The organism is Actinacidiphila epipremni, from assembly GCF_012034175.1.
Lineage (GTDB): Bacteria > Actinomycetota > Actinomycetes > Streptomycetales > Streptomycetaceae > Actinacidiphila > Actinacidiphila epipremni.
This window is the reverse complement of sequence record NZ_JAATEJ010000002.1, coordinates 287,763-402,622: the sequence shown is the minus strand read 5'-3', so window position 1 is coordinate 402,622 and position 114,860 is coordinate 287,763. Positions and strand designations below refer to the sequence as shown.

Genomic DNA, 114,860 nt, shown 5'->3' with positions numbered 1-114,860 from the left:
CAGATCCTCGACAACGTCTACAGCTACCGCGACCCCCGGGTCTATCCGCTGTCCAGCTACAGCTACATGATCCTGCCGACCAAGCTGGAGACCCCGCTCACCGAGGCCAAGGGCAAGACGCTCGGCGCGTTCGGCTACTACTTCCTGTGCCAGGGCCAGGCCCAGGCGACCCCGCTGGGCTTCTCGCCGCTGCCGATCAACCTGGTGCAGGCCGGCTTCGACCAGCTCAAGAGGGTGCCGGGCGTGGTGCCGCAGAACATCAACGTCGCCGGCTGCCACAACCCGACCTTCTCCACCGACGGCACCAACACCCTGGTCAAGACCGCCCCTTACCCGAAGGCGTGCGACAAGGCCGGCCCCCAGCAGTGCAGCGACGGCACCGGCGGCGCCCCCGCCCCGACACAGGTCAAGCCCGCGGCCAACGGCAGCGGCGGCTCCTCGGGCGGCACCGCCACCAGCGGCGGCACCGGCAGCGGTACATCGACGGGCGGCACGGGCACGAGCACCGGCGGCACCTCGACAGCCGGCGGCAGCAGCGCGGGCACCGCGGGCGGCGGCGGCTCGGCGGCCGGCGGCACCGGCGCGGTCGACCCCGACACCGGCCAGGTGATCGGCGACGGCACCGGGACCGGCGACAGCACGGGCACCGGGACCAGCGCCCAGGACATCACCGCCTCCAGCGTCACGGTCGGCGACGAGTCCTTCTGGGGCCTGCGGACCTGGCTGATGGGCCTTTCGGCGCTCATGCTGCTCGCCGTCGTGATCGTGCCGCCCACCCTGGCCCGGCGGTTCGCCGGCGGCGCGAAGAAGGGGAACTCGTGATGGCCGCGCGGGAGAAGACCGCCGGGCGACCGGTCCTGGTGCGGTTCTGCGGCGTGCTCACCGCGGCGCTCGCCGCGGTCGGCCTGGTGCTGCTGCCGGTGCCCTCGGGCAACCCGGCGCACGCCGCGGACTCCGGCTCGGACTCTGGCTCCGGCTCGGCGGTGACCAAGTCCGGGACGAAGGGGCCGTACGACGACTTCTCCGGCCTGAAGGTCACCGTCGAGCAGACCAAGGGGCTGCGCAGCCAGGCGGTCAGGGTGTCCTGGACCGGCGGGCAGCCGACGCTGACCGCCAGCGGCCCGTTCGGCGCCGACTACCTCCAGATCATGCAGTGCTGGGGCAACTCACCGGACGGCCCCGACCGTACGCAGTGCGAGTTCGGCCAGGGCCCGCTGCTGAGCGCCGGCGCCGGCGGACTCGTCTCGCAGCGGCAGGTCGGCAACCCCAGTGCCCAGGACGTCAACCACCTCTACGACCCCGCCGAGACGGAGTACCCGCGCGAGGGGCCCACCCGGGGGTTCATCCCCTTCCAGCCCGCCGTGGGCGATGCCGTCTCGGACCAGACGAACCTGGGCACGTACTTCTCGAACCAGAACACCAACGAGCAGCCGTACAACTCCACGGGCGCCGACGGCTCGGGGCAGAGCATCTTCCACCTGGACTCCTCCGCCGACTCCGACGTGCTCAACTGCGGTGCGGTCGCGGAGGGCGAGACCCAGCCGCAGCCGTGCTGGCTGGTGGTCGTGCCCCGGGGGACGCACGAGCCGGACGGTACCGTGTTCAAGTCGTCGGCGGGACTTCTGACCTCGGCGCTGTCCGCGAGCAACTGGGCCCAGCGCATCGTCTTCCGGCTGGACTTCGCGCCGAACGAGTCGTTCTGCCCGATCGGCCAGCTCGAACGCCCCACCACCGGCTCCGAGATGATCCAGGAGGCGATGGGGGCGTGGGAGCCTTCCCTCTGCACGGGCGAGAAGATCACCTACTCCTACGACCAGCAGAGCGACGACGTCGCGCGTGACCTGGTGCTCGGCGGCGCGGAGGGCAGCGCCGGCCTGGCGTTCATCCAGCGGCCGGTCCAGCCACCGCCCGGCTCCGCGCCCTTCGTCCACGCACCGGTGGCGATCTCCGGCCTGGTGATCGGCTACAACATCGAGGTGTCGGGCTCGTCCGTACAAGTGCCGAGACTGAGACTGAACGCCCGCCTCGTCGCGAAACTGCTCACGCAGTCCTACCACTGCGATCTGCCGGGCCCCAACAGCCAGGTCTTCCGGGGGAAGTTGCCCCAGACCAACCCGACGACCCTCTACCAGGACCCGGAATTCAAGGCACTCAACGCGGGCTTCCGCGGAATCGGCCCGTGCCAAGGGGGCCTGATCGTCCCGCAGAACCCCTCGGACGCCGGGGCCCAGCTGTGGCGGTGGCTCCGCAGCGACCCCGACGCGGCGAACTTCCTCAAGGGGAAGCCCGATCCCTGGGGCATGAAGATCAACGCCAGCTTCCTGGACGAGCACGCCGACGCGGCCGACAGCACGCTCGCCGACTTCCCCCGGCCCGACCCGACCGCATGGGTACCCGCGCCCGACCACCCGGACCTCACGGTGAACGGCGTCGGGGTCAACCCGTTCGGCGGGAGCCTGCACGACGACGCGACCCGGGTCCGTGACGCGTACAACCAGGCCCTCACCACTCCCGACCTGCTGAACCAGCCGCCGAAGCTGACCGGAAACCCGCAGCAGCCGGGGATGCGCTTCGAGATCGGCCTGACCGACGTGGCCACCGCCACCCGCTACCGGCTCGGCACCGCCGAACTGCTCAACGCCCACGGCGACTTCGTCTCCCCGACCATCGACGCCATGACCAAGGCGGTGAACGCGATGAAGGAGAGCGGGACCTCCGGGGTGCTGGACCAGAACCCCGCGCTGCGCACTCCCGGCGCCTACCCGCTGACCTCGGTCACCTACGCCGCCGCCTCCACCGGGCTCGACGCCAAGGCCCGCTCGGACTACGCCACGCTCATCCGCTTCGCGGCCGGCTCCGGCCAGACCCCCGGCATCGGCCTCGGGCTGCTGCCACCGGGGTACGCGCCGCTGACGCCCGCGCTCAAGGAGCAGGCGCAGGCGGCGGCGACCCGGCTGATGGCGGGGGCGCCGTCCGTACCGGCAGGCCAGAGCGACAACGGCGGTGCGAGCGGCGGCTCCATGAGCTTCACCGGCGGCGGCAGCGGCGGGACCGCCTCGTCCGGCGGCGGCACCGGCGGGACGTCGGCCGGCACCGGGGGCACACCGTCCCCGGGCGGCACACCGGCCGCCTCCGCCGCCGGCGGTACGTCAGGGGGCAGCACACCGCCGGGTTCGCACAACGTCGCCGAGAGCGGCAGCAGCACACCGGGGATCATCCTCGGGGCGGTGCGCTGGGTGCTGCTCATCGTGCTCGTCGCCGGAGTCGCCGGATCGCTCGGCGGACCCCTGCTGATGCGCGCCGGCGCGGTGCACGGCACCGGACGCAAGCTTTTGAGCCTGAACCGGGGGAACCGGAAAACTCCGTGATCCCGTCAACCTACGCGCCCCGTAGAAGGAAATTCCTGAACCTTGGTGAACGCCTTGTGTTCACTTTACCGGCGAAGCGGATTTGTTTCTTGCGGTCGATGGATTGTGCAGGATGTTCGGTGTGCCCGACCGAATCGGCCGGGCACACCGGAAAAGGGAACCGGAAAAAAAATCCCCGCACGTCGCACCTGGAATTCCATCCGCCTCACCACGGAGGAAAGCAAGTGAACGTGAAGTTCGCCGCCCGCGCGGCCCTGGCCGGCGGTATCGCCGCCATCTCCCTGGGCGCGCTCGTCGCGCCGGCGCAGGCCGACCCGCAGCCCGACCCCTTCACCGGGAACACCTTCCGGCAGCTCGTCGGCGTGGGCTCCGACACCACGCAGGACGTCATGAACGCCCTGAGCCAGCAGATCGTGGACTCGGACAACTTTCCCGACCCGCTGCTGATCGCGTCGTACAACGCGACCAACCCGAACTGGGACCCGACCGACAACATCCCGCCGCAGCACGACAACATCGTGACGCGTTCGGGCAACACCGCCTTCCCCCGCCCGGACGGCTCCGGCGCCGGTATCGCCACGCTGATCGGCGACACCAACGCCGCCGACGTCGACTTCGCCCGTTCCTCGAACGGCCCGGCGACCCCCGGCAACGACCTCACGTTCATCCCGTACGCGCTGGACGCGGTGACCTGGGCCGTCAAGCCCACCAGCCCGCTGAACGGCGAGTCCTTCACCAAGGCGGACCTGCAGAACCTGTACCAGTGCAAGGACCTGGACGGTAACCCGCTGCTCCCCAACACCTTCGCCGAGGTCGACGGCGTCGAGGTGCACCCGCTGCTCCCGCAGGCCGGCTCCGGCACGCGGAAGTTCTGGGAGGCGCAGCTCAACATCACCGACGCCACGCTGGGCTCCTGCGTCAGCGACAAGAAGAGCGACGGCACCGACGTGCAGGAGCACGACGGTTCCGGCCTGCAGCGGGACGGCGACATCATGCCGTTCTCGATCGCCTCGTTCATCGCGCAGACCAACAGCGCGACCACGGGTGTGACCGACCGTCGCCACGGCGCGGTCCTGCAGACGATCGGCGGCTCGCAGCCGACCGTGAACAGCAAGCTCAACACGGACTTCCCGATCACGCGTGAGGTCTACAACGTCTTCCGCACCACGCGGCTGGCGGACCCGGACATCTTCCTCGCGTTCGAGAGCAAGTTCGACGACCCGTCGCTGCCGAACATCGCCATCTGCGACCAGGGCGACATCATCGAGAAGTTCGGCTTCGCGCAGGTCGACAACTGCGGCGCCACCAACATCACCGGCAACTCCTGATCGACGCCGGCTGATCCGGCTCACCGAGCCCCCCCGCCCCATCGGCCGGGCACCCACCGGGTGCCCGGCCACCCCGCCCCACCGACGAGACGTCCCGACCTCCAGATGGAGAGACACAAAGATGAACCGGAGACTGCGCGGCGCGCTGTTCGGCGCGCTGGCCATGCTCATGGGCGGCGGCGCCCTCCTCACCGCGACCGGTACCGCCAGTGCGCAGACCGCGCACCACCACGACGCGCCCAGGGGCGCCGCGGTCACGCTCACCGCCCGCAGCACCAGCATCACCGACAGCTCGCCGTTCAGCCAGGTCTCGGTCGACACGGCCTGCCCCACCGACTACCAGGACAACCTCAACGTGTACGTGGTGGCCCCCGACGGCCGGGAGTCCACCGTCGCGTCCCGGGTCACCGACGGCGCCCCGTTCAGCAGCCGCCCGGTCACCGCGACGATCCCGGCCGCCACCACCGGCCAGACCGTCGTGCGGTCCCTCAAGACCGCGCTCGCCCTGGTCGGCCAGCCGATCCACGACGGCGTCTACCCGATCCACGTGGTGTGCGGCAACGCCGACCCGGCGGCCTTCCTGGAGCACCCGGCCAGCACCGGCTTCATCGAGGTGACCGGCGACACCTTCCAGGTGAAGAACCTGGCCGCGCCGGTCGTCACCAGCCTCAAGCTCTCCGCGAGCCCGGCCGGCCACGCGCTGGTCGGCCAGCCGATCACCCTCACGGCCAAGGTCACCCCGAACGTGCCGGGCGTCGTGAAGTTCACCACCAACGGCACCACCCCGGTCGGCTCCCCGGTGCCGGTCGTCGACGGCCAGGCCGGCGTCGTCGCCCCGTCCGTGACCACGCCCACCGTGCGGACGTACGTCGCCACCTTCGTGCCCACCGACCAGGTCGGCTACGCCCAGGACGTGACCGTCTTCCGCTACTCCGTCACCAACGCCCCCGCGATCCAGGTCACCGACGCCGCGGGCAACGCCCTCACCGGCACGCCCCGGCTGACCCCCGGCCAGCACATCACGATCTCCGCGCAGGGCTTCCTGCCGGAAAGCCAGGAGAAGGTCCTGCCGTTCGTCTCCAACGCGCTCGCGCTCTACGCGCCGGTCGCGACGGACGACCAGGGCTCCCTCACCGGCTACGACCTGACCGTGCCCGTGCTGAGCGGTCGCGGCAGCCACACGCTGACCCTCACGGGCCTGCGCAGCTTCGTCCAGGTGTCCTTCACCTTCACCACGAAGTAACGCCGGCACCGCGCTGAGCAGCGCCGACGCACAACTGGCCGGGCACCTTCCAGGTGCCCGGCCTACAACCGTATCCCCAAGGGGACGAGGAGAAATGAAACGAAGAATCCACAGCGCGCTGTTGAGTGTGCTCGCGCTGGTCCTGGGTACCGGCGTCGTGCTGCTCGGTGGTGCCGGGCCTGTGCAGGCCGACACGATCCCCGGGAACATCACGCTGTCGCCCGGCAGCGGCAACACCACGGACGCCGTGCCTTTCACCTCGATCCAGGTGGACCAGGCGTGCCCCGAGCACTACCGGGACTACCTGACGGTCAGCGTGGTCAGCGCCACCGGCCGGTCCGGGGTCGTGATCGACAAGATGACGTCGGGCGCCCCGTTCGACGCGGCGTTCACCGCCACCGTGGCCGGCTCGCCCACCGTCCGCACCCTCAAGACCGCCATGACCCTGGCGGCCATCACCGGTGACGGCACCTACCCGCTGACCGTGGCCTGCCGGGCGAACGACACGGCGACCTACCCCAATCCGCCGACTTTCCAGACCGCGATCGTCGTCACCGGCACCACCTGGACCCAGAAGGTGGTGACCCCGCCGACCACGACGAGTGTGGCCGTCACCGCGAGCCCCGCCAACTACGTCCAGGTGAGCCACCAGCTGTCGCTCACCGCGAAGGTGACACCGGCGACCGCGGTGGGCACGGTGATGTTCTACTGGAAGACGCACACGCCCGTGGACGCCGCCGAGACGCCGATCCGGCTCAACGGCCAGGGCACCGCGACCTTCAGGTTCACCGCGGACAGATCTCCCACCCCGGCCGTCTTCGTCGCCGAGTTCCATCCCGACGACACGGCGGCGTTCGCCGCGTCGACCGGCACGCTGAACCTGGGCCTGGTGGACGAACCGGTCATCACCGCGCTGGACGCCTCCGGCAACAACCTCACGGACACCCCCAAGCTGACCGGCGGCCAGAAGCTGAAGCTCACGCTCGCGGGCTTCCTGCCGGGGGGCGCCAACCCCGGTGAGTCCGTCGACATCAGCCTGGACGGGACGCCCACCGACCCGGCGACAGCCGTGGCCGACTCCGCCGGCGGACTGGCCAACCTCGACTTCACGGTGCCCTCCGACATCGCGGACGGTGTGCACAACCTGGAGTTCAAGGGCCACACCAGTGCCATCGCGATCGACTTCGGCTTCAGCGCCGGGGCCGCCGGCTCCGGTGACACGGCCGGCAGCACCGCGGGCGACACCAGCGGGGACACGGCGGGTGACACCGCGGGGGATACGGCCGGCGACACTGCCGGTGACACGGCGGGGGACACCGCGGGCACCACGGCGGGGGACACCGCCGGTGACACCTCCGGGAGCACGGCCGGGGACACCTCGGGCGGCACCGGGGACACCGGCGGGACGCCCGGCGACTCCGGCGGCACCTCCGGCGGGTCGAACCTCGGCCCGCTCGCCGCGACCGGCGCCGGCGGGGCCGTCACGTACGGCGTGCTCTCGCTGTTCCTGGTCGCCGGCGGCGGCTACCTGGTCTACCGGGTCCGGCGCGACGGGAAGCTGCTGACCTTCGGCAGCGGGCCGCGCGACTGACCCGCCCGGGCCGCCGGGCGGCGGACGCGTGACGTACCCCCGTCGCGTCCGCCGCCCGGCACCGGCCACCCCCACGGCACGCATACCGCACCGCACCTCACGAACCGCCCGCACCGAAGGAGCCCACCCGTGGCCGTACTGACACCGTCGCAGCCGGCGGCTGCGCCACCGGAGGAGCCGGCCGCGCCGCCGACGCCCGGCAGGAGCGGGGCAGACGCCCGCTTCGTCGTCCCCGGCGCCGCGCTCACCCTGCTCGCCGCGCTGCTGCTCGGCTTCGCCGCGAACCTCACCGTCCTCGGCCACATCGAGCACGCCCGCGCCCAGCAGACCGGCTTCGACACGCTCCGCCAGCAACTCGCCCTCGGCACCGCCCCGGTGGGACGGCTGGACGCCAACGGCAAGCAGGTCGGGCTCGGTTCGCCCGTCGCGGTGCTTCACATCCCGGCGATCGGGCTGCGCGAGGTCGTCTTCCAGGGCACCACGTCCGGCGTGCTCACCAAGGGTCCCGGGCACCTGCGCAACACCCCGCTGCCCGGGCAGCCCGGCACCAGCACCGTCCTCGGCCGCCAGTGGGGCTACGGCAGCCCCTTCAACCACCTCGACGAGCTGCACCCCGGCGACCCGATCACCGTCACGACCGGCCAGGGCCAGCAGCAGTACCGGGTGACCGGCATACGGCGGGCCGGCGACCCCGCGCCCACCGTGCTGCACACCGGGCAGGGCCGGCTCACCCTCATCACCGCGACCGGCGGCGCCTACACCCCGCACGGCGTGCTGCGCGTCGACGCCGACCTGACCAGCCCCGTGCAGCCGGGACCCGCCGCCGGCGGCGCCATCAGCACCGCCGAACGCCCGCTGGAGGGCGACCCGGCGGCCTGGCTGCCGGTGCTGCTGTGGCTCCAGGCGCTGCTCGTCGCCGTCGTCGCCGTCACCTGGGCCTTCCGCCGCTGGGGCCGCTGGCAGACCTGGATCGCCGGGCTGCCGGTGCTCACCGCGATCGTCGTCGCGCTGTCCGGCGCGGCCACCGAGCTGCTGCCGAACCTGCTCTGACCCCGCCCGCGCCACCGCGCCGGCCGGCGGCCCGCGCACAACCGAGGAGTACACCCGTATGTCCACCACCGACGAGACCGTCAAGCTCCCACCCGTCCCGGCCGGTTCACCGCCCGGACCCGCGCCGTCCCGGTCCGCGTCGCTCGAAGCCCGCGACATCTCCGCCTGGTTCGGCGACCACAAGGTCCTCGACCGGGTCTCGCTCACCATGCCCGCGCAGCGCGTCACCGCCCTCATCGGCCCGTCCGGCTGCGGCAAGTCCACCTTCCTGCGCATCCTCAACCGCATGCACGAGCTCATCGGCACCGCCTCGCTCGCCGGGCAGGTGCTGCTGGACGGCCAGGACATCTACGACCGCGGGCGCCGCATCACCCAGGCCCGCCGCGAGATCGGCATGGTCTTCCAGAAGCCCAACCCCTTCCCGGCGATGAGCATTTACGACAACGTGCTGGCCGGGCTGAAGATGAACGGCATCAAGGCCGGGCGCGCCGAACGCGACGACCTCGTCGAGGAGTGCCTGACCAAGGCCGGGCTGTGGCGCGAGGTCGCCGACCGGCTGCGGCAGCCCGGCGGCGCGCTGTCCGGCGGCCAGCAGCAACGCCTGTGCATCGCCCGCTCGTTGGCGGTACGGCCGCGGGTGCTGCTGATGGACGAGCCGTGCTCGGCGCTCGACCCGACGTCCACCCGGCGCATCGAGCAGACCATCGGCGAGCTGTCCGACGAGGTCACCATCGTCATCGTCACCCACAACATGCAGCAGGCGGCCCGGGTTTCGCACTCCTGCGCCTTCTTCCTGGCCGAACAGGGCACGCCCGGCGTGATCGTGGAGCACGGGCCGACCGAGACGATGTTCGGCAACCCGCAGGACGAACGCACGTCGGACTACGTCAACGGCCGCTTCGGCTGAGCGGGGGCGGTGCACATGGTGCTGCGCAGGCTTCCCCGGTGCGTACGGGCCGTGCCGGCGGCGCTGCTGGCCGCCGCGGCGGTGCTGACCGGGTGCGGGCACCCGCAGCCGCACCCGCACGCGTCGGCGGACGCGGTGCGCCCGGCCGGCGTCCGCGCGCCGGCCGCGGATACGGCGGGGGCCGGCCCCGCGGCGGACGCGCCCGGGACGCCGGGCGGGGCTGACCCGGCGGACGGCACCGGCGGGGCGGCGGGGCCGGGCGGCAACCTGCCGCTGCCGTACGCGGCCTCCGCGCCGCCCACCCTGCCGCCGGCGACCGCCGCGCCCCCGCGGAAGACGGCCACGCCCGCCGCCCGCACCCCTGCCGCGCCGCCCCAGCCCCCGCCGCCGCGCACCACCGCGCCCCGGGCACCCGCCAGGGCGGCGGCCACGCCCCGGCCGAGCGGCACGGCCTACCCGCCGGGCACGACCGTGCTGCACATCGGCACCTGGGAGCGCCCCGTGGTCCGCGGCGACCAGGCCACGATCGACCGCTGCACCTCCGCGGTGCTCTTCGCCGGCCCCGACCCGCTGCGGGCCGACGGCTACACCATGAAGACCTCGGTCATCGTCGGCCACGACTACTGCGGCTACGCGATCCTCGCGCCGCTGCGGATCGGCACGCACGTCACGCTCGACACCCCGCAGGGCACGCTCTCCTACCACGTCTACGCGAACTACATCACGCCCGGCCAGGGCGGCCCCGACAGCGGCCTGTACTGGGGCGACCTCACCCTGCAGACCTGCGTCGGCCCCGACACCGGCTTCAGCTACCTCATGCGGGACTGAGCGCGGGGCCGCCCCGGCTGGTGTGGGGCGGCCTTGGACCGGGTTCCGCCGGTGCGGGTCTGCCTGCCGGCCGGGGCGCACGGCGCTGCACGCCGCCAGGCCCGCGCCGCCGCCGGCGAGGTGGGGCGGGGGCGCGCGGTTCCGGAACCGGCGGGACCGGGTTCCGCCGGTGCGGGGTGGCCGGGTTGCGGGTTCGTTCGTGCGGGATTGAGCGTCGGGCCGCCCCGGTCGGCGGGGGGCGGCCTTGGACCGGGTTCCGCTGGTGCGGGTCTGTCTGCCGGGTTGTGGGTTCGTTCGTGCTCGACTGAGCGCCGTTTGCCGCCCCGGCTGGTGGGAGGGGGCGGCCTCGGACCGGGTCGCGCCGGTGCGGGTCTGCCTGCCGGCCGGGGCGCATGGCGCTGCACGCCGCCGCCGACTAGGCGGGACGGATACCGTGCCGGGTGGGCCCGGGCCCCGGGCTACAGGCCCGCCGCCGCGGCGAGCGCCTGCTTCAGGTCGGCCAGTAGCGCCGCCGCCCGCGCCCGGGCGTCCGGGACTTCGCCGGCCGCCGCCGGGACCACGACCTCCAGGTAGCACTTGATCTTCGGCTCGGTGCCGCTGGGCCGCACCACGATCCGCGCCGACGTCACGCCCTCGCCGGCCAGCCGGTAGCGCAGGCCGTCCGTGGGCGGGAGCCCGCCCGCGCCGTCCGCCAGGTCCTCGGCCGTCACGACGTCCAAGGCGGCCAGCGCGACCGGCGGCCGGGCGCGCAGCCGGGCCATCGCGTCGGCGATGAGCGAGAGGTCCGCGACCCGCGCGGAGAGCTGGTCGGTGGCGTGCAGGCCGTGCGCGACGGCCAGTTCGTCCAGCACGTCGGCCAACGTACGGCCCTGCGCCCGCAGTTCGGCCGCCATCTCGGCGATGAGCAGCGCCGCGGTGATGCCGTCCTTGTCGCGCACGCCCGCCGGGTCCACGCAGTAGCCGAGCGCCTCCTCGTAGCCGTACCGCAGGCCCGGCACGCGGGCGATCCACTTGAAGCCGGTGAGCGTGTCCTCGTAGCCGAGGCCGGCCGCGGCGGCGATCCGCGACAGCAGCGAGGAGGACACGATGCTCGCCGCGAACACGTCCCGGCCGGGGACGGCGACACCGCGCCGTACCAGATGCGCGGCGAGCAGCGCGCCCAGCTCGTCGCCGCGCAGCATCCGCCAGCCCGCGTCCGCGGCCGGGTCCGGGACGGCGACCGCGCACCGGTCGGCGTCCGGGTCGTTGGCGATCACCAGGTCCGGGGCGGCGTCCCGGGCGGTCTTGAACGCGAGGTCCATCGCCCCCGGCTCCTCCGGGTTGGGGAAGGCGACCGTGGGGAAGTCCGGGTCGGGCGCGGCCTGTTCGGCGACGGGCACGGGCGCGGGGAAGCCCGCGCGGGCGAAGGCGGCGGTCAGCGTCTCCAGGCCGACGCCGTGCAACGGCGTGTAGACGGTGGACAGTTCGCGTGCGCTCGCGGCGTCCAGGACGCCGGTCGCCCGCTCCAGATACGCCTCCAGCACGTCCTCGCCCAGGACTTCCCAGCCGTCCGCCGCGCGGGGCACGTCCGCGAGGGCGCCGATCGCGGCGATCTCCGCGGCGATACCGGCGTCGGCGGGCGGCACGATCTGGGAGCCGTCGCCGAGGTAGACCTTGTAGCCGTTGTCCTGCGGCGGGTTGTGGCTCGCGGTGACCATGACGCCGGCGTCCGCGCGCAGGTGGCGGATCGCGAAGGCCAGCACCGGGGTGGGCAGGGGGCGCGGGAGCAGGTACGCGCGCAGGCCCGCGCCCGTCATCACCGCGGCGGTGTCCCGGGCGAAGTCGTACGACTTGTGGCGGGCGTCGTACCCGATGACCGTGGCTGCGCCGCCGTGCGCCTTCAGATACGCCGCGAGGCCCGCGGCGGCCCTGATCACGACCGCGCGGTTCATTCGCATGGGGCCGGCGCCGAGTGCGCCCCGCAAGCCGGCGGTGCCGAACTCCAGGGTGCCGCTGAAGCGCTCTTCCAGAGCTGCGGTGTCGCCTGCGGCGAGCAACGCGATGAGCTCCGCTCGGGTTTCGGGGTCCGGGTCCTCCGCGGCCCACTTGCGCGCCCGCGCGCCCACGTCCTCCATCACACCACTCCCTCTCTCCGTCTACGCCCCGCCCTGCCCCATGCTGCTGCGCCGCGACCGCCCGCCGGGCGGGCTTGCCGCTCCGTTCTCCCCCAGCGCTTCGCCTGGGGGTACCCCCACGCAGCCCCTACGCTCCGGGCTGCCCCTTGCCGTTACGTTGCGATCTTCTCGCCGTGCGTGGCTGGTCGCGCAGTTCCCCGCGCCCCTGGTTTGTTGCCCTGCGCGGCAGAAGCATGCTCGCCGGGCCGACCGGCAGGCGCTTGCATCTGCGCGTGAGGGCAAGCATTTTCAGGGGCGCGGGGAACTGCGCGACCAGCCCACCACCGGCCGGAGATCGCGACGCCACCTCAAGGGGCAGCCCGGAGCGTAGGGGCGCGGGGAACGGCGCGGGCAACCGGCCACCGGCGGGGGGTCGCGGCGTCACAGGATCTGGCAGCTCCTGGCGCAATCGGCGGCTAACCCGAGCGGAGCTCATAGGCGGGCGAGGAGGTCGGCGAGGAGCGTGCCCATGCGGGTGGCGGATTCCCGGCCCGCGGCCAGGACCTCCTCGTGGTTGAGGGGCTCACCCGTCATCCCGGCGGCAAGGTTCGTGACCAGGGAGATGCCGAGCACCTCCGCCCCCGCCTCGCGCGCAGCGATCGCCTCCAGCGCGGTGGACATCCCCACCAGGTCGCCCCCGATCGCCCGGACCATGCCGATCTCCGCCGGAGTCTCGTAGTGCGGCCCGGGCAGCTGCACGTACACGCCCTCGTCGAGCGTGGGATCTATCTCGCGCGAGAGCGCCCGCAGCCGCGGCGAGTAGAGGTCCGTGAGGTCGACGAAGTTCGCCCCGACGATCGGCGAGACCGCCGTCATGTTGATGTGGTCGGCGATGAGCACCGGCTGCCCGGGCCGGTAGCCGGGGCGCAGCCCCCCGCAGCCGTTGGTGAGCACGATCGTCTTGCAGCCCGCGGCGACCGCGGTCCGCACCCCGTGCACGACGCTGCCGACCCCGCGGCCCTCGTACAGATGCGTGCGGCCCAGGAAGACCAGCGCGCGGACGCTTCCGATCCGGACGGAGCGCAGCCGGCCCGCGTGGCCGGCCACCGCGGGGGCGGGGAAGCCGGGCAGGTCGGTGATCGGCAGTTCGACGTCGGCGGTGCCCAGTTCGTCGGCGGCGGGCACCCATCCCGAGCCCATGACCAGGGCGACGTCGTGCGTCTGGGCGCCGGTCAGGGCACGCAGACGGTCGGCGGCGGCGTCGGCCGCGGCATAGGGATCGGGGTTCACGGAAGCGTTCACGCGCAGAGCGTAACCTGTTTCCGCCTACGCGCGTAGACGGCCCGGTGATCGACCGGTGGGAAAATCCTGACGTCGGACGATCGGCCCGCGACCGGCCGCCGGCCCCCCGGCCCTCCGCGACCGGCGCCACCCCGCCCTGAGCCCCGCCGCGACGCGGGGGAGAACCCTCAGCAGGGGCGCTTGCGCAGCTCCATCACGTAGTCGTGTGGCGCCCCCGCCGACTCCGCCGCGTCGGCGATCTCGCCGAGGTAGCGCGCGGACGGCAGCCCGCCCTCGTAGTCGTTGAGCACGTACAGCCATGCCGCGAGGTCCCCGTCGAGGGTGTGGACGCGTACCGTCGTCCGGCGGTAGATGCCCAGCGGCACGCCCTCCCAGTGGTCGAGGGAGTCCTCGTCCACCGGCGCGATGTCGTAGAGCCCGACGAAGACCTGGCTCGCCGGGTCCTCGACGACGGTCGCGAGCGCGCCCTCCCAGCCCATCTGCTCGCCGCCGAAGGTGAAGCGCCAGCCGTCCAGCCAGCCCGTGCCCCGCAGCGGGGAGTGCGGGGCGCGTCGGGTCATCAGCCGGGCGTCGAGGTTGCCGGCGTAGGCGGCGTAGAGCGACATGGGAACGAGGGTACGGGAGCGGCATCGGCCCGGCGTAAGGACGCACTTCGGGGGCGTGCGGGCGACCGCCGCCGCGGCGGCGTGCCCCGCGGCGGTGACAGCTTGGCGCGTGCGGGACAATGGGGTACGTGACAAGGATCGTGATCATCGGTGGCGGACCCGGCGGCTACGAGGCGGCGCTGGTGGCCGCCCAGCTCGGCGCGGAGGTGACGGTCGTGGACTGCGACGGCCTGGGCGGCGCGTCGGTGCTCACCGACTGCGTGCCGTCCAAGACCCTCATCGCCACCGCCGAGGTCATGACGACCTTCGACTCCTCCTACGAGGAACTCGGCATCATCGTCGCCGACGACACCCCGCCCCTGGAGGGCAGCGCCCGCGTCGTCGGCGTGGACCTGGGCAAGGTCAACCGCCGGGTCAAGCGCCTCGCGCTCGCCCAGTCGCACGACATCACCGCCTCCGTCACGCGCGCCGGCGCCACCGTGATGCGCGGGCGCGGCCGGCTGGAGGGCCCGCAGACCGCGGAGGGCACCCGTACGGTCGTCGTCACCGCGGCGGACGGCACCGAGCGGCGGCTGACCGCCGAGGCGGTGCTGATCGCGACCGGCGCACGGCCGCGCGAGCTGCCGGACGCGATGCCCGACGGCGAGCGGATCCTGAACTGGACGCAGGTCTACGACCTCGACGAGCTGCCGCGCGAGCTGATCGTGGTCGGCTCCGGCGTCACCGGCGCCGAGTTCGCCGGCGCGTACCAGGCGCTCGGCTCCAAGGTCACCCTGGTCTCCTCGCGCGACCGGGTGCTGCCCGGCGAGGACCCGGACGCGGCGGCCGTGCTGGAGGACGTCTTCCGGCGGCGCGGCATGAACGTGATGTCCCGCTCGCGCGCCCAGTCCGTCAAGAGGGCCGGCGACGGCGTGGAGGCCACCCTCACCGACGGCCGGGTCATCAGCGGCTCGCACTGCCTGATGGCGGTCGGCGCGATCCCCAACACCACGGGGATGGGCCTGGAGGAGGCGGGCGTGAAGCTCACCGAGTCCGGCCATGTGTGGACCGACAAGGTGTCGCGCACCAGCGCCTCGGGCGTGTACGCGGCCGGCGACGTCACCGGCATCTTCGCGCTCGCGTCCGTCGCGGCGATGCAGGGCCGGATCGCGATGTACCACTTCCTCGGCGACGCGGTCGCGCCGCTGAACCTCAAGACGGTCTCCTCGAACGTCTTCACCGACCCGGAGATCGCCACCGTCGGCTACACGCAGGCCGACGTCGACAGCGGCCGGATCGACGCGCGGCTGGTGAAGCTGCCGCTGCTGCGCAACCCGCGGGCGAAGATGCAGGGCATCAGGGACGGCTTCGTGAAGATCTTCTGCCGCCCCGGCACCGGCATCGTGGTCGGCGGGGTGGTCGTCGCGCCCCGGGCGAGCGAGCTGATCCACCCGATCTCGATCGCCGTCGACAACAACCTGACGGTCGAGCAGATCGCCAACGCCTTCACCGTCTACCCGTCGCTGTCGGGTTCGATCGCCGAGGTCGCCCGGCAGCTGCACAACCGCAAGGGGAGCGGTACGGACTGACGCGGCGGGCGGTCGTAAGCGAACATATGGTCGGCCCTTAGCACTTCACGGTCTGTTTCACGCGCAACTTCGCTCATCCGGTGCAAAACGCTGAAAGCAGCGACCTGTGGGGTTACTGTCGGTTTCGTGTTCGCTGCAGAACGTCGCCAGTTGATTTTGGAAATGGTGCGGGCCAACGGAGCGGTGTCGCTCCGCGAGCTCGCCCGCGTCGTCCAGACCTCCGAAGTGACCGTGCGCCGTGACGTGCGGGCGCTGGAGGCCGAAGGACTGCTGGACCGCAGGCACGGCGGTGCGGTCCTGCCGGGTGGCTTCACGCGTGAGTCCGGCTTCCCGCAGAAATCCCATCTCGCGACCGCGGAGAAGACGGCGATCGCCGATCTCGCGGCCACGCTCGTCGACGAGGGCGAGGCCATCGTCGTCGGCGCGGGCACGACCACGCAGGAGCTGGCCAGACGGCTCGCCCGGGTGCCCGGGCTCACCGTCGTGACCAACTCGCTGCTGGTCGCGCAGGCGCTCGCGCACGCCAACCGGGTCGAGGTCGTCATGACCGGCGGGACGCTGCGCGGCTCCAACTACGGCCTGGTCGGCAGTGGCGCCGAGCAGTCGTTGCAGGGGCTGCGGGTCTCCCGGGCGTTCCTGTCCGGCGCGGGGCTGACCGCGGAGCGCGGCCTCTCCACGTCCAACATGCTCGCGGCGAGCGTGGACCGGGCGCTCGTGCAGGCCGCGGCGGAGGTCGTGGTGCTGGCCGACCACACGAAGCTGGGCTCCGACACGATGTTCCAGACGGTGCCGACGGATGTCATCACGCATCTGGTCACCGATGAGCCGCCGGCCGGCGAGGAGCGCGCGGCGACGGAGCTCCAGGCTCTCGCCGACAGGGGGGTACAACTCGCCGTCGCCCCGGCCGCCTGCCCCGACGCGGGGCCCCCGCGGGAGCTTCCCGCGCCTCGCCGCTCACATCCGCTTCGGCCGCCGACCGTGCCACGCCTGGCGGACCTGCGCCCGCACTAGGCCCCCCTCGCCGGGGTCAGGATGCCGTTGATCGCGAGGTTCCAGAGGCGGTCGAAGGTGTCGCGGTCCTCGGGGTTCTTCTCGGCCGCCAGGACGAGGGCCGAGGTGAGTTTGAGCAGGTCGCCCATGCCGGCGTCGGGGCGGATCGCGCCGGACTCCTTCGCGCGGGTCAGGAGCGCGCCGCCCGCCTGGTGGAGGCGGGTCTTGCACTGGAGCATCTCGCCGTCGCCCGCCGCCATGATCTGCGCGGACATGCCGCGGTACGCGCCGGAGTGCACGGCCACCGCCTTGAGCCAGGCGAAGAGGGCCTGCGCCGGGTCCTCCTCGGCCATCAGCAGCTGCGCGCGGTCGGTGAGCGAGTCCAGCTCGCGGACGAAGACCGCGCTCATCAGCGCCGTGCGGTCGGGGAAGTGCCGGTAGAGCGTGCCGATGCCGACCCCGGCGTGCTTGGCGATGTCCTCCAGGGCGACGTCCGTGCCGTGCACGATGAACGCCTGCCTGGCCTCCTCCAGCAGCCGGTCGTAGTTGCGCTGCGCGTCTGCCCGCATGCCGTCCTGCCTCCCGGTGCCGGTTCCGGGGCGCTTCCCCGAAACCGATTGTAGAACCGGAGGTTGTCTCCGTATAGTTTCCGGAGACGTCCTCCGTTTGTACCTCTCCGCTGGAGGCTTGACCAGTCATGTCCACGCACGTCCTGCGCGACCAGACCCCGGCGACGGACAAGCCGCCGGCACCCTCCCGCCTGCACTCATTCTTCGCCCTCGCCGCCATCGTCGGAACCCAGCTGATGCTGCTGCTCGACGCCACCGTGGTGAACGTCGCCCTGCCGGGCATCGGCACCCACCTCGGCTTCTCGGCCACCGGCATGTCCTGGGTGCTCAACGTCTACACGCTGGCCTTCGGCGGCCTGCTGCTGCTCGGCAGCCGCATCGGCGACCTCATCGGGCGGCGGACCGCGCTGGTGTGGGGCGTGACCGCCTTCACGCTGGCCTCGATAGCCGGCGGCGTCGCCAACGACTCCACCACGCTGCTGGTCGCCCGCGGCTTCCAGGGCGCCGCAGCCGCCCTCGCCGCGCCCAGCACGCTCGCCCTGATCGCCACCTCCTTCCGGGAGGGCGCCGAGCGCAACCGCGCGCTCAGCGTCTTCTCGGCGATCTCCGGCGCCGGCTCCGCGGTCGGCCTGACCGTCGGCGGCATGCTCACCGACTGGGGCTCATGGCGCTGGGTGTTCTTCGTCAACATCCCGGTCGGCGTGGCGATCGTGCTGCTCGCGCCGCGCTTCATCAACGAGACCCAGCGGCACCGCGGCGGTCGCTTCGACGTCGCCGGCGCGCTCACCGGCACCCTCGGCATGGCCTCGCTGGTCTACGCCTTCATCCGGGTGGCCGAGAGCAGCTGGACCGACGCCCGGGCGCTGGCCACCTTCGGCGTCGCGGTCGCCCTGCTGGCGTCGTTCCTGGTCAACGAGACGCGGGTGGAGCGCCCCCTGGTGGTGCTGCGGTTGTTCGCCGACCGCAACCGGGCGCTGGCGTACGGGGTCATGATGATGCTGCCCGCCGGGATGTTCGGCGTCTTCTACTTCGCCACCCAGTACCTGCAGACCTACCTCGGCTACAGCCCGCTCAGGACCGGCTTCGCCTTCCTGCCGATGGCGGGCCCGCTCTTCCTCGCCGCCCGGCTCGCCCCGCGCCTGCTCGCCCGGTTCGGCGCCAAGCGGGTCGCGGCGACCGGCACGAGCCTGAGCCTGCTGGGCGGACTGTGGCTCACCCAGCTGAGCGCGTCGGACGGTTACGCACGCGGCATCCTGCCCTCGCTCGTCCTCATGGGCGTCGGCATGGGCTGGACGATGATGCCGCTCAACACCTTCATCCTGTCCGGTGTCGAGCCCAAGGACGCCGGCTCCGCCTCCGGGCTGCTCCAGACCAGCCAGCAGATCGGCGGCACGCTCGGCCTGTCGGTGCTCGTCACCGTCTTCGGCACGGTCTCCCGACACCACCACGCCGACCCGTTCATCCACGGCGCCGCCGCCGCGTTCACCCTCGCCGCGGTCCTGACCGGCGTGTCGCTCGTGCTCATCCTGCTGCTGCGGCAGCCGTCCCGGGCGGCCCTGCGCGGCTGACGGCACACCCGCGGTACGTCCACACGCGCGCGGCGCGGCTCCCGGAGAGGGGATGCCGCGCCGCGCGCGTACCGTACGACGGGCTCTGTGCCCGGCGGTTCAGTCCTTGATCTCGCAGATCACCGCGCCGGAGGACACCGAGGCGCCGACGTCCGCCTTCAGGCCGATGACGGTGCCGGAGCGGTGCGCGTTGAGCGGCTGCTCCATCTTCATCGCCTCCAGGACGACGATCAGATCGCCCTCGCTGACCTGCTGGCCCTCCTCCACCGCGACCTTGACGATGGTGCCCTGCATGGGCGAGGACAGCGAGTCGCCGGAGACCGCCGCGGTCGCCCGGGTCGTGGCGCGCCGCTTGGGCTTGGCGCCCGCGGCCAGCCCCGTACGGGCCAGCGTCATGCCCAGCGACGCGGGCAGCGACACCTCCAGGCGCTTGCCGCCGACCTCGACGACGACCGTCTCGCGGCCGGGGCCCTCCTCGTCGTCCACCGCGGGACCGGTGAACGGCGGGATCGTGTTGACGAACTCGGTCTCGATCCACCGGGTGTGGACGGTGAACGGGCCCTGCGGCGGCGCGAACGCCGGGTCGCGGACCACCGCGCGGTGGAACGGGATCGCGGTCGCCATGCCCTCGACCTGGAACTCCTCCAGCGCGCGGGACGCCCGCTGGAGCGCCTGCTCGCGGGTGGCGCCGGTGACGACCAGCTTGGCCAGCAGCGAGTCCCACGCCGGGCCGATGACGCTGCCGGACTCCACGCCCGCGTCCAGCCGCACGCCCGGGCCGCTCGGCGGGCTGAACCGCGTCACGGTGCCGGGGGCGGGCAGGAAGTTGCGGCCCGGGTCCTCGCCGTTGATGCGGAACTCGAAGGAGTGGCCGCGCAGCGGCGGGTCGTCGTAGCCCAGCTCCTCGCCGTCGGCGATCCGGAACATCTCGCGCACCAGGTCGATGCCCGAGACCTCCTCGGTGACCGGGTGCTCCACCTGGAGGCGGGTGTTGACCTCAAGGAAGGAGATCGTGCCGTCCTGCCCGACCAGGAACTCGCAGGTGCCCGCGCCCTCGTAGCCCGCCTCGCGGAGGATCGCCTTGGACGCGGCGTACAGCTGCGCGTTCTGCTCCTGGCTCAGATACGGGGCCGGGGCCTCCTCGACCAGCTTCTGATGGCGGCGCTGGAGCGAGCAGTCACGCGTGGAGACCACCACGACGTTGCCGTGCTTGTCGGCCAGGCACTGCGTCTCCACATGCCGCGGCCGGTCCAGGTAGCGCTCCACGAAGCACTCGCCGCGGCCGAAGGCGGCGACCGCCTCGCGCACCGCGGAGTCGTACAGCTCCGGGACCTCCTCCAGCGTGCGGGCCACCTTCAGGCCGCGCCCGCCGCCGCCGAAGGCGGCCTTGATGGCGATCGGCAGGCCGTGCTCCTTCGCGAAGGCCACGACCTCCTCCGCGCCGGACACCGGGTCGGGCGTGCCGGCCACGAGCGGGGCGCCGGCCCGCTGGGCGATGTGCCGGGCGGCGACCTTGTCGCCGAGGTCCCGGATCGCCTGCGGCGGCGGGCCGATCCAGTTCAGCCCGGCGTCCAGCACGGCCTGCGCGAACTCGGCGTTCTCCGACAGGAAGCCGTAGCCGGGGTGCACCGCGTCGGCACCGGCCTCCGCCGCCGCCGCGAGCACCTTCGCGATGTCCAAGTAGCTGGTGGCCGGTGTGTCGCCGCCCAGTGCGTACGCCTCGTCGGCCGCCCGGACATGCAGCGCGTCCCGGTCGGGGTCGGCGTAGACGGCTACGCTGGCGATCCCCGCGTCCCGGCAGGCACGGGCGACCCGTACTGCGATTTCACCGCGGTTGGCGATGAGCACCTTGCGCACGATGGCTCCCTCCATGAAACAAGCCGAGTTTAGGTACTGGCCACACTCGATGCCGAGGCACCCCTGCACGTGAGCTTGCCCACACGGAGTGTGACCCCTTGGCCACCGGCCCCCGTGAACGCCTGCTCAGTCCACGGTACGGCCCCGCTCCCGCCGATGTCCCGCACTACCGGCCGTGGACGACATCTCGCTCGAAGTCCGTGCACGGAGTTGACGTTCTTTTGTGGGAACCCCACGAATAGTGTGCGCAAAGTTTGCCGCCGGGGCCGTCCGGGCGAGTGATCCGGCGCGGGCGTGTCGCGGCTTTTGGCGCGCTTTGCGGACGGCTTCACGGCGCTCTTTACGCGGGACTTGCTGCCGGCCTGGCCCGGCTTTGCGCCAACCCTTGCCGCCTGTCTTACCCGTGAGTAGCCTGCGACGCGTCGGAACGGGTCGCGGGCGGAGGGGGACGGCGTGCGCAGAGGGACAGCCATAGCGGCGGCCGTGGTCCTGGTGCTCGAAGCCATCGCGATCGCCTTCGTCAACTGGATACTCGGCCTGGCCGTGCACCATCAGAACATGTCGGTCGCCGGACTTGATCCGGACGCGATGGCCGTCGGCTCGTGGGTCGCTGGCGGCGTCTTCGCGCTCTATCTGCTGCTGTGCGCATGGCTCGTGGCGAGGATCGCCCACCGCCAGGAGATGGTGGGGCGGTTCGGCCGGATCGTGCTCATCGTCTGCGCGGTTGTCCACGGCGTCCTTGGCGCGGTCGTGGTGGGCCTCGTCGGCTGGTGGGCGTTTGCCGCGCTGATGGTCGTCCTGGGGCTGCTGGTGGGCACGCTGGTGCTCTACGCGCCCGAGGACGAGCCCGGCCCCGCGGCCCCGCCGCCGCCCGCGGGCGAGCCGACGGGGGAGCCCGCCTAGCGCTAGATCCACAAATCGGTGATGCGCACGCCCAACTCCGCGAGCAGCGCGCGCAGCAGCGGCAGGGACAGGCCGATGACGTTGCCCGGGTCGCCGTCGATGCCGTCCACGAAGGGCGCCGACCTGCCGTCCAGGGTGAACGCCCCCGCCACGTGCAGCGGTTCGCCGCTGGCCACGTACGCCGCGATCTCCGCGTCGTCGGGGCGCCCGAACCGTACGGTCGTCGAGGCCGTCGCCGAGACCTGGCGGCCGGTCGCCCGGTCGATCACGCAGTGCCCGGTCCGCAGCACACCCGCCCGGCCGCGCATCGCCTGCCAGCGGGCGGTGGCCTCCGCGGCGTCCGCGGGCTTGCCGAGCGCCTGCCCGTCCAGCTCCAGGACCGAGTCGCAGCCCACCACGATCTCGTCGCCGGGCCCGCCGTCCAGCATCCCGCCGCCCGCGACCGCCGCCGCCTTGGCCTCCGCCAGCACCCGGGCCAGCTCCGCCGGGGTGTCCGCGGCGATCGCGTCCTCGTCCACGCCGCTGACGACCACCCGCGGGTCGAGCCCGGCCTGCTTGAGCAGGCCCAGCCGGGCGGGCGAGGCGGAGGCGAGCACGAGCACACGGGGGGTCGAGGTCATCGCACCATCGTAGGCGGCGGCCGGGGCCGGCCCGGCGCGGCCGTGCGCTCACACCCACCAGGTCGCACAGCCCATGAGCAGGCCCGCCACCACCGCCGCGACCACCATCGCCCGGCGCAGCATCAGCAGCGCGTGCCGGGTGTCCTCGTCGGGCTCGTCGCGTCGTTGGTCATCGGGCCAGAGCATGCATTCCAGGGTGCTCCGGGCGGCGGCGCGGCGCCTGAGTACGCGTACTCAAGCGGAATGACCCGCTCGGGCTCTTGCCCTCCCTGCTCTCACGCCCCACCGGTCACGCGAATCCCCCCGGCCACGCCGACATCCGCCAGGCGCCCGGCGCCGGACGGGGCAGCGTACGCGGCAGGTTGCGGGCCGGGGCCGACCACGGCGACGAGCCCGGCGCCGGCTCCTCCTGCCGCCCGGCCTCCGCCGCCGCGGCCCGCGCCTGCACCAGCGCCACCACCGCCGCGAGCTCCTCCGGCGTCGGAAGGCCGCGCTCCACCTTGATCTCCACCGCACCGCTCCTCATCGCTCGCGTGCCCGTGCACAGCCCCTGCAAAGCCCCTGCTACAGCGGGATGTTGCCGTGCTTCTTCGGCGGCAGGCTCTCCCGCTTGGTGCGCAACGCCCGCAGCGCCTTGACCAGTTGGGCCCGGGTCTGGGAGGGCGCGATCACCGCGTCCATGTACCCGCGCTCGGCGGCGATGTACGGGTTGAGCAGCGTGTCCTCGTAGTCCGCGATCAGGTCGGCCCGCAACTCGTCGGCCGCCTCCGGGCTCTCGGCCTCGGCGAGGGTGCGGCGGTGCAGGATGTTGACCGCGCCCTGCGCGCCCATGACCGCGATCTGCGCCGTCGGCCAGGCCAGGTTGAGGTCCGCGCCCAGGTGCTTGGAGCCCATCACGTCGTACGCGCCGCCGTACGCCTTGCGGGTCACGATGGTGATGAGCGGCACCGTCGCCTCGGCGTAGGCGTAGATCAGCTTGGCGCCGCGGCGGATGATGCCGTCCCACTCCTGGCTGGTGCCCGGCAGGAAACCGGGGACGTCCACGAAGGTCACCACCGGCACGTTGAAGCTGTCGCAGGTACGGACGAAGCGCGCGGCCTTCTCCGACGCCTTGATGTCCAGGCAACCGGCGAAGTGCAGCGGCTGGTTGGCCACCACGCCCACCGGCCGGCCCTCGATCCGCCCGAAGCCGGTCACGATGTTCTGGGCGTAGAGCGCCTGCGTCTCCAGGAACTCCCCGTCGTCCAGGACGTGTTCGATCACCTTGTGCATGTCGTACGGCTGGTTCGCCGAGTCCGGGATGAGCGTGTCCAGCTCCAGGTCCTCCGCGGTGACCGCCAGTTCCGCGGCGGCGGCGAAGGAGGGCGGCTCCTCCAGGTTGTTGCTCGGCAGGTACGACAGCAGCGCCTTGACGTACTCGAAGGCGTCCTTCTCGTCGCCGGCCAGGTGATGGGCGTTGCCCGAGGTGGAGTTGTGGGTGCGCGCGCCGCCCAGTTCCTCCATGCCGACGTCCTCGCCGGTCACCGTCTTGATCACGTCGGGCCCGGTGATGAACATGTGCGAGGTCCGGTCGACCATGACCACGAAGTCGGTGATCGCCGGGGAGTAGACCGCGCCGCCCGCGCACGGGCCCATGATGAGGCTGATCTGCGGGATGACGCCCGAGGCATGGGTGTTGCGGCGGAAGATCTCGCCGTACAGGCCCAGCGAGACCACGCCCTCCTGGATGCGGGCGCCGCCGGAGTCGTTGATGCCGATGACCGGGCAGCCGGTCTTCAGCGCGAAGTCCATGACCTTGACGATCTTCTCGCCGAACACCTCGCCGAGTGCGCCGCCGAAGACCGTGAAGTCCTGCGAGAAGACCGCGACCGGGCGGCCCTCGATCGTGCCGTAGCCGGTCACGACACCGTCGCCGTACGGGCGGTTGGCCTCCAGGCCGAAGTTCGTCGAGCGGTGCCGGGCCAGCTCGTCCAGCTCGGTGAACGAGCCGTCGTCCAGCAGCAGTTCGATCCGCTCCCGGGCGGTCAGCTTGCCCTTCGCGTGCTGCTTGGCCACCGCGCGCTGCGAACCCGCGTGGTCCGCCGAGTCGATGCGGTGCCGCAGGTCGGCGAGCTTGCCCGCGGTGGTGTGGATGTCGTAGTCCGGCTCGGCCATGGAAGGCGGCTCTCCTGCTCTCGGCGGCGGTACGCGCCCGGCGGCGTCGCGCTGGGCCGCGCTGCCGCCTGCTGGAACGGACGCTTCTTAGCTTCTTAACTGGTGAGTAACGCTGTGTTCCGTAGCGTATCGGCGACGCTGCGGTACGGGGGGCCGCGGGCACTGCGGCGTTCACCACAGTGCACCACCGCGAACGCGCTGCGCGCGCTGCCCGCGCCGTGCGGCGCCCCGGCGTGTCACGCAGGCGGCGCGGACGCGCGCCGCCGTCGCGCGGACCGGCCCGCGGCCCGGTGCGGTGTGCGGCGCTCAGCCGGGCGCGGGTGCGCCGGCGTCGTGCGGTCCGGGCCACGTGTGCGGGTGTGCGGTGCTCGCCCGGGGGCGGGTGCGTCGGCGTCGTGCGGTCCGGGCCGGGGCTCTGTGCGGGTGTGCGGTGCTCGCCCGGGCGCGGGCGCGGGCGCGTCGGCGTCGTGCGGTCCGGGCCGCGGCCCGGTGCGGGTGTGCGGTGCTCTCCCGCGCTCACCGGCGGGGCCGCGCGCGCTCATAGGCTGGGGGCATGACGCCAAGCCGCTGGTCCGACCTCGACCGACCGCCGCTCAACGAGGCGGCGCTGCGCCGCGCCGTGGTCGGCTCCCCGCTGTGGACCTCGCTCGACGTGGTGCAGGACACCGGCTCCACCAACAGCGACCTCGCCGCGCGGGCCGCCGGCGGCGCGGCGGAGGGCGCGGTGCTGGTCGCCGAGCAGCAGACCGCCGGGCGCGGCCGGCTGGACCGGCGGTGGAGCGCGCCGCCGCGCTCGGGCCTGTTCTTCTCCGTCCTGCTCCGTCCGGGTGAGCCCGGCACGTACGGCGGTCCGGTGCCGGTGCACCGCTGGGGGTGGCTGCCGCTGCTCGCCGGGGTCGCCACCGCGACCGCCCTGTCACGTATCGCGGGCGTCGACACCGCCCTCAAATGGCCCAACGACCTGCTCGTGACCGTCGACGGCGCCGAGCGCAAGGCCGGCGGCATCCTCGCCGAGCGCACCGGCGAGGCCGGAGTCGTCGTCGGCATCGGCATCAACGTCACCCTGCGTGAGGCCGAACTGCCCGTCCCCACCGCCGCCTCGCTCGCCCTGGCCGGCGCCGCCGTCACCGACCGCGACCCGCTGCTGCGGGCGGTGCTGCGCTCGCTCGCCGAGTGGTACGACTCCTGGCGCGCGGCCGGCGGCGACCCGGCCGACTCCCGGCTCCAGCAGACCTACGCCGCCGGCTGCGCCACCCTCGGCCGCCAGGTACGGGCCGAACTGCCCGGCGGGCGCGAGCTGTCCGGCACGGCGGTCGCCGTCGACGGCGACGGGCGGCTGGTGATCGCCGGCCCCGAGGGCGAGCAGCCGGTCGGCGCCGGCGACGTGGTCCACCTGCGCCCGGCCGGGTGAGCCCCGCCCCGCCCTGTCCGGCAGCCGGGCCCGCCCGATGAGAGTGAGCTGCGGCACACCTGCCGTATCGTTGACTCGCTGCGTCGTCTCGATGATCGGAAGGGCTGTGCGCAGGGAACACTCAGGGGCCGTACGGTGAGCGCGAGCGGCTCCGCCGGTGAGCCCGGCGAGCGCCCGCCGGACCCCGCCCGTGCCGGCGACCCCGCCGGCGCGCCGGGCTCCACGGGCGCCGGCGAGTCCGGCGACGACCCGCCCGCCGGACGCGGGCGTCCGGGCGGGGACGACGGGCCGGCCGACGCTGCCGCAGCGGGCGGCCGGGCACCCGAGAGCGCCCAGGGCGCCGAGCCCGCCCGGGCCGGTGAGCCCGCGCCGGGCGGGGAGGCCGGGCAGGGTGCCGAGGCGGCGCCGGGCGGTGACCCCGCGCCGGGCGGCGGGGACGAGGCGGAGGCCGGGGGAGAGCATCCGCTCGCGTTGCGGCTCGAGCAGCTCATCCTCGGGGCGCCGCGGCAGTACACGCCGTTCCAGGCGGCCCGCACCGCGGGCGTGTCCATGGACCTGGCGTCGCGGTTCTGGCGGGCCATGGGCTTCGCCGACATCGGGCAGGCCAAAGCGCTCACCGAGGCGGACGTACTGGCGCTGCGGCGGCTCGCGGGGCTCGTCGAGGCCGGGCTGCTCAGCGAGTCGATGGCCATCCAGGTGGCCCGCTCCACCGGCCAGACCACCGCGCGGCTCGCCGACTGGCAGACCGACTCCTTCCTGGAGGGCCTGACCGAGCCGCCCGAGCCCGGGATGACCCGCGCCGAGGTCGCCTACCCGCTCGTCGAGCTGCTGCTGCCCGAGCTGGAGGAGTTCCTCATCTACGTGTGGCGCCGCCAGGTCGCCGCCGCCACCAGCCGCGTCGTGCAGTCCGACGACGAGGAGGCCGTCGACCGCCGGCTCGCCGTCGGCTTCGCCGACCTCGTCGGCTTCACCCGGCTGACCCGCCGCCTGGAGGAGGAGGAGCTCGGCGAGCTCGTCGAGGCGTTCGAGACCACCGCCGCCGACCAGGTCGCCGCGTACGGCGGCCGGCTCATCAAGACGCTCGGCGACGAGGTGCTGTTCGTCGCCGACGACCCCGGCACCGCCGCCGAGATCGGCATGCGGCTCATCGAGACGATGACCGGCGACGAGTCGATGCCCGCGCTGCGCGTCGGCATGGCCTTCGGCACCGTCACCACCCGGATGGGCGATGTGTTCGGCACGACCGTCAACCTCGCCTCCCGGCTGACCTCCATAGCCCCGCGCGACTCCGTCCTGGTCGACGGCGACTTCGCCGAGGCGCTGGGCGAGGCGGGCGAGGCCCCGCTGTCCGAGGCGGACGTCGAGGCCGCGGACGCGGAGAAGTACCGCTTCGCGCTCCAGCCGATGTGGCGCCGCCCGGTCCGCGGCCTCGGCGTCGTCGAACCCTGGCTGCTGACCCGGCGCTGACCGGTCCCTCGCAGGGCCGCGCCGCAGGGCCGCGCCGCAAGGCCCCCGGGTCAGCGGCCCACGGCCTGCGGGAAGTCGAAGAGCCGGTCGGGGTCCACCCGGCGCTTGACGTCCACCAGCCGGGCGTAGTTGGCGCCGTAGTAGGCGGTACGCCAGTCCGGCCGGTCGGGGTCGGTGAAGTTCACGTACGCGCCCCCGGTCATGTACGGCGCCACCGTCTCGTCGAGCTCGGCGAGCCAGCGCAGGTGCGTGGCCACCGCCTCGGGGCCGTCCTGCTCGCCCCACGAGGTGTCCATGCTGACCAGGTAGTTCGCGCCGCGGTGCGGGAAGGCGGTGGCGTCCGGCGGCACGTCGTTGACGGCGCCGCCCCAGCCGAAGAGGGCGAAGCCGCCCCCGTCGGGATTGCTGCCGCCGGGCCAGCGGGCCAGCCGCGCCAGGACCGCGGCGACGGCCTCCGGCGGCAGCGGGTCCACCGCGAAGGCCGTCCGCGCGGCGAAGGCGCCCTCCGACGTCTCGTGCGCCAGGTAGTCCTTGGCCTCCCAGAACGTACGGTCGGCGATGTCCGCGCGCAGCGGCCCGGCCGCCGCGAGGACCGGCGCGAGCAGTTCGCGCAGCTCGTCCGCTGGCCCCAGGTGCATGCCCACCGCGGAGACGACCACCCCGTCGCCCGTGGTCGCGAGGCCCAGCCGGATCGAGCACTCCTGCGGCGCCCGCCGCATGACCTCCTGGAGCGTGCCGAAGACGGCCTCGGCGTCCGCGCCGTCCCACAGCAGCAGGCATGTCGAGGCGGCGCCGACCGGGAAGGTGCGGAAGGTGAAGGAGACGTTGATGCCGAAGTTGCCGCCGCCCCCGCCGCGGCAGGCCCAGAAGAGCTCCGGGTCGCTCCCGGCGTCGCAGGTGACCAGCTCCCCGTCGGCGGTGACCAGCGTGGTGGCCAGCAGCGCGTCGGCGGTGAGGCCGAACTTGCGGGAGGTGGCCGAGGACCCGCCGCCCAGCGTGAGCCCGCCGATGCCGACCGAGGCGCCGTTGCCGAGCGCGAAGACGACGTGCTCGGGTTCGAGCGCCGCGTAGACGGCGGACATCGAGGCGCCGCCCGCGGCGGTGACCAGCCCGGTGGCGCCGTCCACGGTCACCGTGTCCAGCGCCCTGAGGTCCACCACCAGGCCGGGGTTGACCGAGAAGCCGGCGTACGAGTGGCCGCCGCCGCGCGGTACCACCGGCACCCCGGTCTCGCGGGCCCACTCCACCGCCCGCCGCACGTCGGCGACCTCGGCGACCTGGACCACGCCGCCGGGCACGACGGCGGTGTGCCGGGTGTTGAACGGCGCGCTGGAGGAGCGGAACCCCGCCTCGCCCGGCCGCAGCACCCGCCCCGCGACGGCCTTCGCCAGCCGCTCCCAGTCCGCCTCGGTCGGCGTCTTGCCCGCTGCCACGCTCAGGCCACCTCCTCGATGCACGACGTGCCGGTCGCCGCGTGCGGGCCGTAGCGCTCCCACACCTCGTGCAGCCGCACCCGGCCGTCCTCGGTCAGCTCCGGGGTGTTCACGCTGCGCCCGCACACGATCTCGCCCGAGGTGAAGACGAAGGTGTAGCCCATCGCGAGCGAGCCGTCCGGCATCCGGGTGCCGGCCGTCCATCCGCGCCGGATCGCGCCGCCGGCCACCTCGCCCCACACGAAGTCGTCCTGCTGGTGGTAGACGGCCTCGGTCGCGGCGTCGCCGTCCGGCGCGCGGAAGCGCCGCCCCTCGAAGTCGATCACGACGCCGGCACCGCGTCGGGCAGCTCCGCCACGCCGGGCAGCTCCTGCGCGACCGGCTGCTCCTCGGCCGGGAACTCCGCCCGCGCCAGGAACTCCTCCGACATCGCCCGGTCCCACCAGACCGCGTAATAGGCGAAGTCCTCGTCGTGCTCGTTGACGACGCTGTGCTCCACGTCGGCCTTGATGTACGCCAGGTCCCCGGCCGCGATCTCGTGCCGCCGGCCGCCCTCGACGAGGGTGCCGCGGCCGGACATCACGATGAAGATCTCCCGGTCGTGGTGCGCGTGCGTCTCCGTGACATCGCCGGGGCGCAGCACGCACCAGGCGCCGCGGAAGGGCGAGTCGAGCCCCGGGAAGGGGTGGAGGAGGCTGAGGTCGAGCCCGTGGGCCCGGACGAGGTTGTCCGGCTCCTGGGCGCGGATGGTCACGTCGGCGTGCTCGTGGTCGGTCAACGTCCCGCTCCGATCGGCGTCCGGTGACAGGAAGGCCGTACTGGACGGCCGTGCTGTGCGGCGGTGCTGTGCGGCGGTGCTGGATGGCCGTGCGACAGTCCTCAGGCTAGGTTCCCGGCACTCCCGGGGGGCAGGGGAAGTCTTCCCTTTCCCCGGGGAATCTGCGGTACGGTACGGAAATACCGGGCCGGGGCCGTTTTCCCGTGCGCCGCGCCGCATAAAGCGCCTCAGCCATGCCCGAGGCCCGCATCCCTGGCTAATACAATGGCCTGCGCGCGATCGGCCACTCCGAGCTTGCCGAAGATCGCCGAGACCCGATTGCTGATGGTCTTCGAGGCCAGTGCGAGTTCCCGGGCAATGGTGCTGTTGGACTTGCCGGCCGCAATGCGTTCCAGCACCTCGCGCTCCCGGTTGGTGAGCTGCGGGAACGGGTAGCAGTATTGCCCGCCGGCCGGGCGGATGAGGTCGCTGAGCCGGTCGGCGATCGACTTGTCCACGATCGCCTCGCCGGCCGCGACCGCCTGGATGCCGCGCAGGATCTGGTCGGCGTTCGCCCGCTTGATGAGGTAGCCGCGGGCGCCGGCGTGCAGCGCCGAGGTGATCGCCTTGTCGTCGTCCACGGAGCTGAAGACCAGCACGCCCGTGGCCGGCGTCATCCGTAACACCTGGCTGATGACCTGCACCCCGGTCGGCCCGTCCATCAGCGGGTCGACGACCAGGACGTCGGGCTTGCAGCGCGAGGTCTCGGCCAGCACCTCGTCCGCGGTGGTGGCCTCCCCGACCACCGAGATGTCGCTGATGTGTTCGAGCAGCGATCGGACGCCGTGCCGGATCGCGGGTTGTGCGTCGGCGAGCAGGACGGTGAGCGGAGCAGGAGCCCGGCGCGGGGACGCATCTTCCCCCTCGGGAGCGCGGCCCGAATCGTCCCGCCGTTCTGTGTTCCCGTGGTGCGGGAGTTGCCGAAGTAATCTCGTGGTGTTTTCCTGCTGACTCATTTGCCCCTCTACAATGGATTTCCCGCAGCGTGCCTTTCGTGATGGTTCTGGTGGAGCGGGTACCAGGATGGGGCAGGGAAGAGTGGACCGCAAGTGCCCTCGTGATCCCGGATAAGTACGGGAAAAGAATCGCGGGTGCTCAGCGAAATTTGTTGCGGCGACATTACAACTCGGCGGGCTCGGCGGTGGCCGCGGCGCCCTCCCCGGCCCGGCGCATGATCTCCTCGCGCTCCCGCCAGTGCGACCAGAAGGCTCCCGTGTAGCCCAGGCCCGTCAGGCCGGTCAGGAACGAGTTGTCGGCGTAGTTGTTGTCGAACGTGCTGGAGCCGGCGATCGTCGGCAGCATCACCCGGTAGTGCTCGGCCGGGTCGATCATGTCCCACAGCAGGTCCACCGCCGGGCTCCAGCGGGCCGTCGGGTCGTCCGGCGCGTCGGCCTCGCACGGCAGGCCGGGCGAGAAGTAGCACACCAGCCGGAAGTCGCCGTGCTCGTCGAACATGAACTGCCGCTCGTACTCCGCGGGTCCCGAGCACTGCGCGAGCGGCTTGAGCACGATCGGGCCGGTCGCGGTGTTGGACTGCAGCCCGGGCAGGGTGCGGACCCCGTCGCACTGCTCGGCCATCGCGATGCCCATCGGGGTGTACGGGAACAGCCGCAGGCCCATCGAGAAGGCGGCGACCGTCGCGTCCAGCGCCATGAAGGCGTCGACGCACGCCTTCATCGTCTCGGGCGTCTCGCCGGGCATCCCGAACAGCGCCTCCACCATGGTCAGGATGCCGCGCTCGGAGCACAGCCGCACCAGCCGCTCGGTGTCGGCGAAGTCGTAGTAGGTGGTGCCCTTCTCGGTGACCTTCCAGCCCGCCAGCAGGTCCGGCCTGATGTGGTCGGAGCCGACGTTGACCCCGCAGCAGCCGGCTTGCGCCAGCAGGTCGGCGAACTCCTCGTCGAACGGCCGCGGTTGGCAGTACACCCACAGCCGCAGCTCGTTCAGCGGGCTGCCCGGGTCGGAGTGCCGGCGGCGGACGACCTCCCGCAGCACGTTCTTGGCGTGCGCGATCGACAGGTTGAACTCGCTGTCGGTGGTGTGCTGGTCGAGGATGCCCTGCGCGGCCAGCGACTCCATCTCGTCCACCACCGCGGTGACCGCGCGCTGCCCGAACGAGGTGCCCTTGGCGTCCGGCTCCACGCAGTGCGAGCAGCGGTACGTGCAGCCGTTCTTGGTCAGGATGCTGCCGAGCCCGCCGCGCCGGTAGTACTTGAGGTTGTCCACCTTGTACGCCGCCCCCGACCTGCGGACGTACGACGCCGTGCGGTCCACCTGCCACACCCGCGCCTCGAACTGCCCGGTGGCAAGGGGTAACGGCGACTGGCCGCGGCGCGGGTTCAGCACGGCCGGCGGCACCCGTACGACCCCCGCGCCGGTGTTGACCAGCAGGCCCGGCACGGTGTGCGGGTCGCGGCCGGTGAGCAGCGCGTCCGCCAGGTCGCAGATGATCCGCTCACCGGGGCCCTTGACCCCGTAGTCGATGCCGAAGTACTCGACCAGGGCGAAGGGCATCGTCGAGAAGCCGATGCCGCCGGCGATCACGGGGGCGTCGGTGAGGCGCTTGACCTCGGTGACGATCTCCTTGTGCTCGCCGACGAACGGCCGCTGCTCGAAGGCGTAGACGGTGTCGGTGTTGCGGACCGTGACGCCGACCAGCATCGGCTCGCGTACGGCGAAGTACTCGGCGAGGCAGGACTTCCAGTCCTCCCGGTGGAAGGTGAGGTCCAGCACCTCCACCTCGAAGTCGGCGGCCTCCAACGCGGTGGTCAGCACGTCGAGCGCGTAGGGCGCGATCGGCGGATGCACCTTGTTGGGGTTGACCAGCAGCACAAGACCTCTGCTCATCGGATCTCTCCGTAAAGTGTGGGGGCCGCGCCGGCCCGGACGGGCCGGCCGGCGGGCTTGGCGGTGCTGACGCGCTCGCGGCGGCCGGCGGGTCAGACGATGCCGAGGCTGATGCCGAACTCGGGCCGGCCGCCCACCAGATAGGCGCCGGCCGACTGGAGGATGCGGTCCTGCGCGATCAGGTGCTGGCACATCGTGGTGGTGTCGCGCAGCCAGCGGTCCATCGGCGAGGACTTGTTGATCGACCAGGTCTGGAGCAGGTCGTAGAGCCGGTTGACGATCGAGCGCGACATCCGGAAGGCGTGCAGCCACGCCAGCGGCGAGGCCGCCCGCTCGTCGGGGGTCAGGTCGTCCAGGGTGCCGCCGGCCGCCAGCACCTCCCACTGCCGGGTCATGCTGCCGTAGACGCCCGCGCGGGCGGCGTTGAAGTCGGCCTCGCACAGCGCGAGCGTGGTCTGCGCCCGGAAGCTGTCGGCCCACGCGGTGCCGGTCATCCGGTCGATCCGCCCGGTGGCCAGCTCCCGCGCGTGGTCCAGCGCGGCCCGCGCCACCCCGAGCGGCACCCCGCACATCGCCCGGGTGAAGGCGTCGGGCTGCGCGAGCGGCGAGGGCCGGCCGTGCACCACGCCGAAGGTGTAGGTGTGCTCCTCGGGCACGAACACGTCGGTGATCGTGTAGTCGCAACTGCCGCTGCCGCACAGGCCCGTGGTGTGCCAGTTGTCGATCAGCTCGACTTGGGACCTGGGCACCATGAACTGCCGCGACTCGTGCGGGTTGCTGCCGTCGGGGCTCGCGTAGGGCTCGCCGTCCTGGAAGACGAAGGCGCCCGACGTCACCCAGTCGGCGTGGTCGATACCGCTGCCGAAGGGCCAGCGGCCGGTCAACCGGTAGCCGCCGGGCACCCGTTCGGCCCGGCCGGACGGCTGGAGCAGCCCGGCGGTGATGGTGTCGGGGCCGGCGAACATGTCCTTCGCGGTGGCCTGGTCGATGAAGTTGGCGTAGATACCGGTGTTGGCGCCGATCACCGCGCACCAGGCCGCCGACGCGTCCCCGTACGCCAGCGCCTCCACGACCTCCGTCTGCTCCACGGAGGTCAGCTCCAGGCCGCCCCACTCGCGGCCCCAGCACATCCGGAACACCCCGGTGCCGCGCAGCAGTTCGACCACGTCGGCAGGCAGCTTGCGGTGCTGCTCGATGTCGGCGGCCCGCTCGCGCAGGGTCGGCGCGAGCTCCCTGGCCCGCGCCAGCAGGTCGGCCGCGGTCACCGGCTCCCGCGCACCCGTGGTCAACGTCATGTCATCGCCCCTCAGCTGGTGTCGTCCTACGTCGTACGGATTCCTCGTACCGCCCCGCGTCCCGGCCCCGCGGTACGCGTCAGGTGGTGATGCCGAGGCTGATGCGGAACTTGGGCGTGCCGCCGAGCAGATAGGCGCCGACCGACTCCAGGACGACGTCCTGCGCCGTCAGGTTCTGGCACATCGTCGCGGTGTCGCGCAGCCAGCGGTCCATGGGCGAGGACTTGTTGATCGACCAGGTCTGGAGCAGGTCGTAGAGCCGGTTGACCACCGAGCGGGCGGTGCGGAAGGCGTGCAGCCACGCCAGCGGGGACGCGGCGCGCTCGTCGGGCGTCAGCTCGCCGCCGGCCGCCAGCACCTCCCACTGCCGGGTCATCGCGGCGAAGACGCCCTGCCGGCTGGCGTTGAGCTCGGCCGTGCACTCGGCGAGCGCGACCTGCACCCGCCAGCTGTCGGACCAGGCGGTACCCGTCATCCGGTCCACCCGGGTGGTCGCGACCGACCGGGCGTGGTCCAGCGCGGCCTTCGCCACCCCGAGCGGCACCCCGCACAGCGCCCGCATGAAGGACTCCGGCTGGGAGAGCGGGCTGGTCCGGCCGCGCGGCTCGTAGAAGGTGAAGGTGTGGTTCTCCGGCACGAACACGTCGGTGATCGTGTAGTCGCAACTGCCGGTGCCGGCAAGGCCGGTGGTGTCCCAGTTGTCGATCGTCTCGACGTCCGCGCGGGCCACCAGGAACTGCCGCGACTCGTGCGGGTTGCTGCCGTCGGGGCTCGCGTAGGGCTCGCCGTCCTGGAAGACGAAGGCGCCCGACGTCACCCAGTCGCTGTGGTGGATGCCGCTGCCGAAGGGCCAGCGCCCGGACAGCCGGAAGCCGCCGGGGACCCGCTCGGCGTGCCCCGCGGGGGCGAGCACACCCGCGGTGACCATGTCCTGGCGCGGATAGATCTCCTTGACCACGTCCGGGTCCAGGAAGTTCGCGATCAGCCCGGTGTTGGCGCCGATCACCGCGCACCAGGCCGCGGACGCGTCCCCGTACGCCAGCGCCTCCACGACCCGTGTCTGGTCCATGGACGTCAGCTCCGGGCCGCCCCACTCGCGGGCCGAGCACATCCGGAACACGCCGGTGCCGCGCAGCAGTTCGACCACGTCGTCGGGCAGCCGGTGGTGGCTCTCGATGTCGGCGGCCCGCTCCCGCAGGGTCGGCGCGAGCGCCCTGGCCCGGGCCAGGATCTCCGCGGCCGTGTCCGGCTCGCCGCCGTGGATGCCGGCAGTCGTCGTCATGCGCTCGTCCTTTGCTCGTCCCTCGCCCGTCCGGCCGCGCCGCCCGCGTCGCTCATGCCGCCCGGGCCGCCCACGCCGCTCACTCGTCCACGTCCAGCAGCCCGGCCGGCATCGCGAACGGCGCGTCCGGGTCCGCCGGGCCCACCGGCGCGGTGTCCAGCTCCACCAGCGCCGCCGCCGCCTCCAGCCGCTGCTGGCAGCCCGGCAGGTCGTCGGCCTCGCACACCACGAAGGAGTGCCTGGCCAGGTAGCCGCCCGGCGGCAGCCGCAGCGTGGTGCCGGGCTCGGCCATCGGCGCCGCCGCCACCAGGCCCGGCGCGGCGCCCGGCTGCGGGACCCTGACCGCGTTCAGCAGGCAGTCCTCGGGCGGGATGCCGAACCTGATGCCGGCCACCGCCCGCCGGGTGTGGGTGATCGTCGGGCGCTGGCCCGTCGCCACGTCGAAGAGCACCTCACCGGGCTCGACACCGGTCGCGATCCGCCCCAGGAAGGGGATCAGGTCGCCGCCGAGCCGGCCGTTGACCTCCACGATCAGCGGCCCGCGCGGGGTCAGCCGCACCTCGCTGTGGGTGATGCCGTCCTCGACGCCCAGCACCTGGTGCGCGCGCGCCAGGGTGCCCATCAGCTCCTTGTCGTCCAGCAGCGGATCGGCCGCGTCCACGGTGTGGCCGGTCTCCTCGAAGTACGGGTGGTCGCTGCTGTGCTTGCGGGCCACGAACAGCGGCAGGTACTCGCCCTTGTGCACCGCCCCGTCCACGCTGATCTCCGGACCCGGCGCGTACGCCTCGACGATGACGCTCGCCCGGTACGGCCCCGGGTCCACCCCGCTGGCGGCCAGCGCGACGCCGAACGCCGCGTCCAGCTCCGCCTCGTCGGCGGCGAAGACCACGCCGATGCTCGCGCCCATCGCCCGCGGCTTGACCACCACCGGGTAGCCGATCCGCGCCGCCTCGGCCCTGGCCTGCTCCACCGTCGTCGTCAGCGCGAAGCCCGGCTGCGGCAGGCCCGCCTCGGTCAGCGCGGCCCGGGTCAGCTCCTTGTCCCGGCAGCCGCGCACCCCGCGCGCCGACAGGCCCGGCACCCCGAACTCCGCGGCCAGCAGCCCCGCGTCGAGCACCAGCGGCTCGTCCCAGCACATCAGGCTCACCACGTTGCGGCGCGCGGCCACCTCGCGGGCGGCCCTACCCATCGTCTCGGAGTCGAAGACGTTGGCGACCACGACCTCGTCGAAGTAGTCGCGCTGCCACGTCGGCTTGAGGTTGTTCAGCAGCACCGTCTCCAGGCCCGCCTCGCGCGCCCGCCGGCTGATCGGCGCCACCAGATACTCCCGGTAGACCTTCAGCCCACTGCCGATCACCAGCAAAGTGCCCCGGCTCATCGCGCCGCCCCGGCTTCCGCGCCGCTGCGCCGGGTCAGCAGGTCGGTGACGATGTCCTGGCTGCGGTGCGCCAGCACGCTGATCAGCGAGTCGGCGATACCGTGCGTGGCCTCGTTGACGCCCTGCAGATACAGCGCGCCCGGCGCCGGAGTGCCCAGGTCCACCCGGTAGTTGCGGCTCACGCTGACCTGGTCGATCCCGGCGCCCTCCGCCAACTCCCGTACCAGCGCCGGCATCCGGGCGTCGTAACCGGTGCCCAGCAGCACCAGGTCGCAGCGCAGCGGCGACTCCTTGCCGGTCTTGCGGTCCCGCAGGTCCAGCACGACGTCGCCGTCCTCGATCCGCGCACCGGTCACCTCGGTCAGCGCCCGCACCTCCGAACGCTCCGCGCCCAGCATCCGGTTGCGGTAGAGCATCGTGTACAGCTCGTCCAGGAACGGCGGCGCGAGGCCCGCGTAGTTGGTGAACCGCATCTCGTCCAGGACCTGCGCGCGCACCTCCTGCGGGCTGTCGTAGAACTCGTCGACGAACGACGGGAAGAACAGCTCGTTGACGAACTTGCTGGTCTGGTAGTTCTGCAGCCCGATCGAGCGCACCACCATCGTGATGTGGCTGTGCGGCAGGTTCTCGTGCAGCGCGAAGAACATCTCCGCCGCGCTCTGCGCACCGCCCACCACGACCGCCCGCACCGGCTGGTCCTTGGGGATCTCGGCGATCCGGCCGCGGTAGCCGGAGCTGTGGATGACCCGCTCCTTCGGCAGCCCCTTGAACGGCTCGGGGATGTGCGGGTCCCGGCCGCCGCCGATCACCAGGTCGCGGCAGTGGATCGTGTCGCCGTCGGTCAGCGTCACCGTCCAGCCGGTCACCGCGCCGTGCGCGTCCCGGTCGGCGGTGACCGACGCGGCCCGCGCGCTGTAGCGGATCTGCACGTGCTCCAGGGACTTGGCCACCCACTGGAGGTAGTCGGAGAACTCCCACCGGTAGGGGTGGAAGGTGCCCAGGTTCACGAAGTGGTCGAGCCGGCCGTGGTCGTGCAGGAAGCTCAGGAACGAGAACTTGCTCCGCGGATTGCGCAGCGTCACCAGGTCCTTCAGGAAGGACACCTGGCTGCGCGCCCAGGGCATCAGCAGATCGCGCTGCCACTTGATGTCGGGAGCCTGCTCCAGGAGAAGGGTGTTCTCCGCGAGTTCGGCCGATCCGCTCTCCTCGATCGCCGCGGCCAGCGCCAGATTCGCCGGACCCGCGCCGATCGCCAGTACATCAACCTCGCGGTGAGTCATGGTGCCCCCTCGATGACGGTGATGCCTTCCAAGGTCAGGTGTTGCGTGTTCACGCCGCCGGATCGCTGCCCGGATCGCCGTCCGTTCCGCTGCCCGGCGCGCCGTCCGGTTCGCCGCCTGGTGGCCGCATCTCGAACCGGACCAGCGCGGCGGCGGCGTCGGCCCGCCGGTGTGCCTCGGCCGGGGTGTCGGCGCGGGCGAAGACGATGCCCGTGCGGTCCCAGGAGTTGCGCAGGCCGCCGAAGGAAGTGCCGGGCGCGATCGCGCAGTTGGCGAAGACCACGCCCTCGGCCCGCTCGGCGTCCTCGACGCCGTGCACGGCCTGGACCGTGCCGGCCCCGGGCGCCAGGAACCGCACGGCCGCGCCGCTCTTGGCCCGTGCCGGCAGCTCCGGCGGCTGCTCGCCCTTGAGCACCGCGAAGTAGGCCCGCATGAACTCCACCGGGTAGGCGGCCTCGATCAGGTCGAGGATCGCGTCACCGGCCATCCGGCCCGCGCACTCCACCAGGTACGGCACTCCGCCGGACACGATCCACTCGCAGTGCACCACGCCGTCGCCGAAGCCGACCGCCGCCATCAGCCGCGCGGTCTGCGCGCCCAGCAGCCGCGACAGCTCCGCCGGGATGTCGGCCGGCACGACATGCGCCGACTCCACCGGATACGGGCCCGGGTAGAGGTGCTTGCCGGTGACGTTGGTGAACAGCGGCTGGCCGCCGCGCACCAGCATCTCGACGCTGAACTCCTCGCCCCGCACGAACTGCTCGACCAGCATGGCCACTTCCATCGGCCGGTCGGGCACGAAGACGCCCTCGTCCTGCACCACGCACTCCGCCCACGCCGCTTCGGCCTCGTCCGGCCCCGCGAGCACCCGTACGCCCACCGACGCCTGCCGGTTGGCCGGCTTGAGCACCGCGGGGCCCGGGTGGGCGCGCAGGAACTCCCGTACGTCCTCGGCGCTTTCGGCCCGGACGCTCGCCGGGTTGGCGATGCCCGCCGCCGCGCTGACCCGGCGCAGCACCGCCTTGTCCCGCAGGATCAGCGCGGCGCCCAGGCTCGCGCCCGGCAGCCCGTACCGCTCGGCGAGCCGGGCCGCGAACGGCACCGCGTACTCCACGGCCGGGACGATCGCGACCGGGTCCAGGTCGGGGTGGGCGGCGTGGAATTCGTCCGCCGTGCCCGGCCGGTGGTACTCCCACTCGACCAGGCCGCGGGCGAACCCGACCCCGGCGAGCTTGGCCTGCGCGTCCCGCTTGCGCGCGACGTCCGGCTCCTCGACGTACACCACCGAGTCCTCCGGCTGGAAGGTCTCGATGAACGGGATGGTGAGCGCCACGAAGCCGACGATCACCACCGGCCCGGTGCGCGCGGCCGTAGTGTGCTGCTCTGTCATGCGGTGCCTCCGACGACTTCTTCCGTCTTGCCCTGACGCGGTTCGTCCTGCCCGGCGGCGCTGCCCTTGCCGTCCCCGCGGTTGAGGCCGGCCATGGCCAGCAGGCCCGCCACCCCGTTGACCACCGCGCACAGCACCCAGAAGCCGTGGTCCAGCCGGGTCCAGACGAAGACCGCGAAGAGCGGCCCGAGCGCCGAGGCGAGCCCGGCGGTGGCCTGCATCGTGCCGATGTAGCGGGCCTTGAGCGCCGCGGGGAAGGCCGCCGGATGCGCGAACATGCTGGGCCCGGCGATCATCAGCCCGCTCACCTCGAAGACCGCGCCGATCAGGATGAACGCGGGCGAGTGCGCCGCGAGCCCGTAGACGGCAAAGCCCAGCGAGTTGACCAGGTGGCCGAGCACCACCGCGGTGTGCGTCGGCATCCGCAGGATGTACGTGGTGACCTTCAGCTCGCAGGTGATCAGCACCAGCGAGGACACGGTGAGCACCGCGCTGTACAGCCCGGTCGGGTAGTCGTCGGCGTCGATCTGCAACGGCAGCGCGATGAGCGACTGGACGTAGGTGATCGTGCCGAGCAGCACCGCCGCCAGGTAGAACATGTACTTGCGGTCCCGCAGCATCGCGGCGTACGCGGCCCGTCCGGTGAGCGGCGCGGGCCCGTCGGCCGCCTCCTGCGTGCCCCCGGCCTTCTCGTGCGCCGCCGGCACCTGCCGCGGCAGCAGCGCGAGGGCCAGGGCCGCGTAGACCAGCGTCGTCGCGCCGTCCAGCCAGAACAGCGCGTCCCAGTCCACCAGGATCAGCCCGGCGGCGATGAGCGGGGCGAGCGCGGCGCCGGTGTTCAGCGCGATCCGCATCATCGAGAACGCCATCACCTGGTGCTTCTCCGGCATCAGGTCGCTCAGCAGCACCGAGGCGGCCGGCCGGTACGCCTGCGCCAGCAGCCCCGCGAGCGCCACGACCACCAGCAGCGGCGCCAGCAGGCTCGACCGGCTCAGCGCCGGGATCACCGCGACCAGCGGCCCCGCGCCCGCCATCGTCACCACGATCGTCATCCGCGGCCCGAACCGCGAGGTGGCCTCGCCGCCCAGCATGGTGCCGAGGATCGTGCCCGCGCTGTACGCGACCAGGGCCAGGCCCGCCGCGTCCACGGACATGTGCCGGTGGATCAGGTACAGCACCAGGAACGTCTGGACGAACGCGCAGAGCTGGTTGACCAGGACGCCGCCCAGCAGGTAGCGCACCGGCATGGGGGTGGCCCGGAGCGTGTCGCGCACGTTCACCGGGGCCCCGTCGTCGGGGTTGTTCGCGTCGTCCGCAGCGTTCGCGTCGTTCGCATCGGTCGAGCCGGTCATGAAACAGCCTCCCTGGCGGCTTGCGCCACCGTCGCCGCGACGAGCGGCGCCGACGAGAACCCCGAGCCCCCGCAGGCCGTACGCGCCCAGAGCGCGGGACCCAGCCGGGCCAGCCGCGCGCCGCCGTCCGCCGTGTCGGTCGTGTAGTGGCACGCCGTGACGGCCACCACCTGGTAGCCGGAAGGGTCGCGGAGCGGCCCGGCGTGCGTCAGCCGTTCCGCCCACGGCGTCTGGATCTCACCGTCCGCGCCGGTGTCGGCGACCTGCCGGCACACCGCGTCCGAGCTGATCTTCAGCAGCGTGCCGGCCACCGGCGGCACCGCCCACGCCGTACCGTCCGCGCCGAGCCCGCCGACCGCCGGGGCGCCCCGCCAGCGGCGCGCCTGCCGGGGCGAGGGCCGCAGGTAGAGCATCGTCTGGCGGTGCAGCACCGCGGGCACCTCGACCAGCCGGCCCGTCCACGGCCCCGCCGCGACCAGCACCATGTCGCCGGCCACCACCTCGCCGCCGGCCAGCGTGACCTTGCCGCTATGCGCGTCGACCGCCGTCACCGGGCTGTACGGCCGCAGCGCCGCCGCGGCCCGGCCCGCGAGCCACCTGGCCGCCGCCCGCAGCACCCGCGCCGCCAGCAGCACACCCGCGCGCGTCTCCCGTACACCCACCGTCCCGGCGGGGAAGGCCAGCTGCGGCAGCGCGGCCGGGCCCAGCGTCCGGACCGGCACACCCGCGGCCGACGCGAAGTTCAGCACCTCCGCGAGGCGTTCGCGCGGCCACGCCGTGACCACGCCCACCCGGCGGTAGAAGCCCGCGCCCAGCACCGGCTCCAACTGCTCCCAGCGGCGCACCGCCTGGCTCATCCGGGCGGTGGCCGGCGCGTCGCCGACCGCCAGGCCGCGCAGCGCCCGGTGCTGGTCGTACGAGGTCGCGGCCGGGTCCGGGATCGCACCGCGGTCGAGCACGGTGACGTGATGGCCGGCGAGCACGCACTCCACCGCCGTCAGCAGCCCGGTGACCCCGGCGCCGACCACCACCACCCGTGCGGACCGGGCCCTCACTGCGCAATCTCGGCCAGCCGGGGCAGCACGCGGGGCGCCACCTCCGTGACCGAGGAGACGGCGGGCACGGCCAGGTCGGGCAGCGCCTTCGCGGCGAGGTCCACCAGCAACGGCGCGGCACAGCGCAGGAAGACGTCCACCTCGTGGCAGAAGTCCCCGGCGTCCGCCGCGGTCACCTCCCACCGGTCGAGCCGGCCCAGCTGCTCGGTGAGCGTGAAAGCGGCGTCGGTGAGGCTGAATCGACGCGCGTCATATCCGGCCGAAAATCGCTCCACCGTCCGCGCCGCCGCCTCCCGCGAGCGCGCCGACACCGGCAGCGGCCCGCCGCCGGCGAACCGGCCGGCCTTGTCCGCGACCCGGTTCCAGGGCGCCACCAGCCGGGCGGAGACCACCTTGTCCATGGCGGCGCGGCTGAAGTTGGTGCGCTGGAAGTCCGGGGCGGTGGCGGCGAGGTAGAAGCGGATCAGGTCGCGCGGCACCTCGGCGGCCAGCCCCCGGCCGGTCACCACATGGCCGCGGCTGGTGGAGAACTTGTCGTTGTCCAGCTCGTAGAACTCGTTGGTCACGAAGTGCGCGGGCAGCGTGTAGCCGCCGAGCGCCATCAGCATCGCCACCCCGACCAGCCCGAAGGCGAAACCGGCGTCGGAGCCGAAGAAGTAGACGACGCGGGCGCCGGACTCGGCGAACCACAGCGCGTCGTCGCCGGCCGGCTTCTCGCCGCGCTGCTCGGCGGCGAGCGCGGAGCTGTGCATGCTCCAGGCGATCACCTCGGAGTCGGCGTAGATCACCTGGCCCTCGACCTCGGGGACCTTCGGGAAGGGCGCCGGGATGCCCCAGGCGATCGGCAGCGTCACCGGGTAGTCCGGCAGCGGGCGGGACAGCAGCTCCTCGGCCATCCGCGCCAGCCGCGGGCGCATCGTGCCGGCCAGGCCGGCGAAGTATTCGGTCAGCGCCTCGCGGTACTCCTCCAGGGGCAGCACCAGCACCTGCGCCTCGCGCAGCTCCACCTCGTCGTCGGGGTTCAGCGTCGAGCGCGGCTCCAGCAGGTCGCCGGAGGCGATCCAGTGCCCGCAGCTCTCGCACAGCCCGGCGCACCCCTCGGACAGGCAGACCGGGCACGTACCGCGCACATAGGCGTCGGTGAGGTATTCGCCGGTGCGGGCCACGTAAGGGAACGGCAGGGAGCGGAGCTTGAGCTTGCCGGCGTCGTGGAGCCGGCCGAAGAACTGCTGGACGCCGGTGACGTAGCGCTCGTCGAAGCGTACGAAGCCGTCCGGCTCGATGCCGACCGCCGCGAGGGTGCCCTCGACCTGCTCGGCGGACCTGGTCCGCAGCTCGTCCGGCGGGACGCCGAGGCGGCGGGCGGTGGTCACGATGTAGTTCTGGGTGAAGTGCACGCCGGTCCCGAAGAGGACGTCCCGGCCGGCGGCCCGCGCGAACCTCGCGCAGACGTCCGCGCTGAGGAAGGGTCCTGCCAGGTGGCCGAGGTGCAGATCGCCGTTGGCGGTGGGGCCGGGGGCGATCACCAGCATGCGTTCCATCGATCGGTCCTTTGCTCGGCAGCGGTGGGGCTTCCTGCGGGGGTGCCGTGGAACAGACGGACGGTCGGGCGGGCGTTGCGGCGGGGCGGTGAAACGGCGTTTCGGCGGGGCGTTGTAACGGTGTGGCGGTGTGACGGTGGAGCGCGGTCGGGCAGGGGGCCGCCGGGGGCTTCGCGCGTACTTTGCCTGCACAGGGCGCCCTGAGGACCGTCATGAGGCTAGATTTCGGCCGTTCCCCATAGATAGGGGAACTCTTCCCGAGCACCCGGGAATCTGGCCTTCCGTTCGGCCGCCGCGATCGGCTCCGCCGGGGACCGTCCGGCGGGCAACGGCGGGCCGCACGGCCCTGCGCCGTGCCCGCGGGGGCGGCCGTACGGGCCGGGAACGCGCAGGCCGGGCGCGGCGCGGGAGGGCCCGCGGCGCCGGGCGGGCGCGGGCCGGGCGCGGCGCCGCGGCGGGAACGGCGGCCCCGGCCGCGCCCCGGGCACGCAGGACGGCTGTCCCGGCGGCGGGGCCGCCCGGGGGTGCCACGGGTGCAGCGGAGGCGGCCGTTCCGGCGCCGAAAATTGCCCTTCGGGGCCGTCGGCCGCTGCCCGGCGGGCTTTACGGGCGCTTTGCGCGCGGCTTTACGGTGACCGGTGCGGTGTCGGCTGCGTTGGGTGTGTCGCGGGGCACGTCGTCGGCTGCGTCGTCGGCTGCGTCGCCGGGTACGTGGCCGGATACGTCGCCGGCCGCGGCGTCAGGCCAGGCCGAGGGCCGCGGGGACGGCGGCGAGCGGTACGTCCGCCGTCGCGGCCTCGCACAGCAGCGACTCCAGGCCCGACAGCACGCCGGGGATGGCGTCGGCGGGCAGTACCCGGGTGTCGGCCAGCAGCGAGACCCGGCAGTCCGCGCCCTGCTGCGCCAGGACCAGGCAGAAGGACATGTCGTTGCGGTCGTAGCCCCGCACGAACGCCGGCCCCCGCGCGGACCGCGGGTGCGGCCCGGGCCCGAGCACCCAGTCCTGGCTGAGCCGGGCGTCGTTGAAGTAGCCGCTGAGGTCGAGGGGGTGGCGGCGGCGCGCGTCCAGCTCGGCGGTCAGGTCGGTGAGCGCCGCGCGGTCGAACCGGCCCCGCAGATAGCTCGCCGCCGAGCGCCGGTAGACCTCCCGTACGGCGTCGTCGAGACCGGAGTTTGCGCCGGTGCTCCCGCGGTCGAAGAGCAGCAGGCCGTCCTGCGCGGTCGCCCCGGCGTACGCCTGCTGGCGCTCGGTCAGCCGGTTGCCGGCGATGAGCAGCAGCGGGACGGTGTCCTGGCCGCGCAGGGCGGCGAGCGCGGTCGCGGCGAGCGTGAGCAGCACGGTGGAGCTGGACGTACGGGTCCGGTCGGCGACCGCGACGGAGGCCGCCGCGAGTGCGGGGGAGGTGAGCCACCACTGCTGGATCGGCGGGGCCGCGGGCCGGTCGAGCGGCGGGCGGGGCGGCGCGTCCGGCACCTCGGCGAGGCGGGCCCGCCAGTGCCGCAGCGTCCGGTCGTTCTCGCGCCTGCCGCGGTCCGACTGCTCGTACGCCGCCTGGTCCAGGGGCTGCCACACGTCCTGCCCGGCGGGCTGCCCGGCGGGCTGCCCGGCGTCCTGGCCGCCGCCCAGCAGCGCCCGCAGCTCCCTGCCGACGAGATCGGCGGACCAGCCGTCGAAGGCGAGGTGCGAGCAGACCAGCACGACGGCCCGCACCCTGCCCTGCCGGCACACCAGCCCGAAGCGCACCGGCCACTCGTGGCTGTGCCGGAACGGCTCGGCGGCGAGCTTGCGCGACCGCCGCTCGGCGAACGCGGCGAGCGCGCCCTCGGAGCCGCCCGCCACCTCGTGCACCTCGACGAGGAAGGAGCCCTCCGCCACGGCGACCTGCCGGGGTCCGCCGCCCTCGCCCTCGCCCTCGGTGAACCGCGTCCGCAGCCCGGCGTGCCTCTCGACGAGCCGCCGTATGCCCGCCGCGCACTCGTCCACCGACACGCCGGGCGCGGCAAGCGCGAGCACCTGCCGCAGGCTGAGCGTGGCGAAGGCGGGCCCGTACCGGAGCATGGGCTGCCACATGTGGTACTGCCCCCACGTGAGCGGCCCTTCCCCCGCGGTGTCCGCGCCGGCGGCGAAGGGGACGGTGAGCCAGGCGGGCGCACCAGGTCGCGGGCCGGCGCTTGCGACACCGGGCGCGTCGGGTCGTGGGCGCGTATCTGCCGCGCTGGGTGCGGGGCTTGGGGCTGCGGCCGAGTTTGCGGCGTCGGGGGTTGGGGTGGTGGTTTGCGGGCTGCTGCCTGCGTCTGCGGCGGCGGGCGCGAGCGGGCCCCCGGGCGCGTCGGGTCGTGGGCGCGTATCTGCCGCGCTGGGTGCGGGGCTTGGGGCTGCGGCCGAGCCTGTGGCGTCGGGGGTTGGGGTGGTGGTTTGCGGGCTGCTGCCTGCGTCTGCGGCGGCGGGCGTGGCGGGGTCCGGGCCCGCGGTTGCCACGAGCCCGCAGCCCGCGTTCGCAGTTGCCGCGCCGGGCGCGCTGCTCGGGGCCGGGCCGCGCTCGGGGTCAGGGGTGGCGTATGCCTCGGCTTCGGGGGCGCTTGCGCCGGGGTGCGGGGTCATCGGGGGGTGGCCAGGTGGGTGGCGAGGGCGGTGAGGTCGTCGACCAGGTCCCAGCCGGCGCCGTCGAGGTCGATCTCGACGTCGTATTCGTCCTCGACCGCGTCGACCAGGCGCATCCGGGAGAGGGAGGACAGGCCCAGGTCGGACAGCGGGGTCGTGGCGGCGAGGGCGCGGGCGGCCGGGATCGCGCCGTCGGAGGACTCCGCGACGAGTTCGGCCAGGCGCTCCCTGATCGCCGTGAGGTGGTCGGGGGTGGTGTGGGTCATGGCGTTCCTTCCTGGGCGGTACCGGCGTGGCCGGCGCTACCGGCGTGGCCCGCGGTCTCGGCGAGCAGCCGGTCGGCCTCGGCGTCGGTGAGGCCGTCGAGTTCGGCGAGCAGCGCGTCCTCCAGGGCCCGGGCGACGCCCGCGACCGTGCCGTGGTCGAAGAGCGCCCTGATCGGCAGGTCGACCTCCGTGGCCGCGCGCAGCCGCGCGATGACCTTGACGGCGAGCAGCGAGTGCCCGCCGAGCGCGAAGAAGTCGTCCAGCGCGCCGATCTCCGCCGCGCCCAGCACCTCCGCGAAGACCTCCGCGACCAGCACCTCCGCGTCGGTGCGCGGCGCGACCGCCGCGGCGGACCGCTCGGGCGCGGGCAGCGCGGCACGGTCCAGCTTCCCGCCGGGCGTGAGCGGCAGCGCGTCCAGCTCGACCCACACCGCGGGCACGAGGTGCGGCGGCAGCGCGGCCCGCAGCTCCGCGGCCAACTCCTGCGCCGCGCCCACGGTGTAGCCGACCAGCGTCTCGCCGTGCACGGCGACCGCGCCCCGGCCGCCCATCCGCGCCTCGATCTCGCCGGGTTCGATCCGGAAGCCGCGCAACTTGACCTGGTCGTCGAGCCGTCCGAGGAATTCCAGCTGCCCGTCGCGCCGCAGCCGCGCCCGGTCGCCGGTGCGGTACACCCTCCCGTACCCGGCGACCTCGACGAACCGCTCGGCGGTCAACTCCGGCCGCCCGACGTAGCCTTCGGCGAGCCCGGCCCCGCCGATGCACAACTCCCCGGGCGAGCCCGGCGGTACGGCCTCCCCGTGCGGCCCGAGCAGCACCACCCGGGTCCCGCCGATGGGCCGCCCGATGGGCGGTTGCCCACCGCTCAGGTCGCCGCCCGGCGCGCTCGCGCCGCTCGCGCCGCTCGCGCCGGCCGCGCCGCCCGCGAGGGTCGCCGCCGTCGCGATGACCGTCGCCTCCGTCGGGCCGTACGTGTTGACCAGGCGCACCCGGTCGCCGAAGCGCGAGCGCCACCGCTCCACGGCCGCCGCGTGGACCTGCTCGCCGCCGAGGATGACCAGCCGCAGGCCCGCCGGCCACGGGACGTGGTCGATCTCGTCGACCAGGTGGTGCCAGTACGCCGTCGGCAGGTCCAGGACGGTCACCCCGTCCAGGTGCTCGGTGAGCGTCATCGCACCGTCCGGGAGCAGGTCGATGCGCGCGCCGGCCGCGAGCGCCGGGAAGATCTCCTCCACGTGCGTGTCGAAGCTCAGCGACGCGAACTGCACGACCCGGTCGCCGGGCCCGAGCCCGTACGCCTCCCGCATCCACGCCACCCGCGCGGCGAGCGCCCCGTGCCCGACTGCGACCCCCTTCGGCACTCCCGTCGAGCCCGACGTGTAGATGACGTACGCCGCGCTCGTCGCCGTCCCGCCCTCGCACGGCACCGCGCCCTCGGGCGTCAGCACGACCGACGCGCCGCTGTCGCGCGTCATGAACTCCAGTCGCGCCGCCGGGTATTCGGGGTCCAGCGGCAGATACGCGCTGCCTGCCCGCCATGCCGCGAGCATCCCGGCGACCGCGTCCACGGTCCGGCCGAGCCGGATGCCGACGACCCCGCCGCTCGGCAGCTCCGCCGCCAACTCCCGTACTCGCGCGTCCAGTTCCCGGTACGTCACGAGCCGGTCCGCGCACGACAGCGCGGCGGCGTCCGGCCGTTCCCGTACCACCGCGTCGAACTGCTCCAGCACCAGCGGGACTTCGCTGAGCGGCGGGCCCTCCAGCGCGGTGGTGTCGTCCGGGGTCAGGATCGGCACCGCCGAGAAGCGCGTGCCGGTGTGCTCGGGGAGCGCTCGCAGCAGGTTGCCGAAGCGCTCGGTGAGCCGTTCGACGGTGACCGCGTCGAAGAGCTCCGCGTCGTAGACGAACGTCAGCAGCAGCTCGCGCCCGTCCTCCCACGCCTCCAGCATCAGGTCGAACTTCGCCTGCTCGAAGCCGCCGTCGAAGTCGCCGGTCCGCAGCCCCGCGAAGGCGTCGGCGGCGTGGTCGGCGCCCTCGGTGTGCAGGATCGCCATGGTCTGGAAGAGCGGGGTACGCGACGGGTCGCGCACCACCTTCAGCTGCGCGGCCAACTCCTCGAAGGGGATGCCCTGGTGGGCGAACGCGCCGAGCACGTCGTCCCGCGTGGCGGCCAGCAGCTCGGCCATCGTCGGGTCGCCGGACAGGTCGCCGCGCAGCACCAGCACATCGGTGAGGTAGCCGATCGCGGGCTCCAGTTCGAGCCGGTCGCGGCCCGCGGTGACCGTGCCGACGAGGATGTCGGAGCCGCCGGTGTGCCGGGCGAGCACCGCCTGGTAGGCGGCGAGCAGCACCATGAAGAGCGTGCCGCGGTGCTCGCGCCCGAGCCGGGTGAGCGCGGCGGTCTCCCGCTCGTCCAGCCGCAGTGCGGTGAGCCCGCCGGTGCGCTTGGGCACGGCCGCGCGCGGGCGGTCCATGGGCAGGCCGAGCGGCGTGGGGTCGGCGAGCCGGTCCTGCCAGTAGCGCAGCGCCTGCGCCGGGTCCTGCGCGCGCTGCCATATCGCGATGTCCCCGAACTGCACGGGCAGCGGCGGGAGTTCACGTCCGCTGTAGAGCGCGGCGAGTTCGTCGTAGAGGATGTTGAGCGACCAGCCGTCGCCGAGGATGTGGTGCATCACCAGCAGCAGGACGTGCTCGTCGGGGCCGAGCCGGATCAGGCTCGCCCGCAGCGGCGGGGCCGCGCCGAGGTCGAGCGGGGTGTTGGTGCGGGCCGACACCAGTGCGGAGGCGGCCGGTTCGTCGGCCGCGTCCAGCAACTCCAGCGGCACCGGCGCCGGTTGCCCGACGACCGCGGCGGGCGCGCCGCCCACCTCGGGGAAGCGCGTGCGCAGGATCTCGTGCCGCGCGGTGACGCCGTCCAGCGCCCGGCGCAGGGCGGCCGTGTCGAGCGGGCCGCGCAGCCGCTTGGCCAGCCACATGTTGTACGAGGCGTCGTGCGGGTCGAGCCGGGCGAGGAACCACAGCCGCTCCTGCGCGAAGGACAGCGGCGCCTGCGTGCCCGGCAGGCGCGGCACCGGCGCGGAGACCGTGCCGGGCGCGGCGGCGTCCACCAGCCGCGCCAGGTCCTCGACGACGGGGTGCCGGAAGACGTCCCCCATGGGGATCGCGGCGCCGCTGCGGGCGCTGAGCCGCGCGGTGAGCATCGCGGCGCGCAGTGAGTGTCCGCCGAGCGCGAAGAAGTCGTCCCCGGCGTGGACGCCCTCGACCTCCAGCACCTCGGCGAAGACCTCCGCGACGAGCTTCTCGGCTGCCGTCCGCGGCGCCCTCCCCGCCCCGCCGCCGCCCGGCGCGTGCGCCGCCCCGGCGCGGGGCAGCGCCTTGCGGTCGACCTTGCCGTTGGGCGTGAGCGGCAGCGCGCCGAGCCGTACGTACGAGGTGGGCAGCATGTAGCCGGGGAGCAGCCCGGCGAGGTGGCCGCGCAGGCCGGCTGCCGCGTCGGCCTCGGGGACGGCCGGGTCCGCGGCCACGTAGAAGGCCACCAGATTCTCGTCCCGGACGGCGACGACGGCCTCGCGGACCAGCGGGCTGCGCTCCAGGGCGCCGGCGATCTCGCCCAACTCGATGCGGTGGCCGCGGAGTTTGACCTGGTCGTCGGAGCGGCCGAAGAACTCCAGTGTGCCGTCCGGGAGTCGGCGGACGACGTCGCCGGTGCGGTAGACGCGCTCGCCCGCGAGGTCCACGAAGCGCTCGGCGGTCAGCTCCGGGCGGCCGAGGTAGCCGTCGGCGACCCCCGCGCCGCCGATGAGCAGTTCGCCGGGGACGCCGACGGGGGCGGGGGAGCCGTGCGGGTCGAGGACGTGGCAGGTGGTGTTGGCGATCGGCGTGCCGATGCTGATGCGCCCGGGCGGCTCGGGCAGCGCCGGCACTTCCCACGCGGTGGACCAGATCGTGGTCTCCGTGGGCCCGTAGACGTTGACCAACCGGCTTACCCGCGCGCGCAGTTCGGCCGCAAGCCGGGGCGGCAGCGGCTCGCCGCCGGCCAGCGCGGTGACCGGCGGGAAGCCGCCGGTGAGCAGCAGCCGCCAGCCGGACGGCGTGGCCTGGACGTGCGTGACGCCCTCGTCCCTGATCAGCGCGGCCAGGCCCGCCGCGTCCCGCGCGGTCCGCGCGTCGGCGACGACGACCCGGCCGCCGGTGACCAGCGGCAGGTACAGCTCCAGGCCGGAGATGTCGAAGGAGAGCGAGGTGAGCGCGAGCCAGCGGTCCGCCGCCGAGCTGCCGAGCAGGGTGCGCATCGCCAGCAGGAAGTTCGCCAGCGCCCGGTGCGGCACCACCACGCCCTTGGGATTGCCGGTGGAGCCGGAGGTGTAGAGGACGTACGCGGTGTCGCCGGGCTGCGGACGCTCCCCGAACTCCGGCTCCGGCGTGGGCTCCTGCGCGTCGGGGCCGGTCAGCACGCCGTCCAGGTCCGGGTCGGTGAGGACGAGCGCCGCGCCGCAGTCCCGTACGACGTAGTCCACCCGGGCCTGCGGATACTCCGGGTCGATCGGTACGTACCCGGCGCCGGACATCGCGACGGCCAGCAGCGCCACCACCGTCTCGGCCCGCCGCGAGCCGATGACCGCCACCAACGCGCCCCGTCCGGCACCGCGTTGCCGCAGGCTCGCCGCGAACCGCTCGGCCGCGCCGACCAGTTGCCCGTAGGTGAGCACGGTCCGCCCCGCGACGAGGGCGACCGCGTCCGGCGTCTGCGCGGCCCGCTCGCGCACCAGGTCCACGAGGGTCACCGGCGGCAGCCCGGCGGCGGTGTCGTTCCATGACGCGATGAGCGCCCGCTCCTGCGGCGGCAGCAACTCCAGTGCGCCGACCGGACGTTCTGGTTCCGCTGTGGCGGAGCCGAGCAGACGCAGGAAGCGCGCCGCCATCGACACCGCCGTGCCGTGGTCGAAAAGGTCCGTGCTGTGGATGAGAGAGCCGACCATCCCGCCCTCCGGCTGCTCGTAAAGGTCGAGCGAGAGGTCCGTGCGCGCGGAGTGCCAGCCGAGCGGGAAGGGCTCGGCGGCGAGGCCGGGCACGGGCTCGGCGACGGTGCCGTGCGTGTGCAGCGCGAACATCGCCTGGTAGAGGGGCGTACGGCTCAGGTCGCGGTCCACGCCGAGCGCGCCGACCAGCTGCTCGAAGGGCACCTCGGGGTGCGCGAGCGCGGCCAGCACCTCGCGGCGGGTGGCCCGCAGCAGCTCGGTGAAGGAGGGGTCCGCGGACAGGTCGCAGCGCAGCACCATCGTGGTGGACAAGTACCCGATGACGCCTTCCAGTTCGGGCCGGCCGCGGCCGGCGGCCGGGGTGCCGACGCAGAAGCCGGCCTGCCCGCTGTGCCGGGCGAGCAGCACCTGCCACGCCGCGAGCAGCACCATGTACGGCGTGCAGCGCGCCCGCCGGGCCAACTCCCGTACCGCCTCGGCGAGTTCCACGGGCACCTCGAAGCGCACATCCGCGCCCTCGGTGCCGCGCTCGGCGGGGCGCGGCCGGTCGGTGGGCAGCTCCAGGTCGGGCGCTCCGCTCAGCCGGGCCACCCACCACGCCGGGTCCGGCTCGGCCCCCGGCGCCTGCGCGACGACGTCGGCGTACTGCAACGGGGCGTCGGGCAGCGGCAGTCCGGCGTAGTGGGCGGCGACCTCGTCGCGCAGCACGTTGAACGACCAGCCGTCGCTGTTGATGTGGTGGGTGACGACGCACAGCACATGGTCGTCCGCCCCGAGCCGCACGACGGTGACCCGCAGCGGCGGTGCGGCGGTCAGGTCGAAGGGCGTGTTGGCGCGGGCGGCGACGATCCGCTCGGCGTCCCGCGGCGATTCCGCTTGCACCACTTCGACGGTGACCGGCCGCGGGTCCTCGACGACCGCGCGGGGCTCGCCGCCCTCGGCGGTGAAGCGGGTGCGCAGCGCGCCGTGCCGGGCGGCGACCGCGGTGAAGGCCGCCGCGAGGGCGTCCACGTCCAGCGCGCCACGCAGCCGGTAGGCGTAACCGGCGTTGTGCGACGGGTCCTTGGGGTCGAACTGGTGCAGGAACCACAGGCGCTGCTGCCCGGCCGACAGCGGTCCGGTCTTCACAGATGTCTCCACGTGCGGTGCGGTGCGAAGGGGTGCGAGGGGGTGCGGGAGCGCAGCTGCGGGGCCGCGGGATGGCGGTCACGGGGCGGCTGTGACGCATGGTGCGGCGGAAGGTTTCGTAAACCTGGCCGACACATTCGAAAGGGTTGACGGTTCTGGGTGACGATGCCAGGGTGAGGCCCGCTCAGTCAATGAGCGAGTTTCGGGGGGATGTGCTCGCCGCCCGCGCGGTGTCGATCCCGTCCAAATCACCGGTTTCCGACCGGTGTTGTACCAGCGGTACCAGGGGGATCAGCACGTGGGCACGACCCTGTCCGAACTGCTGCGCATACGCGCGGAAGCGGAATCCGACCGCACTGCCTTGAAAGTTGCGGGGGCAGGAAACCTTACTTTCGAAAACTGGTGGCGGCGCTCCGACGCCGTCGCCGCCGGGCTGCTGCGCCGCGGTGTCGCCCACGGCGACCGGATCGGCCTGGTCTTCGGCAACGCCGACTGGATCGACTACGCCGTCGCCTTCTTCGGCGTCCTGAAGGCCGGCGCCGTCGCCGTACCGCTGTCCGACCAGCTCGCCGCCGCCGACCTCGACACCCGGCTCGCCCACTGCGGCGCCACGCTCGTCCTGCGCCCCGGCGAACTGCCCACCGCGGAACCGGAACCGGCAGGCGGGCTGCCGCAGCCCGCGGCCGGCGACCTCGCCCAGATCCTCTACACCTCCGGAACCACCGGGCGCCCCAAGGGCGTTGCCGCCAGCCACGCCAACCTCGGCTACGGATGGGGCGGCAGGCGGCGGCCGTTCGCACACTCGCAGACCCTCGCGCACGCCTTCCCCATCGGCACCAACGCCGGCCAGTGGATGCTCGCCAACGCCGTCGGCGCCCACCCCGCCGTGCTCACCCTCGGCCGCTTCACGCCCGGGCGCTTCGCCCGCATGATCGAGGAGCACCGCGCCGGCACCGTCTTCCTCGTCCCCACCATGGCCATCGAACTGCTCGCCGCCGGGGCCCACGTGAAGGCCGACCTGTCCAGCGTGCTGCTGCTCGGCTCCGCCGCCGCCCCGCTCCCGGCCCGGATCGCCGCCGAGCTCACCGCGGCCTTCCCGCGCGCCACGATCGCCAACTACTACACCTCCACCGAGGCCGCGCCCGCGCAGACCGTGATGCTCTACGACGCCGGCCGCCCCTCCAGCGTCGGCCGCCCCGCCTCCGGTGGCGCCGTCCGCATCGCCACCGCCGAGGGCGCACCGCTGCCGGCCGGCCAGACCGGCGAGGTGTGGATGCGCTCGCCCACCGCCAGCCGCCACTACTACGGCGACGAGGCCGCCTCCGGCAGCGTCTTCCGCGACGGCTGGATCCGCATGGGCGACCTCGGCCGCCTCGACGCCGACGGCTACCTCTACCTGGTCGACCGGGAGAGCGACATCGTCAAGTCCGGTGCGCACAAGGTCTCCACGCTGCACGTCGAGGAGGCCGTCTACGAGCACCCCGGCGTCGTCGAGGCCGCCGCCTTCGGCGTCCCGCACGACGCGCTCGGCACCGCGGTCGCCGTCGCCGTCGTCGGCGCCGCCGACCACACCGAGCTGCGCGCCTTCCTCAAGACCCGGCTGGCCCCCCACGAGCAGCCGCACCACCTGATCACGCTCGACGCCCTGCCCCGCAACCACGGCGGCAAGGTGGACAAGCGCGCCCTGCGAGAGGTCGTCCGATGAACCGCCAACTCTCCTTCACCCAGCATGGGATGTGGATCGCCGCCCGCATGGGCGCCGGCACCGCCTACCACATGCCGATCGTGATCGCCCTGGACGCCGCCCCGGACCGCGGCGCGCTCGCCAAGGCGTGCCGGGCCGTCGTCGAGCGGCATCCGCTGCTCGGCTGCGCGCTGGACGACACCGGCGGCGACCCGGTGCTGGTGCCCGCCGCGCAGCTCCCCGCGCTGGAGGAGGCCGGCAGCCTCGCCGAGGCCGTCACCCGGCCCTTCGACCTGCGCACCGGGCCGCTCGTGCGCTTCGCGCTGGTCGGCGAGGACACGCTGGTCGCCGTCGCCCACCACCTGGTCTTCGACGGCGCCTCCAAGGACGTCCTGGTCGCCGACCTCGCCGCCGCCTACGAGGGCGCCGTCCTGCCCGAGTCGGAGCCCGCCGACCACGCCGCCGAGCAGCGCGAGCGGGTCGCCGCACTGCTGCCCGAGGCGGCGGTCTTCTGGGCCGGGCGCCGGCACGAGGCCGCCGACACCGCGATCCCCGGCGGCTTCCTGCGCTCGCGCGGCGCCGCCGCCGCAGACGTCCTCGAACTGCCGCTGGGCATCCCGGAGATCGAGGGCCTGACGCCCTTCGAGGTGCTGGTCGCCGCCGTCCACACCCTGCTCGCCTCCTACGGCAACCCCGAGGTCGTCACCGCGCTGGACCTCAGCACCCGCACCCCGCGCGAGGCCGGGCACATCGGCCCGTACGTCAACGAACTCCCGCTGGCCTCCCGGCCGTCGGGCAGCACGCCCTTCGCCGACTTCGCCGCGGCCCTGCGCGCCGAACTGCGCGAGGTCTACCGCTACCGCGAGGTCCCGCTGGCCCGCGCGGTGCCGGGGCTCCGGCCGCACACCGCGCTCGCCCCGGTGTCGATCAGCTACCGGCGGCTGCCGCAGGGCCGCAGCCCGCTGGGCGAGGTGAGCTGGCTGGCTTTCAACCACAGCGTGCGCGGCGCCCTGCAACTCCAGGTCGCACACGGCCCGGACGGCGCCCTCGCCAGCCTGCGCTACGACCCGCTCGAACTGCCCGCCGCCGGGCGCCTGGTGGACGACCTCACGCGGCTGCTCACCGCGATCGCGGCCGGACCGCGGCGCCGGCTCGCCGACCTCGTCGACTTCGCCGCCCCGGTGGAACCACCGCCCGCCGCAGCCGCGACGGTGCCAACTCCCGCGCCCGCGGCCCAGGATGCCGAGGACGACGCGCTCGCCGCGGCCGACCCGCTGGTCGCGCAGGTCCGGGAGATCTGGGAGCAGGTGCTGGAGCAGTCGCCGATCGGCCTGCACGACGACATCTTCGACCTCGGCGGCCACTCGCTCACCATCACCCGGATCATCGCCCGTATGCAGGAGCAACTGGGCCTGGAGATCGGCCTGGACGACTTCTTCGACCACTCCACCGTCGCCGGTGTCGTTGCGGTGGTCCGCCGGTGAGCGTCTCGATCTGGGAGCGCTCCCACGCGTCGGGCCAGGTCAGCGCGGTCGGCCCGTCCGACGACGACCTCACCCAGCTGCTCACCATCCGCGCCTTCGAGCGCAAGCTCCTCGACCTCTTCGAGCGCGGCATGCTCAACGGCACGACCCACACCTGCCTCGGCCAGGAGTACGTACCCGTCGCCCTCGAACCGCTGCTGCGGCCCGCCGACCACGTCTTCAGCAACCACCGCGGCCACGGCCACTACCTTGCCCGGCACCGCGACCCCGAGGGCTTGCTCGCCGAGATCATGGGCCGCCGCGGGGCAGTCTGCGGCGGGGTCGGCGGCAGCCAGCACATCCGGCGCGACCGGTATCTGTCCACCGGCGTCCAGGGCGAGAGCCTGCCGGTTGCCTGCGGTGTCACCCTGCACCTCAAGCGCGCCGAACCCGGCGCCCTGGCCTGCGTCTACATCGGCGACGGCACCTTCGGCGAGGGCGGCGTCTACGAGGCACTGAACCTCGCCGCGCTGTGGCAACTGCCGCTGCTGGTCGTCGTGGAGAACAACGGCATCGCCCAATCCACCCCCACCGCACGCAACATGGCCGGCACCATCGCCGGCCGCGCCGCCGCGTTCGGCATCGCCCACCTCCGCACCGACTCCGTCGACCTCGACGCGATCCGTACGCTGCTCGCGCCCGCGGTCGCCGCCGTACGGCAAGGACGGCCGCTCGTCGCGGAGTTCGCCACCCACCGGCTCGGCCCGCACAGCAAGGGCGACGACACCCGCGGCGCCGAGGAGATCGCCGCCGCGCACGCCGCCGACTGGTACCCGCGCTACGCCGCCGCCGACCCCGAGCGGTTCGCCCGGCTCGACGCCGCCGCCCGGGCCCGTATCGACGCGGTCGCCGCGGACGTCACCGGGAGGGAGCCGGCATGAGGGTCGCGGAGAACCTGAACGCCGCACTGCACGGCCTCATGGAGCACGATCCGACCGTGCACCTGCTCGGCGAGGACGTCGCCGACCCGTACGGCGGCGCCTTCAAGATCACCCGGGGGCTGTCCACCCGCTTCCCCGAGCGGGTGCTGACCACGCCGATCAGCGAGAACGCGATCACCGGCGTGGCGGCCGGGCTCGCGCTCGCCGGGGACGGGGCGGTCGTCGAGATGATGTTCGGCGACTTCGCGGCGCTGGCCTTCGACCAGTTGGTCAACTTCGCCGCCAAGTCCGTCTCCATGTACGGCTCCAGGGTGCCGATGCGGATGGTGCTGCGCTGCCCCGTCGGCGGTGGGCGCGGCTACGGGCCCACGCACAGCCAGAGCCTCCAGAAGCATTTCGTCGGCGTGCCCGGGCTCGCGCTCTACGAGACCTCGCCCTTCCGCGACAACGCCGAGGTCTTCGCGGAGATGCTGCAACGGGCCGAGCCCTGCGTGCTGTTCGAGGACAAGGTCCTCTACACCCGGGCGATGTACGAGGTGGAGCCGCCGTTCGCGCTGCGCGCGCAAGGAGCGGTGGCGGAGGTGTCGCTGCCCGGGGAGCGGCCGGACTGCGTGGTCGTCGCCGGCGGCGGGGTCGCGCACCGGGTGCTGGCCGCGATGCGCACGCTGCTGGTCGAGGAGGACGTGCTCTGCACGCTGCTCGTGCCCTCCCGGCTGTATCCGGTGGAGCTCGAACTGCCGGAGGTGGACCGGGTGTTCGTCGTCGAGGAGGGCACGGCGGGCGGCACGTGGGGTGCGGAGGTCGCCCATGTCCTGCACACCCGGCACTGGTCCCGCCTCTCCGGCCCCGTCACCCTGATCCACTCCGCCGACTCCGTCATCCCCACCGCCGCCCACCTCGAACGCGACGTCCTCGTCGGCGCGGAGGCCGTCCACCGCACGATCCTGGAGACCCTCCGTGCCTGACCTCCTCGTCCCGAAGCTCAACAACAACGACACCGAGTACGTCCTGACGGACTGGCTCGTCCCCGACGCGACGCCGGTCGCCGCGGGCGACCCGGTGGCGGTCGTGGAGACGTCCAAGGCCGCCGAGGAGCTGGAGGCGACCGCGGCCGGCGTTCTGCACCACCGCCTGCCGGCGGGCGCCCGCTGCCGGCCGGGCGCGTCGATCGCCGCGATCGGCCCCGCGGGTGCCGAGGCCGGACCGCCGCCGGCCGGCGCTCCGCCCGAGCCGGGGCCGGGGCCCGCCGCCGAGGGCGGCCCGCTGGTCACCCGCCCGGCCCGGCAGCTCATCGCCGAACTGGGCGTCACCCCGGCCGAGGTCGCCGCCCTCGGCAGGACCGTCGTCCGCCGCGAGCACATCGCCGCCCTGCGCCCCGCCGAGGCCGCGCCCGCCGTGGCGTCGCCGGACGACAGCGCCGAGGCCGCGCCCGGTGGCGTGCGCGTACCGCTCGGGCGGGTGCAGCAGGGGGTCGCGCGGGCCGTGGCGCTGTCGCATCGGACGATCCCCGCCGCGTACACCGTCGTGCGGATGGACCTCGGGCCCGCGCTCGCCCACGGGGCCCGGGTCACCCGCGAGGTGCGGCGGCCGGTGGGGCTCGCGGAGCTGTTCGTACGGGAAGTCGCCCTGCTCCAGCCGGAGTTCCCGCGCTTCTTCGCCGCCGTGGACGGCGACACCGCCCTGCTCGCGGACGTCCCGCACATCGGGGTCACCGTGGACCTCGGGGAGGGGCTGTACGTGCCCTGCGTGCGGGACGCCGCCGAGCGGAGCCTCGGGGAGATCGCGACGCAGCTCATGAAGTACCGACTCGCCGCGACCAGCGGCACGTTCAGCGAGAGCGACCTCGGCGGGGCCAATTTCGTCGTCACTTTGCACACCGACGCCGACGTCGTGCTCGCGGTGCCGTTCGTGCTGCCGGGCACCGTGTGCGCGCTCGCCGTGACCTCGCCGCCGGACGGGGCGCCGGCGAACATCGGGCTCGCCTATGACCACCGGTTGATCAACGGGCGGGACGCGACGCGGTTCCTGCACGCACTCAAGACCTCCATGGAAGGGCTCGCCTGATGTCGGCCGTCGAACTGTCCGAGGCGAAGCGGGAATTGCTCAGGCGCCGGCTCAGCGGCCGGCGCGAGGCGCCCGGGATCCCGGTACGGCCCGCGGACGCGCCCGCCGTACTCGCGCCCGCGCAGGAGCCGTTGTGGTTCATGGAGCAGTACATGCCGGGCACGGCCACGTACACGATCGCGCTGGCCGTACGGCTGCGCGGCCCGCTGGACGTCCCCCGGCTGGAAGCGGCCCTCGCCGAACTGCCGCGCCGCCACGACGCGTTGCGGCACCGCTTCCCCGCTGACGGCGAGGGCCACCCCGCGGTGCACGTCCTGCCCGACGTGCGGGTGCCGCTCGCCCGGGGCGCCGCGGCGAGCGACGAGCAGACGCGGGCGCTCATCGACACGGAGTGCGGCATCCCGCTGGACCCGGCGGAGGGCCCGCTGCTGCGGGCCCTGCTCGTCGAGCGCCTGGACGCCGGAAGCGCGGACCCGGCGGGCGGCTCGGACCGGGCGGGCGGGCCGCACCCGGCGGGCGGCGCGAACCCGGTGGGCGGTCCGCACCCGGCGGCTGGCCCGCACGCGGCTGACGGCCCGGATCGCGCGGAGTCCGCCGACACCGCCGACGCCGCCGACATCGCCGACGCCCCCGGCGAGCACGTCCTCGCGCTGCTGGTGCACCACCTCGTGGCCGACGGGCAGTCCGCGCAGGTGCTGGTACGCGACCTGGTCGCCCTCTACCGCGGCGAGGCCGGCCCCGCGCCCGCCGTGCGGTTCGGCGACATCGCCGCCTGGCAGCGCGAGCGCACCCTGGAGCGCGAGAGCGCCTACTGGCTGCGGCAGCTCGCCGGCCTGCCGCGGCTGGACCTCACCACCGACCTGCCCCGGCCGGCCCGGCAGCGCTTCGAGGGCGCCTCCCACGTCCACCTCCTCGACGCCGAACTCACCGCCGCCCTCGACGAGTTGGGCCGCACCCACGGCACGACCCGGTTCATGACCGTGCTCGCCGGCTTCCAGACGCTGCTCTCCCGCACCACCGGCCGACGCGAGTTCGGCGTCGGCACCCCGGTCGCGGGCCGCACCCGGCCCGAATACGAGGGCGTCGTCGGCATGTTCGTCAACACCCTCGTCCTGCGCGCCGAGTTGGCCGACGACCCGACTTTCGCCCAACTCCTCGCCCGCACACGCGATGTCGTCATCGACGCCCTGGACCACCAGGAACTGTCCTTCGCCCGGCTCGTGGAGGAGCTGAACGTCCCGCGCGACCCGAGCCGGCAGCCGCTCGTCGACGCGCTCTTCTCCCTGCACGACTTCCCCGCCGCCACCGGCGCGGACGGCGGCGCCGAGCTCACCGTCGAGGACTTCCCGCTGCTGCCCGGCGCCTCCCGGCACGACCTGGAGCTCTATGTCGTCCCGGCCGGCGAGGGCGGCCTGGCCTGCACGTTCACCTACAAGACGGCGCTCTTCGAGCCGGCCACGATCGCACGCATGGCCCGCCACCTGGAGACGCTGCTGCGCTCCGCCGTCGCCGCCCCCGGCACCGCCGTGAGCCGGCTGCCGATGCTGGACGACGCCGAAACCGCCCTGCTGGCCGGCTGGAACGCCACCGCCGCCGACTTCCCCGCGACCGCGACCCTGCACGGCCTGGTCGCCGAGCAGATCGCCCGCACCCCGGACGCGCCCGCCGTCACCTTCGGCGCCGACACCCTCACGTACGCCGCACTCGACGCCCGCGCCAACCGCATCGCCCACCGCCTGCTCGCCGAAGGCGTCGGCCCCGGCGCGCTCGTCGCCGTGTGCGCTGAGCGCTGCCTCGACCTGCCGGCGGCCCTGCTCGGCGTGCTCAGGACCGGCGCCGCCTACGTACCGCTCGACCCCGAATACCCGGCCGAGCGCCTGGAGTTCATGCTCCAGGACGCCGAGGCTCCGGTCGTCCTCACCCAGCGGCGGCTGCTCGAAGGCACCGCGCAGGGCGCGCTCGGCGACACCGCCGGCACCGCCACCGCGCTCGCCGGCACCACCGCGACCGTGCTCGCCCTCGACGACCCCGCCGTATGGGCGGACCAGCCGGAGACGGCCCCCGCGCCCGCCGGGGAGCCCGGCGGCCCCGCGTACATGATCTACACCTCGGGCTCGACCGGCCGCCCCAAGGGCGTGCCCAACTCCCACCGCGGCATCGTCAACCGGCTGGACTGGATGCAGAAGCGGTACCGACTGGACGCCGCCGACGCGGTGTTGCAGAAGACGCCGGCCGGATTCGACGTCTCCGTCTGGGAGTTCTTCTGGCCGCTGCTCGCCGGCGCCCGCCTCGTCCTCGCCGAACCCGGCGGCCACCGCGACCCCGGCCACCTGCGTACCCTCATCGCCGAACAGGCCGTCACCACCGCGCATTTCGTGCCGTCCATGCTGGGCCTGTTCCTGTCCGGCGAGGACCCCGCCGCCGGCTGCGCGAGCCTGCGCCGCATCATCTGCAGCGGCGAGGAACTGCCCGTGGACCTCGCCGCCCGCTGCCTGCGCACCCTCCCCGGCACCGAACTGCACAACCTGTACGGCCCCACCGAGGCCGCCATCGACGTCTCGTCCTGGCAGTGCACGCCCGGCACGCTCGCCGGCCGCGCCCGCGTCCCCATCGGGCACCCGATCCAGAACGTCACCCTGGACATCCTCGACGAGCACGGCGAGCCCGTACCGGTCGGCGTCCCCGGCGAGTTGCACATCGGCGGGGCCGCCGTTGCGCTCGGCTACCACAAGCGCCCCGAGCTGACCGCGGAGCGCTTCGCCGGCGGCCGGTACCGCACCGGCGACGCCGCCCGCCGGCTGCCCGACGGCAGCATCGAATTCCTCGGCCGGCTCGACAACCAGGTCAAGCTGCGCGGCCTGCGCATCGAACTCGGCGAGATCGAGGCCGCGTTGCGCGAGCGGACCGGCGCCCGCGAGGCGGCCGTCGTCGTCAGCACCGACCAGCGGCTGATCGCCTACCTCGTCGCAGGACCCGAGGGACCCGACGACCCCGCCACCGCCCGCGACGCCGTCCGCGGCACCCTGCCCGACTACATGGTCCCCGCGCACGTCATCGCCCTCGACGCCCTCCCGCTCACCCCCAACGGCAAGCTGGACCGCAAGGCGCTGCCCGAGCCCGAGGTCACCACCGCCGCCTACCGCGCACCGGTCACCGAGACCGAGCAGGCCGTCGCCGCGGTGTGGGCGGAGGTCCTGGAGGCCGAACGCATCGGCCTGGACGACGACTTCTTCGACCTCGGCGGCCATTCGCTGCTCGCTATCCAGGTCGTGGCGAAGCTGCGCACCGCGCTCCCGGCCGGCGGCCGGCCGGTCGGCCTGGTCGACATGTTCTCCTGCCGCACCGTCGCCGAACTCGCCGCCTTCGCCTCCGAGGCCGCCCCCGAGGGCCCGCGCGCCCTCCTCCAGCGCCTCACCCCGCGCCGCCCGGCCACCGTCAGCTACGTCTGCGTCCCCTACGGCTCCGGCAGCGCGATCGTCTACCAGCCGCTCGCCGACCGGCTCCCCAAGGACCAGGCCCTCTACGCCCTGTCCATCCCCGGCAACGACATCGGCCTGGACGAGGAGCCGATGGAGTTCGATGAGTTGGCCGCCCGCACCACCGAGGAAATCCTCGCCATCGAGGGCCCGTTGGTGATCTACGGCCACTGCGGCGTCGGCGCCGCGCTCGCCGTCGAGCTGGCGCGGCGGGTCGAGGCGGCCGGCCGCCGCGTCGAGGCCTGCTACATCGGCGCGATCTTCCCCTTCGCCCAACCGGCGGGCCTGTGGCGGAAGTTGACCCGGCCGGACTTCTTCGAGCGGCTGCGCAGCAGCCAGAGCGACCTGGACTCGCTCAAGGCGCGCGGTGTCGACCTCGACGAGCTGGAGCCGGCCGTCGCCGACCGCATCATCCGTACGATGCGGCACGACTCCAAGGCCGCGGAGGAGTATTTCACCAGGCTCTTCGACCAGCCCGACCGCCGTAAGCTCTACGCCCCGATCATCTCGGTCATCGGCGAGCGCGACCCGGCGACGCAGATGTACCAGGAGCGCTTCAAGGAGTGGCGGGCCTTCACCGACACCTCCGCGCTCGTCGTCCTGGACGAGGGCGGCCACTTCTTCCTCCGCTACCGCGCCGAGGAGTTGGCGACCGTCCTGACCACCCACACCCGGCTCGGCGACCCCCCGCCACGTAAGGAATCCGACACATGGTGGGTCGAGGACGTCGCCACGCCGGAGTCGGAGGCGGCGGCCAAGGCCGAGGCGGTCTCGCGGGTGCGGCCGAGCATGGGGCGCTTCCTCACCATCGCCAGCGGCCAGCAGATCTCGCTCATCGGCTCGGCCCTGACCGGCTGGGCGCTGCCGCTCACCGTGCTGGTGGACCACAAGTCCCTCGCGCAGTTCTCCCTCATCGCGGTGCTCAACCTCGCCGGCCTGCTCATCTCCCCGCTCGCCGGCGCGATCGTCGACCGCGGCGACCGGCGGCGCGTCATGCTCGCCGCGGACGCCGCCTCCGGCGTGATCGAGGCGGTCCTCGCGGCGCTCATCCTCACCGGCGGCGTCCACGTGTGGCAGATCTACCTGCTGGTCACGGCGCTGTCGATCAGCACGACCTTCCAGCGCCTCGCGTACGGCTCGGCGGTGCCGCAGCTGGTGCCCAAGCAGTACCTGGGCCACGCCATCGGCGTCACGCAGATGACCAACGGCGTCGCCCAGCTCGTCGTGCCGCTGATCGCGGCGGGCCTGCTGAGCGTCATCGGGCTCGGCGGCATCGTCATGATCGACGTCATCAGCTACGTCTTCGCCGTCGCCGTCGTGCTGCTGGTCCGCTTCCCCGACACGCTGCCGTGGCGGCCCCGCGAGCCGCTGACCACGGAGATCGCCAAGGGCTTCAGCTACACCTGGCACGACCGCGGGCTGCGCTCGGTGCTGGCCTTCTTCGCCGTGCTCAACCTCTTCCTGTCGCCGCTGCTGCTGCTCGTCTCGCCGCTCGTGCTGTCCTTCGCCTCGCTCGGCGACGTCGGCCGGATCTCGGTCGTCAGCGGGCTCGGCATCATGCTGGGCGGTACGACGATGGCGCTGTGGGGCGGGCCGCGCGCGATGCGCTTCCGGGCGGTGCTCGGCACGACGCTGTGCATGGCCGGCGGCGGGGTGCTGGTGAGCCTGCGGCCGTCGCTGTGGCTGATCGGGGCGGGCGCGTTCGCGCTGACGTACTTCCTGACGATCATGAACTCCGTCTACACGACGATCGTGCAGCTCAAGGTGCCGTACCGCTACCACGGGCGGGTCTTCGCGCTCAACACGCTGGTCGCGTGGTCGACGCTGCCGATCGGGATGGGCGTGATCGCGCCCTTCGGGTCCGAGCTGTTCGACCGGCTGCTCACCCGGCACGGGGCGCTCGCCTCGACCGCCGGGCATGTGGTCGGGACGGGGCCGGGGCGGGGTGTCGCGTTCATGTTCCTGGTGTGCTCGGTGGGCATGGTGCTGGTCGTGGCGGGCGCGCTGCGGATCAGGCGGCTCGCGCGGTTCGACACGGACATGCCGGACGCGGTGCCGGACGATCTGCTCGGGATGGAGGCGCTGGCCTCGCGCCGGGAGGCGGCGCCGGCGGCTCCGGAGGCGGCATCGGAGGCTGTTTCGGAGGCGGCCCCGGAGGCGGCTCCGGCTCCGGTGGGCTGAGGTCGTGGGCCTTGTGCCGCCGGGCCGGGGCGGGATTGTCGGACCCCCGTGCGAGGATGTGGGCGTACGGGAAGTTCACGGTCGTTAACGTCGGCGCGGGAGGCGGGTCCGGTGAGTGGTACGGGTGAGGTGCGGTACGGCGAGTTCGTGCGGGTCGAGCGGCACGGGGCCCGGGTGGCCGAGCTCGTGCTGGACCGGCCGCGCGCGATGAACGCGGTGTCGGCGGCGATGGCCGGGTCGATCGCGGCGGCGTGCGCGGCGCTCGCCGCGGACCGTACGGTGAGCGTCACCGTCGTCAGCTCGTCGGCGGAGAAGGCCTTCTGCGTCGGGGCCGACCTCAAGGAGCGCAACGCGCTCTCCGACGCCGAGCTGGGCCGGCAGCGCCCGCTGGCCCGGGCGGCGTACACGGGCGTGCTGGACCTGCCGATGCCGACGGTGGCCGCGGTCCACGGCTACGCGCTCGGCGGCGGGTACGAGCTGGCGCTCGCGTGCGACGTGATCGTGGCGGACGGCACGGCGGTGGTGGGCCTGCCCGAGGTGTCGGTGGGCGTCATCCCGGGCGGCGGCGGCACGCAGCTGCTGCCCCGCCGGGTCGGCGCCGCCCGCGCCGCCGAGCTGGTATTCACCGCCCGCCGGGTCGAGGCCGCGGAGGCGGCGTCCCTCGGCATGATCGACGTCCTGACGCCCCCGGGCACCCCGGCCCGCACCGGCGCGCTGGAGCTGGCCGCCCGGATAGCGGCGAACTCACCCGTCGGCCTGCGCGCCGCCAAACGCGCCCTCCGCCTGGGCCACGGCCTCGACCTCCGCGCCGGCCTCGACGTCGAGGACGCCGCCTGGCGCACGGTCGCCTTCTCCGCCGACCGCGCGGAGGGCGTCGCGGCCTTCAACGCCAAGCGCACACCTGACTGGCCGGGTGAGTAGCCCTCTGCGGGCTGCGGGCTGCGGGCTGCGGGCTGCGGGCGCCGGGCGGCGGCTCGGCCTGCGGTCGGGCCCGGCCAGTCGGCGGCCGGTCCTGGCAGGCGCCGGAGGCTGCCGGCGGGTCCGGCTCGGGCGGCTGCCCGGCGTGCGGCCGGGTGCGGTTCGCCCCTGCTCAGGGCGCGCGACGCGCGCATCGCGGCCGTTCGGCCTATCCCGGCGTCGTGACCGCGGGCGGGCTCCCTAACCTGGGGGGATGGAGGACGGGACGGCCGATCGACGGCTCGCGGCGGTCGTCGAGCTGGCGCAGGCGCTGGCGACGGCGCAGACACCGCAGGACGCCGCTCGCGCGGGGGCGCGGCGCGCACGGCTGGCGATGGGCGGGTCGTTCGCGGCGGTATCCGCGTGGGAGCGGGAGACCGGGCGGCTGCGCGTCCTGGTCAACGACGGCGACCTCGCGCCCGGCGAGGAACCGGAGCCGGCCGACGAGTCGTACAGCGTGCACGACTTCCCGGAGATCGCGGAGTTCCTGCACGGCACCTGGGCCCGCGGCGGCGAACCGCACGCGTGGGTCGAGACCGCGCAGGGCACCGGCGCGTCACCCGGCGGGAGCAGCTGGGGCCGGGCGGCGGCGCTGCGCCGGCGCGGGCGCGGCTCGTGCGTCGTGGCGCCGCTGGTGCTGCACGGCAGGGCGTGGGGCGAGGTGTACGTGGCGCGCGGCCACGGAGAGCCGCCCTTCGCCCGGCGCGACGCCGACTTCGCGACGGTGCTGGCCGCGGTCATCGCCTCCGGCATCGCGCAGACCGAGCGCCTGGCGGAGGTGCAGCGCCTGGCGTTCACCGACCCGCTCACCGGCCTCGGCAACCGCCGGGCGGTCGACCAGCGGCTGGACGAGGCGCTGGAGCGCCACCGCACCGATGGCTCGCCCGTCAGCCTCGTGGTCTGCGACCTCAACGGCCTGAAGAAGGTCAACGACCGCTACGGCCACGCGGTCGGCGACCGCCTGCTGGAACGGTTCGGCTCCCTGCTGTCGCTGTGCGGCGCGATGCTCCCCGGCAGCCTGGCGGCCCGCCTCGGCGGCGACGAGTTCTGCATCGTGGCGGTGGGCAGCCCGGCGGACGAGGTCGTGCACGCGGCGGCCGAGCTGTGCCGCCGCGCGGCGAAACTCGACGTCGGCGAGGGCGTCGCCTGCGGAGTCGCCTCCACGGCGGACCCGATCGGCCCCGTGCGCTCCGCCCGCCGCCTCTTCCGCCTCGCCGACGCCGCGCAATACCGCGCGAAGGCCCTGCGCTCCCCGACCCCCGTCGTCGCCGGCCGCGAGGGCCCGGAAGACCCCGTCCTCCACCTGGCCGACGCCCCACCCCCGACCGACCCCACCGAACGCCGCCACATCCGCGGCCAACACCCGTAACCCCCCTCACCCCCTGCCCCCACCGGCGCCCGCCGTCCCACCGGCGCCCGCCGTCCCACCGGAGCCGGCCGGGTCCGGAGCCGCCGCGGGCCCGGCCCGGCAGGAGCCCCTTCGCCGTACGGTCAGCGCAGCTCGCCGATCGCCTTGGCCACCAGAGCGCGTGCCTCCGCTCCGTAGACGGCCTGCTGCTGCAGCGCGCCGAACGCCTTCAGGTAGACACCCACCTCGTCCGGCGCGGTGATCTTCACCGAGGCGGACAACGGCTCGTGATCCACCCGGACGTCGTCGAAGACCGTGAACGACTCGACCGCCCACATCGTCCGCGGCGACGCCGACGGGATGATCCCCAGCGACACGGCCGGCAGGTCCATCGCGGACAGCAGCGCCCCCAACTGGCTCGCCATCACGCTGAAGTCCCCGAGCCGGTACCCCAGCACCGCCTCTTCGAGGACTATCGCGAAGCGATGGTGCCCTTCACGGATGATCCGGGACCTGTCCACCCGCGCCGCGACCGCGTCCGCGACGTCGTCGGGCAGACCCCGGAACGTGGCGATCGACCGCAGCAGCGCGGTCGCGTAGCCGGGCGTCTGGAGGAACCCCGGCACGACGTTGGAGCAGTACACCTTGAACAGGCGGGTCCGCTCGAACAGGTTCGCGTTGGCGGTCTGGAGCTGCTTCAGGCCCGTGCGCTGCAGACGCCGCCACTGCACGTACAAGGAGTCGGCGGCTCGGTTCGCCGCGATGAGTGAGGGCGCCTGGGCGTCGGCGCCGCAGGCGCGGCACCACTGGCGGACGTCCTCGTCGGAGGGCGCGGTGCGGGCGTTCTCGATCCGCCCGCTCTTCGCTTCGCTCCACCCGCACCGAGCCGCGACCTCCCGCTTGGTGATGCCGGCGTCGAGGCGGATCTCACGCAGGCGCTCCGCGAGACGCCGGCGGGCGGCTTGGACGCTGGTGGACGGGGAGGTCGGCGGCATGGTGCCTATTGTGTGCTCGTCCGCTACTCGATCTCGAAGTCCTCGTGGGGGACGGCTCGTTCCCAGACCCTCTCGAACGCCGCCGCGCTCAAGGCCACGACGCCCGGGTCGTCGGTGAACTCCTCGCCCACGTAGGCGCCGTCGCCGCCGAAGTCGCTGTACCGCACGACCTGGTCGTCGAAGACCCAGAAGTCACGGCCGGGCATGAGCAGGCTGCCGGTCTCCCGGCGCGGCAGCCACCGCACCTGCTCGCCGGCCCGCACGTTCGCCTCCGTGACGTAGTGCTCCCACCGGATGTACTCCGACACCGGCTCGCACACCACCCGCGCGCGGCGGACCCGCACACCGCGGCCCACGGCATCGGCGATGTCCTGGTGGAACGGGCGCCACCACGAGGCCCGGTCCGCCCAGTCCACCCGCTGCCCCTGCCGCCATGCCTCGAAGCGGGGGTTGCTGTAGTAGACGTCCCGCATCTCCAGGTGGACGGCCGACCGGGTGGCCCCGGCCAGCAGCTCCTCAAACGTCCAGGCCCTCGGCTGCATCGCACGCCTTCCTCAGAATGTGCACCATCCGCAACGGGATCCGGACGACCGCCTCGTCGTCGGGAAGCGGCCCAGTTGAGCGCACCTTCTCGTTGAGCGCGTCCCCGGCCTTCCAGCCCTGGAAGACGAACTCCCGCCGTTCCTCCTCGATCCATACCCGAGGGCAGTTCTTCTCGTCGGTGTCCGGATCGATGCCGATGAAGCGTAGCTCCATGTTCCCCTCCAATACGCCGTGGCTTACACGTACTTGCACCAAGTTCAGGTCTGCGGGTGGGGGCGGCAAGGGCGCACTGCGGGCGCACGGATGGCTGAGCAAGTCGCGTGCAAGTCGGTGCTAGTTGCTGGCGCGGGGGCACAGGCGATTCCTAGCGTCGAGGGTGCGGTCTTCCCGGGCCTTTCTCGGGCCCTTCGCGGGCCCTTCGCGGATCCGCAGTGCCACACCGGGCCCGGCAAGGGGCCGACGCCCCACTCGACGTCGGGGGGAGGTGACCTCCGTGAGCGCATTTGCGGCAGATCCGGGCGACGACGACCCGACCCCGCCGGCCGACGAGCCGGACTGCGGCGGCGGCGACGGCTGCGGCAGGCAGTAGCAGGCACCACCCGATCGGGGCCGGCCCCCGTAGGGGCGCCGGTCCCACCTCCCGGAGGACGGACATGACGCAGCACTGGCACGCGTACACGTACACCGGACCCGGGCGTCCGAGGGATGCGGACGCCCGGGACCCCGCCGTCGCGGCGCCGCCGCTCGTCATCGCCGAGTGGCCGGACAAGCCGCGCTCGATGCTCGTCGGGCAGTTCGCCGATCGTGAGGCGGCGGCGTCATGGCTGGAGCAGGAGGTGGCGAGGACGCCGCCGATGCCGACCGCGCTGCCGGCCGAGTCGCTGGTCGCGTACGCGCGGACGCGGCTGGCTCAGGACCCGGCCGACGTGGTGACGCGCTATTACACGGCGAGCAGCTACGTCTGCCGGGACTTGGTGCTGTGCACCGGCCGATGCCCGGCATCGCCCGCCGAATAGCCGGCGGTGGCCACCGCCGGGCCACTGTCAGGGTTCCTTGACAGTGCCCGCCCTGTCAGGGCATCCTGACACGCATGGGAGCTGAGGACACACCGGCCTCGCTGGCCGGGCAGGTCACCGCGAAGGACCCCGACGTGGGGCTGCGGGCTGTCGTCGCGTTGCGGCGGCTGCTGGAGGAGCTGGAGCGGCTGCACGTCGACAACGCCCGTGACCAGGGGTGGTCATGGCAGAGCATCGCCACCGCGCTGAACATCAGCCGGCAGTCGGTGCACGAGAAGCACGCGAGCAGGCGCAAAGCCACGGGCAAGGAGGAGTAGAGGTGTTCGAGTTCTTCACCGACCGGGCGAGGCGCGCGGTGGTGCTGTCGCAGGACGAGGCGATCGCCCTCGGGCACGACTTCATCGGGACCGAGCACCTCCTGCTCGGCCTCATCGGCACCGACCGGAGCACCGCCGGGGACGTGCTGCGCGAGCAGGGCGTCGAGCTTGCCCGGGCCAGGGCGGAGACCGTACGGATCCTGGAGGCCGCGGGCATCGCGGCGACCGGCGGGCAGCCCGCGAAGGACGCGCTGTCGTCCCTCGGCATCGACGTCGAGGAGATCCGGCGCCGCGCCGACGACACCTTCGGCCCCGGCGCCTTCCAATACCCCCGCCCCGCCTACACCCCGCACGCCAAGAAGGCCCTGGAGCAGACCCTCCGCGAGGCCCGCGCACTGGGCCACGAGAAGTTCGGCACCGAGCACATCCTGCTCGGCCTGCTGTCGGCCGGCGAAGGCCGCGGCCTCCAGGTCCTTACCGCCCTGGACGTCGCCCCCGCCACCCTCCGCGAGGCGATCCTCACCCGCCTGGCGGAACAGCCCTAGACCGGCGGCAGCGTCAGGACCGCCCCCCCGGGCCGGCCGAGGTCCCGTAGCCGGCCGGTTTTCCGATGAGGTGCACACACCGCAGTGCACACACCTCAGTGCGGCACGAGGCTCGTAACTGCGCGGCATCGAGTCGCATGGGCTGGACTCTCCGCTCGAAGGAGTCGTGCCGATCCGTCGGCCCTGGTATCAGGTGACGATCAGCATGTGTGCCTTGCCGCCGTTGTGGAAGTCCACGCCGAGGCCGGGGTTCATAGGCGGGGTCTCCCGGGCGGAGTACGCGTACGTCCTGGCGACCTCGGGGTTACCGGAGTTGTTCAGCAGCGCTGCCAGGTACAGCTCGGCACGCTGCGGACTGGGCTTGCCGCCCTCGTAGAGCTCAGGAACCGCCACCTGGGACGGAGGCTCTGCCGTGACCGGCGCCTCCGGCTCGCAGAAGTTCTCCCCTGGGGGCGGCACGGCCGTGAGGGATACGTGGATCACCGCGCCCGTGCCGAACTCCACTCGCACACCGTAAGGTCGCGTCGTCCCCTCCTGCCAGGGCTCGGCGGCGGCTACTTCGCCGCCCCTCCGGAAGGCCGTGATCGCGAACTCCTGGAAGCGTGCGGGTCGCATCGCTGCTGGTCCTTTCCTCGGCGAGCAGCCGCTCGCGCTCGGCTCATGCTGGGGCGACGGGCTCGTCGGATTGCCAGGTGTGCGGGCCCGGGTGGGCGGTGAAGTGGCCGCAGGCGGTGCGGTCGGGGGAGAGGGCGGGGCAGTCGGGGCGGAGCTGGAAGGTGTCCGGCGGGGTGCCGTGCCGCCAGCGCGCCCAGAGGGCTCCGGGGACCTCCGGCGGGAAGTGGTCGTACACCACGGCGTAGTGCTCGTCACCGTTGTGCGCCGCCCCGAGGGCGCAGACCAACTCGTCCGCGATCAACCGCCGGTCGGCGGTGGGGTAGGTCTGGAGCACTTCGGTCCGGAGGGCGAGCGGCAGGAAGGCGGACGCCTCGCACAGCTCTCCTGTGGTCGTGGCGGGCATGACGGTCGGTCAACTCCTATGACGTGAGAAGGCTGAGCAGGACGCCCAGGGCGAGAAAGGACCCGGCGAGGAGGCAGAGGTAGAGGGCGCCCGCGTGGCGCCCGAGCGTTCGCAGCAGCCTCACCGCGCCACCTCGCCCCACACCGCCTTGCCCGTGGCGCCGAGTACGGTCCCCCACCGCCGCGCGGTGCACGCGTCGACGAGCAGCAGCCCGCGCCCCCGCTCGGCGTCCGCACCGCCGCCGCTGTCCCTGACCGGCACGTGCGCGGTGTCCGAGTCGTGCACTTCGATCCGTACGCCGCACCCGTCCGCGAGCCGGCTGAAGCGCGTACTCACCACCGGGTCGGGCCCGTGCGCGTGCGCCAGGGCGTTGGACAGCAGCTCCGTGAGGACCAGCACGCAGTCGTCCGCCAGGTCGGCCAGGCCCCAGCCGCGTAACGCCTCCCGGAGCTGCCGCCGTGCCGCCGGCACCGAGGACGGGAACGGGTCCCAGCGGTACGTCACCGCCTCCGCGGGGGCCGGTCCAAAAACTCTGCCCATTCCCTTGGGCGCTGACGGCATGCCGTGCTCGGCCACGGTTCCTTCCTTCGCGTACTTCGCAGTCGTTTTGGTCACCACGACGCCCTGACCTCGCTACCTTGGGTCTCGCTGTCCGTACTGCGATCGTCGCCGTTCGACGTGACGGGGGGAAGCAACCCACCGTCCCGACGCGTAGGGCGCAACAGGAGGAGGCACGCGCATGACCTTCGAACCACGAGTTCTTCACCCCGAGCGATCAGTTCGCGACCTGCTGGGGGCAGACATCAGGCGGCACCGGGAACGCATGGGGTTGTCCCTGGCCCGCCTCGCGAAGATCCTCAACTACAGCAAGAGCCAGCTCTCCAGGATCGAGACCGCCGAGCTGCTGCCGAGCGAGGACCTGGTGCCGCGCCTGGACCTGCTCTTCGAGACTGGCGACCACTTCCAGCGGCTTTACGCGGTCGCGCGACGTGAGAAGTTCCCCGGGAAGTACCAGCGCGCGATCGAGTTGGAGGCGGCGGCACGGGTCATCGAGGAGTACACGTGCCAGAACGTCCCGGGCCTGCTGCAAACCCGTGAGGTGGCACAGCGCATGCTGCGCGCGGGCTATCCGCACCTTCCTCCGTCGGACATCGACGCCATGGTGGGCGTGCGGCTGGAAAGGCAGGCCCGGCTCTCGGGAGACTCGCCGCCCCGGTGCTCTTTCATCCTGGACGAGGCTGTACTGCGTCGGCCTGTAGGAGGCCCAGCCACCATGGCCGCCCAACTTGGCGAGATCATCCGCGCCGCCGCGGAGTCGTCACACATCACAGTCCAAGTGCTGCCGTTCTCGACGGGCGAGCATCCGGAGATGGGTGGCTCGTTGTCGCTGTACACCCTGCCGGACCGCCTGACAATTGGTTGGTCGGAAGGGAGCCAGGATGGGACGATGGTTGACGATCCGGATGCCGTCGCGGCCCGCCGGGAGTCCTACGATCTGCTCAGGGCGCAAGCCCTCTCGCCTCAGGACTCCGAGGCGGTGATCAGAGCGGTCATGAAGGAGTACGAGCACCATGCAGCCCACCTCCGCCGCCCCCCGGTGGCGTAAGAGCAGCTACAGCAACACCAACGGCGGGACGTGCGTCGAGGTGGACGACGCCAACCCCGGCGCCGTACGTGACTCCAAGGACCCGCACGGCCCGGTGCTGCGGTTCTCGCCCACGGAGTGGCAGGCATTCGTGACGTCCGTCCGCATAGGCACGTTCGACACCCCCTGACGACCGCCGCCCCGCCCGACCTCCGGCCCCCGAACAAGCGCTCCCGCCCGCCGCGGTCGCCCGGCGGAAGCGAGCGCCCAGCCGCGCAGAAAGCCCCGCCCGAGCGCCACCCAAGGCACCCCCGAGCGGGGCCGGCTACCGGGCGCCTGACGGATTCGTTCGGCGCGGGTCCCGTCAGGCGGGCAGGCCCGACTTGATGAGCTGGATATGGCTCTCCTGCATTCCCTCCGGGAGTGCGTCCGGGCTGAACCATGCCGCCTCCAGGATCTCGAAGCTGTCGAGCTTGAGAGTTCCCCCCCGTGCACAGAGCTTCGTACGCGATCTCCACGCGCAGCTTGTATCCGCTGGTCACCTGGACCAGCCGTCCCGGAACAACCTCAAGACCGGCCTCCTCCCGGACCTCTCGAACGACGGTCTCCGGGAACTCCTCGCTCTTGACCGCGTAACCGGTGGGAAGCCCCCACGGTCGATCCGCAGGCCACATGCGGTGCTTGAGGAGCAGGACCTCTCCCGCCTCGTTGCGGACCACGCCCGTCACGCCGACCATGAATTTGGCATGGGCGAACCACTGGACCACTCGCACAGCAGTTCCCGGACGTCCTCGTGGTCAAGCGCAACCAGCCGCGCCTGCACGCCGCGCTACGCGCCCTGCCCTGGAAGGAATGCACCACGGCGAGCTACGACCGCGAGCACGGGCACGGCCAACGCGAGACTCGCTCGGTACGTGTGCTGACCGTCACCGGCCTCGGCCTGAACTTCCCGCACGTCACACAGGCCGTGAAGATCCACCGAAGTGGCGCAACCTCAACACGACACGCCACACGAAGGACACGCACCCCACGCCAACCTGACCAAGCACTACTGGGTTACAGGCTCAATAGTATAATGACTCGAATCATCGAGCCAGCAAGAAAATTGACCGGTAGGGCCGTTGACGCACAATTCCAGATCCCCTCCGGAATCATCGGAGTACCAGTCACTTGTATGGGATCCCGATGTGGAAAAAATGTACTTTCCATAGATGGTACTGTCTGGAAGGGTACTCACCAGCCAGGCGGACGCACCCACTTTGCAGTCATTGGCGTACCAGCGTATGTACTTGCGCTGAGAATTTCCCATCTTCTTCGTTTGGCGATAGGCCGTACAGCCATCAACCTGGATTGCTTGAGATTCCTTCGATGAAGCCGAAGGACTGTGCGAGGCACTTGTATCTCCGGGTGAACCACCTTCGCGAACTGCTCCTGCGGGCGAAGAACTAGCGGTGTCACCACCTTGAGAATCAGCTTTTGAATTGCGACTGGCGCTGCACGCAGCAACCACGAGGCATGCAACTGCCACAATCGCCATAGCCCCGTACCTCCTACGGGGGTTTTCTTTCAGCATCCTCATCCTCGCAGCAAGAAATGTCACCTGGCGGGCCGAGCAAACGGCGAGTGCGATCAACTTTCTTGCCGCCAACAGCCGTTGCGGAAGCCAGCGTACTCCCATCAGGCGGAAGGCATGCCTCAAGGCCGAGCAACACGACCAATCCCGACTCTGCCCCGTCCGCATGATGCATCGCCAAGGCATTCAGGCTCAACCTTGACGGATGGAACCTCCCACTCCTGCACATCACCACCAGGCACCACCGCTAGCTGCGAGAGCACGACGAACGTTGAACAACGAGGAATAATGCCTACATATTTAATATTACGCCCATTGTGTACCTAAATCCACCCCGCCCATGGGGAACCATTCGGATTAATCATTTCTTTCCGCAAGAATGGGCCCATAACGGGAAAATGGATTATGTCAAAAATTGCATTTATGGCTGAAACCAACTAGCTCCTGGCTGGGTTTAGTCACTTGTCGAACGCGTGTACCGCTGAGATGATTACTCCTAGGCGGGGTGGAGAGAAATGCGCTCCACTCCGACCTCGGCAGTGAGTTTTCGAATTCTAATGGGGAGGGGAAATGAAGCGCAGGCGCAGAGTCGCCACAGTCATCGGCCTTACCAGCGCGGCCCTCATAGCGCTGGCCATGCCGGCGCAAGCAGTAGAAGGTTCGTGGCAAGTAGGGGTCACCGGATGTACTCTTGAGCAGCAAGTCCAACTGCGGGGAAGTCCCTTGCACGACTACATGCGGTGGAGCACAATCGGCACTTGTGGGGCGGGGTCGTGGGGCAACATCGTGAGCGTTCTTCCCGACAATACCATCTACGAAAAGTGGAATTTCTATACTGCGGGAACTCACACGACCTCGTGGTACTACGACGGCCCCGGCTACGACCTCCAGGTGTGCGTCAATGGTCCGACCGGCGAGATGGCATGTGGCCCTGATAACTGATTCCATGCCCACGTGACGAGTGACGTTTTCTCAACGTTGGTCATTTCCGGATTCCTTTGAGGATGAGGGTTGTTCGGGTGACGCGCTGATCATGTGGGTGTCGAGTCCGTATGAAAACCAAGCGAGTCCATGAGCGTTTTCAGCGTTGCCTCTTCAGGGTGAGGACGGCTTTGGTGATGACGGTCATGCGGTTGGGGCTGATGCGGGATCTGCGGAAGATCTGCCAGGATTTCAGCCGGGCTATGCCTCGTTCGACGGGTGCCCGGGCTGCGGAAAGGGCCTGGTTCTTGGTCCGCTCGGTGAGGGTGAGTTCACCGCCTGGTGGGCGGCGCTTGGCGGTGGTGGCCCAGTCCCCCGCTCCGATGTAGGCCATGTCGGCGAGGATCGGGACGCCCTGGCGTGCACAGATCCGCAGGATCTTGTGGGTGCGGGCGGCCGTCAGGTCGTGGGTCCGGCCCGGCAGGGCCGGCGACAGCCACAGGATCTCGCCGGCCGGGTCCGTGACGACCTGAACGTTCACGCCGTGCCGCTTGTGCTTCGAGGAGTAGTCGGCCCTGCCGTCGCCGACGCGGTCGCACTCTGCGAGCGTGCCGTCCAGCAGGACGAAGTCCGGGTCGTGTGCGCGCAGCGTCTTCAGCAGGCCCGGCGCTCGCTCGGCAAGCAGACCGGTGACCGCGGTGACATAGGCGTGGGCGGTGCCGACGGATATCCCGAAGGCCGCGGCGATCCGGGCGAGCGTGTCGTGGTGACGCAGGTACACGAGTGCTACCAGCGCACGGCGGTGCGGCGGTGCGGCGGTGCGGCGGGAGTTTGCAGCGCCGGTCACCTTCGCGGGTGACGATGAGCATGGTGACCCACTCGACGAGTGCATGGGCCAGGCCGCACCCTGGGACGGCAACCCTAATCCTCACAGGCAGGATACGGAACCAACAGGGCTCCCGCGCTGCTGAGCTGAGACGTCGAACACCTCGCTCAACGGCACGGGAGCCCTGCCCGTTGCGCACTCCGCGACCCCACACCACCCCGTCACCCGATCAGGTGCCACGCTGAAAACGCTCAATGTTCATCCGGTCATGAAGGAGTACGAGGACCATGCAGCCCACCTCGGCCGCCCCCCGGTGGCGTAAGAGCAGCTACAGCAACACCAACGGCGGGACGTGCGTCGAGGTGGACGACGCCAACCCCGGCGCCGTACGTGACTCCAAGGACCCGCACGGCCCCGTCCTGCGATTCTCGCCCGCGGAGTGGCAGGCATTCGTGACGTCAGTACGCATAGGCACGTTCGACACCCCCTGACAACCGCCGCCCCGCCCGGCGCCCGGCTCCCGAACAAGCGCTCCCGCCCGCCGCGGTCGCCCCGCGGAAGCCAGCGCCCGGCCGCGCAGAAAGCCCCGCCCGAGCGCCACCCAAGGCGCCCCCGAGCGGGGCCGGCTACCGGTCGCCTGACGGATTCGTTCGGTGCGGGTCCCGTCAGGCGGGCAGGCCCGACTTGATGAGCTGGATATGGCTCTCCCGCATTCCCTCCGGGAATGCGTCCGGGCTGAACCACGCCGCCTCCAGGATCTCGAAGCCGTCGGGCTTGAGAGTCCCCCCGTGCACAGAGCTTCGTACGCAATCTCCACGCGCAGCTTGTATCCGCTGGTCACCTGGACCAGCCGCCCCGGAACAACCTCAAGACCGGTCTCCTCCCGGACCTCTCGAACGACGGTCTCCGGGAACTCCTCACTCTTGACCGCGTAACCGGTAGGAAGGCGAACCACAGGACGCGCCACGGCAACGGGCCACGGATGAGTTTTTCCAATCCCCTGGCAGCGATCCGCTTCGAGCTCGTAACACGATCTTGTGGCGCTGGTTGCCCTACCGCTGATACTCGGCCGCGGATCTGCCCCGATACTTGGGCGGTGGACAGCTACGAGGGCACTGCGACGCTTGAGTGGTGGGCCAACCGGTCGACGTGCTTGGGCAGGTTTGGCGTGCGAGTCGAGGTCGGCGTCACCGGCAGCGGGTGGACGTGCGGTGCGGCCCTCGAGCCTTCCCTGACCGGGGAGGATCGGGAGAGTTTCGACTTCCTGATGGCGCTTGACCCGCTCTTCACCCTGCGCTTCGACGAGGAGACCGTGCTGCACGTCAACGTTGCCGTGACAGATGACGGCGGAGGCCTCACTCTTGCCGCCTACGAAGCAGAGGCCGCGGAGGCAGCAGGTTCCCGGCGGCTGCCGGACTAGAGACCCGGCCGCGCCAGGCGCTATGACGTCGTCGGCCAGAACCTCTACTGGCGCTGTCGGGTAAAGATCATTGACCACTCGCACAGCAGTTCCCGGACGTCCTCGTCCCAGACCGCGTACCCCTCGTACCTGCCGAAGTCCTCCCGGCTGGAGGACGCCCTGCCGTTCAGGTTTCTTGGTGACGGTTTTGGACTGGTCACCGGGGCATCGGCGATACTTGCCCGCACAACTCGACATCGACCATCGCGGGGGTCAGCTTCCCGCTTTCGATGTTGCTCACCTTCGTCTGGCTCATGCTGCAGCGCTTGGCGAGCCGGGCCTGGGTCCACCCGGCCCGCCTGCGCTCCTCTTTTAGCGCTGCCGCCAGGTCCGACCTGGAACGGCCCAGGGCCTGCGGGTCAAAGGTCAAGGTCCTGCACGTACTCCTCGAAGGGAACCGACTCGTCGACCGCGATCCTCTGGAATTCGAGGAACGGTGAGATGTCGCCGTCGAACAGCTCTCGGCTGATCTGCCGACCGTCGGGGTGGTAGTTCATGAGGACCACTTCGGCGCGGTCGAACATCCAGAAATCCTGAACCCCCTCAAGAGGGTCGGGACGGTTCGTCACGTCGAGTACGCGAATTTCCTCACCGGCCAGCGCGTGGGGCTGGTAGTAGTGCTGGAACTCGAACCGCAGATACGCCGAGAGGGGGCGGGTCAGCACGTGGACCCGGCCCTGGGCGCGCCCTTCCGTGACCTGCCGACGCAGTCGGTCCGTGTATGCGTTCGACACGGTCGTCGGGTCGATGCGGGCACCGTTCCTGAACGACTCGAACTCGTCCGCCTCCTGAGGCATGAGGTACTGCGGCAGTGTCTCCAGGCGCCAAGCCTCCCGCCGGAACTTTTCGAAGCGAGCGGCCCACTCGTCACCAGCCAAGAGCACGAACGGCCTCCCTCAACGTCTCCTCCGTGATCTCCACCAGCCCTTCCCCTTCCGGTGCTTCGAAGACGTCGGTGACGTGACCTTGTACCACGAATGACCCCGATGCGGTCGCTACGAGTGGCGTGAGTGGGCCGTCCATGCGGGAGCGCCAATATTGGCGTCATCGCATAAATACCAGGCCGGCGGCCTGACGGGCGGTCAGGACCTTGCAGGCGCCCGCGACTCCACGGACCCGCGCGGGCCTGGGTTGCGGTTCGCGCCCGCGGAGTGGCGGGCGTTCGTGGCGTCGGTGCGCGCAGGCGCGTTCGGCACGTTCTAGTGCGCCGCCTCCGTTCTCCACCTGGAGTCTGACCACGCCGGCCGCAGGGAGCAGGGCAGCATGGTCCGCCGCTACGTCGTCCGGCGGAGCAAGCGCACAGCCGATATTCGCTTGCGCGCCATCGCCACGCGGGCCACCGTCGCCTGACACCTCACGAAGGCAGAGAAGATGACCACGCAGACCCGCCATGTCGACCATGAGCTCGTCCAGGCCGCGGCCCATGTGGCGCGTAGTCGGTGCCGGGGCGACAACCACACCGTGGCGGCGGCAGCCCGTGCCCGGGACGGGCGGATCGTCACCGCGGTGAATGCGTACCACTTCACCGGCGGCCCCTGCGCCGAGCTGGTTCTCCTCGGCACGGCAGCCGCCCAGGGCGCCTACGAGCTGGACACGGTCGTCGCCGTGGGGGACCGCGAGCGTGGGGTCGTTCCCCCGTGCGGACGGTGCCGTCAGGTCCTGCTCGACTACTTCCCTGCCCTGAAGGTCATCGTCGGGACGGGCGACCGCCTCCGGGCCGTCTCCATCACGGACCTGCTGCCCGAGAGCTATATCTGGGCCGACCACCAGCTCGACACTGAGCAGACCCGGCGCGAGCTTCAGTAACTGTCGTACGCCGGCGTGCCGTTCGGGCGGAGGACGGCGATGACCGTGCCGCCCTTCGTCGCCGTGACGCTCACCGGGTCCAGGGCGGTGGGGATCGCGCCGGAGGCGAAGAGGCGTTTGCCGGAGCCGATGACGACCGGGTGGACGGTCAGCCGGTATTCGTCGACCAGGCCGTGCCGCATGAGGGTCTGGGCGAGGTCGCCGCTGCCCACGACGTTGATGTCCGCGCCGTCGGTCGCCTTCAGCTTGCGCACGGCGTCGACCGTGTCGCCCTCCAGCAGCGTGGAGTTCTGCCACTCCAGGGAGGTCAGGGTGCGGGACGCCACGTACTTGCGCATGCCGTTCATCCGGGCGGTGAACGGGTTGTCGGGGTCGGCGGTCGGCCAGTAGGAGGCGAAGATCTCGTACGTCTTGCGGCCGAGCAGCATCGCGTCGGCGCCCTCGTACCAGCTGCCGACGGCCGCGCCCACCTCCTCGTCGGACACCTGCTTCTGCCAGCCGCCGTGCTCGAACCCGCTCTCGGGGTCCTCGTCCGGCCCGCCCGGCGCCTGCATGACGCCGTCCAGCGTGAGAAACGTGCAAACGTTGATCCTGCGCATGGTGCGCTCCCTTCGTCGTGGGGGTAGACGGCACGGCGGCCGGAAACTCATCGGCCGGATGCCGTACCCCTCGCAGACGGCGAAGGTTCGTACTGAGGAGTCGTCGATGGCCGTACGCCGTGTCGTGCCCAACATCCGTTCGCGGGCCGAGAAGGCCGGGCAGGCCGAGCAGCCCGGGCAGGCCGCGCGGGAGAGCCGGGAGTTCTACGGGCTGCTGGGGTTCGAGGAGGTCATGAACCTCGGCTGGATCACGACCCTCGCCTCACCGTCCGCCCCCACCGCCCAGATCAGCGTCATGAGCGAGGACAAGACCGCGCCGGTCGTCCCCGACATGAGCGTCGAGGTGGACGACGTGGACGCGGTGTACGCGGCCGTACGCGCGAGCGGCGCGGAAATCGTGCACCCGCTCCAGGACGAGGAATGGGGCGTCCGCCGCTTCTTCGCCTGCGACCCGAACGGCCGCGTCGTCAACGTCCTGAGCCACCGCTGACGGGGCCGCAGGGCCGGACGGGGCACCGGTCGTCAAGTGATGTGCACCCGCTGTCAACGACAGTGTGCGCCGCCGGCAACCACCCTGTGGTCGTGGGCCACCGACGTCACCGTGGCGTCGGGGCCGCGATCATGAGGGGGGAACGCCATGAGGATCCGATACGCCCTGGTCGGGGTGGCGGCGGGGACCACGTTCGCACTGGGGGCGGCCGTGTCGCCCGCCGGCGCCGCCGCGGGGGCGGGCGACACGCACGCGGCTCGGGCGCAGGCCGTGGTCACCGCCACCTCTGCGACCAGGGCGCTGCAGAACCAGCAGGACGCGCTCTGCATCGACGACAGCGCGACCGCCGGGCTGCGGCACAACACCTGCAACGGCGCCAATTACCAGGACTTCACCTTCACCGCGCAGTCCGACGGCTCGGTGACCATCAAGAACGTGCACACCGGGTTGTGCGTCGACGACAGCGTCAGTACCGGCCTGCGGCACAACACCTGCAACTCCTCGGACTACCAGCGCTGGGATCTGCTGCCGTGGGACGACGGCACCCTGTCCCTGATGAACGTGCACACCGGGCTGTGCGTCGACGACAGCGTGAGCGCCGGGCTGCGGCACAACACCTGCAACGTGAGCACGTACCAGAGCTTCTTCGCGGTCTGAGCCACCGGAGCCGGGTAACCCCGCGCCCCGCCGGGCAGGTCCGGCGGGGCGCGGGGCGTGCAGGGGCGTGCGGGGGAGGCGGGGTCAGCGGACGCCGAGGAGGTGGTCCATGGCGAGCTGGTCCAGGGCCTCGAAGGCCATCCCGCGCTGCGCGGCGGCCTCGACGTCGAAGTCCTCGAAGGCGGACGCGTCGGCCAGCAGGCCGGCCAGGCCCTCACCGGGAGCGACCGTGGGCTGGGCGAGCTCGTCGAGGCGGGCGGCGCGCAGCGCCTCCTGGACGGCCGGGTCGGCGCGGAAGGCGGCGGCGCGGTCCTTGAGGATCAGGTAGTTGCGCATGCAGCCGGCCGCCGACGCCCACACGCCGTCGAAGTCCTCGGTCCGCGGCGGCTTGAAGTCGAAGTGCCGCGGGCCCTCGTAACCGGCCGTCTCCAGCAGGTCCACCAGCCAGAACGCCGACCGCAGGTCACCCGCGCCGAAGCGCAGGTCCTGGTCGTACTTGATGCCGGTCTGGCCGTTGAGGTCGATGTGGAAGAGCTTGCCGTGCCACAGCGCCTGCGCGATGCCGTGCGGGAAGTTGAGCCCGGCCATCTGCTCGTGGCCGACCTCGGGGTTGAGGCCGACGAGCTCGGGGCGCTCCAGGGAGTTGATGAAGGCCAGCGCGTGGCCGATGGTCGGGAGCAGGATGTCGCCGCGCGGCTCGTTCGGCTTCGGCTCGATCGCGAACCGGATGTCGTAGCCCTTCTCGGTGACGTACTCGCCGAGCAGGTCGAACGCCTCCTTGAAGCGGTCCAGCGCCACCCGCACGTCCTTGGCCGCGCCGGACTCCGCGCCCTCGCGCCCGCCCCACGCCACGTACGTCTTCGCGCCCAGCTCGACGGCGAGGTCGATGTTGCGCATCGTCTTGCGCAGCGCGTAGCGGCGTACGTCGCGGTCGTTGGCGGTGAAGCCGCCGTCCTTGAAGACCGGGTGCGTGAAGAGGTTGGTGGTCGCCATCGGGACGACCAGGCCCGTCGCGTCGAGGGCGGCGCGGAAGCGCTTGATGATGGCGTCACGCTCGGCGTCGGACGACCCGAAGGGGATCAGGTCGTCGTCGTGGAAGGTCACGCCGTACGCGCCGAGCTCGGCGAGCCGGTTGACGGACTCGACCGGGTCCAGCGCGGTGCGGGTGGCCTCGCCGAACGGGTCGCGGCCCTGCCAGCCGACCGTCCAGAGGCCGAAGGTGAACTTGTGCTCGGGCCCCGGGGTGAGGTTCGTCTCGGAAGTCATGAGGGCTCGCTCCTATTCGTCAGACTGTTGAACAAATTAGTATGCAAGGCCGATGATGGGAAGTGGCAGCTCGCGACGGGCTCGGGAAGGGACAGGAATCACATGGCGCACAACGGGGCGGAGGACGCAGCCGCCGGGGCGGTCGTCCTCGGTGTCGACAGTTCCACGCAGTCCACGAAGGTGCTGGCCGTCGACGTCGAGACCGGGGCCGTACTCGCCTCCGGGCAGGCGCGGCACACCGTCAGCACCGGGGCCGGGCGGGAGACCGACCCCGAGGTGTGGTGGACCGCGCTGCAGGACGCGCTGAGCCAGACGGGTGAGTGGGCGGGCCGCGCGGAGGCCATATCGGTCGGCGGGCAGCAGCACGGGCTGGTCGTGCTGGACGCCGAGGGCCGCCCGGTGCGGCCGGCGATGCTGTGGAACGACGTACGGTCCGCGCCGCAGGCCGCCGCGCTCGTCGAGAAGTACGGCGCCGGGCACTGGGCGCAGCGCTTCGGCTCCGTGCCCGGGGCGAGCTTCACCGTCACGAAGTGGGCCTGGCTCATGGAGCACGAGCCGGCGACCGCGGCTGCCGCCCGGGCGGTACGGCTGCCGCACGACTTCCTCACCGAGCGGCTGTCCGGCGCGGGCGTCACCGACCGCGGCGACGCCTCCGGCACCGGGTGGTGGCGCTCGGACACCGAGAGCTACGACGACGCGCTCCTGGACTCCGTCGGCCTCGACCCCGCGCTGCTGCCCACCGTCCTCGGGCCCACCGACCGCGCCGGTACGGTACGGGACGGGCTGCCGCTGCGGGCCGGCGCGGTCGTCGCGCCCGGCACCGGCGACAACGCCGCCGCGGCCCTGGGGCTCGGCCTCACACCGGGGCGGGCGGCGCTCAGCCTCGGCACGTCCGGCACGGTCTACGCGGTGTCGCGGCAGCGGCCGACCGACCCGAGCGGCGTCGTCGCCGGGTTCGCCGCCGCGGACGGCGGCTGGCTGCCGCTGGCCTGCACGCTGAACTGCACGCTGGCCGTGGACAAGGTCGCCGCGCTGCTCGGGCGGGACCGGGCGGACGTCGAGCCCGGCGGCTCGGTGGCCTTCCTGCCCTTCCTCGACGGCGAGCGCACGCCGAACCTGCCGTACGCCACCGGGCTGCTCACCGGCCTGCGGCACGACACGACCGCCGGGCAGGTGCTCCAGGGGGCGTACGACGGGGCGGTCTTCGCGCTGATGGCGGCGCTGGAGCAGGTGCTGGCGGTGGACGGGGCGGCGCCCTCCGACGAGCCGCTGCTCGTCATCGGCGGTGGCTCGCGCGGGGCGGCGTGGCTCGACACGGTACGCCGCTTGTCCGGGCGGCCGGTCCAGGTCCCGGCGGCCGGTGAACTTGTCGCCCTCGGCGCGGCGGTCCAGGCTGCGGCTGTCCTTACGGGTGAGGCCCCGCACGCCATCGCCCACCGCTGGTCCACCACGGAGGGCCGCACCCTCCCGGCCCTCCGCCGCGACGACGCGACCCTCGAACGCCTGACGACCACGCTGCCGCTGGCCGGGGCGTAGGAGGACGCCACGAGCTGCCCCTTGCGGCGCGCCGCGCGACCATCCGCCGGTGGGCGGCTGATCGCGCCGTTCCCCGCGCCCCTACGCCCGGGGGTGCCACTTGCGGTAGACACGCGACCGTCCGCCGGTGGGTGGCTGGTCGCGCCGTTCCCCGCGCCCCTGACGCCTCGGGGTGCCCCTTGCGGTCGCGTCGCGACCCACCACCGGGGGGAGGTCCCGGTGTGGCAGGACGGGGCAGGGTGGAGGGGCAGGGCCTCAGACAGAATGCAGTGGCAGGCGGGAACGCGGCGCGAGGCGCGGGGGACCCGACCGTAGAGGCGACCGGAGGACAGCGTGAGTAGAGGCACCGGCGCCCAGGCCGGGCTCCGGCGGCGGAACATGGCGCTGGTCATGGGAGCGCTCGCCGCGGGGGAGAGCGTGACGCGCGCGGCCGTCGCCGCGGAGGTCGGCCTCACGCGGGCCACCGTCTCGACCCTCGTGGACGAACTGCTCGCGGCCGGCCTCGTCGAGGAGCAGGGCGCGCAGCGCCCCGGTACCGTCGGCCGCCCCGGCACCGTGCTGGCCCTCACGGAGTCCGGCCCGGCCGGCATCGGCGCCGAGATCGGCGTGGACCACCTGGCCGCGTGCGCGGTGGACCTGCGCGGCCGGGTGCGGGTGCGGGCCGAGCGGCCCGCGGCCAACCGGGGCCGCGGCGCCGACGCCGTACTGGCCGAGCTCGCCGCGCTCACCGGCGACGTCATCGCGCAGGCCGCGGCGGCGGGCCTCACCCCGGTCCGCACCACCGTCGCCGTACCCGGACTGATCGGCCCCGACCACGGCACCGTCCTGCGCGCCCCCAACCTCGGCTGGGAGGACGTCCCGCTCGCCGCGGCGTTCGGCGGCCAGGACCTGGACACCGCGGTGGAGAACGAGGCCAACCTCGGCGCCCTGGCCGAGCTGTGGCTCGGCGGCCACGACGGCCGCCTCACCGACTTCGTGCACGTCAGCGCCGAGATCGGCATCGGCGCCGCCCTCGTCGTCGAGGGCCGGCTCTTCCGCGGGGCGCGCGGCTTCGCGGGCGAGCTCGGCCATGTGCCGGTACGGCCGGAGGGGCCGCGCTGCTCGTGCGGTGCGACCGGCTGCCTGGAGACCTACGCTGGCGAGGAGGCGCTGCTGCGGGCCGCGGGTGTGACGACCGGGCGGGGCGCGGCCCTGAAGGCGGCGGCCGTCGCAGGCGACCCCTCGGCACTGCGTGCGCTGGAGGAGGCAGGCGCCGCCCTGGGCATAGCCCTCAGCGGTGCGGTCAACCTGCTCGACCCGCAGGCCGTCGTGGTCGGCGGCCCGCTCGCGGACCTCGCGCCCTGGCTGCTGCCGGGCGTGCGCCGCGAGCTCGCCGTCCGCGTCACGGACCGCCGCTGGCGGGCCCAGGACGTGCTGATCTCCCGGCTCGGCCATGACGGCGTGCTGCGCGGGGCCGCCTACAGCTCGGTGCGTACCGTGCTGGACGACCCCGCGGCGTGGATCCGCAACCTCACCGACCAGGCGGCGGACCCGGCCTCCGGCACCGGAAGCTAGCCGCAGCTCACCGCCCCGAGCCATGCGCACAGCCCGAGCCATGCGCACAGCCCCGAGCCATGCGCACCGCCCCGGGCCGAGCGCAGCTCACCGCCCCGAGCCGCGCAGCGCCACGCTCACACCGCCGAGCCGGCCACCCACTGGCTCCACGTCATGTTCCAGCCGTTGAGCCCGTTGCTGGGCTGGATCACCTTGTCCGGCGAGTTCACGACCTGCACGACATCGCCGATCAGCGAGTTGTCGTAGAACCACGCGGCGTCCGTCGTCGGGTCGCCGCCGCCCTTGAGGTCCTCCAGGCCGATGCAGCCGTGGCTGGTGTTGGCGTTGCCGAAGACGGACGGGTCGCTCCAGTAGTTGCCGTGGATGAACGTGCCGGAGTTGCTCAGCCGCATCGCGTGCGGGACGTCGGGGATGTCGTACTCGCCCTTGCCGTCGTCGTCGGTGAAGCCGACCGTCGCGCCGTTCATGCGCGTCGTCTGGTCCTTCTCCTCGATGACCATCTTGCCGTCGTACGTGGTGTGGTCCGGGCCGCCCGCCGAGATCGGGATCGTCCGGATCACCTGGCCGTCGCGCACGACGGTCATCATGTGCGTGGCGGTGTCGACCGTGGAGACCTGCGAGCGGCCGATGTCGAAGCTCACCGTCTTGTGCTGCGTGCCGTGCACGCCGGGCGCGCCCTCGACGCCCTTCCAGTTCAGCGTCATGGTGACGTGCGAGCCGGGCACCCAGTACGTCTGCGGGCGCAGGTCCAGCCGCTTGCTGCTGAACCAGTGGCCGACGATCTGCTGGCCGCTGGTGGAGGTCATCGTGACGCCGCGCTGCACGGCGGCCCGGTCCTTCTGGGCTATCGCGTGGTCGAAGTTGATCGACACGGGCATGCCGACGCCGACGACGGAGCCGTTCTCCGGCGTGTAGTAGCCGGTGAAGGTGGCCGGGGTGGGCGCGGCGGTGGCGAAGCTCGCGGTCGCGGCGGCGGGCTGGCCCTTGCCGTCGACGGCCGCGGCGGCGACCGCGTATTCGGTGCTGTGCGCGAGCGAGCCGGACGGCGTCCAGGTCTTCTTGTCCGCCGACAGCTTGCCGGCGACGGCCTTGCCGGTGTCCTTGGTCTTCATCGTGACCGAGGTCAGCGTGCCGCCGCTGACGGTGACCTTGACCGCGCCGCTCACCTTGGCGCCGGTGGAGCCGGACCGCGGGGTGATGGTGATCTTCGCGGCCGAGGTGTGCTTGGCGGCGGCGGCGTCCGCGCCGGCCTGGCTGGTCGCGGAGGGCGTCTGGGTCGGGCCGGGCGTGCTGGTGGTGGCGGAGGCGGCGGCGGTCGGCGAGGACGAGCTCGCCGCCTTGCCGTCCGTGTGGGACCCGATCCCGCCGCACGCGGTCAGGGCGACCGCGCCGCCCACCACCACGGCGGCAGCCGCGATCGCGGTGCGGCGTCGGGTGATCCTGGGGTGCTTGGTGGGTGCGGATCCGTTCTCGGGCGGCGTCGTCACGCGGCTCTCCAATGCGGCAGTGGTCCCCCACGGACGTACCGCGGGCTTCTTCCGCTCCATGGAAACAGCCACGCCGGGGCAAATCGCCCTTTTCGCTCATAAGTGTGGTCCATCCCACCATGGGCGATACGTTCCGTCTCCGCGCGGGTACGGGGGGCGACCGTACGGCGGGGGTACGCGGCCGGCCGGGGGAGTGCGGGCCGCGGCGCGGGGGAGGCGGCTTCCCAAGGGGTGGCCGGGGTCACTACGATCGGGTGCCACCGTCGCAAAATCTGGGGGTTCCCTTGGCCTCGCCCCGCCCTTACGTGGTCGCAGCCGCCGCCTCCGTCCTTGCCGCCGTGTACTTCGTCCCGTCCGCGAGCGCCAGCCCCGAGCACGCCCCGGCAGCCGCCGCGCACTCCGCCGCGGCGGACGCCGGGCAGGCCAAGGACGGCGACCTCGCGGACACCGGCAGCATCGACACCAAGCCGTATCTGATCGGCGGCTCCGCCTTCCTCGTGTTCGGCGCCGGCCTGCTGGTCGACGCCGCCCGGCGCTCCCGCCGGTCCGGGACCACGCCGGCGCTCTAGGCGCTGCACTCTGCACGCATACGGGTACGGGTCCGCTCCCCGCGGGCCCGTACCCGTACCGCTTTCCTACGCCCTCACGCCGTCACGCCGTTCACGGCTTCACGCCCTCACGCCAGCGCCCCGGTGACCGTCTCGGCGGCGCGGACCAGCCCGCCGGACCGTACGAAGGCGTAGGCCGCCTCCAGGTCCGGCGCGAGGAAGCGGTCGCGGCCGGGGCCCGGCACGCCCGCCTCCCGGACCGCGGCGAGCACCGCGGCGGTCGCGGGCGCGGGCCGCGCGGCGGTGCCGGCGAACGTCCTGATCTCCAGCGCCCGGGTCGCCGCGACCATCTCCACCGCGACGACCCGCGCGAGCGCGTCCACCGCGGTACGCAGCTTGCGCGCGGCCGACCAGCCCATCGAGACATGGTCCTCCTGCATCGCCGAGGACGGGATCGAGTCGACCGAGGCCGGCACCGCGAGCCGCTTGAGCTCGCTGACCAGCGCCGCCTGCGTGTACTGCGCGATCATCAGCCCGGAGTCCACGCCGGGGTCGTCGGCGAGGAAGGGCGGCAGGCCGTGCGAGCGGTTCTTGTCCAGCAGCCGGTCGGTGCGCCGCTCGGCGATGGAGGCGAGGTCGGCGGCGGCGATGGCGAGGAAGTCCAGCACGTAGCCGACCGGGGCGCCGTGGAAGTTGCCGTTGGACTCCACCCGGCCGCCGTCGTCCTCGACGATGACCACCGGGTTGTCCACCGCCGCGGCCAGCTCGCGCGCGGCGACCAGCCGGGCGTGGTCGAGGGTGTCCCGGCCGGCGCCGGCGACCTGCGGGGCGCAGCGTACGGAGTAGGCGTCCTGCACGCGCGGGGCGTCGTCCTGGTGGTGGCCGGTCAGGCCGGAGCCGGCCAGCACCTTGCGCATGTTCGCCGCGCTCGCGGCCTGGCCCGGGTGCGGGCGGATCGCGTGCAGCTCGGGCGCGAGCACCTTCTCGGTGCCCAGCAGCGCTTCGAGGGTGAGCGCGGCGGTGACGTCGGCGGCGGTGAAGAGGGCGGCGAGGTCGGCGCAGGCCATGACCAGCATGCCGAGCATGCCGTCGGTGCCGTTGATGAGGGCCAGGCCCTCCTTCTCCCGCAGCTCGACCGGCTCGATGCCGTGCTCGGCGAGCAGTTCCGCGGCCGGCCGCACCGCACCGTCGGGGCCGGCGGCCTCGCCCTCGCCCATGAGCACCTGCGCGCAGTGCGCGAGCGGCGCGAGGTCGCCGGAGCAGCCGAGGCTGCCGTACTCGTGGACGACCGGCGTGATGCGGGCGTTGAGCAGCGCGGCCATCGTGCGGGCGACGACCGGCCGTACCCCGGTACGGCCCGAGGCGAGGGTCTTCAGCCGCAGGAGCATCAGCGCGCGGACGACCTCGTCCTCCACCCGCGGGCCCATCCCGGCGGCGTGCGAGCGCACCAGCGAGCGCTGCAACTGCGCCCGCAGCTCCGGGCTGATGTGCCGGACGGCGAGCGCGCCGAAGCCGGTGGAGACGCCGTAGACGGGCTCGGGCCGGGCGGCCAGCGCGTCCACGACGGCCCGGGCCGCGGCCATCCCCTCCTCCGCGCCGGCCCCCAGCTCCACCCGCGCGCCGCCCCGCGCGACGGCGAGCACGTCCTCGGCGGTGGCCCCTTCGGGGCCGATGACCACGGTCTGCATATCCATATTCACGCACCCTAAGCACTGAATCGTGAGCTGTCACGAGGGGGGTGCGGCCATGCCTGCCCGCGCCGTTCAGCGCGCGGCCTCCCGGCCCCTGAGCGGCCAGGCCCAGTGCCGGCCGGCGGGCGTGCCGGGGTCGGGTTCGGGCTCGGGGCCGGGGATGATCGCGAGGGCGAGGCCGAGCAGCGCGCAGCCCACGATGCAGTCCAGCCAGTAGTGGTTGGCGGTGCCGACCACGACGAGCATCGTCACCAGCGGGTGCAGCAGCCACAGCCAGCGCCAGCGCGAGCGGTACGCGGCGATCAGCCCGACCGCTATGGCCAGCGCCCAGCCGACGTGCAGCGAGGGCATCGCGGCGAACTGGTTGGCCATCGAGTGGTCCTCGGGCTTGCCGTAGACGGCCGGGCCGTAGACCGCGGCGGTGTCGACCATGCCGTGGCCGGGCAGCATGCGCGGCGGGGCCAGCGGGAAGAACAGATGGCCGATCAGGGCGAGCATCGTCTGGATGACGATCGCCCGGCGTATCCATAGGTAGTGCGCGCGCTTGCGGGCGAACATCCAGCCGAGGAAGACCACCATCGCCGGGAAGTGGACGGTGGCGTATATCCAGTTGGCGGCATGCACCAGCGTGTGGCTGTGCAGCAGCGCCTGTTGCAGGCCGTGCTCGCTCGGCAGGTGCACCCCGCGCTCGAAGGACCAGACGTGCTCGGCGTGGTGGAAGGCCTCCTCGGTGTGGCCGTTGGCGACCTTGCGCCCGTACTTGTAGATCGCGTTGACCGCGACCAGCAGGGCGAGTTCGGGCAGCAGCGCGGGGAGCCGGTCCGGCGGCAGTGGCAGCCGGGGTCCCGGGAAGAGCCTCCGCGTGCCGATCGCCGGTGTCGACGCACTCCCCATCCCCATGCAGCAGCCCCTGTCAACTCCGTCGATCCGTCTCGACGCCGACCTGTCCCCTCCGCCTGCCCCCCGGAGCCGACGCCAGTCCGACCGCTGCGGCCATCCTCCCAAAGCGACGCCGATATGTCGGTGAGGTGAATCCCACCCGAATCCGGCTCAACCTTCCCCAGCCGGGCGCACGGCGTGTGCGAACGTCCCGTGGTGCCCCGGCCGTCGCAACACACCGAACGAGCACCGCAAGAAACGCGCAAGGTGGTGAAGTTGCTCGGCAAAGACGCGAAATACTGCGCGCACAGACCTTGTGGAACCGGACCGGACCGCCCTAAATTCACCCTCACCCCGGCGCCCGCGCCGCGCGCCCCGACGTCAGACCGGGCGGGCGGGGCGGGCGTTCGGGCGGGAACCCCCACCTGAGCTGTCCCGAGAGAATCGAGCTTTCGATGGCGAGATGGTCAACAGGCCCGCGGCGAAGAGCCGTCGCCACGGCCGCGGCGGTCACCGCGACCGCCGCGGCCTTCGGTGTGCTGGGCGCCGGCGCGGCGGTCGCCAAGGCCCCGGCGGCGAGCGCGGCACCCGCGGTCACCCGGGCCGCGATCGACCCGGCGCTGACGGCGGGGCGCGGCGCCACCGTGCCGTTCGCCGAGCAGGAGGCCGAGCACGCCACCACCAACGGCACCGTCATCGGCCCCGGACGCGACGCGTACACCCTGCCCGCCGAGGCGTCGGGCCGCAGCGCGGTGACCCTCAAGCCCGGCCAGTACGTGGAGTTCACGCTGCCGAGCGCGGCCAACGCGATCAACGTCCGCTACAGCATCCCCGACGCGCCCGCCGGCGGCGGCCTCACCTCGCCGCTCAAGGTCGGCGTCGGCGGCGCCACCAGGACGATGACGCTGACCTCGCAATACGCGTGGCTCTACAACCTCTACCCGTTCTCCAACGACCCCGGCGCGGACATCCTGCACCCCGACTACTGGGTCACCGAGTGCTCCTGCGTGCCCCAGGACACCACCCCGGCACCGGTCTTCGCCAAGCCCTTCCGCCCCAACCACTTCTACGACGAGCAGCGGCTGCTGCTCGGCCGTACGTACAAGGCGGGCCAGAAGGTGCGGCTCACCGTGCCGGCAGGCGCCGCGACCACCACGATCGACCTGCTGGACTCCCAGCTCGTCGCCCCGCCCAAGATCGACCTGCTCGCCGCGAACGTGCTGCTCTTCGGCGCCGACCCGACCGGCCGCCGCGACTCGGCCGGCGCGATCGAGAAGGCCGTCGCCTTCGCGCAGCGCAGCCACCTGAAGGTCTACATCCCGCCGGGCACGTACCAGGTCGACCGGCACATCATCGTCGACCACGTCACGATCGAGGGCGCCGGCAGCTGGTACACCATCATCAAGGGCCACCAGGTGGACCTCGCCACGCCCGCACCCGACGGCAGCGTGCACACCGGCGTCGGCTTCTACGGCAAGGACGCGGCCCAGGGCGGCAGTTCTGACGTCCACCTGTCCGGCTTCGCGATCCAGGGCGACGTGCGCGAGCGTATCGACACCGACCAGGTCAACGGCATCGGCGGCGCGCTCAGCAACTCCACGATCGACGGGCTGTACATCCAGCACACCAAGGTCGGCATGTGGTTCGACGGACCCATGACCAACCTGAAAATCACCAACAACGTGATCGTCGACCAGATCGCGGACGGCATCAACTTCCACACCGGAGTGACCCGTTCGTCGATCTCCAACAACTTCCTGCGCAACACCGGGGACGACGCGCTCGCGCTGTGGTCGGAGAAGACCGAGGACGTCGGCAACACCATCGACCACAACACCGTGCAGACCCCGGTGCTCGCCAACGGCATCGCCCTGTACGGCGGTTCGGACAACACGGTGGCCGACAACCTGATCGCCGACCCGATCCGCGAGGGCAGCGCCATCCAGGTCGGCTCCCGCTTCGGCGCCGAGCCCTTCACCGGCAAGCTCGCCATCACCGGCAACACCACGGTGCGGGCCGGGACTTACGAGCTCAACTGGAACATCGGGCTCGGCGCGATCTGGTTCTACGCGCTGGAGAAGAACATCGACGCCGACATCCAGGTGACCGGCGACCACTTCCTCGACAGCACGTACAACGCGATCATGCTGGTCAGCGACTTCCCCGTGAAGGACCTCTACTCGATCACAGGCGTCCACTTCAAGGACATCCAGGTGGACGGCACCGGCACCTCGGTGCTCAGCGCCCGCACCGCCGGCGGCGCGACGTTCCAGAACGTCGACGCCCGCAACGTCGGCGCGGTCGGCGTCAACAACTGCGGCTCCTTCAACTTCACGCCCGCCGGCTCGGAGTTCGCCGTCACCGACCTCGGCGGCAACGACGGCGGCGGCACCACGGGCCCCTGGCTCGCCCCGTGGGAGCTGCCCAACACCATCACCTGCGACGACCGCCCGGCCGTCGTCCCCCCGCCGCCGCCCACCACCTGGTGAGCTGACGGCACCGAGGCGCACGCCGGCCGCCCGCGGAGTCCGACTCCCGCGCGGCCGGCGGCCGTTCACGCCGCCCCACGCCCTCAGCCGCCGCGTACCTCCCGCTCGGCCACGCCCCGCAGCCACTCGGTGAAGGTCGCCCCCGTCGGGTTCGGCCCGGCGAAGTCGCCGTCCGCCTCGTCGTAGGACCACACCTCGGGATCGGGTCCCGGGCCCCGCAGGAAGTCGAAGCGGCCGTTCTGGTGCATCAGGAACACCCGGTCGGTGTCCGCGAGCCGGAAGGGCACGCCGTGCTCGGCCAGCAGGTCCTCCGCCGCCTCGCGCAGCCCCAGCATCAGCGGGTAGAACACGTCGCTGCTCACCAGCAGCCGGCCGAACCCGCCGCCCGTCACCGACAGGAAGCACCGGTAGGCCGCGCCCACCGGACCCGGCTGGTCGCGCTCGATCTCCATGATCTCCCGCACCCCGAGCCCCATCGGCCGCGGCGCCGCCGCGTCCCGGCGGTCCGTCAGCAGCGCCACCACCGCCCGGACCCGCTGCTCGGGCCCCATCCGCGCCCAGCCGGTGTCGTCGATCCCCACGCTCGGCCCCTGCACCCGCCACACCCCCGTGTCGTCGCGTACCGTCGTCGTACCGCGGGACACATGCCTACCAGAGCGCGGCTCACCAGGGGCGCGGATCGGGTGCAGCCATCCGCCGCCCGCGACGCACTACGCTCGGCGCCATGAGCGATCACCACAGCGATCACCGGGGCGACGAGGCCGGCCGGCACTTCGAGACCCTGGCCATCCACGCCGGGCAGCCCGCGGACGCGGCCACCGGCGCCGTCGTCACCCCCATCTACCAGGTGTCGACGTACAAGCAGGACGGCGTAGGCGGCCTGCGCGGCGGCTACGAGTACAGCCGCTCGGCCAACCCGACCAGGACCGCGCTGGAGGCCAACCTCGCGGCCCTGGAGGGCGGCCGGCGCGGCCTCGCCTTCGCCTCCGGGCTCGCCGCCGAGGACTGCCTGCTGCGGACCCTGCTCGCGCCGGGCGACCACGTCGTCATCCCGAACGACGCGTACGGCGGCACGTTCCGGCTGTTCGCGAAGGTCGTGGAGCGCTGGGGCATCGCGTGGTCGGTGGCCGACACCTCCGACGTCCAGGCGGTACGCGACGCCGTCCGCCCGGAGACCAAGCTCATCTGGGTCGAGACGCCGTCCAACCCGCTGCTGGGCATCACCGACATCGCCGCGCTCGCCGGCGTCGCCCGGCAGGCCGGCGTGCGGCTGGTCGTCGACAACACCTTCGCCAGCCCCTACCTCCAGCAGCCGCTCGCGCTCGGCGCGGACGTCGTCGTGCACTCCACGACCAAGTACATGGGCGGCCACTCCGACGTCGTCGGCGGCGCGCTGGTCACCTCCGACGCCGCGCTCGGCGACGAACTGGCCTACCACCAGAACGCGATGGGCGCGGTCGCCGGGCCCTTCGATGCGTGGCTGGTGATGCGCGGCATCAAGACGCTCGCGGTGCGCATGGACCGGCACTGCTCCAACGCGGAGCGCGTCGCGGAGATGCTCGCCGGGCACCCGAAGGTCACCGAGGTCCTCTACCCCGGGCTGCCGCAGCACCCGGGCCACGAGGTCGCCGCCAAGCAGATGCGGGCCTTCGGCGGCATGGTCTCCTTCCGCGTCGCCGGCGGCGAGGACGCGGCGGTCGCGGTGTGCAACCGGGCGGCGCTCTTCACCCTCGGCGAGTCGCTGGGCGGCGTCGAGTCGCTCATCGAGCACCCCGGCCGGATGACCCACGCCTCCGCCGCCGGCTCCGCACTCGAAGTCCCCGCGGACCTCGTACGCCTCTCGGTCGGCATCGAGTCGGTCGACGACCTGCTGACGGACCTCCGCCAGGCGCTCGGCTGACGCGATCTCGCCACGTCCGGCCGGCGCACACCGCCACGTCCGGCCGGCGGGCATCGCGTCCGCCGGCACCGGGCCGGCCTAGCCCGGGGCCCACCAGGTGGCGTCGCCGGTGTCGTTGCTCGCGGTGGGGTGGTCCGGCCACAGCAGGACCGCCAGGACGACGCCGGCGACCAGGGCGAGGGCCAGCAGCACCCACAGCGCCCGCCGGGCCAGCAGGCGGCGGCGTACGGTACGGCGGCCCCGGGCGGTCGCCCGCGCCACCAGTTCGGCGGGCACCGCCGGGTGCGGGGTGTCCAGCAGCTGCCGCACCTCGTCGTCGCGCCGGTTCGGCGCCCGCGGGCTCACCGCGCCACCCCGTGCGCCGCCCGGTGCGCGCCGCCGGGGCCGCCCGTGCTGCTGCGTCCGCCCGGGGCGCCGCGGTCGCCGCCCTGCCGGTCGCGTGCCTCGGCCACCGTGCGCGGGGCCGGGCCGGGGCCGGCCGGTGGGCGGCTGCGCAGGGTCGCGGTCGCGCGGGCGGCGATCGCCCGTACCCGCTCGGCGGCCAGGCCCAGTTGCGCGGCGGTCTGCTCCTCCGCGACGCCCTCGAAGTACCGCATCGTCACCACCAGCCGCTCCTGCGGGGTGAGCCGGTCCAGGACCCCGCCGCGCGGCCGGCGCCACCACGGCCGGTAGGCGAACCGCCGGATCAGCTCGGCCCGCGCCTGGTCGTACGGGTCCTCCGCGCGCATCCGCAGCCAGTCGGCGTACGTGCGCGCGAGCGTCGCCGTGAGCAGCCGCTCGGCCTGCGCGGGGTCGCCGGTGAGCAGGGTGGCGGTGTGCAGCAGGCGCCCTGCCGCCCCGGCGGTGAACGCCGCGAACTCGGCGTCCCGTCGGGTCTCCGCTGCCACCCGGCGTCTCCCCACGCGGACATGGGACGGCAACCGGGTGTTCCGGGTCAAGCCCCTTGCCCGACCCCCTTGGGGCCGTGCCCTTCCGGGCACGCCCCCCGGACCCGCCCGGCGCCCCGTCCCGGCCCCGCCTACCGCCCCTCGGCCGCGGCGCCCGCCGCCGGCTCGTCGTCGCCGCGGCCGAGCCCGGCGTGCCAGTCGGCCAGCGCGACGTTGAAGCGCACCAGCAGATCGGTGAAGACCTCCCGCTCCTCGGCCGTCCAGCCCTCGGTGACCTGGGCCATCAGCCGGCGGCGCGAGTCGCGTACGTCCTCCAGACGGGACCGGCCGCGCGGCGAGACCGCGAGCACCACGGCCCGCCCGTCGTCGGGGTGCGAGGTGCGCTTGACCAGGCCCGTGTCGACCAGCGGCGCCACCTGCCGGGTGACCGTCGAGGAGTCGATGCCCATCGACTCCGCGAGCGCCTTGACGCCCATCGGGCCCTCCCGGTCCAGCCGGTTGAGCAGCAGATAGGCCGCGCGGTCCATGGAGTTGCGGGCCTTGCCTACCCCGCCGAGCCGGGTCTGCTCGGCGCGGCGGGCGAAGAGGGCCACCTGGTGCTGGAGGCGCTCAAGGAGTTCGGTCGAGGTCTCCGTCGGTTTGGACATGGCCTTGAAGCTCGCGTTCTGTCGATTCTGGGAGGGGACGGAAAAGGAAATCGGAAAGGGGCGGAAAGCCCGGCGGAAAGCCGCGCCCGGAAACCGGGCGGGAAGTTGGGAGAAGAGTACGCGGCCGGACTGCCCCGCAGACCCCGCACGCACAAACCGCAACCCGGTCATGACCGTGCCGTGCGGACCGCGGCGCACCCCTGCCCCGCGCGCGCCCCCGCCCGCCCGGCGCCCGCTCGGGGCGTACGCCCCCCCGGGCGCGGCGCACGCCCGCCGTGCGCGTAGTGCGGGTGCCGGACTGCGAGACTGGTCGTATGGACCGACCGGCAACTCCCGCGCCCCACCCGATCACCCTCGACGACGTGCGCGGCGCCCACAAAATGCTGTCCGGGGTGGCCCGGGTCACCGCCATGGAAAGCAGCCGACATCTGTCATCCGTGGTGGGTTCACCCGTCCACCTCAAGTGCGAGAACCTGCAACGCACCGGCTCGTTCAAGATCCGCGGCGCTTACGTGCGGATCGCCGGCCTGAGCCCCGAGGAACGCGCCGCCGGCGTGGTCGCGGCCAGCGCCGGCAACCACGCGCAGGGCGTGGCGCTCGCCGCCTCGCTGCTCGGGGTGCGCTCCACCGTCTTCATGCCGGTCGGCGCCCCGCTGCCCAAGGTCGCCGCGACCCGCGACTACGGCGCCGAGGTACGGCTGCACGGCACCGTCGTCGACGAGACGCTGCGCGCGGCCATCGCGTACGCGCAGGACACCGGCGCGGTCTTCATCCACCCCTTCGACCACCCCGACATCATCGCCGGGCAGGGCACGGTGGGCCTGGAGATCCTGGAGCAGTGCCCGGAGGTGCGCACCATCGTCGTGGGCATCGGCGGCGGCGGCTTCGCGGCCGGTGTCGCGGTCGCGGTCAAGGCGCTGCGGCCGGACGTCCGGGTCGTCGGCGTGCAGGCGGCGGGCGCGGCGGCGTATCCGCCCTCGCTCGCGGCCGGCCGGCCGGTCGCGCTCGGGCAGGTCGCGACGATGGCCGACGGCATCATGGTCGGCCGCCCCGGCGATGTGCCGTTCGGGCTCATCCGCGACCTGGTCGACGATGTCGTGACGGTCTCGGAGGACGAGCTGTCCTCGGCGCTGCTGCTGTGCCTGGAGCGGGCCAAGCTGGTCGTCGAGCCGGCCGGGGCGAGCCCGGTCGCGGCGCTGCTGGCGGACCCGCACGCGTACGAGGGCCCGGTCGTGGCGGTGCTGTCCGGCGGGAACGTGGACCCGCTGCTGCTCCAGCGCATCCTGCGGCACGGCATGTCCGCGGCGGGCCGCTACCTGTCGCTGCGGCTGCGGCTGACCGACCGGCCGGGGGCGCTCGCCACGCTCCTCGGGGTGTTGTCAGTGGTGGACGCTAACGTGCTCGACGTCAGCCATGTGCGGACCGATCCGCGGCTCGGGCTCACCGAGGCGGAGGTCGAGCTGCACCTGGAGACGAAGGGTCCCGAGCACTGCGCCGCGGTCGGCGCGGCGCTGGAGGACGCCGGTTATGTGGTGATCGCCTGAGCTGCCGCCGTACGGGCGGGTCGGGACCGGGGCCGGAGGCTCGTACGCCGGCAGGTTGACGCGATATATCGCGTCTGGCATTCTCGCGGTGTATCGCGTGGGTGCCCCTGCCGGCGGCGTCCGGGGCGGTGTCCCGGCCTCCTGCCGCGGCGGACGCGTTAACCGTTCGCGCGCGGCGGCGCTTGCGGCGATCATCGGCCGATGAGTTTCGGCCGTCCGACCGGTCGTACAGCCGTACAAGCACGCATCACGCAGGGCACGCAGCAGTGCACAGCAACGGACGGGAGCAGCGAAATGCCGGGCGCCATCCATGCCGAGGGTCTGGTCAAGACCTTCGGCGATGTCAGGGCACTGGGGGGAGTGGACCTCGACGTGCCGGAAGGCACGGTCCTCGGTCTGCTCGGGCCCAACGGGGCGGGGAAGACCACCGCCGTCCGCGTCCTGACCACCCTCCTCCAGCCGGACAGCGGCACGGCCACCGTCGCGGGCATCGACGTGGTCAAGCACCCCAACGAGGTACGCCGCCACATCGGCCTGTCGGGCCAGTTCGCGGCCGTCGACGAGTTCCTGACCGGCCGGGAGAACCTGCAGATGGTCGGCGAGCTCTACCAGCTCAGCGCCAAGGCCGCCCGCCGGCGCGCCGACGAGCTGCTGGAGCGCTTCAACCTCGCCGACGCCGCCAACCGGGTCTCCAAGACCTACTCCGGCGGTATGCGCCGCCGGCTCGACCTGGCCGCCGCCCTCGTGGTCAGCCCGCCGGTGATGTTCATGGACGAGCCCAGCACCGGCCTCGACCCGCGCAACCGCCAGCAGCTGTGGGAGGTGATGGAGGACCTGGTCGCCGGCGGCACCACGATGCTGCTCACCACGCAGTATCTCGAGGAGGCCGACCACCTCGCCCACGACATCTGCGTCATCGACCACGGCAAGGTCATCGCCCGCGGCACCTCCGACCAGCTCAAGGCGCAGACCGGCGGCGAGCGCGTCGAGGTCGTCGTGCACGACCGCGACCGCATCGACGACGCCGCCCGGGCCCTGCGCCAGCACGGCAAGGGCGACGCCAAGGTCGAGCAGCACACCCGCAAGATCACCATCCCGATCACCGGCGGCGCCAAGCTGCTCGCCGAGGTCATCCGCGACCTGGACGCGCAGGGCATCGAGATCGACGACATCGGCCTGCGCCGCCCGACGCTGGACGACGTGTTCATCTCGCTGACCGGCCACGCCGCCGAGGACACCGAGGACACCGAGGACGGTGCGGAGGGCGGGCCGGGCGACGGCCCGGCCGCCGGCACCGGCAACGCCGTGAAGGAGGGCGTCAAGTGAGCGCCGCGACCGACACCCCGCAGCTGACCCTCGCGCCCCGGCCGCGCGGCGGCGTCACGCAGTCCGCGCACGACTCGCTGGTCGTCGCCAAGCGCAACCTGCGGCGGATGATGCGCATCCCCGAGGTCGTGATCTTCGGCCTCGTCCAGCCGATCATGTTCGTGGTGCTCTTCAGCTACGTCTTCGGCGGCTCCGTCGCCGTCGGCGGCTCGCTGAGCCCCAACGGGTACCGCAACTTCCTGATGGCCGGAATCTTCGCCCAGACCGTCACCTTCGCGACCGCCGGCGCCGGCGCCGGCATCGCCGACGACATGAGCAAGGGCCTCATCGACCGGTTCCGCTCGCTGCCGATGTCCCGCGGCGCGGTCCTGACCGGCCGCACCCTCGCCGACTCCGTGCAGACCGCGCTCACCGTGGTGGTGCTGGCCTGCGTCGGCCTGCTCGTCGGCTGGCGGATCCACAACGGGGTGCCCAGGATGTTCGGCGCGTTCGCGCTGCTGCTCCTGCTGGGCTACGCCTTCTCGTGGATCGGCGCGCTCATCGGCCTGTCGGTGCGCTCGCCGGAGGCGGCCACCTCGGGCGGCCTGATCTGGCTCTTCCCGGTCACCTTCGTCTCCAACGCCTTCGTGGACTCCTCCCAGATGCCGGGCTGGCTCCAGCCGGTCGCCGACTGGAACCCCTTCAGCGCGACCGTGCAGGCCTGCCGGGTGCTCTTCGGCAACCCGGGCGTCAGCCAGTCCGACGCCTGGCCCATGCAGCACCCGGTGTGGGCGTCGCTGATCTGGTCGGTGATCATCATCGCGGTCTTCCGCACCTGGGCGGTCCACAAGTACCGCTCGGCGACGGCGTAACGGCCCCGCGCACGCAGGACGGGCCCCCGGCGGAAGTCGCCGGGGGCCCGCTGCTTCGTCCGGGGCCGGTTCAGCCCTGGTAGGGCTTGACGTCGAGGACCTTCACCATCGCGCTCTTGCCGTTCGGCAGCTCGTACGTCGCCTCGTCGCCGCTGCGCTTGCCGGCCACCCCGCGGCCGAGCGGGGACTGCGGGGAGTACGTCTCCAGGTCGCTGGAGATGCCCTCGCGCGAGCCGAGCAGGAACGTCAGGGTGTCGTCCTCGTCGCCGTCGAAGGCGATCGTGACGACCATGCCGGGGGCGACCACACCGTCGTCGGCGGGGGCCTCGCCGACCTTCGCGGTCTCCAGGATCTGGGTCAGCTGCCGGATGCGCAGCTCCAGCTTGCCCTGGTCCTCGCGCGCCGCGTGGTAGCCGGCGTTCTCCTTGAGATCGCCTTCCTGGCGGGCTTCCTCGATCTTGGCGACGATCTCGGCGCGGGCCGGACCAGACAGATGCTCCAGCTCGGCCTTGAGCTGGTCGTACGCCGCCTGGGTCAGCCAGGTGACGTTGTCGCTGGTCTGGGTCACAGAGTGCTCCTCGTCGGTACTGTCGTGAAGAATTGCATTGCCACCGGTAGCCGGGACGAAACCACGAGCCTAACAATTACCGGCGACAGACGGGAGCGGATACTTCTGCGTGCCGTGCCGACGCGGGCACGCAGGGTGCTGCCGCCGCGGTGGTGCCGGCGGGGCTCCTTACCGGGGGGGCGGGGTCAGCGGTGTCCCGCCACGCTGCACCCGACGATCTCGCCGGTCGTGCCGCGGGACGTGGTGCGCAGCGTCACCAGCGTGTCGACCTGCTTGCCGTGCTGCGCGATGCGCACGTCCTTGCGGCCCACCTCGTCGTGGTCGCCGTCCACCGAGCGCACGGTGCACACCGCGACGGAGTCGGCGCCCTTGTGGACCTCCAGGTGCATCTGCAGCGACTGGTCCGACACCGCCTCGAAGGCCACCACTTGCGCACTGACCTTGTCACCCGCGAGGGTGTCGTAGCCGTACCAGCCCACCCCGGCGGCGACCAGCACACCGAAGACGACCGCGGCGATCCGCAGCTTACGGTCGGCACGGGCGTCCGCGCCCGGACCGTAGCGGCCCGCGGGCGGGGAACCGTGCGGGCCGGTGTCGACAGCCGCCATGTTCGAGTCTCCCGTTCACTGACCGCGGAATTATTCGTCCCCCCGCTCGGTCACTATAGGAGGCGTGCCCTCCCGGTCGTTCACCGAGGGGGTTCCACGAACCACCGGACTTTGAGGACAGCAGCCTTGACTGAGCAGCTTCGACTGATGGCCGTACACGCTCACCCCGACGACGAGTCGAGCAAGGGTGCCGCCACGATGGCCAAGTACGTGTCAGAAGGGGTGGACGTACTCGTGGCCACCTGCACCGGGGGCGAACGCGGCTCGGTGCTCAACCCCAAACTCCAGGGCGACCCGTACGTCCAGGAGCACATCCACGAGGTGCGCGCCCGCGAGATGGACCTCGCCCGGGAGATCCTCGGCGTCAGGCAGTCGTGGCTCGGCTTCGTCGACTCCGGGCTCCCCGAGGGCGACCCGCTGCCGCCGCTGCCCGAGGGCTGCTTCGGCCTCCAGGACGTCGACGAGGCGGCCGGCGCGCTGGTGAAGCTCGTCCGCGAGTTCCGCCCGCACGTGATCACCACGTACGACGAGAACGGCGGCTACCCGCACCCCGACCACATCATGACCCACAAGATCAGCATGGTGGCCTTCGACGCCGCCGGCGACCCCGAGCGCTACCCCGGGGCCGGCGAGCCCTGGACGCCGCTCAAGCTCTACTACAACCAGGGCTTCAACCGGGAGCGCACCGTCGCGCTGCACGAGGCGCTGGAGGCGCGCGGCCTGGAGTCCCCGTACGGCGAGTGGCTCAAGCGCTGGAAGGACTCCGACCGGCCCGAGCGCAGCCTGACCACGCATGTGCCCTGCGCGGACTTCTTCGAGATCCGCGACAAGGCGCTGCTCGCGCACGCCACGCAGATCGACCCGGACGGGGGCTGGTTCCGGGTGCCGATGGACCTGCAGAAGGAGGTCTGGCCGACCGAGGACTACGAGCTCGCCAAGACCCGGGTGGACGTCTCCCTCCCGGAGGACGACCTCTTTGCGGGCATCCGGCGGGCCTGAGCCACAATGGAGGGCGTGACTGCATCCCTGGCTTCCCACGCCCTCGGCCACCCGCTGGTCTCGCTCGCCGAGGTGAACGATGACAAGGTGACGCCCGGGCTCCTCGGGTTCGTGATCTTCGCGGTGATCGCCGCGGCGTTGTGGCTGCTCATGAAGAACATGGGCAAGCAGATGAAGAAGATCGACTTCGAGGAGCCCGCCGCCCCCGAGCGCCGCCCCTCCACGCCCGCAGCCGAGCCCCCCGCCCACATCCCGGGCCCGAAGGCCCCGTAGCACCCGTAGCTCCCTTCTTGGCCTCTTAGTCCCTTTAGCCCCCTTGGCCCCCGCGTGGGTGCCCGCTAGGCGAAGGGCAGGGCCATGGTCATGCGGGTCGTGCGGGTGGGGGTCATGGCGAGGCGCCAGGCGGGCCAGGGGGCGGTGGAGCCGCGGGCGAGCAGGACGGCGTACGCGGCGACGTAACCGTCGAGGTCGGGGTCCGCGGCCGGGTAGGGCGCGCGGGCGGCGAGCGCGTGGAGGTCGTCGGCGGCCTGCCGCGCACCCTCCTCCGACAGCAGGGGGAGGACCGTCGCCCGCAGGAAGAGGGCCCAGTCCTGCCCCCGCCGGTCGCCGAGCTCGGCGAAGAGTGCATACGCCTCGTCCAGCAGCGCCACCGCCTCCGCCGGCCGCTCGTTGCCCGCGTCGATGACCGCCAGCTCCACGCACGACCACGCCTCGCCGTGCGGGACGCCGATCCGCCGGAAGTCCTGCCGGGCGTCCTGGAGCAGCTGCCGCGCGAACCCGCTGTTGCGCAGGTTGCCGGTACGCGCCGCCCGCTGGTCGCGGGTGACCCGCGCGGAGTTGTGCCGCGCGCACGCGAGCCCGTACACGTCACGCATCCGCGAGAACATCGTCCGCGAGCGCTCCAGCGTGCGCAGCGCCGCGTCCAGGTCGCCGCACTCCTCCAGCGACAGGCCCAGGTAGTACAGGCTCCACGCCTCGCCGCGGGCGTCCTCGTTCGTGCGGTGGCGCTGGAGCGCCGCCTCCAGGTCCGCCGACGCCTCGCGGGCCTCGCCGCGCAGCAGCCGGGCCCGGGCCAGTTGCGTCGTCGTCCAGGCGGTGCCGCGCGGGTCGCGGGCCAGCGCGTACGCCTGCCCGGCCGCCCGCAACTGCGCCTCGCCCTCCTCCAGCCGGCCCAGCAGCAGGAAGACCTGCCCGAGCTGGAGGTGCGCCCACGCCTCGCCCTGCACGCTCTCGTTGGCCCGGTGCAGCGCCAGCGACTCGTACAGCAGCTCCAGCGCGCCCGCGAGCTGCCCCATGTCGCGCAGCACCGCCGCGAGCGCGTGCATCGTCCAGGCCCGGTCCTCCTCCAGCTCCGGGGCGGTCTGGATCGCCAGCGCCTCACGCAGCTTCGCCTCCGCCTCGCGGAGGTTGCCCTGGTGGTGCAGGGTGATGCCGAGGCTGTCCAGCGCGCGGGCCGCGCCCGCCGGGTGCTGCGCCTCGAAGTAGAGGTCCACCACCGTGCTGAGCGTCGACTTCGCCCGGTCCAGCTCGCCGAGCTGCCGGGCCGCGATGCCGGTACGCCACTGCACCGAGCGCACCAGCACCGAGCGGTCCTCGTCCGGGCCGGAATGCGCCGCCCGGGACTGCTGGCCCTGCGCCAACTCGCTGATCTCGCCGAGCCGGTAGAGGTCGCCGCGCAGCAGGCAGTAGTCGCACAGCGCGCCCAGCAGCGCCTGCACCGCCGCCCGGTCCACGCCCTCGGTGCGGCGCAGCGCGGCCGTGATGAAGCTGGACTCCTCGTCGAGCCAGCGCAGCGCGTTCTCCAGCGACGTGAAGCCGTGGTGGCCGAAGCGGCCGGCCCGGGTGGAGGTCTTGCCTTCGACGAGCCGCACCACGGTGTTGGCGAGGTCGGCGTACGAGCGGATCAGCCGCTCGTGCGCGGCGGCCCGCTCCACCGGGTCCTCCTCGTCCAGCAGCCGCTCGGCGGCGAAGGCGCGTACGAGGTCGTGCGGGCGGTAACGGCTGCCGCGCACCTGGTCGATGAGCCCGGCCTTCGCCAACTCCGCGAGCCTGCGGGCGGCTTCCTGGTCGTCGGTGGCCAGCAGCGCCGCTGCCGCGGCGGCGCCGAAGCTGGCCCGGCCGGTGAGCGCGAGCCGGCGCAGCAGGCGGCGGTTGGGCTCGGGCTGGTCGTGGTAGCGCAGGGCCAGTATCCGGTCGACCGCCGGGCGGGGGCCGAACACCTCGATGTCGGCGGCGAGCCGGTCCGGGCCGTGGTGGTCGGCGAGGGCGCCGCCGGCGATCCGCAGCGCGAGCGGCAGGCCCGCGCACAGCTCGCCGAGCCGGGCGGCCTGCGCGGTGCCGGGCGGCTCCAGCCCGGCCTCTTCGGCGAGTTGGCGCAGCAGGCCGTGAACTCCCTGCGGGCTGAGGGCTTCCACCGGGTAGTGGTGCACGCGGGCGCCCGGCAGCTCCAGGTCCAGCGGCTCGTCCGCCGTGACCAGCACGAGGCTTTCCGACCGCTCCGGTACGAGGGCCGCGACCTGCTGCGGGTCGGTCGCGTCGTCCAGCACGATGACGACGGGCACGCCGGTGAGGTGCTGCTGGTACTGCTCCATGAGCCGCCGCAGGTGCTGGCCCTGGTCCTGCCGGTCCTGCCGGTCCCGGAAGAGCAGCTGGTCGCGCGGGGCGCCGAGCCGGTTGAGCAGGTGCAGCAGCGCGTCCCGGGTGGCCACGCCGGTCCTGGCCTCGTCCGCCCCCCGCAGGTTCACCACGCACGCCCCGCGGAACTGGTCCCTCAACTGCCGCGCCGCCCGCACCGCGAGCGTCGTCCGCCCGCTGCCCTGCTCGCCGTGCAGCACAACGACGGTCGGCTGCACGGTCGTTGCGGCCCGCGCCTGGTGCACGGCCCGCGTGATGTACGCGAGCGGTTCCGCCCGCCCGGTGAACGCCCCTTCTGCGGCGGGCAGTTGCCCGAACGACTGCTCCAGCACCGCCCGCGTCCGGGCCGCCGCACTCCGGTCCCCACCGGGCCGCCGCGCCCGCGGCAGCTCGGCGGCGCTGCGGGCGAGCTTGACGAGTCCGGCGGGGGGCTGCACGCGACCGGCTCCGCCGGGGGTGAGGGGCCCCTTGCCGGGTGAGCCGGCGCGGCCGGGGGCGGGGGTGGGACCGCCGGGTGAGCTGCGGGGGCCGGGGGCGGGGGCGGTGCCGCCGGGTGAGCTGCCGGGGCGGGGGGCGGTGCCGGGCCCGGCCCCCGCGCCGGGTGAGCTGCCGGGGCCGGCCCCGGCGCCGGGCGTGGCGGCGGAGGGGGCGCCGGTGCCGTATGCGCTGCCGGGCTCGGCGCCTGGGCCGGTGCTGTGGCCGCGCGCGGGGCTGGTGCCGGGCGTGGGGCCCGGGTGCGTGCCGGTGCCGCCGGCGGATGCGCCTCCGGTGCCGGGTACGGAGCCGGCGCCGCTGCCCGGAGCGGTGCCGGTGCCGTATGCGCTGCCGTCCGGGTCAGCGCCCGAGCGGGTGCCGCCGCCGGACGCGTCGCTGGTGCCGTGTCCGGCCCGGACGCCGGGCGTTGCGTCGGGCTGGTTGCCGTCGCCGTGTCCGGCGCCGACGCCCGGGGCCGAGCCGTAGCCCGTACCCGCGCCCGCGCCCGCCGCGCCGACGCCCGGGGCCGACCCGTAGCCCGTACGCCCGCCCGCGCCCGCGCCTGCCGCGCCGGCAGGCCCGGCACCGGCTCCCGGCGCTGACCCGTAGCCCGTACGTGCCCCCGCGTCCGGGCCGGCCTCCGCGCCCTCGCCGCCGGGCCGGGCCTCGTACCCAGCCCCGGCCCAAGCGGCGCCCGCCCCGGCACCGGGGCCCGTACCCGGCGTGCTGCCGCCCACGGCACCGCCACCCCCGCCCGACTCCAGGAAAGGCCGCAGCCCGCGGCGTTCCAGGGCGGACAGCCACAGCAGGCGGAGCTGTTCGGGCCCGCCGGGGGCGGCGCGCTCGTCCGCGGCGGCGGCGCGGCGGGCCGCCCGGCCGCGGGCGGCGGCCGTACCCAGCGCCGCGACGCCCGCCGCGCCCACCGCCGCGCCGGTCAGCAGGGAGCCGCCGAGGGAGAAACCCTGGCCCACGTCCACGCCGAAGGCGGTGAGCGCGGCGACCCCCGTCGCGACGCCCCCGGCCGTACTGCCCGCGGCCCCCCGCGGCCGGCCGTCCGGCACCGCCCGCGACACCCCCGGCCGCGCGTCCAACGCCCGTACGTACGCGAGGTATTCGCCCGCCGCGGCCCCGGCGAGCTCGTCGAACCGCTCCCGCGCCCGCCGCAGCAGCGCGTCCGCGTCCCCCGCGGCAGCGCCCCGCTCGGCCACCAGCCGTACCAGCAGCCGGTCCGCGGCGGTACGGTCGGCTTCCCGCAGGGCGATCCGTGACTCCGGCACTTCGTCCTCCCCGGTGACGCCCGACCCCTCCCGTCGGAAGGGCGGTCGGACAGGTTTGGTGCCCGCCCACGGGCCGCGTCAAGCCCCGCCCCGCGCCCCGATCCCGTCCCAACTCTGTTACAGGCCCCCGCAGCCGGCTCAGCCCCCGGCGCCCCCGCCCCCGCCCCCGCCGGCGCCCGCCACCTCCGCCAACCGCCGCAGCAGCAGGGCGCGTTCGGCTCCGTTACGGGTCAGGCCCGCGGCGCGGGCGAACTCCGCGCGGGCCTCGGCGGCGCGGCCGAGCCGGGCCAGCAGGTCACCGCGGACGCTCGGCAGCAGGTGGTAGCCGTCCAGCGCACCGCTCGCGGCGACCCGGTCCACGACGGCGAGCCCGGCCGCGGGCCCCTCGGCCATGCCGACGGCGACCGCGCGGTTCAGCTCGACCACGGGGGAGGGCGCGACGGCGGCCAGCGCCCGGTAGAGCTCGGCGATACGGCCCCAGTCGGTGTCCTCGGCCCGTACCGCACGGGCGTGGCACGCGGCGATCGCGGCCTGCAAGGCGTACGGCCCCGGCGCCGCCCCCCGCGCCCTCGCCGCGGCGTCCGCCCGGGCCAGGGCGGCGAAGCCGCGGTGGATGAGCAGCAGGTCCCAGCGCCTGCGGTCCTGCTCCAGCAGCGTCACCGGCCCGCCGTCCGGCCCGACGCGGGCCGCCGCGCGCGACGCCTGCACCTCCAGCAGCGCCGCGAGCCCATGCACCTCGGGCTCCGCCGGGAGCAGCCCCTGGAGCACGCGGGCCAGCCGCAACGCGTCCTCGCACAGGCCCGGGCGCATCCAGTCCTCGCCGGCGGTCGCCGAGTAGCCCTCGTTGAAGATCAGGTAGACGACCTCCAGCACCGACGCCAGCCGCTGCGCCAGCTCCGCACCCCGCGGCACCTCGAACGGCACCTTCTCCTTGGCCAGCGTCCGCTTGGCGCGCACGATGCGCTGCGCGACGGTCGGCTCAGCGGTGAGGAAGGCCCGGGCGATCTCGTCGGTCGTCAGGCCGCCGAGCAGCCGCAGCGTCAGCGCGAGCCGGGCCTCGCGGGAGAGCACGGGATGGCACGCGACGAAGACCAGCCGCAACAGGTCGTCCTCGATCCCGCCCTCGGCACCGGCGGTGCCGGCCGGCTCGTCGAAGACGGCGGCCCCCTGCGCGATCTCCAGCTCGTGCCCGAGCAGCCGCAGCTTGCGGGCGAAGACCTCGTTGCGCCGGATGAGGTCGATGCCGCGGCGCTTGGCGGTGGTCATCAGCCAGGCGCCGGGATTGCGCGGCACACCGTCGCGCGGCCACTGCTCCAGGGCGGCGACCAGCGCGTCCTGCGCGAGCTCCTCGGCGAGGTCTATGTCGTGCACGAGCCGGACCAGCCCCGCGACCAGCCGTGGCGACTCGATCCGCCACACGGCCTCCACCGCCCGGCGCGCCCGCCGCGTCTGCTCGTCCCGCGGGCCGCCGGCCCCTTGCTCCTCGGCTGCCGTCACGACCCCCCATCACAGCAGCCGCGGGGCGCCGCCGCCAAGCCGACGCCCCGCTTCCCCCGTTGCCGCCGCCCCCCGCTCGCTCCTACTCCGGCTCCTCCACCTGCCGCACCTCGGCCTCGATCTCCCACTCCTCCCCGTGCACGGCCAGGAACCGCGAGGCCCACTGCGTCGCCTCCTCCAGCGATTTGGCCTGCACGAGCGCGTACCCCCCGATGACCTCCTTGGCCTCACTGAACGGCCCGTCCAGCACCGTCTGCTTCCCCTTGACCTGCCGCACCACCGCCCCCGGCTCCACCGCCCGCAACCCCCCGGTGTCCAGCAGCACCCCCGCCTTCGTCATCTCCTCCAGCAGCTTCCCCATCTCCTCCATGAGCTCCCCACTCGGCCCCTCCACCGGAGCCTTCGCCGGGTCCAGCCGCAGCAACATCATGTAACGCACGCCGATCTCCTCTCCCAGGGCCCGCTTCCCGCGCCCTCACCCAATGCGTCGAACACGACCCCCCGCGATCGACACACCGGCGCAAGTTTTTCCGGGGCCCTCAGCCCAGCGACGTGAGATCGACGTCCAGCGCAAAGGGCGCGCTTGCCTTGACGACGCCCGCGAAGACGTCCCCCTCGCGATACGCGCAGGTCGCGGCATCGAGCAGATACGTATAGACCAGCGGGACCGTGCCGGCGGACTGCTCGATGCGCCAGTAGAAGGGGATGCCCGCGCGGGCGTACTGCTGGAGCTTGACGACCCGGTCAGTGGTCTCCGAGCCCGGGGACACCACCTCGACGCCGGCGCACTGCTCGGCGGACCAGGAGCCGTACTGCTCGGCGGTGATCTGCTCGTGCATCCGTGCGGGTACGGCCGGCTCGTCGCTCATACGTCTCTGATGAGCACGCGGCTTCCGCAGAGCTTCGACCAGTCGTCGCGGTCCGAGGTGAGGACGACGACGGGAGCCGGCATCCGCAGTGCGAGCGCCGCGACGAGCGCGTCGATGGCGTATTTGTGCCCGTGCAGCCCGCCCGCGTCCTGGAGCAGCGCCACCGCGGTCAGCGAGTCCTCCTGGCTGACGGGCTCCACCCGGAGCCGGGAGAGCAGCCAGCGCAGCCGTGCGTGGTCGGTCTTGCCGTGCACCGCTTCGACGATGGTCAGCACGGACACGAGGACCGGGACTCCGGCCTGCCGGGCGGCCTCGATACGGGCCGCCATCTTCCGGTCGTTGCGCAGCAGCAGCGACAGCGCCTCGGAGTCGAGGACCAGGGAGCGCGGCGGCTGCTCCTTCACGCAGCGCCCCGCCCGACGCCCCGGGCGTCCTCTTCCCCGAACAGCTCGCGGCGGGCGGCCTCGACCTCCTGCTCCGTGAGCGGCCCGTGCTCCTCTTCGTGCGCTGCGACGATCTCGGCCAGCCCGTCCATGGCGAGCTGGTGCCTGACCGCCTCCGTGATGTACCCGGACAGCCCCCGCCGCCCGGTCCGCGAGCGCAGCTCACTGACCAGCTCGGCGGGCATGGACACGGAGATGTTCTCGGTGTTCCCGGCACGGGTCGGCTTCACGCAGCCAGTGTACGACAGCCTCTAATACATCACGAGCGGCCGAGCATTCCCCCCTGTGCGGACGTGCCGGCACCCCTCGCCACCAACCGCTCCTGAGTCGCTGAAGACGAGAGTTGACTCCAGCTGCTTGCACCGCTTAAGATCGAAGACGAATCCAGCGAAAAGGCGCTGGGCTCATCTACGGCGGGAGCACCCATGGCAACGTTGAGCATCCACTTCGACCCCGCGGTCATCGCTCGGCTCGTCAGCGCGAGCACCGATGACACCGTCCACGTCACCCTCGCCCTCGGCGGAGGCGAGCCTCCGGTGAAAGCCGCGCCCGTCATTCCCCACGGGCCCCTCGCGGGGCTGATGCGTGCCGGTTTGCTCAAGCCGGACACCGTCCTGACGTTCCGTCAGCGCCGCGCCAACAGATCCGGCCGCGCGGTCGTCACCGCTGACGGCCAGCTCATCGTCGACGGCCACCCCTCCCCCTTCCCCTCCCCGTCCAAGGCCGCGGAAGCCGTAACCGGCAATGTGATCAACGGCTGGACCCTGTGGCAGACACCCGACGGCTCCACCCTCGACCAGCTCCGCCAGGAACTGGACGCCTCGTAGAAGGCGGGGAAGGCCTCGGCCCGGCATCGCCGAACTCCTCACCTAGACCATCTGTCGGCAACCGCCGACGAACATGCCCGCTTCTCCGCCTGCATACCAAGGAGTTCTTTGTACGTGACCTTCGACCTGGTCGCCGTCCTCGTCGCCACCGGGTCGCTCGTGATCGGAGCGCTGGTCTTCCGCTGGAGCGCTCCGCCGTCGGGCGCGAGCAGCCCCTCGCGAGGCGAGCGGCTGGTCTACGCATTCACAGCCGCTGTGGCGGTCGTGGCCCTCGGCGGTTACCTGGCGAGCGGGATCCACGGAACCGAGCACACAACCCACATCACACACGCGAGGTAAAGGTAGTGGCGGGCCGCGGCGCCGGGGCTGTCCGGTAGTCCGCGGCGCGGCCCGCGCGACCCCGTGGCGGGGTTGGGCCGTTCGGAGAGGGGGGTGGGCGCGGGGTTCGATCGGGGCGGGGCTCTGTGGGAGGCTGGGGCGGTGAACCGACTCGGTGACGCTACTTCGCCCTATTTGCTGCAGCATGCGGACAACCCGGTCGACTGGTGGCCGTGGGGGGCCGAGGCGTTCGAGGTGGCGCGCAAGCGCGGGGTGCCGGTGGTGCTCAGTGTGGGGTATTCGGCGTGTCACTGGTGTCACGTCATGGCGCGGGAGTCGTTCGAGGACGAGCAGATCGCTGCGTATATGAACGAGCACTTCGTCGCCGTGAAGGTGGACCGGGAGGAGCGGCCGGACGTCGACGCCGTGTATATGGAGGCGGTGCAGGCGGCGACCGGGCAGGGCGGGTGGCCCATGACGGTGTTCCTCACGCCGGACGGGGAGCCGTTCTACTTCGGGACGTATTTCCCGCCGCGGGCGCGGCAGGGGATGCCGGGGTTCGTCGACGTGCTGGAGGGTGTGGTCGCCGCGTGGCGGGACCGGCGCGAGGAGGTCGGCGAGGTCGCCGGGAACATCGTGCGGGACCTCGCGGGGCGCGGCGCCGCGTTCGGGGTGTCGGCCACGCCCGGTGAGGCGGAGATGGGGGCCGCGCTGCTGGGGCTCACCCGGGAGTACGACGCCCGGCGCGGCGGGTTCGGCGGCGCGCCGAAGTTCCCGCCCTCCATGGTGCTGGAGTTCCTGCTGCGGCACCACGCCCGCACCGGCGCCGAGGGCGCCCTCCAGATGGCCCGCGACACCTGCGAGGCGATGGCCCGCGGCGGCATCTACGACCAACTCGGCGGCGGCTTCGCCCGCTACAGCGTCGACCGCGAGTGGGTCGTCCCGCACTTCGAGAAGATGCTCTACGACAACGCGCTGCTCATGAGGGTGTACGCGCATCTGTGGCGCGCCACGGGCTCCGACCTCGCCCGCCGGGTCGCGCTGGAGACCGCCGACTTCGTCGTCGGTGAACTCGCCACCGACGAGGGCGGGTTCGCCTCCGCGCTGGACGCCGACAGCGACGACGGCAGCGGCGGCCACGCCGAAGGCGCGTACTACGTCTGGACGCCCGGGCAACTCGTCGCCGAACTCGGCGAGGCGGACGGCAAGTTCGCCGCGGACTACTTCGGCGTCACTGACGAGGGCACCTTCGAGGAAGGCGCCTCCGTGCTCCAACTGCGGCAGGGCGGCGGCGTGGTGGACGCCCAGCGGGTCGCCTCGGTACGGGACCGGCTGCTCGCCGCCCGCTCCCGGCGGCCCCGCCCCGGCCGGGACGACAAGGTCGTCGCCGCCTGGAACGGCCTGGCCATCGCCGCGCTCGCTGAGACCGGCGCGTACTTTGACCGTACGGACCTGGTGCAGGCCGCGGTGGACGCGGCCGACCTGCTGGTGCGGGTGCACATGGACGGGCGCGGCCGGCTCACCCGCACGTCGCGCGACGGGGTCGCCGGCCACAACGACGGCGTGCTGGAGGACTACGCGGACGTCGCCGAGGGCTTCCTCGCGCTCGCCTCCGTAACCGGCGAGGGCGTCTGGCTGGACTTCGCCGGGCTGCTGCTCGACTCGGTCATCCACCACTTCGCCGCCGAGGACGGCACCCTCTACGACACCGCGGACGACGCGGAGAAGCTGATCCGGCGGCCCCAGGACCCCACCGACAACGCCACGCCCTCCGGCTGGACGGCGGCGGCCGGCGCGCTGCTGTCGTACGCCGCCCACACCGGCGCCGAGCCGCACCGCACCGCGGCCGAGGCCGCGCTCGGCGTGGTGGGCGCGCTCGCCTCGCGGGCGCCGCGGTTCATCGGGTGGGGGCTCGCGGTCGCCGAGGCCGCGATCGACGGGCCGCGCGAGGTCGCCGTCGTCGGCCACACCGGCGACCCGCTCACCGCGGAGCTGCACCGCACCGCGCTGCTGGGCGCCGCGCCCGGCGTCGTCGTCGCGGTCGGCGAGGAGGGCTCCACGGAGTTCCCGCTGCTCCACCAGCGGCCCACCCGCGCCGGGCGCTCGGCGGCGTACGTCTGCAAGGGCTTCGTGTGCGACGCCCCGACCTCCGACCCGCGCACCCTGCGCAGCCAGCTCCGGCCCGGCGGCTGAACGGGGCTGAACACCCGGGCCCGGGGCATGCGCCGCCGGCCGCTAGATCTCCAGGCCGCGGTTCAGCAGCCGCAGGGACCGGTCCAGGATGGTCAGCAGGTCCTCCTCGGGCGCCTTCTCCACCCAGAACATCGTGGCCTCGTGGATCACCGAGAAGACCGCCGCGGTGAAGACCCGCACCTCCAGCGCGTCCGCCGTGCGGCCGGTGCGGGCGGCGATGATGCCGCCGAGTATCCGGCCGGTCAGCGACATCGTCTCGTACGCGCGGGCGCGGATCGCCGGGACGTCGCGGACCAGCTCCTCGCGCTGGACCATCTCGGCCCGCTGGGCGGGATCGGCCAGGATCCCGCTCAGCGTCTCGCGCAGGACCATACGGACCGACAGCAGCGGCGCCTCGTCCGCGGGCCGGGCGCGCAGCCGGTCCGCCATCCGGTCGTCGTACTCGTCGGTGAGGACGATGTCCTCCTTGGTCGGGAAGTAGCGGAAGACGGTGCTGGGCGACACGTCCGCCTCCGCCGCGATCCGGTCCACCGGCGTGGCGTCGTAGCCGTCCGCGGCGAAGAGCCGGTAGGCGGCGGCGCGGATGGCCTGCCGGGTCTGGACCTTCTTGCGCTCCCGCAGGCCCTGGGTGGGCGCGGCCCCGGGACCGTGGCAGCCGGGGGCGCCCTGGCCGCCGGGCCCGGCGGCGCGGGAGCCGTCGGCACCGGACGACCCGGGGGCGCCGGGCCCGGGCCCGGCGGGGGAGGCGGGGGCGTCGGAGGGGCGAGGGGGCATGACGTCATTGTCGGGCATCCGCCGGCCGCCCGGCCAACGCCCCCGCCCCCGCGGCCTCCGACGCCGCCGCCCCCGCCTCCGGCTCCGACGTCCCTGCCTCCGCCGCGGACGTTCCCGCACCCGACGCCGACGCCGACGCCCCCGCCCGCTCCGACCCGCCCGGCCCACCGGCGGCCCGACCAGCCCCGCCCGGCCCACCGGCGGCGCCACCAGCGTCCCCCGCCCGGCCCGGCCGCGGGTTCGGCAGGAAGACCGCCAGCAGCAGCGCCGCCACCAGCGCCGTCCCCCCGCACACCACCAGCGCCACGTCCATCCCGTGCAGGTACGCCGTGTTCGCCGACGCCGCCAGCGCCCGGTCGCCCACCCGCCCGGCGACCGCATGCGCCCCGGCCAGCGACTCGCGCGCCGCGTGCGCCGACGCCGGGTCGAGTCCCGCGGTGTGCAGCCGGCCGCGGAAGCCGGCGGCCAGCACGCTGCCGAGGACGGCGACGCCGATCGCCGCACCGGTCTGCCGCAGCGTCTGGATGAGCCCCGCCCCGCTGCCGGCCCGCTCCCGGGGCAGCGCCCCGAGCGCACCGTTCATGGACGGCACGACGCACAGCCCGAGCCCCACGCCCGCGACCGTCAGCCACACCGCGATGGCCCCGTAGCCGTCGCCCGCCCCGGTCGTCGCGCCGAGGAAGCCGCCCGCGGCGAGCAGCAGCAGCCCCGCCGTGATCACCGGCCGCGGGCCGGCCTTGGCCACCAGCGAGGGCGCGAGCCGCGCCGACACCGTCAGCCCGCCCATCATCGGCAGCAGCCGCAGGCCCGTGCCGAGCGCGTCGTAACCGAGCGCGCCCTGGAGGTAGGAGGGCAGCACGAAGACCATGCCGGTCAGGACGAAGCTGACCAGCGTGGCGGCGACCGCGTTCCACAGGAAGCCGCGCTGCCGCAGCAAGCCCATGTCGAGCATCGGCCGCGGCACACTGCGCTCGCGCACCACCAGCGCGCCCAGCAGCACGACCCCGGCGGCGAGCGCGATCGCGACGACCGGGTCGCCCCACCCGCGCGCCGGGGCCTCGATGATGCCGTAGACGAGCGAGCCCAGGCCCGCGGCGGCGAAGAAGGTGCTGCTGATCCGCACCCGGGGCGCGGCGGGATCGCGGCTCTCGGGCAGCAGCCACAGGCACGCGGCGATGGCCAGCGCGACCAGCGGGATGTTGACCAGGAAGACCGAGCCCCACCAGAAGTTCTTCAGCAGCGCCCCGCCGATGATCGGGCCGAGCGGCATGCCCATGGCCATCGCGGTGCTGCCGATGGCCACCGCCTTGGGCCGCTCGGCCGGGCCGAACAGCGACGGGATGACCGACAGCGCGAGCGGCATCACGAACGCGCCGCCGAGCCCCATGACCGTACGGGCGGCGATGACCGCCCCGGGGGAGTCGACGAGCGCGCCGGCGACCGACCCGGCGAGGAAGACCGCCAGGCCCACGACCAGCATCCGCCGCCGGCCGAAGCGGTCGCCGATCAGGCCCGCGGGCAGCATCGCGGCGGCGAAGACGACGGTGTACGAGTCGACGATCCACTGCATGTCGCCGGTGGTGGCGCCGATGCTGTCGGCCATGGTCGGCAGCGCGACGTTGAGGATCGTGGTGTCGAAGCTGAGCAGCAGCATGCCCAGGCTGAGGGCGACGAGCGCGAGCCAGCGCCGCGGATCGGGCGCGTCGGGCTGCTCGGGCTGATCGGAGGCAGCAGGGGAGGGTACGGACACGGCAGAACTCCTGCGAGTGAAGGTCAAATGATAGTGACTCTCAAAAGAGAGTAGCTGCCACCCGAACCCCTGCCAACCCGCACCCCCAAGCCCCCGTGTACGGCGGCCCGGGCACGGCAAAAAGGCCCGCACCCCCGAAGGGGTACGGGCCTTGACCGACGAAGAACCGGAGATCCGAAGACCGCAGAACCGTAGAGCCGCAGAGCCGTAGAACCGTAGAGCCGCAGAGCCGTAGAGCCGAAAAGCCGCGCCGCAGGCGCTACGCGTGGGTGTACGCCACCAGCGAGATCCCGATGTAATGCGCGATGAACGCCGCGAGCGTGAAGGAGTGGAAGACCTCGTGGAAGCCGAACCACCGCGGTGACGGGTTCGGCTTCTTGAAGCCGTAGACCGCCGCGCCCGTGCTGTAGAGCACCCCGCCGACGATCACGCACACCATCACCGCGACGCCACCGGTCTTCAGGAAGTCCGGCAGGAAGAAGATCGCGACCCA

The 114,860-nt window shown here is 73.1% G+C and carries 100 protein-coding genes and 3 pseudogenes (2 of these 103 cut by a window edge); 47 read left to right on the top strand and 56 right to left on the bottom strand.

From position 1 onward, the window contains the following. The 8 genes from HCN08_RS04595 to HCN08_RS04560 form a co-directional block, all read left to right on the top strand. Positions 1-822 carry the end of a phosphate ABC transporter substrate-binding protein PstS gene (locus tag HCN08_RS04595; RefSeq protein ID WP_167981535.1) on the top strand. Its footprint begins 891 nt before the window's first position, so the window shows 822 of its 1,713 coding nt (coding positions 892-1,713); the start codon falls outside the window, past its left edge; its stop codon occupies positions 820-822. Next, the gene (locus HCN08_RS04590) at positions 822-3,368 is read left to right on the top strand and encodes a hypothetical protein (RefSeq protein WP_167981534.1); all 2,547 of its coding nucleotides are present in this window, start codon (positions 822-824) and stop codon (positions 3,366-3,368) included. The genes HCN08_RS04595 and HCN08_RS04590 overlap by 1 nt, the downstream gene beginning before the upstream one ends. A 224-nt stretch (positions 3,369-3,592) precedes the next feature. After that, entirely contained in the window at positions 3,593-4,696 is a 1,104-nt protein-coding gene (locus tag HCN08_RS04585) for a substrate-binding domain-containing protein (protein WP_167981533.1), read from the top strand. A gap of 121 nt (positions 4,697-4,817) precedes the next feature. Beyond that, a complete protein-coding gene (locus HCN08_RS04580) occupies positions 4,818-5,939 on the top strand; it encodes a hypothetical protein (RefSeq protein WP_167981532.1) in 1,122 nt (373 codons plus the stop codon). Between the two features lie 94 nt (positions 5,940-6,033). Continuing rightward, positions 6,034-7,530 (top strand): hypothetical protein, encoded by a 1,497-nt coding sequence (locus tag HCN08_RS04575; RefSeq protein WP_167981261.1) that lies wholly within the window; start codon positions 6,034-6,036, stop codon positions 7,528-7,530. 129 nt (positions 7,531-7,659) lie between these two features. After that, complete coding sequence (locus HCN08_RS04570) at positions 7,660-8,580, top strand: sortase (protein ID WP_167981531.1); 921 nt, start codon at positions 7,660-7,662, stop codon at positions 8,578-8,580. Between the two features lie 58 nt (positions 8,581-8,638). Further along, on the top strand, positions 8,639-9,487 hold the full coding sequence (locus HCN08_RS04565; RefSeq protein WP_167981530.1) for a phosphate ABC transporter ATP-binding protein: 849 nt from the start codon (positions 8,639-8,641) through the stop codon (positions 9,485-9,487). A 15-nt stretch (positions 9,488-9,502) separates the two neighbouring features. After that, positions 9,503-10,315, top strand: coding sequence for a hypothetical protein (locus HCN08_RS04560; protein WP_167981529.1), 813 nt, complete (start codon positions 9,503-9,505; stop codon positions 10,313-10,315). Positions 10,316-10,773: 458 nt separating this feature from the next. On the opposite strand, the gene HCN08_RS04555 is transcribed toward HCN08_RS04560, so the two are convergent. The 3 genes from HCN08_RS04555 to HCN08_RS04545 all read right to left on the bottom strand — a co-directional run bounded on the left by HCN08_RS04555 (position 10,774) and on the right by HCN08_RS04545 (position 14,315). Further along, complete coding sequence (locus tag HCN08_RS04555; protein WP_167981528.1) at positions 10,774-12,429, bottom strand: phospho-sugar mutase; 1,656 nt, start codon at positions 12,427-12,429, stop codon at positions 10,774-10,776. Between the two features lie 471 nt (positions 12,430-12,900). Continuing rightward, the gene (locus HCN08_RS04550) at positions 12,901-13,710 is read right to left on the bottom strand and encodes a purine-nucleoside phosphorylase (protein ID WP_167981527.1); all 810 of its coding nucleotides are present in this window, start codon (positions 13,708-13,710) and stop codon (positions 12,901-12,903) included. A 167-nt stretch (positions 13,711-13,877) separates the two neighbouring features. Beyond that, positions 13,878-14,315 (bottom strand): gamma-glutamylcyclotransferase, encoded by a 438-nt coding sequence (locus HCN08_RS04545; RefSeq protein WP_167981526.1) that lies wholly within the window; start codon positions 14,313-14,315, stop codon positions 13,878-13,880. 119 nt (positions 14,316-14,434) lie between these two features. Between HCN08_RS04545 and HCN08_RS04540 the strand changes: the two genes are divergently transcribed. Both HCN08_RS04540 and HCN08_RS04535 read left to right on the top strand, forming a co-directional pair. Further along, positions 14,435-15,883, top strand: a complete 1,449-nt coding sequence (locus HCN08_RS04540) for an NAD(P)H-quinone dehydrogenase (protein WP_167981525.1) — start codon at positions 14,435-14,437, stop codon at positions 15,881-15,883. A 162-nt stretch (positions 15,884-16,045) separates the two neighbouring features. Beyond that, a complete protein-coding gene (locus HCN08_RS04535; RefSeq protein ID WP_240969784.1) occupies positions 16,046-16,894 on the top strand; it encodes a DeoR/GlpR family DNA-binding transcription regulator in 849 nt (282 codons plus the stop codon). On the opposite strand, the gene HCN08_RS04530 is transcribed toward HCN08_RS04535, so the two are convergent. Beyond that, the gene (locus tag HCN08_RS04530; protein ID WP_167981524.1) at positions 16,891-17,442 is read right to left on the bottom strand and encodes a TetR/AcrR family transcriptional regulator; all 552 of its coding nucleotides are present in this window, start codon (positions 17,440-17,442) and stop codon (positions 16,891-16,893) included. The two genes, HCN08_RS04535 and HCN08_RS04530, sit on opposite strands and share 4 nt — an antisense overlap. 128 nt (positions 17,443-17,570) lie before the next feature. Here HCN08_RS04530 and HCN08_RS04525 point away from each other — a divergent pair, with 128 nt between their 5' ends. Further along, on the top strand, positions 17,571-19,010 hold the full coding sequence (locus HCN08_RS04525; protein WP_167981523.1) for an MFS transporter: 1,440 nt from the start codon (positions 17,571-17,573) through the stop codon (positions 19,008-19,010). Between the two features lie 99 nt (positions 19,011-19,109). Here the strand turns inward: HCN08_RS04525 and HCN08_RS04520 are convergent, their stop codons facing one another. Continuing rightward, positions 19,110-20,867, bottom strand: coding sequence for an acetyl/propionyl/methylcrotonyl-CoA carboxylase subunit alpha (locus HCN08_RS04520; RefSeq protein ID WP_167981669.1), 1,758 nt, complete (start codon positions 20,865-20,867; stop codon positions 19,110-19,112). Positions 20,868-21,320: 453 nt separating this feature from the next. Here HCN08_RS04520 and HCN08_RS04515 point away from each other — a divergent pair, with 453 nt between their 5' ends. Next, on the top strand, positions 21,321-21,770 hold the full coding sequence (locus HCN08_RS04515) for a hypothetical protein (protein WP_206318323.1): 450 nt from the start codon (positions 21,321-21,323) through the stop codon (positions 21,768-21,770). Between the two features lie 2 nt (positions 21,771-21,772). Here the strand turns inward: HCN08_RS04515 and HCN08_RS04510 are convergent, their stop codons facing one another. From HCN08_RS04510 to HCN08_RS04495, 4 genes are all read right to left on the bottom strand, one after another. Beyond that, a complete protein-coding gene (locus HCN08_RS04510; RefSeq protein WP_167981522.1) occupies positions 21,773-22,390 on the bottom strand; it encodes a nucleoside triphosphate pyrophosphatase in 618 nt (205 codons plus the stop codon). Positions 22,391-22,438: 48 nt separating this feature from the next. Beyond that, a complete protein-coding gene (gene mmpB, locus HCN08_RS04505; RefSeq protein WP_167981521.1) occupies positions 22,439-22,576 on the bottom strand; it encodes a morphogenic membrane protein MmpB in 138 nt (45 codons plus the stop codon). Between the two features lie 103 nt (positions 22,577-22,679). Further along, on the bottom strand, positions 22,680-22,901 hold the full coding sequence (locus tag HCN08_RS04500) for an acyl-CoA carboxylase epsilon subunit (protein WP_322974222.1): 222 nt from the start codon (positions 22,899-22,901) through the stop codon (positions 22,680-22,682). Between the two features lie 53 nt (positions 22,902-22,954). Continuing rightward, positions 22,955-24,544: an acyl-CoA carboxylase subunit beta gene (locus HCN08_RS04495; protein ID WP_167981519.1), complete on the bottom strand. Its 1,590-nt coding sequence runs from the start codon at positions 24,542-24,544 to the stop codon at positions 22,955-22,957. A gap of 553 nt (positions 24,545-25,097) precedes the next feature. Here HCN08_RS04495 and HCN08_RS04490 point away from each other — a divergent pair. Further along, positions 25,098-25,955, top strand: coding sequence for a biotin--[acetyl-CoA-carboxylase] ligase (locus tag HCN08_RS04490; RefSeq protein ID WP_167981518.1), 858 nt, complete (start codon positions 25,098-25,100; stop codon positions 25,953-25,955). Between the two features lie 135 nt (positions 25,956-26,090). Continuing rightward, positions 26,091-27,422: an adenylate/guanylate cyclase domain-containing protein gene (locus tag HCN08_RS04485; protein WP_167981517.1), complete on the top strand. Its 1,332-nt coding sequence runs from the start codon at positions 26,091-26,093 to the stop codon at positions 27,420-27,422. A gap of 50 nt (positions 27,423-27,472) precedes the next feature. Here HCN08_RS04485 and HCN08_RS04480 read toward each other — a convergent pair whose 3' ends face one another. The 16 genes from HCN08_RS04480 to HCN08_RS04405 all read right to left on the bottom strand — a co-directional run bounded on the left by HCN08_RS04480 (position 27,473) and on the right by HCN08_RS04405 (position 52,067). Continuing rightward, positions 27,473-28,855, bottom strand: a complete 1,383-nt coding sequence (locus tag HCN08_RS04480) for an FAD-binding oxidoreductase (RefSeq protein WP_167981516.1) — start codon at positions 28,853-28,855, stop codon at positions 27,473-27,475. 2 nt (positions 28,856-28,857) lie between these two features. Beyond that, a complete protein-coding gene (locus tag HCN08_RS04475; protein ID WP_167981515.1) occupies positions 28,858-29,181 on the bottom strand; it encodes a hypothetical protein in 324 nt (107 codons plus the stop codon). Continuing rightward, on the bottom strand, positions 29,178-29,633 hold the full coding sequence (locus HCN08_RS04470; RefSeq protein ID WP_322974221.1) for a cupin domain-containing protein: 456 nt from the start codon (positions 29,631-29,633) through the stop codon (positions 29,178-29,180). Before HCN08_RS04470 ends, HCN08_RS04475 begins: the two co-directional genes overlap by 4 nt. A 227-nt stretch (positions 29,634-29,860) precedes the next feature. Then, complete coding sequence (locus tag HCN08_RS04465; protein ID WP_167981513.1) at positions 29,861-30,628, bottom strand: response regulator; 768 nt, start codon at positions 30,626-30,628, stop codon at positions 29,861-29,863. A 163-nt stretch (positions 30,629-30,791) separates the two neighbouring features. After that, complete coding sequence (gene tsrT / locus HCN08_RS04460; RefSeq protein ID WP_167981512.1) at positions 30,792-32,519, bottom strand: tryptophan 2-C-methyltransferase; 1,728 nt, start codon at positions 32,517-32,519, stop codon at positions 30,792-30,794. 92 nt (positions 32,520-32,611) lie between these two features. Further along, on the bottom strand, positions 32,612-33,814 hold the full coding sequence (locus HCN08_RS04455; protein WP_167981511.1) for an acyl-CoA dehydrogenase family protein: 1,203 nt from the start codon (positions 33,812-33,814) through the stop codon (positions 32,612-32,614). A gap of 79 nt (positions 33,815-33,893) precedes the next feature. After that, positions 33,894-35,096, bottom strand: coding sequence for an acyl-CoA dehydrogenase family protein (locus HCN08_RS04450; protein WP_167981510.1), 1,203 nt, complete (start codon positions 35,094-35,096; stop codon positions 33,894-33,896). A 79-nt stretch (positions 35,097-35,175) separates the two neighbouring features. Continuing rightward, on the bottom strand, positions 35,176-36,474 hold the full coding sequence (locus HCN08_RS04445) for an ATP-grasp domain-containing protein (protein ID WP_167981509.1): 1,299 nt from the start codon (positions 36,472-36,474) through the stop codon (positions 35,176-35,178). Beyond that, a complete protein-coding gene (locus HCN08_RS04440; protein WP_167981508.1) occupies positions 36,471-37,754 on the bottom strand; it encodes a lysine N(6)-hydroxylase/L-ornithine N(5)-oxygenase family protein in 1,284 nt (427 codons plus the stop codon). The genes HCN08_RS04445 and HCN08_RS04440 overlap by 4 nt, the downstream gene beginning before the upstream one ends. Positions 37,755-37,803: 49 nt before the next feature. Then, positions 37,804-39,144: an ATP-grasp domain-containing protein gene (locus HCN08_RS04435; protein ID WP_167981507.1), complete on the bottom strand. Its 1,341-nt coding sequence runs from the start codon at positions 39,142-39,144 to the stop codon at positions 37,804-37,806. Further along, on the bottom strand, positions 39,141-40,496 hold the full coding sequence (locus HCN08_RS04430; protein ID WP_167981506.1) for an MFS transporter: 1,356 nt from the start codon (positions 40,494-40,496) through the stop codon (positions 39,141-39,143). Before HCN08_RS04430 ends, HCN08_RS04435 begins: the two co-directional genes overlap by 4 nt. Beyond that, entirely contained in the window at positions 40,493-41,551 is a 1,059-nt protein-coding gene (locus tag HCN08_RS04425; protein WP_206318406.1) for an FAD-dependent oxidoreductase, read from the bottom strand. Before HCN08_RS04425 ends, HCN08_RS04430 begins: the two co-directional genes overlap by 4 nt. After that, positions 41,548-43,092 carry a class I tRNA ligase family protein gene (locus HCN08_RS04420; RefSeq protein ID WP_167981505.1) on the bottom strand — a complete coding sequence of 515 codons (1,545 nt, stop codon included), beginning with the start codon at positions 43,090-43,092 and terminating at the stop codon, positions 41,548-41,550. The genes HCN08_RS04425 and HCN08_RS04420 overlap by 4 nt, the downstream gene beginning before the upstream one ends. A 739-nt stretch (positions 43,093-43,831) precedes the next feature. Continuing rightward, positions 43,832-45,151 (bottom strand): condensation domain-containing protein, encoded by a 1,320-nt coding sequence (locus tag HCN08_RS04415; protein ID WP_167981504.1) that lies wholly within the window; start codon positions 45,149-45,151, stop codon positions 43,832-43,834. A gap of 539 nt (positions 45,152-45,690) precedes the next feature. After that, entirely contained in the window at positions 45,691-45,960 is a 270-nt protein-coding gene (locus HCN08_RS04410) for a phosphopantetheine-binding protein (RefSeq protein ID WP_167981503.1), read from the bottom strand. Further along, a complete protein-coding gene (locus HCN08_RS04405) occupies positions 45,957-52,067 on the bottom strand; it encodes a non-ribosomal peptide synthetase (protein WP_167981502.1) in 6,111 nt (2,036 codons plus the stop codon). The genes HCN08_RS04410 and HCN08_RS04405 overlap by 4 nt, the downstream gene beginning before the upstream one ends. Positions 52,068-52,365: 298 nt before the next feature. Between HCN08_RS04405 and HCN08_RS04400 the strand changes: the two genes are divergently transcribed. The 8 genes from HCN08_RS04400 to HCN08_RS04365 all read left to right on the top strand — a co-directional run bounded on the left by HCN08_RS04400 (position 52,366) and on the right by HCN08_RS04365 (position 66,202). Next, a complete protein-coding gene (locus tag HCN08_RS04400; RefSeq protein ID WP_167981501.1) occupies positions 52,366-53,772 on the top strand; it encodes a class I adenylate-forming enzyme family protein in 1,407 nt (468 codons plus the stop codon). Beyond that, a complete protein-coding gene (locus HCN08_RS04395; RefSeq protein ID WP_167981500.1) occupies positions 53,769-55,235 on the top strand; it encodes a condensation domain-containing protein in 1,467 nt (488 codons plus the stop codon). The genes HCN08_RS04400 and HCN08_RS04395 overlap by 4 nt, the downstream gene beginning before the upstream one ends. Further along, positions 55,232-56,155 carry a thiamine pyrophosphate-dependent dehydrogenase E1 component subunit alpha gene (locus HCN08_RS04390; protein ID WP_322974220.1) on the top strand — a complete coding sequence of 308 codons (924 nt, stop codon included), beginning with the start codon at positions 55,232-55,234 and terminating at the stop codon, positions 56,153-56,155. The genes HCN08_RS04395 and HCN08_RS04390 overlap by 4 nt, the downstream gene beginning before the upstream one ends. Continuing rightward, a complete protein-coding gene (locus tag HCN08_RS04385) occupies positions 56,152-57,120 on the top strand; it encodes an alpha-ketoacid dehydrogenase subunit beta (protein ID WP_167981499.1) in 969 nt (322 codons plus the stop codon). The genes HCN08_RS04390 and HCN08_RS04385 overlap by 4 nt, the downstream gene beginning before the upstream one ends. Next, entirely contained in the window at positions 57,113-58,219 is a 1,107-nt protein-coding gene (locus HCN08_RS04380) for a 2-oxo acid dehydrogenase subunit E2 (RefSeq protein WP_167981498.1), read from the top strand. The genes HCN08_RS04385 and HCN08_RS04380 overlap by 8 nt, the downstream gene beginning before the upstream one ends. Continuing rightward, positions 58,219-63,876, top strand: coding sequence for a non-ribosomal peptide synthetase/MFS transporter (locus tag HCN08_RS04375; RefSeq protein ID WP_167981497.1), 5,658 nt, complete (start codon positions 58,219-58,221; stop codon positions 63,874-63,876). The genes HCN08_RS04380 and HCN08_RS04375 overlap by 1 nt, the downstream gene beginning before the upstream one ends. A gap of 111 nt (positions 63,877-63,987) precedes the next feature. After that, a complete protein-coding gene (locus HCN08_RS04370) occupies positions 63,988-64,797 on the top strand; it encodes an enoyl-CoA hydratase-related protein (RefSeq protein WP_167981496.1) in 810 nt (269 codons plus the stop codon). Positions 64,798-65,047: 250 nt separating this feature from the next. Further along, complete coding sequence (locus HCN08_RS04365) at positions 65,048-66,202, top strand: GGDEF domain-containing protein (protein WP_167981495.1); 1,155 nt, start codon at positions 65,048-65,050, stop codon at positions 66,200-66,202. A gap of 122 nt (positions 66,203-66,324) precedes the next feature. Here the strand turns inward: HCN08_RS04365 and HCN08_RS04360 are convergent, their stop codons facing one another. From HCN08_RS04360 to HCN08_RS04350, 3 genes are read right to left on the bottom strand one after another with little or no spacing between them, the layout of a single operon-like run. Then, positions 66,325-67,176 (bottom strand): helix-turn-helix domain-containing protein, encoded by an 852-nt coding sequence (locus HCN08_RS04360; RefSeq protein WP_167981494.1) that lies wholly within the window; start codon positions 67,174-67,176, stop codon positions 66,325-66,327. Between the two features lie 23 nt (positions 67,177-67,199). Next, complete coding sequence (locus HCN08_RS04355) at positions 67,200-67,718, bottom strand: DUF6879 family protein (protein WP_167981493.1); 519 nt, start codon at positions 67,716-67,718, stop codon at positions 67,200-67,202. Beyond that, on the bottom strand, positions 67,693-67,932 hold the full coding sequence (locus HCN08_RS04350) for a hypothetical protein (protein WP_167981492.1): 240 nt from the start codon (positions 67,930-67,932) through the stop codon (positions 67,693-67,695). Before HCN08_RS04350 ends, HCN08_RS04355 begins: the two co-directional genes overlap by 26 nt. Positions 67,933-68,372: 440 nt before the next feature. Between HCN08_RS04350 and HCN08_RS04345 the strand changes: the two genes are divergently transcribed. The 4 genes and pseudogenes from HCN08_RS04345 (at position 68,373) to HCN08_RS36855 (ending at position 69,597) form a co-directional block, all read left to right on the top strand. Next, on the top strand, positions 68,373-68,735 hold the full coding sequence (locus tag HCN08_RS04345) for a hypothetical protein (RefSeq protein WP_167981491.1): 363 nt from the start codon (positions 68,373-68,375) through the stop codon (positions 68,733-68,735). 74 nt (positions 68,736-68,809) lie between these two features. Then, positions 68,810-69,052, top strand: coding sequence for a hypothetical protein (locus HCN08_RS04340; RefSeq protein ID WP_167981490.1), 243 nt, complete (start codon positions 68,810-68,812; stop codon positions 69,050-69,052). 2 nt (positions 69,053-69,054) lie between these two features. Then, positions 69,055-69,195: pseudogene (locus HCN08_RS35045) on the top strand (Clp protease N-terminal domain-containing protein); the annotation flags it as partial. Continuing rightward, positions 69,196-69,597 (top strand): Clp protease N-terminal domain-containing protein, encoded by a 402-nt coding sequence (locus HCN08_RS36855; RefSeq protein WP_407648679.1) that lies wholly within the window; start codon positions 69,196-69,198, stop codon positions 69,595-69,597. A gap of 189 nt (positions 69,598-69,786) precedes the next feature. Here HCN08_RS36855 and HCN08_RS04330 read toward each other — a convergent pair whose 3' ends face one another. The 3 genes from HCN08_RS04330 to HCN08_RS04320 form a co-directional block, all read right to left on the bottom strand. Further along, entirely contained in the window at positions 69,787-70,212 is a 426-nt protein-coding gene (locus HCN08_RS04330; protein WP_167981488.1) for a hypothetical protein, read from the bottom strand. A gap of 43 nt (positions 70,213-70,255) precedes the next feature. Then, entirely contained in the window at positions 70,256-70,615 is a 360-nt protein-coding gene (locus tag HCN08_RS04325) for a hypothetical protein (protein WP_167981487.1), read from the bottom strand. 120 nt (positions 70,616-70,735) lie between these two features. Continuing rightward, positions 70,736-71,230: an ATP-binding protein gene (locus HCN08_RS04320; RefSeq protein WP_167981486.1), complete on the bottom strand. Its 495-nt coding sequence runs from the start codon at positions 71,228-71,230 to the stop codon at positions 70,736-70,738. 124 nt (positions 71,231-71,354) lie between these two features. Between HCN08_RS04320 and HCN08_RS04315 the strand changes: the two genes are divergently transcribed. Together HCN08_RS04315 and HCN08_RS04310 are read left to right on the top strand one after the other, a co-directional pair. Then, positions 71,355-72,221 carry a helix-turn-helix domain-containing protein gene (locus HCN08_RS04315; RefSeq protein ID WP_167981485.1) on the top strand — a complete coding sequence of 289 codons (867 nt, stop codon included), beginning with the start codon at positions 71,355-71,357 and terminating at the stop codon, positions 72,219-72,221. After that, positions 72,187-72,390 (top strand): DUF397 domain-containing protein, encoded by a 204-nt coding sequence (locus HCN08_RS04310; RefSeq protein WP_167981484.1) that lies wholly within the window; start codon positions 72,187-72,189, stop codon positions 72,388-72,390. The genes HCN08_RS04315 and HCN08_RS04310 overlap by 35 nt, the downstream gene beginning before the upstream one ends. Before the next feature lie 174 nt (positions 72,391-72,564). On the opposite strand, the pseudogene HCN08_RS04305 reads toward HCN08_RS04310, so the two are convergent. Both HCN08_RS04305 and HCN08_RS04300 read right to left on the bottom strand, forming a co-directional pair. Continuing rightward, positions 72,565-72,937, bottom strand: a pseudogene (locus HCN08_RS04305) (NUDIX domain-containing protein). 1,917 nt (positions 72,938-74,854) lie between these two features. Then, positions 74,855-75,563 (bottom strand): annotated as a pseudogene (locus HCN08_RS04300) (transposase). 244 nt (positions 75,564-75,807) lie between these two features. Here HCN08_RS04300 and HCN08_RS04295 point away from each other — a divergent pair. After that, positions 75,808-76,011 (top strand): DUF397 domain-containing protein, encoded by a 204-nt coding sequence (locus HCN08_RS04295; protein WP_167981483.1) that lies wholly within the window; start codon positions 75,808-75,810, stop codon positions 76,009-76,011. Positions 76,012-76,185: 174 nt separating this feature from the next. Here HCN08_RS04295 and HCN08_RS36850 read toward each other — a convergent pair whose 3' ends face one another. Continuing rightward, positions 76,186-76,314: an NUDIX hydrolase gene (locus tag HCN08_RS36850; RefSeq protein ID WP_407648666.1), complete on the bottom strand. Its 129-nt coding sequence runs from the start codon at positions 76,312-76,314 to the stop codon at positions 76,186-76,188. 302 nt (positions 76,315-76,616) lie between these two features. On the opposite strand from HCN08_RS36850, the gene HCN08_RS04285 reads away from it, so the two are divergent. Next, positions 76,617-76,940 carry a hypothetical protein gene (locus tag HCN08_RS04285; protein ID WP_167981482.1) on the top strand — a complete coding sequence of 108 codons (324 nt, stop codon included), beginning with the start codon at positions 76,617-76,619 and terminating at the stop codon, positions 76,938-76,940. A gap of 196 nt (positions 76,941-77,136) precedes the next feature. Here HCN08_RS04285 and HCN08_RS04280 read toward each other — a convergent pair whose 3' ends face one another. Continuing rightward, on the bottom strand, positions 77,137-77,349 hold the full coding sequence (locus tag HCN08_RS04280) for a helix-turn-helix domain-containing protein (RefSeq protein ID WP_167981481.1): 213 nt from the start codon (positions 77,347-77,349) through the stop codon (positions 77,137-77,139). Continuing rightward, entirely contained in the window at positions 77,339-77,863 is a 525-nt protein-coding gene (locus HCN08_RS04275) for a DUF6879 family protein (RefSeq protein WP_167981480.1), read from the bottom strand. Before HCN08_RS04275 ends, HCN08_RS04280 begins: the two co-directional genes overlap by 11 nt. A 154-nt stretch (positions 77,864-78,017) precedes the next feature. On the opposite strand from HCN08_RS04275, the gene HCN08_RS36045 reads away from it, so the two are divergent. Together HCN08_RS36045 and HCN08_RS04265 are read left to right on the top strand one after the other, a co-directional pair. Beyond that, complete coding sequence (locus tag HCN08_RS36045; protein ID WP_206318321.1) at positions 78,018-78,182, top strand: DUF397 domain-containing protein; 165 nt, start codon at positions 78,018-78,020, stop codon at positions 78,180-78,182. Positions 78,183-78,350: 168 nt separating this feature from the next. Continuing rightward, positions 78,351-78,785 carry a cytidine/deoxycytidylate deaminase family protein gene (locus tag HCN08_RS04265; protein WP_167981479.1) on the top strand — a complete coding sequence of 145 codons (435 nt, stop codon included), beginning with the start codon at positions 78,351-78,353 and terminating at the stop codon, positions 78,783-78,785. On the opposite strand, the gene HCN08_RS04260 is transcribed toward HCN08_RS04265, so the two are convergent. After that, positions 78,779-79,384 (bottom strand): dihydrofolate reductase family protein, encoded by a 606-nt coding sequence (locus HCN08_RS04260; RefSeq protein WP_167981478.1) that lies wholly within the window; start codon positions 79,382-79,384, stop codon positions 78,779-78,781. The two genes, HCN08_RS04265 and HCN08_RS04260, sit on opposite strands and share 7 nt — an antisense overlap. Before the next feature lie 106 nt (positions 79,385-79,490). Here HCN08_RS04260 and HCN08_RS04255 point away from each other — a divergent pair, with 106 nt between their 5' ends. Beyond that, on the top strand, positions 79,491-79,874 hold the full coding sequence (locus tag HCN08_RS04255) for a VOC family protein (RefSeq protein WP_167981477.1): 384 nt from the start codon (positions 79,491-79,493) through the stop codon (positions 79,872-79,874). A 147-nt stretch (positions 79,875-80,021) separates the two neighbouring features. Next, on the top strand, positions 80,022-80,531 hold the full coding sequence (locus HCN08_RS04250; RefSeq protein ID WP_167981476.1) for an RICIN domain-containing protein: 510 nt from the start codon (positions 80,022-80,024) through the stop codon (positions 80,529-80,531). A gap of 84 nt (positions 80,532-80,615) precedes the next feature. Here the strand turns inward: HCN08_RS04250 and xylA are convergent, their stop codons facing one another. Beyond that, positions 80,616-81,797 carry a xylose isomerase gene (xylA, locus tag HCN08_RS04245; RefSeq protein WP_167981475.1) on the bottom strand — a complete coding sequence of 394 codons (1,182 nt, stop codon included), beginning with the start codon at positions 81,795-81,797 and terminating at the stop codon, positions 80,616-80,618. A 102-nt stretch (positions 81,798-81,899) separates the two neighbouring features. Between xylA and xylB the strand changes: the two genes are divergently transcribed. Both xylB and HCN08_RS04235 read left to right on the top strand, forming a co-directional pair. Further along, a complete protein-coding gene (xylB, locus tag HCN08_RS04240) occupies positions 81,900-83,333 on the top strand; it encodes a xylulokinase (RefSeq protein WP_167981474.1) in 1,434 nt (477 codons plus the stop codon). A gap of 378 nt (positions 83,334-83,711) precedes the next feature. After that, positions 83,712-84,887: an ROK family transcriptional regulator gene (locus HCN08_RS04235; RefSeq protein ID WP_167981665.1), complete on the top strand. Its 1,176-nt coding sequence runs from the start codon at positions 83,712-83,714 to the stop codon at positions 84,885-84,887. 116 nt (positions 84,888-85,003) lie between these two features. Here HCN08_RS04235 and HCN08_RS04230 read toward each other — a convergent pair whose 3' ends face one another. Further along, a complete protein-coding gene (locus HCN08_RS04230) occupies positions 85,004-86,374 on the bottom strand; it encodes a L,D-transpeptidase (protein WP_322974219.1) in 1,371 nt (456 codons plus the stop codon). 305 nt (positions 86,375-86,679) lie between these two features. On the opposite strand from HCN08_RS04230, the gene HCN08_RS04225 reads away from it, so the two are divergent. Next, a complete protein-coding gene (locus HCN08_RS04225; RefSeq protein ID WP_322974218.1) occupies positions 86,680-86,943 on the top strand; it encodes a hypothetical protein in 264 nt (87 codons plus the stop codon). A gap of 107 nt (positions 86,944-87,050) precedes the next feature. On the opposite strand, the gene hutH is transcribed toward HCN08_RS04225, so the two are convergent. Together hutH and HCN08_RS04215 are read right to left on the bottom strand one after the other, a co-directional pair. Beyond that, positions 87,051-88,616, bottom strand: coding sequence for a histidine ammonia-lyase (gene hutH / locus HCN08_RS04220; protein WP_167981471.1), 1,566 nt, complete (start codon positions 88,614-88,616; stop codon positions 87,051-87,053). 69 nt (positions 88,617-88,685) lie between these two features. Further along, on the bottom strand, positions 88,686-89,513 hold the full coding sequence (locus tag HCN08_RS04215; protein WP_240969749.1) for a phosphatase PAP2 family protein: 828 nt from the start codon (positions 89,511-89,513) through the stop codon (positions 88,686-88,688). Positions 89,514-89,947: 434 nt separating this feature from the next. On the opposite strand from HCN08_RS04215, the gene HCN08_RS04210 reads away from it, so the two are divergent. Continuing rightward, positions 89,948-91,981, top strand: coding sequence for a glycosyl hydrolase family 28-related protein (locus tag HCN08_RS04210; protein ID WP_167981470.1), 2,034 nt, complete (start codon positions 89,948-89,950; stop codon positions 91,979-91,981). Positions 91,982-92,064: 83 nt separating this feature from the next. On the opposite strand, the gene HCN08_RS04205 is transcribed toward HCN08_RS04210, so the two are convergent. Next, on the bottom strand, positions 92,065-92,625 hold the full coding sequence (locus HCN08_RS04205) for an SMI1/KNR4 family protein (RefSeq protein WP_167981469.1): 561 nt from the start codon (positions 92,623-92,625) through the stop codon (positions 92,065-92,067). Positions 92,626-92,705: 80 nt separating this feature from the next. Between HCN08_RS04205 and HCN08_RS04200 the strand changes: the two genes are divergently transcribed. After that, positions 92,706-93,881 carry a cystathionine gamma-synthase gene (locus HCN08_RS04200; RefSeq protein WP_167981468.1) on the top strand — a complete coding sequence of 392 codons (1,176 nt, stop codon included), beginning with the start codon at positions 92,706-92,708 and terminating at the stop codon, positions 93,879-93,881. Between the two features lie 78 nt (positions 93,882-93,959). Here the strand turns inward: HCN08_RS04200 and HCN08_RS04195 are convergent, their stop codons facing one another. The 3 genes from HCN08_RS04195 to HCN08_RS04185 all read right to left on the bottom strand — a co-directional run bounded on the left by HCN08_RS04195 (position 93,960) and on the right by HCN08_RS04185 (position 95,415). Next, positions 93,960-94,226 (bottom strand): hypothetical protein, encoded by a 267-nt coding sequence (locus HCN08_RS04195; protein WP_206318405.1) that lies wholly within the window; start codon positions 94,224-94,226, stop codon positions 93,960-93,962. Next, on the bottom strand, positions 94,223-94,768 hold the full coding sequence (locus HCN08_RS04190) for a sigma factor-like helix-turn-helix DNA-binding protein (protein WP_407648665.1): 546 nt from the start codon (positions 94,766-94,768) through the stop codon (positions 94,223-94,225). Before HCN08_RS04190 ends, HCN08_RS04195 begins: the two co-directional genes overlap by 4 nt. A gap of 131 nt (positions 94,769-94,899) precedes the next feature. Further along, entirely contained in the window at positions 94,900-95,415 is a 516-nt protein-coding gene (locus HCN08_RS04185) for a MarR family winged helix-turn-helix transcriptional regulator (protein WP_167981466.1), read from the bottom strand. Between the two features lie 314 nt (positions 95,416-95,729). Between HCN08_RS04185 and ilvA the strand changes: the two genes are divergently transcribed. The 3 genes from ilvA to HCN08_RS04170 all read left to right on the top strand — a co-directional run bounded on the left by ilvA (position 95,730) and on the right by HCN08_RS04170 (position 99,136). Continuing rightward, positions 95,730-96,959: a threonine ammonia-lyase gene (ilvA, locus tag HCN08_RS04180; RefSeq protein ID WP_167981465.1), complete on the top strand. Its 1,230-nt coding sequence runs from the start codon at positions 95,730-95,732 to the stop codon at positions 96,957-96,959. A gap of 294 nt (positions 96,960-97,253) precedes the next feature. Beyond that, positions 97,254-98,285 (top strand): ATP-binding cassette domain-containing protein, encoded by a 1,032-nt coding sequence (locus tag HCN08_RS04175; RefSeq protein WP_167981464.1) that lies wholly within the window; start codon positions 97,254-97,256, stop codon positions 98,283-98,285. Continuing rightward, positions 98,282-99,136: an ABC transporter permease gene (locus HCN08_RS04170; RefSeq protein WP_167981463.1), complete on the top strand. Its 855-nt coding sequence runs from the start codon at positions 98,282-98,284 to the stop codon at positions 99,134-99,136. The genes HCN08_RS04175 and HCN08_RS04170 overlap by 4 nt, the downstream gene beginning before the upstream one ends. A 70-nt stretch (positions 99,137-99,206) precedes the next feature. Here the strand turns inward: HCN08_RS04170 and greA are convergent, their stop codons facing one another. Next, positions 99,207-99,704, bottom strand: a complete 498-nt coding sequence (greA, locus tag HCN08_RS04165) for a transcription elongation factor GreA (RefSeq protein WP_167981462.1) — start codon at positions 99,702-99,704, stop codon at positions 99,207-99,209. A 185-nt stretch (positions 99,705-99,889) separates the two neighbouring features. After that, positions 99,890-100,312 (bottom strand): DUF4307 domain-containing protein, encoded by a 423-nt coding sequence (locus HCN08_RS04160; RefSeq protein ID WP_167981461.1) that lies wholly within the window; start codon positions 100,310-100,312, stop codon positions 99,890-99,892. Positions 100,313-100,438: 126 nt separating this feature from the next. Between HCN08_RS04160 and mca the strand changes: the two genes are divergently transcribed. Next, positions 100,439-101,311, top strand: coding sequence for a mycothiol conjugate amidase Mca (gene mca / locus HCN08_RS04155; RefSeq protein WP_167981460.1), 873 nt, complete (start codon positions 100,439-100,441; stop codon positions 101,309-101,311). Positions 101,312-101,317: 6 nt separating this feature from the next. Beyond that, positions 101,318-101,584, top strand: a complete 267-nt coding sequence (locus HCN08_RS04150) for a hypothetical protein (RefSeq protein WP_167981459.1) — start codon at positions 101,318-101,320, stop codon at positions 101,582-101,584. 65 nt (positions 101,585-101,649) lie between these two features. Here HCN08_RS04150 and HCN08_RS04145 read toward each other — a convergent pair whose 3' ends face one another. The 6 genes from HCN08_RS04145 to HCN08_RS04120 all read right to left on the bottom strand — a co-directional run bounded on the left by HCN08_RS04145 (position 101,650) and on the right by HCN08_RS04120 (position 108,735). Further along, positions 101,650-105,696 (bottom strand): AAA family ATPase, encoded by a 4,047-nt coding sequence (locus tag HCN08_RS04145; RefSeq protein WP_322974217.1) that lies wholly within the window; start codon positions 105,694-105,696, stop codon positions 101,650-101,652. A 138-nt stretch (positions 105,697-105,834) separates the two neighbouring features. Continuing rightward, positions 105,835-107,193 (bottom strand): RNA polymerase sigma factor, encoded by a 1,359-nt coding sequence (locus HCN08_RS04140; RefSeq protein WP_407648664.1) that lies wholly within the window; start codon positions 107,191-107,193, stop codon positions 105,835-105,837. Positions 107,194-107,275: 82 nt separating this feature from the next. Further along, positions 107,276-107,623, bottom strand: a complete 348-nt coding sequence (locus HCN08_RS04135) for a YciI family protein (RefSeq protein ID WP_206318371.1) — start codon at positions 107,621-107,623, stop codon at positions 107,276-107,278. Between the two features lie 109 nt (positions 107,624-107,732). Beyond that, complete coding sequence (locus HCN08_RS04130) at positions 107,733-108,062, bottom strand: Uma2 family endonuclease (RefSeq protein WP_167981457.1); 330 nt, start codon at positions 108,060-108,062, stop codon at positions 107,733-107,735. Then, entirely contained in the window at positions 108,059-108,466 is a 408-nt protein-coding gene (locus HCN08_RS04125) for a PIN domain-containing protein (RefSeq protein ID WP_167981456.1), read from the bottom strand. Before HCN08_RS04125 ends, HCN08_RS04130 begins: the two co-directional genes overlap by 4 nt. Then, on the bottom strand, positions 108,463-108,735 hold the full coding sequence (locus tag HCN08_RS04120; RefSeq protein WP_167981455.1) for a hypothetical protein: 273 nt from the start codon (positions 108,733-108,735) through the stop codon (positions 108,463-108,465). The genes HCN08_RS04125 and HCN08_RS04120 overlap by 4 nt, the downstream gene beginning before the upstream one ends. A 195-nt stretch (positions 108,736-108,930) precedes the next feature. Here HCN08_RS04120 and HCN08_RS04115 point away from each other — a divergent pair, with 195 nt between their 5' ends. The 3 genes from HCN08_RS04115 to HCN08_RS04105 all read left to right on the top strand — a co-directional run bounded on the left by HCN08_RS04115 (position 108,931) and on the right by HCN08_RS04105 (position 111,843). Further along, a complete protein-coding gene (locus HCN08_RS04115) occupies positions 108,931-109,332 on the top strand; it encodes a restriction system modified-DNA reader domain-containing protein (RefSeq protein WP_167981454.1) in 402 nt (133 codons plus the stop codon). A 114-nt stretch (positions 109,333-109,446) separates the two neighbouring features. Further along, the gene (locus tag HCN08_RS04110) at positions 109,447-109,671 is read left to right on the top strand and encodes a hypothetical protein (protein ID WP_167981453.1); all 225 of its coding nucleotides are present in this window, start codon (positions 109,447-109,449) and stop codon (positions 109,669-109,671) included. 141 nt (positions 109,672-109,812) lie between these two features. Continuing rightward, on the top strand, positions 109,813-111,843 hold the full coding sequence (locus tag HCN08_RS04105) for a thioredoxin domain-containing protein (RefSeq protein WP_167981452.1): 2,031 nt from the start codon (positions 109,813-109,815) through the stop codon (positions 111,841-111,843). Positions 111,844-111,885: 42 nt separating this feature from the next. On the opposite strand, the gene HCN08_RS04100 is transcribed toward HCN08_RS04105, so the two are convergent. The 3 genes from HCN08_RS04100 to trhA all read right to left on the bottom strand — a co-directional run. Continuing rightward, complete coding sequence (locus HCN08_RS04100; protein ID WP_167981451.1) at positions 111,886-112,617, bottom strand: TetR/AcrR family transcriptional regulator; 732 nt, start codon at positions 112,615-112,617, stop codon at positions 111,886-111,888. A gap of 4 nt (positions 112,618-112,621) precedes the next feature. Then, positions 112,622-114,367 carry an MFS transporter gene (locus tag HCN08_RS04095; protein WP_322974216.1) on the bottom strand — a complete coding sequence of 582 codons (1,746 nt, stop codon included), beginning with the start codon at positions 114,365-114,367 and terminating at the stop codon, positions 112,622-112,624. Positions 114,368-114,626: 259 nt separating this feature from the next. Further along, positions 114,627-114,860, bottom strand: the end of a protein-coding gene (trhA, locus tag HCN08_RS04090; RefSeq protein WP_167981450.1) for a PAQR family membrane homeostasis protein TrhA. Its footprint extends 465 nt past the window's final position; the window shows 234 of its 699 coding nt (coding positions 466-699); its start codon lies off the right edge, out of view — the gene reads right to left on this strand; it ends in the stop codon at positions 114,627-114,629.

Excerpts from the sequence above, each read along its gene's own strand:
- HCN08_RS04590 (WP_167981534.1), top strand. The coding sequence starts at position 822 with ATGGCCGCGCGGGAGAAGACCGCCGGGCGACCGGTCCTGGTGCGGTTC.
- HCN08_RS04580 (WP_167981532.1), top strand. The coding sequence starts at position 4,818 with ATGAACCGGAGACTGCGCGGCGCGCTGTTCGGCGCGCTGGCCATGCTC.
- HCN08_RS04575 (WP_167981261.1), top strand. The coding sequence starts at position 6,034 with ATGAAACGAAGAATCCACAGCGCGCTGTTGAGTGTGCTCGCGCTGGTC.
- HCN08_RS04565 (WP_167981530.1), top strand. The coding sequence starts at position 8,639 with ATGTCCACCACCGACGAGACCGTCAAGCTCCCACCCGTCCCGGCCGGT.
- HCN08_RS04560 (WP_167981529.1), top strand. The coding sequence starts at position 9,503 with ATGGTGCTGCGCAGGCTTCCCCGGTGCGTACGGGCCGTGCCGGCGGCG.
- HCN08_RS04555 (WP_167981528.1), bottom strand. The coding sequence starts at position 12,429 with ATGGAGGACGTGGGCGCGCGGGCGCGCAAGTGGGCCGCGGAGGACCCG.
- HCN08_RS04545 (WP_167981526.1), bottom strand. The coding sequence starts at position 14,315 with ATGTCGCTCTACGCCGCCTACGCCGGCAACCTCGACGCCCGGCTGATG.
- HCN08_RS04540 (WP_167981525.1), top strand. The coding sequence starts at position 14,435 with ATGGGGTACGTGACAAGGATCGTGATCATCGGTGGCGGACCCGGCGGC.
- HCN08_RS04535 (WP_240969784.1), top strand. The coding sequence starts at position 16,046 with ATGGTGCGGGCCAACGGAGCGGTGTCGCTCCGCGAGCTCGCCCGCGTC.
- HCN08_RS04530 (WP_167981524.1), bottom strand. The coding sequence starts at position 17,442 with ATGCGGGCAGACGCGCAGCGCAACTACGACCGGCTGCTGGAGGAGGCC.
- HCN08_RS04525 (WP_167981523.1), top strand. The coding sequence starts at position 17,571 with ATGTCCACGCACGTCCTGCGCGACCAGACCCCGGCGACGGACAAGCCG.
- HCN08_RS04510 (WP_167981522.1), bottom strand. The coding sequence starts at position 22,390 with ATGACCTCGACCCCCCGTGTGCTCGTGCTCGCCTCCGCCTCGCCCGCC.
- mmpB (WP_167981521.1), bottom strand. The coding sequence starts at position 22,576 with ATGCTCTGGCCCGATGACCAACGACGCGACGAGCCCGACGAGGACACC.
- HCN08_RS04495 (WP_167981519.1), bottom strand. The coding sequence starts at position 24,544 with ATGGCCGAGCCGGACTACGACATCCACACCACCGCGGGCAAGCTCGCC.
- HCN08_RS04490 (WP_167981518.1), top strand. The coding sequence starts at position 25,098 with ATGACGCCAAGCCGCTGGTCCGACCTCGACCGACCGCCGCTCAACGAG.
- HCN08_RS04465 (WP_167981513.1), bottom strand. The coding sequence starts at position 30,628 with ATGAGTCAGCAGGAAAACACCACGAGATTACTTCGGCAACTCCCGCAC.
- tsrT (WP_167981512.1), bottom strand. The coding sequence starts at position 32,519 with ATGAGCAGAGGTCTTGTGCTGCTGGTCAACCCCAACAAGGTGCATCCG.
- HCN08_RS04455 (WP_167981511.1), bottom strand. The coding sequence starts at position 33,814 with ATGACGTTGACCACGGGTGCGCGGGAGCCGGTGACCGCGGCCGACCTG.
- HCN08_RS04450 (WP_167981510.1), bottom strand. The coding sequence starts at position 35,096 with ATGACGACGACTGCCGGCATCCACGGCGGCGAGCCGGACACGGCCGCG.
- HCN08_RS04445 (WP_167981509.1), bottom strand. The coding sequence starts at position 36,474 with ATGAGCCGGGGCACTTTGCTGGTGATCGGCAGTGGGCTGAAGGTCTAC.
- HCN08_RS04440 (WP_167981508.1), bottom strand. The coding sequence starts at position 37,754 with ATGACTCACCGCGAGGTTGATGTACTGGCGATCGGCGCGGGTCCGGCG.
- HCN08_RS04435 (WP_167981507.1), bottom strand. The coding sequence starts at position 39,144 with ATGACAGAGCAGCACACTACGGCCGCGCGCACCGGGCCGGTGGTGATC.
- HCN08_RS04430 (WP_167981506.1), bottom strand. The coding sequence starts at position 40,496 with ATGACCGGCTCGACCGATGCGAACGACGCGAACGCTGCGGACGACGCG.
- HCN08_RS04420 (WP_167981505.1), bottom strand. The coding sequence starts at position 43,092 with ATGGAACGCATGCTGGTGATCGCCCCCGGCCCCACCGCCAACGGCGAT.
- HCN08_RS04415 (WP_167981504.1), bottom strand. The coding sequence starts at position 45,151 with ATGCTCCGGTACGGGCCCGCCTTCGCCACGCTCAGCCTGCGGCAGGTG.
- HCN08_RS04410 (WP_167981503.1), bottom strand. The coding sequence starts at position 45,960 with ATGACCCACACCACCCCCGACCACCTCACGGCGATCAGGGAGCGCCTG.
- HCN08_RS04395 (WP_167981500.1), top strand. The coding sequence starts at position 53,769 with ATGAACCGCCAACTCTCCTTCACCCAGCATGGGATGTGGATCGCCGCC.
- HCN08_RS04385 (WP_167981499.1), top strand. The coding sequence starts at position 56,152 with ATGAGGGTCGCGGAGAACCTGAACGCCGCACTGCACGGCCTCATGGAG.
- HCN08_RS04375 (WP_167981497.1), top strand. The coding sequence starts at position 58,219 with ATGTCGGCCGTCGAACTGTCCGAGGCGAAGCGGGAATTGCTCAGGCGC.
- HCN08_RS04365 (WP_167981495.1), top strand. The coding sequence starts at position 65,048 with ATGGAGGACGGGACGGCCGATCGACGGCTCGCGGCGGTCGTCGAGCTG.
- HCN08_RS04360 (WP_167981494.1), bottom strand. The coding sequence starts at position 67,176 with ATGCCGCCGACCTCCCCGTCCACCAGCGTCCAAGCCGCCCGCCGGCGT.
- HCN08_RS04355 (WP_167981493.1), bottom strand. The coding sequence starts at position 67,718 with ATGCAGCCGAGGGCCTGGACGTTTGAGGAGCTGCTGGCCGGGGCCACC.
- HCN08_RS04350 (WP_167981492.1), bottom strand. The coding sequence starts at position 67,932 with ATGGAGCTACGCTTCATCGGCATCGATCCGGACACCGACGAGAAGAAC.
- HCN08_RS04345 (WP_167981491.1), top strand. The coding sequence starts at position 68,373 with ATGACGCAGCACTGGCACGCGTACACGTACACCGGACCCGGGCGTCCG.
- HCN08_RS04340 (WP_167981490.1), top strand. The coding sequence starts at position 68,810 with ATGGGAGCTGAGGACACACCGGCCTCGCTGGCCGGGCAGGTCACCGCG.
- HCN08_RS04330 (WP_167981488.1), bottom strand. The coding sequence starts at position 70,212 with ATGCGACCCGCACGCTTCCAGGAGTTCGCGATCACGGCCTTCCGGAGG.
- HCN08_RS04325 (WP_167981487.1), bottom strand. The coding sequence starts at position 70,615 with ATGCCCGCCACGACCACAGGAGAGCTGTGCGAGGCGTCCGCCTTCCTG.
- HCN08_RS04315 (WP_167981485.1), top strand. The coding sequence starts at position 71,355 with ATGACCTTCGAACCACGAGTTCTTCACCCCGAGCGATCAGTTCGCGAC.
- HCN08_RS04310 (WP_167981484.1), top strand. The coding sequence starts at position 72,187 with ATGCAGCCCACCTCCGCCGCCCCCCGGTGGCGTAAGAGCAGCTACAGC.
- HCN08_RS04295 (WP_167981483.1), top strand. The coding sequence starts at position 75,808 with ATGCAGCCCACCTCGGCCGCCCCCCGGTGGCGTAAGAGCAGCTACAGC.
- HCN08_RS04265 (WP_167981479.1), top strand. The coding sequence starts at position 78,351 with ATGACCACGCAGACCCGCCATGTCGACCATGAGCTCGTCCAGGCCGCG.
- HCN08_RS04260 (WP_167981478.1), bottom strand. The coding sequence starts at position 79,384 with ATGCGCAGGATCAACGTTTGCACGTTTCTCACGCTGGACGGCGTCATG.
- HCN08_RS04255 (WP_167981477.1), top strand. The coding sequence starts at position 79,491 with ATGGCCGTACGCCGTGTCGTGCCCAACATCCGTTCGCGGGCCGAGAAG.
- HCN08_RS04250 (WP_167981476.1), top strand. The coding sequence starts at position 80,022 with ATGAGGATCCGATACGCCCTGGTCGGGGTGGCGGCGGGGACCACGTTC.
- xylA (WP_167981475.1), bottom strand. The coding sequence starts at position 81,797 with ATGACTTCCGAGACGAACCTCACCCCGGGGCCCGAGCACAAGTTCACC.
- xylB (WP_167981474.1), top strand. The coding sequence starts at position 81,900 with ATGGCGCACAACGGGGCGGAGGACGCAGCCGCCGGGGCGGTCGTCCTC.
- HCN08_RS04235 (WP_167981665.1), top strand. The coding sequence starts at position 83,712 with ATGGCGCTGGTCATGGGAGCGCTCGCCGCGGGGGAGAGCGTGACGCGC.
- hutH (WP_167981471.1), bottom strand. The coding sequence starts at position 88,616 with ATGGATATGCAGACCGTGGTCATCGGCCCCGAAGGGGCCACCGCCGAG.
- HCN08_RS04215 (WP_240969749.1), bottom strand. The coding sequence starts at position 89,513 with ATGGGGATGGGGAGTGCGTCGACACCGGCGATCGGCACGCGGAGGCTC.
- HCN08_RS04210 (WP_167981470.1), top strand. The coding sequence starts at position 89,948 with ATGGCGAGATGGTCAACAGGCCCGCGGCGAAGAGCCGTCGCCACGGCC.
- HCN08_RS04200 (WP_167981468.1), top strand. The coding sequence starts at position 92,706 with ATGAGCGATCACCACAGCGATCACCGGGGCGACGAGGCCGGCCGGCAC.
- HCN08_RS04185 (WP_167981466.1), bottom strand. The coding sequence starts at position 95,415 with ATGTCCAAACCGACGGAGACCTCGACCGAACTCCTTGAGCGCCTCCAG.
- ilvA (WP_167981465.1), top strand. The coding sequence starts at position 95,730 with ATGGACCGACCGGCAACTCCCGCGCCCCACCCGATCACCCTCGACGAC.
- HCN08_RS04175 (WP_167981464.1), top strand. The coding sequence starts at position 97,254 with ATGCCGGGCGCCATCCATGCCGAGGGTCTGGTCAAGACCTTCGGCGAT.
- HCN08_RS04160 (WP_167981461.1), bottom strand. The coding sequence starts at position 100,312 with ATGGCGGCTGTCGACACCGGCCCGCACGGTTCCCCGCCCGCGGGCCGC.
- HCN08_RS04150 (WP_167981459.1), top strand. The coding sequence starts at position 101,318 with ATGGAGGGCGTGACTGCATCCCTGGCTTCCCACGCCCTCGGCCACCCG.
- HCN08_RS04135 (WP_206318371.1), bottom strand. The coding sequence starts at position 107,623 with ATGATGTTGCTGCGGCTGGACCCGGCGAAGGCTCCGGTGGAGGGGCCG.
- HCN08_RS04130 (WP_167981457.1), bottom strand. The coding sequence starts at position 108,062 with ATGAGCGACGAGCCGGCCGTACCCGCACGGATGCACGAGCAGATCACC.
- HCN08_RS04115 (WP_167981454.1), top strand. The coding sequence starts at position 108,931 with ATGGCAACGTTGAGCATCCACTTCGACCCCGCGGTCATCGCTCGGCTC.
- HCN08_RS04100 (WP_167981451.1), bottom strand. The coding sequence starts at position 112,617 with ATGCCCCCTCGCCCCTCCGACGCCCCCGCCTCCCCCGCCGGGCCCGGG.